The following is a 105,209-nucleotide window of genomic DNA, read 5'->3' on the forward strand; positions in this document are numbered from 1 at the left end:
ATCGGCCTGCTGCTGTTCGCCTTCACCGGCATCACGCTCAACCACGCCGCCGATGTCGAGGGCGCGCCGCGAACGGTCGAAAAAAGCGCCACCCTGCCCGCCAACCTGTTGCGGCAGGTCGCGGCCGACGATGCGCCCGACGCGAAGAAGCCGCTGCCCGCCCCGGTCGCCGCCTGGGTGGAAAACAGCATCGGCCAGAGCGGTGCCGGCATCGCCGAATGGTCCGCCGACGAAGTCTATCTCGCCCTGCCCCGCCCCGGCGGCGACGGCTGGGTCGCGATCGACCGGCATAGCGGCGCCGTGACCAGCGAAGCGACCAGCCGTGGCTGGATCAGCTACCTGAACGATCTGCACAAGGGCCGCAACGCCGGCACCGCCTGGACATGGTTCATCGACATTTTCGCGGTCGCCTGCTTCCTCTTCGCGCTGACCGGCCTGCTGCTGCTTCAGCTTCATGCAAAGAAGCGCCCGTCCACCTGGCCGCTGGTCGCGGCCGGCCTCGCCATCCCGGCGATCCTCGCCATCCTCTTCATCCACTAACGGGGGAATTTATGCAGATCCGCCACAGCCTGTTGCTGACCGGCACCGCCGCGCTCGGCGTCGCCGCCGCGCCCGCCAGCGCGCAGACGCTGAACCTCAGCGTCGCCATCCCGCGCCTGTCGGTCGCCGAATATCACCGCCCCTATGTCGCCATCTGGATCGAGAAGGAGGGCGCTGCGCCCCGTACCCTGTCGGTCTGGTATGATGTCGACAAGGCCAAGGGCGAAGGCACCAAATGGCTGCGTGACGTGCGCCAGTGGTGGCGCGCATCGGGGCGGACGATGCGCTTCCCGGCCGATGGCGTGACTGGCGCGACCCGCGCGCCCGGCGACCAGAAGATCGCCTTCACCGCCGGCAGGGGGCCGCTCGGTCCACTCGCGCCCGGCAACTACACGCTGCTGGTCGAGGCCGCACGCGAAGTGGGCGGGCGTGAAGTCCTCCGCCTGCCCTTTTCCTGGCCGCCCCGTCCGGGCGCAACGGTCAAGGCCGCAGGCAGCAGCGAACTGGGCGCGATAACCCTCACCTTCGGCAAATAAGGGGACGATGACGATGAAGGCCAAATATCTCATCACCGGCGCGCTCGCCGCGCTGATGCTCTCCGGCGCGGCGCAGGCCCATCGCCAGTGGATGCTGCCATCCTCCACCACCCTGTCGGGCAATGACAGTTGGGTGACGGTGGACGCGGCCGTGTCCAACGACCTGTTTTATTTCGAACATGTGGCGATGCCGACCGACTCGATCGTCGTCACCGAACCGGACGGTGCGACCGGCAGGATCGAAAATGCCGCCAAGGGCCGCTATCGTTCCACATTCGATGTCCACCTGACCAAGCCCGGCACCTATCGCATCGCCAGCGTGACGACCGGGGTGATGGGCAGCTACATGCTGAACGGCAAGCAGGAACGGTTGCCGCGCGGCACCACCAGGGACAAGCTGGCCAGCATCATCCCCGCCGGCGCGACCGATGTGCAGACCGCCGACATGGCCAGCCGCAACGAGATTTTCGTGACGCTGGGCGCGCCGACGACGACCCTCTTCACGCCGACCGGCACCGGCATCGAACTGGCCCCCGTCACCCACCCCAATGACCTGGTGGCGGGCGAAGCCGCAACCTTCCAGTTCCTGCTCGACGGCAAGCCGGCCGCTGGCCTGAAAGTCACGGTCATCCCCGGCGGCATTCGCTACCGCGACGCGCTGGGCCAGATCGACCTTGTGGCCGACCAGGACGGCAAGGTCGCGGTCACATGGCCCAACCCCGGCCCCTACTGGCTGAACGCCAGCCTGGGCGGCGGCCGTGAAGGCGGCGGCGAAGGGCGTCCCGCCGCCGGTCCGCTGCCCCGCCGGGCCAGCTATGTCACCACATTGGAAGTGCTGGCCCCCTGATCCAGCCCGATTCCGGCGTCCGTGTCGCGATCGCGCCCGGCCTGTCGCCCGAACAATTTGTCGGGCGACGGCGCAGCGGCGCTGTCGTCCTTCTGGGCGGCCCCACCATGGGCACCAACTGGTCGGCGCAGATCGTCGATCCGCCCGCCGGCTGCGCCGCCATGATAGAGGGCGTGCTGGCCGGCATCATCGCCCAGATGAGCCATTGGGAAGCGGACTCCGCCATCAGCCGCTTCAACCGCACACCGCCGGGCACATGGATGCCGCTGCCGGCCGCCATGCTGACGGTGCTGCGCGCCGGCATCGCGATGGCGCGGCTGTCGGGCGGGGCGTTCGATCCCGCGATCGGCCGGCTGGTCGACCATTGGGGCTTCGGCCCCGCGCACCGGCCGGCATCGCCCACCGCCCTTGCCGCCCCCTGGACCCGGATCGAGACAGAGGGCGACCGCGCCCGCCGCCTGGCCGATGTCACGCTCGATTTCTCCGGCATTGCCAAGGGGCATGCCGTCGATGCGGTCGCGGCCGCGCTGCGCGGGCTGGGCGTCGCCAGCTTCCTGGTCGAAATCGGCGGCGAACTGCGCGGTGATGGCATAAAGCCCGATATCCAGCCCTGGTGGGTCGATGTCGAAGCGCCGCCGGGCCTGGCCGTGCCCATCCTGCGCATCGCGCTTTGCGGCCTGTCGGTCGCCACGTCGGGCGACTATCGCCGCTTCCGGCTGGAGGGCGACCGCCGCCTGTCGCACAGCATCGACCCGCGCACCGGCACCCCGATCGCACCGGGCGTCGCCTCCGTCACCGTCCTGCACGACAGCGCGATGATGGCCGACGCCTGGGCCACCGCCATCACCGTGCTCGGCCCGGACAAGGGCATGACCCTCGCCACCCGCCACGACCTCGCCGCCCGCCTCGTCCTGCGCACGGACAGCGGCGCGCAGGAATATATGACGCCCAAACTGGCGGCGATGCTGGAATGATGGGAAGCATGGGGGGCAGGCACAACTGCGCGCAGGCCCGCCCCCTTTGATAAAAACGCCCTGCATCTCCCTAAAAAACCGCGCTCTTCCAATGTAGGATAATCTCTGATCTATCCTGTCGGATGACTCCACGCCGCGCGCCGCCACCGCCCCGCCGACCCGTGCCCCGCCCGGCGCGTCGCCGGCGCGTGACAGAGGCGTGGCAGGCGCGTCACTGTGACCTTGATGGCGCGCCGGTGGCGCGTCGCCATGGCCTACCCGACGCTTTGCGCGCACAATCCACGCACTTTTGCCGAAAAAAATGCGACGACGGTGTGAACTTCGGCGGGGGATCGATGCCGTGACCCTTCCGCCTATGCCTCCGCCCAGCGGCGCAACAGGTTGTGATACACGCCGGTCAGGCGGATCACCTCGTCATGGCCCTGCCCCAGCGCCGCCGCCACACCCTGTACGCTGCGGTCGAGGTCGAACAGCATCTGCCGCGCGCCATCGTCGCGGATCATCGACTGGAGCCAGAAGAAGCTCGCCACCCGCCGCCCGCGCGTCACCGGATCGACCCGGTGCAGCGAGGAGGACGGATAGAGCACCGCATGGCCTGCGGGCAGCTTCACCTGCTGCACGCCGAAATGGGTTTCGATCGTCAGCTCGCCGCCATCATAGGCATCCGGTTCCTCCAGAAAGACCGTGACCGACAGGTCGGACCGGACGCGAAAGCCGGTCGCGGCCTGGATGCGGACCGCATTGTCGACATGCACGCCGAACGCCTGTCCGCCGGCATAGCTGTTGAAGAGCGGCGGAAAAATCTTGAGCGGCAGGGCAGCGGCGATGAACAGCGGCGACCGGCCAAGTGCATCCAGGATCATCTGCCCCGCCCGCTTCGCGGCGTCGCTGTCCTCCGGCAGTTGCAGGTTGCGCTTGGCCAGCGCCGACTGGTGGCCGGATGTAACATTGCCGTCGACCCAGTCGGCAGCGTCGATCAGGGCGCGGATGGCGGCAACGCCATCGGCGTCGAGCAGGTCGGGAATGGCGATGAGCATGGCGTCGATTGCTAGGCCAAGGGGGACGGGCGGGCAACCACCCATCCCCCTGCTGCGCGGATCAGAAGCTGTAGAAGAGGCTGAGCCGCGCGGCGCGCCCTTCGCCCGGTGCCGCCCAGCCACCCGACACGACACCCGTGGTCGCGCTGATATTGTTGCGGATGCCGGTATAGTAATGCTTGTCGAACAGATTCTGGACATTGAGCTGCGCGGTCAGGCCGTTGTCGAAATTCCAAGACAGGAAGGCGCGGTGGACCCAATAGTCGTCCGACCGATACTGAGTGCGGTTGAACAGGTTGGACTGGTTGAGCGCGAAGCTGCCCTGATAGGTGACGCCATAACCAAGTTCCAGGCCGAAGGGCAGGCGGTAGCTGGTGTAGAGGCTGCCCGAATGTTTGGGCGTCTGGATGAGGGCGTCGCCCTTCGCCGGATCGGGCAGAGCCGCGCTGTTGGCACACGCGGCGCGCGGGCTGGCGATGCAGTCGTTCGACGTCCCCTGCACGATCTTGCTGTCAAGATAGGTGTAGTTGGCGAAGATCAGCCATTGCGGCGTGATGTTGCCGGTCAGGCCCAGCGCGACGCCGTCGACCCGCGAATGGCCGTCGAGCACCTGGAAGGTCGCGCCGGAGGCCGGGTCGTTGGTCGACACGCGGTAATTGGTGCGCTCGTTGCGGAACAACGCGGCGGTGGCGAGCAGCTTGCCGCCCATCAGGTTCGCCTTCGCGCCGATTTCGTAACTGCGCGCGGTTTCCGGGGCGACATCGCAATAATTGACGAAGGTGGCGCCCGATCCGGTGGTGCAGCCGGCGCGGACCGTGGCCGACGACGGCGTCTTGCTGTTGGCGTAGGCGGCATAGAGGCTGACATCGTCGGTCGGCTTGAACACCGCGCCGATACGATAGGAAAACAGGCTTTCCTTGCTGCGCTGGACGATACCGGGTGTGGTGCCGCCGCCCGCCGAAGGCAAGGCCACCGTATCGGCGCGGAAGATGTTGCGCACATCCTCATAGCGCAGGCCGCCATTCAGTTCGAACCGGCCAAATTCGATGGTATCGAACGCATAGATCGCAAGGTTGCGGTTTTCGCCATCGCTGTGGCCGGAGACGATGGCATTGACCGGCCCGGTCCAGCCGGTGTTCGGATTGGCAAGGCTGATATCCGGTTCAGCCAGCGTCGCGCCCGCCGGGGTCCGCAGCAGGTTGGCGCTGGTCAGGCGATAATCCTCCTGCGTGGCGGACGCGCCGATGACGAGCGTGTTGCGGACACCGCCAGCGTCGCCGGTGACGATGCGCAGGTCGGTCTGGCTGTAGAGAAGGTCATTGAGCTGATCGCGGACAAGGCCACGCGGGCCGGACGGGCGATAGGTGCCGGCGGCCATGCCGGTTGGACAGGCAAGCGGCGTCTTGAGGTCGATCGCGGTCACCGGCTGCACCCCACCGGGCAGGCAATAGGTGCCCTGCGGCGCGCTGGTGACGCTGTCCTGACGGATTCGCTGCCAGCGGCCGAGCGTCCGCAGCGAAACGGCGTCGCTGAACTGGTGCGCGAAGATGGCGGTGAAACGGTCGATATCGATATCCTGCCGGTCGAGATTGGCGATGCCGAAATAGTCGCTGTCGTCGACGCCGGGCAGCGGACCGTCCAGATTGGCGTTCGCGAAGAAGGGCACGCCATAGACTGGGGTGTTGCGGTCCTGCTGGTGGAAATAGGACAGGGTCAGGCTGGTCGGACCGTCCATGCCGAGCTTGACCGAAGGTGCAATGGCCCAGCGCTTGAAACGCTCGACATCGCGGCCCGGCAGATCGTTGCGGTGAAACATCGCGTTCAGGCGGACGCCGATGAATTCCGACGCCCGGATGTTACTGTCGAGCGTGGCGCGATAATAATCGTCGGTGCCCACGCCCGCCTCGACGATGGTGAGGCTGTCGGCCTGCGGCACCTTCGACACGAGGTTGATCGTGCCACCGACCGAGCCGGACCCGTTATAGACCGAGTTCGCGCCGTTATAGACTTCGACCTGCTGCATGTTGAACGGGTCGGTGCGGCTATATTGCGCGCTGTCGCGCACGCCGTCCTGGGTGATGTCGTTGTTGGCCGAATAGCCGCGCAGGTTGATGCTATCGCCATAGCCGCCGCCGCCCTCGCCCGCGCCGAAGGTGATGCCCGGCACGGTGGTCAGCACGTCGCGCAAGGTCAGCAGATTCTGCTTCTTGATCGTCTGGTCGGAAATGATGGTGATGGTCTGCGGCGTGTCGAGCACCGGCGCGGTATTCTTGGGATTGACGGTCTGGTCGGCGTAGATTTCGCCGGTGACGACGATGGAATCCTGCGCCATGACGGGCGCGGGCGCATCTGCCGCCTGGGCGGGCGCGGTCGCCAGTGCGCCGACACAGCTCAGGGCGAGGAAAGAAACGGAATTTGCGGCAACGGCCATGGATGGTTCCCCTGTTTGGATGGGGGACGGCTATTGCGAATAGTTCTTAATGTCAACGCTAATGCGAACAATTCCTATGAACGAAATTCACGCATGCGATCGAACAGCCAGCACCGGATGGCGCTGGCAAGGTTGGGTGCGGGATCTGCGGCAAGGCGCGCAACATCGATGCGCGCGATCAGGGCATTGATGGGAAGCCCCTCCTGCGCTGCCGCCCGGCGCAGCGCATCCCAGAAAATCGGTTCGAGGCTGATTGCCGTCTGATGACCGGCAATGGTCACGCTCCGCTTGATCGGCGGCGCGAAGGGCGGCCCGGAAGGTTGGTCAGGGCCGCCCGTCATCATCAATACATATGCTGGCCGCCGTTGATCGACAGCGTGCTGCCGGTCACGAAACCGCCCTCTTCACTACAGAAGAAGGCCACGCCGCGCGCGATCTCGCTGGCCTGGCCAAGGCGGCCGACCGGGATTTTCGCCACGATCTTTTCCAGCACCGGCGCTGGCACGGCGGCGACCATGTCGGTGTCGATATAGCCCGGCGCGATGGCGTTCACCGTCACCCCGACCTTTGCGCCCTCCTGTGCCAAAGCCTTGGTGAAGCCATGGATGCCCGACTTGGCGGCGGCATAGTTGACCTGGCCATATTGGCCGGCCTGGCCGTTGATCGAGCCGATATTGACGATACGGCCCCAGCCGCGTTCCCGCATCCCGCCAAATGTCGCCTTGGCCATGTTGAAGCAACCGCCCAGGTTGATGCGCATCACCTCATTCCAGTCGTCGAAGCTCATCTTCGCGAGCACGCCGTCGCGGGTGATGCCCGCATTGTTGACGACGATATCGACCGGGCCAAGCGCTTCGGTCACGGCGGCGCAGCCATCGAGACATGCCTGATGATCGCCCACATCCCATTTGAAGGAGGCAATGCCCGTGGCGTCGCTGAAAGCCTTCGCCTTCTCCTCATTACCGGCATAGTTGGCCGCAACGGTATAGCCCATATCCTTGAGCGCCAGGCTGATCGCCTCGCCGATGCCCCGCGTTCCGCCCGTCACGATCGCCACTCTCGACATATCAGCGTCCTCTTCCAAAGCGGGTCAGTCGATCCAACCCGAAAGTTCGCGGCTCATAAGCCTCTGGTAGAGAATGATAGCGTCGGCCGACGCATTTAGACAGGGCAAATAGGCGAAATTTTCACCACCTTGAGCCAAAAAAACATCTTTCGCGCGCAGGGCTATTTCCTCTAGTGTCTCAAGGCAATCCGCCGAGAATCCTGGTGTTATAACAACTATGTTGCGCACACCGTTTTTAACCAGATCGGTGAGCGTCGCTTCCGTTTCCGGTTCAAGCCACCTTGCCCGGCCGAAGCGCGACTGAAAGCTCATATGCACCGGCAAGGACAGGGCTTCGCGCAGCAGGCGGACGGTCTTGACCGACTGGCAATGATAGGGGTCGCCCAGATGCAGCGTGCGTTCGGGCATGCCGTGGAAACTGGCGAGCAGCGCGTCGGGCGTGAAGTCGAGCGCCGCGACATGGCGTTCGACCGAGGCCACCAGCGCGGCGATATAGGCCGGGTCGTCATGATAGGGCGGCAGGGTGCGGATGGCAGGCTGCCAGCGCATCGCCTTCAGCGCGGCGAAGGCGGCATCGTTCGCTGTCGCCGTCGTCGCGGCGCTATATTGCGGATAGAGCGGCGCCAGCAGGATGCGGTTGCAGCCCGCCGCCTTCATTGCCGCCAGCCGATCGGCGATGGCCGGATTGCCATAGCGCATCGCCCAGTCGACCCTCACCATGTCGCCCATCGCGACTTGCAGCGCCTGCGCGGTGGCGCGGGTGTGAACGGCGAGCGGCGACCCGTCATCGGTCCACACCTGTTGATAGGCATGGGCGGATTTCTTCGGCCGGGTCGTCAGGATCACGCCGCGCAGGATCGGCTGCCAGACCAGCGGGGGGATTTCGACCACGCGCCGGTCGGACAGGAACTCCGCCAGATAGCGCCGCACCGATTTGGCATCGGGCGCATCGGGCGTGCCGAGATTGATGAGGAGGACACCGACCTTGGGCGTCGGGATGGCGGGATGGTCCGGGGGGATGGTCATGCGGTTCCCACTAGCGGAAGGCTGCGCAGCCTTTGCCCTGTCCATGTGTACAGGGCGTTGGCGATGGCGGGGGCAACCAGCGGCGCGGCGAGATCGCCGACCCCTGCGGGATCGGCGGTGCTGCGCATCAGTTCGACCGTCACTTCGCCGATGTCACCGAGGCGCGGCAGGTTCATGCGCCCCAGCAAGGCACGGGTCGGCAGGCTGCGCTCATAGGGAACGGACGCGCCCATGGCATAGGCCAGACCATAGATCAGCCCGCCCTCAATCTGTTGCCGGGCGATATCGGGATTGACCTGATCGCCGGCATCGACCGCGGCGACGATCCGGCTGACGCTCAACCGCGCACCATCCATCGCGGCCTCGACCAGGACAGCGGCATAGGCGCCGTCCATCATATGGGTCGCAATCCCCTGCCCGCTACCCGGCACCCCGCCCTGCCAGCCCCCCATGGCGGCGGCGGTGGAGAGGCAATGGGCCAGGCGCGGATTGCCGCCCAGCATCTGGATGCGGAAGGACATGGCCTCCATATTGGCCAGATGCGCCAGTTCATCGACGAAACTTTCGGTGAAGAAGGCGCCGTGCAGATGGGCGTTGCCGCGCGTGAACCCCAATGGCAGGCCGACATCGGCCGGATAATGATCGACCGCCCAGTTGGGAATGGCATAGGGCGGGGCCATGCCGGCGACCGCCAGCCGGGTCGCCGTATCGGCTGCGCCCGCCGCCGCTTCATGGGGCAGCGCGCCGCCGGCGATCCGCGCCCAGGTCTGCGTCAGGGCGCAGGGGGTCGCGACCTTGGCCAGCCAGCCTTCGATCGCGCCGTTACGGCCAAGCTTCGCCGCCATGCGGGCATGGGCGGGCGCGCCGGGGCGATCCTGGATCACATCTTCCAGCCGCGACCATTGCAGTTGCACCGGACGGCCCATGTCGCGGGCGATGAGCGCGGCCTGCACCCCGGCCTCCCAGTCCATCTTGCGGCCGAAGGAGCCGCCGGCATGGAGCGGATAGAGCGTCACCGCGCGGGGCGAGAGGCCGAGCGCATCGGCGATGGCGTCGCGGGCAAGGCCGGGCGCCTGCGTCGCCATCCACACTTCCGCGCCGTCATCGTTGACGCGCGCGGTGGCGCAGAGCGGTTCCAGCGCCAGATGCAGGCCGGCATCGACCTGATATTCGCTGGCGAGGATGGTCGCCCCCTCAAACACCGGGAGCAGATCGCCCTGCGCATAGAGCCGGCGACCGGATGCACCGGAAAAAGCCTTCTCCAGCCTTTCGTCGATGCTGGCGCTGCTGACCGGCGCGCCGCGCAGGGTGAATACCGGATCGGCAAGGTCCAGCGCCTTGTTCGCCGCCCATGTGTTGCTGGCGACCGCCGCGACCCAGCGGTCCTGCCGCACCAGTTTCAGAAAGCCGGTAACGCCAGCGGGCGCGCGCGTGTCGAGGCCCGCCAGCAGCGCATCGCCGATCGGCCCCTGCCGGATCGAGGCATAGACCATGTCGGGCAGGCGGACGTCGGCGGCGAAATTATGGCTGCCATCGATCTTGGACGGGGTATCGAGGCGTGGCAGATCCTGCCCCGACAGGCGGCCATCCTGCCCCTGGCGCAGCGGCAATATGGCCGGCAGGTCGAAGTTCACACCGTCGCTGGCAATTTCGCCGATCTTCATCCGCCGCTCGGCCCCGTCGGAAATCAGACCGTCCTGAATGTCGCAGCTTTCCCATGCGATGCCCCAGCGCGCCGCCGCCGCCTTGCACAACAGCACCCGCGCGGCCGCGCCCGCATCGCGATAGGCGTCATGGAACATCGGCACCGAAGTACCGCCGCCGGTCAGCATCAGCGCGCTGCGGGTCGCATATTGGCCGATCGCCCAGTCGCCCGCGTCGCCCAGCAGCCGTGTCCAGTCGGTTGCCAGCCATTGGCGCGCCAGCAACGTGTTGGCGTAGAGCGGGCTGAGCGGCGCGCTTTGCACCGCGACGGTGCGCCAGTCGGCGCCCAGTTCGTCCGCCAGTATCTGCGGCAGGACGGTGGTGACGCCCTGCCCCATTTCGGTCTGCGGCACGATGACGATGATCTGGCCGGCCCGGTCGATCTTGAGGAAGGCGTTGACGACCGTTTCATCCGGTCCGGCATTCAGATTGGGCTGGTAGCTGCGCGGCCAGACGCCCCAGGCGATCAGCAACCCCGCCGCCGCGCCGCCGCCGACCAGCAATGTCCGCCGGTCGATGCCCCTGTTCCTGTCCGTTCGCTTCCGCGGTGCGCGCGCCATCCCCGCCTGATAGAGGGGCGTGGCGCGGATGCCTAGCGTTAATCGGCGGAGATCGGCGCAAGCCCCAGCCGGGGGATTTCGATCGCGGGGCAGCGATCCATCACCACCTTCAGGCCTGCCGCTTCGGCGCGGGCGGCGGCGGCATCGTTGATGACCCCGATCTGGAGCCAGACCGATTGCGCTCCGATCGCGATGGCTTCGTCCACAGCCTCCCCCGCCGCGCCGGGACGACGAAAGATGTCGACCATGTCAATCGACACACCGATGTCGGACAGGCGACCCCAGACAAATTCGCCATGGACATGTTCGCCCGCGATCTGCGGATTGACGGGCAGCACCCGATAGCCATGCCCTTGCAGGAAGCGCATCACGCCATAGCTGGGACGATCGGGCCGGTCGGAAATGCCGACGAGCGCGATGGTACGGGTTTGGGCAAGCAGGGTGGCTATGGCCTGCGGGTCGGTGAACGGCATGGGCGTCTCCTTCGCTGTCGAGATGGGGATGCCGCCGGGCGATGCAAGCCGTCACCGATTGAAGGACCATCCCTGCCCCGTTGGGCAAGCCCGTCCATTCGGTCAGGGAGAAGGGGAAAAGGTCAGGCCGTCGCCTTGAGCCAGTCCGCGACCTTCCGTGCAATCGCGTGGAAGGCGCCGGCATGGGGCCCTTCGCCGGCCGCCGGGGGATCGCCAGCGTCAGACCGGCTGCGAATGTCGATCGCCAGCGGAATACGGCCGAGGAAAGGCATGGACAGGTCGCCCGCTGTGCTTTCCGCGCCGCCCTGACCAAAGGGATCGGAGACTTCGCCGCAATGGGGGCAGGCATAGCCGGCCATATTTTCCACCAGCCCGACCATCGGCACGCCGGCCTGGTTGAACAGGCTGACCGCGCGGGTAGCGTCGATCAGCGCCAGATCCTGCGGCGTGGACACGATCACCGCGCCGGCCGGCTTGTGCTTTTGAACCATCGACAATTGGATATCGCCGGTGCCGGGCGGCATGTCGACCACCAGCAATTCGGCATCGCCCCAATGCGCGTCGATCAGTTGCGACAGCGCATTGCCCGCCATCGGCCCGCGCCATGCCAGCGCCTTGCCCGGTTCGACCAGATGCGCCATCGACAGCATCGGGATGCCCAGCGTGCCGGTGACAGGCACCAGCTTCTTGTCGCGGGCGACCGGCTTCTGGTCCTCGCTGTCCATCAGTTTCGCCTGCGACGGGCCATAAATGTCGGCATCGACCAGCCCGACCCGGATTCCCAGTCGATGCAAGGCGACGGCGAGATTGGCGGACAGGGTGGATTTGCCCACCCCGCCCTTGCCCGACGCGATGGCAAGGATGCGCAAGGCCCTGCGTTCAGCGGTCATGGCCAGTCGCACGTCCGTCACCCCCGGCACCGTCAGGGCGCCTTCGCGGATCGCGGCGGCCAGGCCGTCACGCTGTTCCATGGACAATCCGCCCACGTCGAGCGCGATCGTCATCACCCCGTCCCTGACGCGCGGGGGGCTGGCACGGCCGTCGGTCAGGGCGGTCAGGCGGGCGGCGAAATCGTCTAGATCGGTCATGGCGAGGCTCTCTAGGAAAGTTTCGCAGCCTTTGGCACTGTTTTTCGTGAAAAAGCCTTCCTATAGATGAAGCATGAAAAGACTATCCGGGTGGATGCCCGCAATCGCAGCAATGGTTCAAGGCCCCTGGGGCGGCAAGAATGACGGCCCTGACGGGGACGGGCAGAAGGGCGGCGATGGCGGCCCGCGCAATCCGTGGACCCAGCCGGGCAAATCCGGCGGTGGCCAGAAAGGCCCTTCCGCAATCGAGGAATTGCTGCGCCGGGGCCGTGAAAGCTTCGGCCAGGGCGGCGGCGGTGGCGGCGGCTTTGGCGGCCTGCCATCCCGTGGCAGCGGCAAGGCGCTGTGGCCACTGGCGATCGGGCTGGTCGTTATATTGTGGGTGGTGCTCACCAGCTTCCACCGCGTCGGCCCGCAGGAACGCGGCGTCGTGACCATGCTGGGCAAATATAGCCGCACCCTTTCACCGGGCATCAGCCTGACCCTGCCCGCCCCGTTCGAGGCGGTAACGACGGTCGATGTCGAGGAAATCCGCACCATCGATATCGGATCGGTCAGCGCGGAAAGCGAAAATCTGGTGCTGACCGGCGACCAGAACATCATCGACCTGGCCTATTCGGTGCGGTGGAACATCCGCAACCCGGAACTTTATCTGTTCCAACTGTCCGACCCGGACGCCAGCGTGCGCGAAGTCGCCGAAAGCGCCATGCGCGCGGTGTTGGCCAGCGTCAGCCTGGACGATGCGCTGGGCGCGGGCCGCACCGGCATCGAGCAACAGGTCGAACAGAAGATGCAGGAAATATTGGACGGATATCGTTCGGGCATCCGCATTCAGGGTGTCGCGATCAAGCAGGCGGACCCGCCCACCGCGGTCAACGACGCCTTCAAGGGCGTGTCCGCCGCGCAACAGACGGCGCAGACCTATCTGAACGAAGCCCGCGCCGCCGCGCAGCAGGTGACGGCCAAGGCGCAGGGCGAGGCCGCCGCCTTCGACAAGGTGTATGAACAATATAAGCTGGCGCCCGACGTAACCCGCCGGCGCATGTATTATGAAACCATGGAGGGCGTGCTGTCCAACGTCGACAAGACCATCGTCGAAGGCGGCAATGTGACGCCCTATCTGCCACTGCCCGAAATCAAGCGCCGGGCGCAGGCATCCCCTGCCCAGGGCGCCGCCGCCACGGAGGGCCAGTAAGATGCGCCATCCCGTCGCCGCCGCCCTGATTGCCCTGGTCGTGCTGATCCTTGTGGGCAGCACCATCGCGATCGTGCCGGAAACCAAGCAGGGCGTGATCGTCCGCTTCGGCAACCCGGAATATATCGTCAACCGCTATCGCCAGAATGAGAAGTTCGGCCAGACCGGCGCGGGCGTGATCGTGCGCGCGCCCTTCATCGACCAGATCGTCTGGATCGACAAGCGCGTGCTGTCGGTCGAGATGGAGCGGCAGCAGGTGCTGTCGACCGACCAGTTGCGGCTTCAGGTCGACGCCTTCGCCCGGTATCGCATCGTCGATCCGCTGCGCATGTATATCGCGGCGGGCAATGAGGAACGTGTGGGAGAGGCGCTGCGCCCCATCCTGGGCTCCGCCCTGCGCAACGAACTGGGCAAGCGGCCCTTCGCCGCGCTGCTCTCGCCCGAACGCGGCCAGGTGATGGACAATATCGAGGCAGGGCTCAATCGCGTCGCCCGCCAATATGGCGCGCAGATTGTCGATGTGCGGATCAAGCGCGCCGACCTGCCCGATGGCACGCCGCTGGACAATACGTTCACCCGGATGCGGACGGCCCGCGAGCAAGAGGCGGCGACGATCCGCGCCCAGGGCGCCAAGCAGGCGCAGATCATCCGCGCCGAGGCCGACGCCAATGCCGCGCGCATCTACGCCGAAAGCTATGGCAAGGACCCGGCCTTCTATGATTTCTACCGGGCGATGCAGAGCTATCGCTACACCTTCGCCCCCGAACGGGGTGGCCAGACCAATATCATCCTGTCGCCGGACAATGAATTCCTGCGGCAATTCCAGGGACGGCGTTAAACTTTCGTCATGATCCGCCGCGGATCATTACGGAACCAGCGCCATTCAATGAGGGTTAAGGGAAAGCGGCGCAGTCAGGGCTTCCTAAAAGTCCCGCCTTCCTTAATCCTGAAGCTTTGAAGAGGACCGTCACGAGTGCGTTACGCTTATGCCATTACCGGCGCCCTGCTGCTCGGCGGCACCGCCATCGCCGTCACGACCAGTTCCAATGTCGGCGCGCAGGTCGCACAGAATGAAGGATTGCAGGCCGCCGCGCCGGCCGGCGCCCCCGCCAGCCTGGCCGACATGGTCGAAAAACTGCAACCGGCCGTCGTCAACATCTCCACCAAGCAGCGGGTGAAGGTCCAGAACCCGTTTGCCGGCACCCCCTTTGGCGAACTGTTCGGCCAGGGCCAGGGCGGCGGCCAGCCGCAGACCCGGCAGGCCCAGTCGCTGGGTTCGGGCTTCATCATCTCGGCCGACGGCTATATCGTCACCAACAATCATGTGGTGTCGGCCGGGGCGGAAGGCGCGTCGGTGGATTCGATCACCGTGACGCTGACCAACAAGGAAGAATATTCCGCCAAGCTGGTCGGCCGCGACGCCGCGACCGACCTGGCCGTGCTGAAGATCGAATCGACCAAGCCCCTGCCCTTCGTCAAGTTCGGCGACAGCACCAAGGCGCGCGTGGGCGACTGGGTGGTCGCGATCGGCAACCCCTTCGCCCTGTCGGGCACGGTGACGGCGGGCATCATTTCCGCCCTGCATCGCGGCACCGGCGGCAGCTATGACAAGTTCATCCAGACCGATGCGTCGATCAACCAGGGCAACTCCGGCGGCCCGATGTTCGACATGCGCGGCAATGTGATCGGCATCAACAGCCAGATCCTGTCGCCATCGGGCGGCAATGTCGGCATCGGCTTTGCCATCCCGTCCGAACAGGCGGCGCCGATCGTCGACACGCTGCGCAAGGGACAGGCGATCAAGCGCGGCTATCTGGGCGTGCAGATCAGCCCGCTGGGCGAGGATCTGGCCGACTCGCTGGGGCTGGCCAAGAATCGCGGCGAATTCGTCCAGGGCGTGGAGCCGGGCAAGGGTGCGGAAAAGGCCGGGATCAAGGCGGGCGACGTGATCGTCAGCGTCGCTGGCCAGGAAGTCAGCCCCGACCAGAATCTGTCTTCCATCGTCGCCAATCAGCCGATCGGCGCGCGTGTGCCGATCGTGCTGCTGCGCAACGGCCAGCGTCAGACCGTGACCGCCGTGGTGGGCGAACGGCCGTCGGAAGAGGAACTGAACAGCTTCGCCCCCCAGCAGGACGATGATTTCAGCCAGCAGGACCAGAATCCGGGTCAGGCGACGCAACAGTCGCTGGGCATTTCCGCGATCCCGCTGACACCCGGCATCATCCGCCAGCTCGGCATCCCGGCCGACACGCGCGGCATCGTCATCACCGCAGTCGACGGATCGACCGATGCCGGCGCCAAGGGCCTGCGCCGCGGCGACGTGATCATCAGCGCCAACAACCAGCCGGTCGCCACCCAGGCGCAGCTCGACGCTCAGGTCAAGGCGGTGGCGGCCCAGAACCGCAGCGCCATCCTGCTCCAGGTGCTGCGTCGCGGCCAGCCGGTGACATTCCTGCCGGTGCGTTTGCGCGACAAATAAGCGGCACTTGCGATAATAGGTTTCCGTTCTTTAGAATGGAGACGCCATATCAGACCCGTTCGGGCTGAGCCTGTCGAAGCCATCGCCTTCTGCAACGGAAGAGCCCTTCGACAGGCTCAGGGCGAACGGGTTGTTTTTTTGGGGGTGAGGCAGCATGAGCGACGGCATTTTCATCGGCCTTGGCGCACCGGAGAAAGAAGGCCCGGACGGTGCGAAAGGCGTGCCGCAGTCGCTGAACCTGCGCCGCGCCAACCGCCACGGGCTGATCGCGGGGGCAACCGGCACCGGCAAGACGGTGACGTTGCAGGGCATCGCCGAAAGCTTCTCTGCCCTGGGCGTCCCGGTGTTCATGGCCGATGTGAAGGGCGACCTGGCCGGCATCGCCATGGCGGGATCCCCCACCGCGAAAAATGCCGACAAACTCGTCGCGCGCGCCGCCGAAGTCGGCATCCCCAACTATGTCTATGCCGACAATCCGGCGATCTTCTGGGATCTGTACGGGCAGCAGGGTCATCCGGTCCGCACCACGGTCAGCGAAATGGGGCCGCTGCTGCTGGCGCGGTTGATGGGCCTTAACGAAACGCAGGAAGGCGTGCTGACGATCGCCTTCACCTATGCCGACGAGGAAGGATTGCTGCTGCTGGACCTGGACGATCTCCAGGCGATGCTGGCCTATTGCGCGGACAATGCCGATATGCTGTCGACCCGCTACGGCAATGTGACGAAGGCCAGTGTCGGGGCGATCCAGCGGCAATTGCTGCAACTGGAATCCCAGGGCGGCGACCATTTTTTCGGCGAGCCCGCGCTCGACATTCAGGACATGTTGCAGGTGGACGATCAGGGCCGCGGCTATGTGAATGTCCTGGCGGCCGACAGGCTGATGCAGAGCCCGAAACTGTATGCGACCTTCCTGCTGTGGCTGCTGTCCGAACTGTTCGAAACGCTGCCGGAGGTGGGCGACCCCGACAAGCCCAGGCTGGTCTTTTTCTTCGATGAAGCCCATCTGCTGTTCGAGGATGCGCCCAAGGCATTGACCGACAAGATCGAACAGGTGGTTCGCCTGATCCGGTCCAAGGGCGTGGGCGTCTATTTCGTGACGCAAAACCCGATCGACATTCCCGAAGATGTCGCAGGCCAGCTCGGCAACCGGGTGCAGCATGCGCTGCGCGCCTTCACGCCGCGCGACCAGAAAGCGATCAAGGCGGCGGCGGAGACGTTCCGCATCAACCCCGATCTGGATGTCGAGACGGCGATCACCCAGTTGAAGGTCGGCGAGGCGCTGGTGTCGCTGTTGCAGGAGGACGGATCCCCCGGCATCGTGCAACGCACGCTGATCGCCCCGCCCCGCTCGCGACTGGGGCCGCTGGACGCCAGGGAGCGGGCGATCATCCAGTCGACCTCACCTGTTGCAGGCAAATATGACCAGGCGGTCGACCGGGAATCGGCGGAGGAAATATTGGCGGCACGGGGACAGGCCGCCGCTGCCGCCGCACAGGCACAAAAGGCGCAGGCCGAGGCGGACAAGGCCGCCGCCGCACAGGCAAAGGCCGAAGCGAAACAGCGCGAGGCCGAAGCGCGCGAAGCGGCCAGGCCCAGCGCCTTCGACAAGGCGATCCAGTCCGCCACCCGCGCGGCGGGATCATCGGTCGGGCGGCAGGTCGCCAACGAACTGGGCCGCGCCGTGTTCGGCGGATCGTCGCGCCGCAAGTCATCGGGTGGCGGCATCGCCGGCCAGTTGGTGCGCGGCATATTGGGCAGCCTGTTCAAATAGGCTAAGGTGGCGCGCCGGCAGACAGGCGGCGGGCCAGGGAGGCAGAAACCATGAAAGCGACAGCGAGTGGAACAGCTATATTGATGGTGCTGGCGTCGCCGGTGCAGGCCCAAAACGGCATTCATCCCCGTGATGTCGTGACAGCGGCGATCGCCAGCGACATTGCCCGCGACCGTCAGGCCGAGCGCGATGCCACGCGCACGCCCTATGCGTCGCCCGGCTATGGCCGGATCGGGTCGGCCGCGGCAGCCCGCGACGCCTGCGCGGCCAAGGCGCTCCAGCAGGCCGGACGCCAGGCGAAACTGATCGGCCGGCCAAGCGCCAGCAGCATGTCGACCGGCTGGGAGGTGGAAGGCGCGATCGCCCTGCCCGACGGCGGCGATGTCCCCTTCGTCTGTTCAGTGCGCAACGGATCGGTCAGCGGGGTGCTGTTGCGGTGGTAGCAACAGCATGGGATGAAGGACTGGCGGGCCGGCACCGTCAGGGATCATGGCGCGGCGCTAAAGCCGGCTGCGTGGCCATCCTTGCCCGGACAAGGCAGGATGATGGTGGCTGAGCGGGTTGGGAAGGCCCGGCCATAAATCCTGCCCCTCATGTCCCGTCCTTTGCGCAGCCGGTCCAGCATTTCCTGTTCTATTTTCCCGGAAGGCCAATCGCCGCCTTCACCCAGCGCCACTCCTGCCCTACATGGGTCGTCATGAATGCCCCCCTCTATAACAAGGACATATTGCGGCTGGCCGCCAGCATCCCGCATCATGCGCGTCTGGCGGACGCGCAGGCGAGCGTGGAGAAGCGGTCGCCGACCTGCGGATCGCGGGTGACGGCGGACGTGCGGATGGCCGATGGCCGGCTGGCCGCGATGGGGCTGGACGTGAAAGCCTGCGCATTGGGGCAGGCATCGGCGGCGCTGATGGCGGCGCAGGCGATCGGGCTGAGCGCCGACGAACTGGCCGACGCGCGTGATCGGCTGGCCGCTTATCTGTCCGGGGCGAGCGACGATCTCGACTTCTGGCCGGGCCTTGCCGTGCTGGCCCCGGCGCGCGGATACCCCGCCCGTCACGCCTCCATCAAGCTGGGCTTCGAGGCGATCGCCGAAGCCGCCCGCATGGCCGACGCCTGATGGCAGCGCATCCCGCCGTGAGCGCAACCGACATATTATTGTCCGAAGGCGTCATCCTGTTGGGGGCCGCCGTATTTTTCGTGCTGCTGTTCCGGCGGTTCGGGCTGGGTGCGGTGCTGGGCTATCTGGTCGCGGGCGCGCTGGTCGGGCCGCAGGGGCTGGGGCTGGTGGGTGGCGGCGAATCGAAGCTGGCCATCGCGGAAATCGGCATCGTGCTGCTGCTGTTCCTGGTCGGGCTGGAACTGCACCCGGCGCGACTGTGGCGATTGAAACGTGATATCTTCGCGCTCGGCCTGGCGCAGGTGGTGACGTGCGGCTGCGCGCTCACCGCGATCATCTTCTATTCGACCGGCTTTACCTGGGGCGCGGCGATCGCGCTTGGCCTGCCGCTCGCCCTCTCCTCCACGGCGCAGGTGCTGCCGGGGCTGAAATCGAGCGGACGCATCAACTCGCCCTTTGGCGAGAAGGTGTTTTCGATCCTGCTGTTCCAGGATCTGTCGATCGTCCCGCTGATCACCATCGTCGCCGCCCTGTCGCGCAATCCCGATGATGTCGGCGGGCCACCGGGATGGATGATGGCCGCCTATACCGTGGCCGCCATCGCCGGGCTGGTGCTGGCGGGACGTTTCATCCTGCGGCCGTTATTGGCGCTGGTCGGGCGGATGGGCGAGCGTGAACTGTTCGTGGTCGTCGGCCTGTTCACCGTGCTGGCGGCGGCTGCATTGATGCACGCGCTGCACCTGTCGACCGCGCTGGGCGCCTTCGTCGCGGGCGTCATGCTGGCCGATTCGCCCTATCGGCATGAGATCGAATCGGACGTGGAACCGTTCCGGTCGATCCTGCTCGGCCTGTTCTTCCTGGCGGTCGGCATGGTGCTGGACCTGCACGCCGTTGCCGCCAACCCGCTATTCGTGGTGACGATGGCGCTGGCGCTGGTGGCGACCAAGGCGGCAATCATCGCCGGCCTGGCCCGTTTGTTCGGCATGGAATGGCGTCCTGCGATGGGTGCGGGGCTGCTGCTGAGCCAGGGGGGCGAGTTCGGCTTCGTGCTGTTCGCGCAGGCGCAAAATGCGCTGCTGATCGCGCCCGAAGCGTCCAGCCTGTTCAGTGCGATCGTCACTTTCTCCATGGCGACGACGCCGTTCCTGATGCTGTTCGCCCGCCGGTTCGAATTCGCCAAGCCCAGGGAGGGCGACGCCCCGCCCGGCCCGGAGGATGCGCCGCGCGGCAGCGCCATCATCGTGGGCTATGGCCGGTTCGGCCAGACAGTGGCGCAGATGCTGATGGGCCATGGCTTCGCCGTCACCCTGATCGACAAGAAGCCGGCGCAGATCGAGGTGTCGAGCCGGTTCGACATGAAGGTCTATTATGGCGACGGAACCCGCATGGACCTGCTCCACCGCGCTGGCGCGGACGAGGCGCGGCTGATCGCCTTCTGCATCGACGATCCCTCGCTCGACGCGCGTGTGCTCCAGCCGATCGCTGAGGCATTTCCGCAAGCGGCGCTGATGGTTCGCGCGTTCGACCGGCGACAGGTGCTGGCCTTGCAGGAAATGGACCTGGCCGGCATCGTCCGCGAAGTCTATGAATCCGCCATCTGCATGGGCGTGCAGGCAATGGAGGCGCTGGGCGTACCGCAGGAGGAAGTGGAAGAGGTCGAGCGCCAATATCGCGCCAATGACGAACAGCGCCTGGTGCTCCAGATCGAACATGGCAATTTGCTGGCGGCCAAGGACTTAATGTATCGGCCCGGCCGGGCCATGCGCCTGCTGAGCCGGGGGGATGGAGAAGAGGCATGATCGCGATACTGGCCTGCCTGTCTGCGGCACTGGCGATCGGCGCGGGCGCGTTCGGCGCGCATGGCGTGGCCGATCCCAAGGCGGCGGAATGGCTGCGCACCGGCGGCATGTATCAACTGATCCACGCCGTCGCGGCGGTGGCGATACTGGGCGTGGCGCGTGGCGCGGCGGCCGTAATGCTGGTCGGCGCGGCAATCTTTGCCACCTGCCTTTATGTCATGGCGCTGGGCGGTCCCAAATGGCTGGGCGCGGTCACGCCGGTCGGCGGCACGCTGATGATCGGCGGATGGCTGTGGGCGGCCTGGTGCTTCCACCGGCCTTAAAACGCCCTCCCCTTGCCGGAAGGCAGAGCCACGCATAGATTGGGACCATGGCCAACCACGCTCACCACCATCATCAGGAACCGACCGGCGCGAAGCTGGCCGACGCTGCCCGCGCCACGCTGGAGGCGCAGAACGAGCAATGGACGCCGATGCGCGCCGCCATTTTCGATGCGCTGGCGGCCGAGGAAAAGCCCGCATCCGCCTATGACATCGCCGACAATGTATCGAAAGCGCGCGGCAAGCGGGTGGCACCCAACAGCGTCTATCGCATCCTGGACCTGTTCGTGGCGAACAATATCGCGATGCGGGTGGAAAGCGCCAACGCCTATATCGCCAACGCCCATCCCGGCTGTCACCACGACTGCATCTTCCTGGTCTGCGACATTTGCGGACAGGTGACGCATATCGACAATGATCCGATCACATCGTCGTTGCGGATGGCGGCGGAAGCGGCGGGATTCACCCCCCGGCGTGCGGTGATCGAAATGCGCGGCGCGTGCAACGCGCACTGAGCGCCGCTTTGCCATGAACATGGTCGAATGGGGCGCGGCCGCGCTGGGCCTCGTAAACATCGTTCTGGTCGCGCGCCGGTCCTTGTGGAACTATCCGTTCGGCATCGCGATGGTGGCGCTCTATTTCTTCGTTTTTGTCGAGGCAAAACTGTACAGCGACGCGCTGCTCCAGATCTTCTTCCTGGTCATCAACCTCTATGGCTGGTGGAACTGGATGCGGAGCGACCGGATTGCCGATGGCGGCGTTGCGGTCGGGCGGCTCGACCATCGCGCGCGGCTGCTCTGGCTGGCCGGCACGGCGGTCGCGGCGCTGGCATGGGGCGCGATGATGGCGCGCTTCACCGATGCCGCCGCGCCCTTTGCCGATGCGAGCATCGCAGGCATGAGCGTGGCCGCGCAAATCCTGCAATCCCAGCGCAAATATGAAAGCTGGGTCTTGTGGATCGCGGTCGATGCATTGGCGACGGGCCTGTTCTGGAGCCGAGGGCTGGTGGCGACGGCGATCCTCTATGCGATCTTCTTCGGGGTCGCGCTGTGCGGGCTGGTCGCGTGGCGGCGGACGATGGCGCAGGCGGCGGCATGACGATCAGCGTGGTCCTGCATGGGGTCGAGAGCACGGGCAAGTCGGTGCTGGCGGAGCGGTTGGCCGGGCATTTCGGCACGATATGGGTGCCTGAATATGGCCGCACCCATGCCGAAATCCATGGCGTGGCGATGGACGAGGCGGACCTGCTGTTGATCGGCCGGACGCAGGCGGCAATGATCGCGGCGGCGATGCCGCGGGCGAACCGCTTCCTGTTCGCCGACACCGATTCGCTGATGACCGCCGCCTGGGCGCAGATGATGATCGGGCATGTCCCTAAAGACCTGATGACGTATCAGAGGGCCGACCTGTATCTTCTGCTGGAACCCGATGTAGCCTGGGTGCCTGATGCCCTCCGCATCTATGGCGACGATCCGGTCCGGGCGCGCTTTGCCGATATCAGCCGGGCGGTGCTGGAACAGGCGGGCGTGCACTGGGCCTCGATCGGCGGCGATTGGGACGCGCGTTTCGCCCAGGCGGTGACGATCGTGGAGAATTTCGCCCCGCCAAAGTCATTGCAAGGGTTCGACTTGCGCCGAGAAAACGAGTAGGCACATCCCATGTCCAGTCCCGCCACGCCGTTGCTCGATACGGTCAACACCCCCGCCGACCTGCGCCAGTTGCAGCCCGACCAGCTCCGCCAGTTAGCCGACGAACTGCGCGCGGAAACCATTGCGGCGGTCGGTGTAACCGGCGGTCATCTGGGGTCTGGCCTGGGCGTCGTCGAACTGACGACCGCCATTCACTATGTATTCGATACGCCCAACGACAAGCTGGTCTGGGACGTCGGCCATCAATGCTATCCGCACAAGATTTTGACCGGCCGGCGCGACCGCATCCGCACCCTGCGCACAGGTGGCGGCCTGTCCGGTTTCACCAAGCGCGCCGAATCCGAATATGATCCGTTCGGCGCGGCGCACAGCTCGACCTCGATCAGCGCGGCGCTGGGCTTTGCCGTCGCCAACAGGATGCAGGACCAGCCGGGCAAGGGCATCGCCGTGATCGGCGACGGTGCCATGTCGGCGGGCATGGCCTATGAAGCCATGAACAATGCGCGGGAGGCCGGCAACCGGCTGATCGTCATCCTCAATGACAATGACATGTCGATCGCCCCGCCGGTGGGCGGCCTGTCCGCCTACCTCGCCCGGCTGGTGTCGAGCCGCGAATTTCTGGGCCTGCGCGACCTGGCCAAGCGGCTGGTGCGCCGTCTGCCCCGCCCGCTCCACAATGCCGCCCGCAAGACCGACGAGTTCGCGCGCGGCATGGCGATGGGCGGGACATTGTTCGAGGAACTGGGCTTTTACTATGTCGGCCCGGTCGACGGCCATAATCTGGACCAGTTGATCCCGGTGCTGGAAAATGTCCGCGACGCGGCGGAAGGACCGTGCCTGATCCATGTCGTGACGCAGAAGGGCAAGGGCTATGCCCCGGCCGAAGCGGCGGCCGACAAATATCATGGCGTGCAGAAATTCGATGTCATCACCGGCGCGCAGGCGAAAGCGCCGCCCGGACCGCCCAGCTATACCAATGTGTTCGCGCAGGCGCTGATCGCCGAGGCGCAGCGCGACGCCAAGGTGTGCGCCATCACCGCGGCGATGCCGTCGGGCACGGGCCTCGACAAGTTCCAGGCGGCCTTCCCCGACCGGACGTTCGATGTCGGCATTGCCGAACAACATGCCGTGACCTTTGCCGCCGGCCTTGCGGCGCAGGGGATGCGCCCCTTCTGCGCCATCTATTCGACCTTCCTGCAACGCGCCTACGACCAGGTGGTGCATGATGTGGCGATCCAGAATCTGCCGGTCCGCTTCGCCATCGACCGGGCTGGGCTGGTCGGTGCGGACGGCTCTACCCATGCCGGCAGTTTCGACGTGACCTATCTGGCCAGCCTGCCCAATTTCGTGGTGATGGCCGCCGCCGACGAAGCGGAACTGGTGAACATGGTCCATACCTGCGCCGTCCATGACAGCGGGCCGATCGCGGTGCGCTACCCGCGCGGCAACGGCACCGGCGTCGCCATGCCGGCCATTCCCGAACGGCTGGAAATCGGCAAGGGCCGGATCGTGCGCGAAGGGCGGCAAGTGGCCATTCTTTCGCTCGGCACAAGGCTGGAGGAAGCGATGAAGGCGGCCGAAGCGCTGGAGGCCAAGGGCCTGTCCACCACCATCGCCGACCTGCGCTTCGCCAAGCCGCTGGACGAAGCGATGATCCGCCGGCTGCTGACCACCCATGAGGTCGCCGTCACCATAGAGGAAGGCGCGATCGGCGGCCTTGGCGCGCATGTGCTGACGCTGGCGAGCGACCTGGGCCTGATCGACAATGGCCTGAAACTGCGCACCATGCGCCTGCCCGACATTTTCCAGGACCAGGACAAGCCGGAAAAACAATATGCCGACGCGCGGCTGGATGCGGATGCAATTGTCACTACCATCCTGACCGCATTGCGGCATAACAGCGCGAACATGGGTGCGGAGGTCCGCGCCTGAAGCTCTTGATTCAGGGGGACTGATGACGAATGCGATTGCCCGCCATGTCGAGGAACATGGCTTTATTCCGCTGAGCTGGGCGGCCGGGACCAAGGGCGCGGACTATCTGAACCTGGGCGACGCGCTCAGCCCCGCCATGCTGTCGATGCTGACGGGCCTGCCGGTCCAGCATGAACCGATGGTGGGCGACATGCTGCGCATGGCGTCGGTCGGGTCGATCGGGCAAAATTATGCGCGGGGCGAAGTCTGGTTCTGGGGCACGGGTTCGTCCCACTATACCATTGGCGCCGGTGGAGAAAAAACGCTCTACAGCCGGCCGGCAGGCACCGATGTGCATATCTGCTCCACGCGCGGTCCCTTTTCCCGCAAGGTGCTGAACGATGGCGTGCCGGTTGCGCCGGATTCGGCCTTTGGCGACCCGGTGTGGATTTTGCCGGACTTCTATCCGGGACCAGTCGAGAAGAAATGGGATCTGGGCGTCCTCATCCATCTGGTCGACCTGGCCGATCGCGATACCGAAGCGCATCCCAAGGATTATGCCCGCTATGTCGTGCCGGATGAATTTGCCGGATCGGTCAAATTGCTGAACACCGTCACGCCCCGGACGGTCGATGGACTGAAACAGCGGCTGGACGACATTCTCTCCTGCCGCCGGCTGGTGTCGACCAGCCTGCACGGCATGGTCTTTGCTGAAAGCTATGGCATCCCCTGCCTGTATTTCGGGGTGCGCGGCCCGAACAAGGGGCTGGCCATGATCGACCTGGACGTGAATGACGACAAGCAGATCGATACCCGCTTCACCGACCTTTATCTGGGCATGGGCAAGCCGCGCCTGCCCATCTATGTGCAGAATCGCAAGCTGCCGACCGATTGGGCGGATGTGATGCGCGCGGTTGACCGCGGCTGGACGCCGGTGGGCTTTGATGCCCAGCCGATGATAGACGCCTGCCCCCTGCCCGCCAATCCGATCAAGGCGCCCGACGGCGGCACGATATTCGACCATCCGCTGATTCGCGGGATGCCGCTGCTGGGCGGGGAGCGGACGACGCTCTGACTTTCAGGACGACGCTTTGGCGTTCAGAGCGTCGTCCCATGTCATGCCTTTACTGTTGCGACGTGGCGGCGCGCGCGTCCTGGCCGTCGCCTTCGGGCGCGGCGATGATGCTGCGGGTGGTGGCGCCCTTGTCCACCACTTCGGTCGCCGGATCGCCAGCGGTCGAGCGGATGCCCGCCGCCGCATTGGCGCGGCCGGCGGCGCTCAGGGTCGTCGTCTCGCTGGCGCTGCGGGCGGCGGGACCGCCGAACATGGCCTGCATCGCTTCGCTGCGCGAATCGACCACGGCGGCTGCCGGTGTGCCGGGGGCGGGCGGCACCAGCGCGAAATCGGGTGGGATCACCAGCGGCGCCTGGCGCGAAACGGCGAATTCATCGGGGCGATCACGGTTGAACAGGCCGCCACCGCCGCCACAGGCGGACAGGGTTGCAACAAGGCCGGCGGCGAGGATCAGGTTACGCTTCACTTCAAATTCTCCGTCTTTGCGCCCTTGTCGCGCAGCAGCAGCGCGCGCGCAAGCAGGATCAGCACGCCGATGGTGATGGCGGCGTCAGCCAGGTTGAAAATCAGGAAAGGCCGCCATTCGCCGAAATGCAGGTCCGCATAATCAATGACATAGCCCAGCCGCATCCGATCGACGATATTGCCGATCGCGCCGCCCAGGACCAGGCCCAGCGCCGCGACATCCTGCCGCGCGCGCTCCCGCCACATCCACACGCCGACGAAACCGGCGATCAGCATGGTCATGCCGACCAGCGCCCAGCGGGCAGTGTCGTTATCGGCGTGGAAGAAGCCCATGGAAACGCCGCGATTTTCCAGCCAGCGCAGGCGGAAGAAGGGCAGTATCTCGATCCCTGCATCGGCGCGGCTTTTGAGCGCCAGCGGATAGGTGACGCTATATTTGATGAGCTGATCGAGCGCGAGCGTGACGATCGCGACGGTCAGGCCAAGCGGGCGGTGGTTGACGGGCGCGGTCATGCGTCGGCCTTCAGCACATCGTCGCAACGGTTGCAGAGCGATCCGTCCTCCGTCACTTCGGGCAGCAGCCGCCAACAGCGGCCGCATTTGTGCCAGTCGCTCGGCTTGACGATGATGCCGTCGCCCACGCCCATCTCGATGCGGGCGACGATGGCGATCTCGGCGAAGTTCACACCGTCGCTGGGCAGCAATTCACCCATCGTCACATCGGCCTCCAGGCTGGAGCGAATGATCTTTTCGCGGCGGAAGGGTTCGATCGCTTCATTGACCTGTTCGCGCTGGTCGCGCAGCAGCGTCCACTTGTTGTCCAGATGCTGGTTGATCCAATGCTTGTCGATCTCCGGCCATTCCAGGAAATGGACGCTATCCTCGTCACTTGGGAAACGGCTTTGCCAGATTTCCTCAGCAGTGAAGGGGATGATCGGCGCGACATAGCGGACCAGCGCATGGAACAGCGTGTCGAGCAGGGTGCGATAGGCACGGCGCCTGGGGTCGGATTGCGCGTCGCAATAGAGGCAATCCTTGCGAATGTCGAAGAAGAAGGCGGACAGGTCGCTGTTGGCGAAATCGAAGATCGCACGGGTGTAGCGGCTGAATTCAAGCCAGTTTTCGCTATTCGCAACCTTGTCCACGACCGATCTGAGTTCAGCGTCCAGTGTCGCCAGCCGGTGGAGCATATAGCGTTCCAGCTCCGGCATTTCGGCATAGGAAACTGCTTCCGTTTCCTCATCATAGTCGGAAAGAGCGCCGAGCATATAACGGAAAGTATTGCGTAATTTGCGATAGGCGTCGGACGAACCGGCCAGCACTTCCTTGCCGATGCGGACATCATCGAAATAGTCGGTGCTGGCGACCCATACGCGCAGAATGTCCGCGCCGCTTTCGCTCATGATCTTGAGCGGATCGACGCCATTGCCCTTGGCCTTCGACATCTTTGTGCCATCAGCGGCGAGCGCGAAGCCGTGGGTCAGCACCGCGTCATAGGGTGCGCGGCCCCGCGTGCCGCAGTTTTCCAGCAGCGAGGACTGGAACCAGCCGCGATGCTGGTCGGACCCTTCGACATAGAGATCGGCGCGGGTGCCTGCCCCATAGCGGGCCTCCACGACGAAACTGTGGGTGGAGCCGCTGTCGAACCAGACGTCGAGAATGTCGTTCACGACCTCATAGTCATTGAGGTCGTAGTCCGGGCCGAGCAGTGCCTGATGATCCGCCCCGAACCACGCATCCGCACCGCCGGCCTTGAACGCTTCGACGATCCGGGCATTGACTGCCTGATCAACCAGATACTCGCCGCTCTTGCGATGGACATAGAGGGCGATCGGCACGCCCCAGGCGCGCTGGCGGCTGATGACCCAGTCGGGGCGACCTTCGACCATGGAGCGGATGCGGTTCGTCGAGCGCTCCGGCACCCAGCGAGTGTGTTCGATGGCGTCGAGCGCGACTTCGCGCAGCGTCGGGCCGTTGCCGCCACTCAGCACAAGAGAGCCGCTCAACGTGCCCCTGCCGAGTTCCCCCGTCCGGTCCATCGGGATGAACCATTGCGGGGTGCAGCGATAGATAAGCGGGGCTTTCGAGCGCCAGCTATGGGGATAGCTATGCCGCGTGCTTTCATCGTTGCGGACAGTCAGCAATGCGCCCGCGGCCCTGAGATCGCTGCAAATCGGGCCATCCGGTGCGAGCAGCTTCTTGTTGATGACCGACAGCGACTTGTCCTGCGGCCAGATCCAGTCGTCCCGATAGGTGCCATCGCCTTGCACCGCGAATATCGGCGCGAGGGGGAGCGATTTCGTGCCAAGCGTCGGTGCAAATCGCTTGCACAGTTCAAAGTCATCCTCGCCATGGTCGGGCGCCATATGGACAAGACCGGTGCCAGCGTCGGTGGTGACGAAATCGCCGGGCAGGAACGGGCGCGGTTCAGCGAAGAAACCGCCGAGCGCGTGCATCGGGTGACGGGCGGTGGCACCAGCGAGGTCGGAGCCTTTAATACGCAGCACGTTGAACGGGAAGATTCGTGACCCCGCTCCAAATCGAAGCTCAATGTCTCGATTCATCCGAATAAAAAGAGATTCGAGCAAAGCCTCTGCAACCAATATTCTACGACCTCTTGAAAACTCCAAAAGCTCATTCGAACTGGTCGAACGATTCTCCTCACCGACCCCAAAGTCTACGAGGACATACTCAATATCTTCCCCATAAGCGATCGCCTGGTTCACCGGGATCGTCCAGGGCGTCGTCGTCCAGATCACCGCATAAGCGCCAACCAGCTCCGGCGCATTAGGAGCGTCCACGATTTCGAATGCCACGTCGATCTGGGTCGAGGTCACATCCTCATACTCAACCTCGGCCTCGGCCAGCGCGGTCTTTTCGACCGGGGACCACATCACCGGCTTGGCACCGCGATAGAGCTGGCGGTTTTCCGCGAATTTCAGCAGTTCGCCAACGATGGTAGCTTCGCTATCGAACTTCATCGTCAGATACGGATCGGCCCAGTCGCCCATCACGCCCAGCCGCTTGAACTGCTCCTTCTGCACGCCCACCCATTTGTCGGCATAGGCGCGGCACTGGGCGCGGAATTCGGCGGCGGGCACCTCGTCCTTGTTCAGCTTCTTCTTGCGATATTCCTCCTCGATCTTCCATTCGATCGGCAGGCCGTGGCAGTCCCAGCCGGGGACATAGGGCGCATCCTTGCCCAGCAGCGACTGGCTGCGGACGATGATGTCCTTCAGCACCTTGTTCATCGCATGGCCCATATGGATGTCGCCATTGGCGTAGGGCGGGCCGTCATGCAGGATGAAGCGTTCGCGCCCAGCGCGCCGCTCACGCAGCTTGCCATAGAGGTCCATCGCCTCCCACTTGGCGGCGATGGCCGGTTCCTTCTGCGCCAGCCCCGCCTTCATCGGAAAGTCGGTGACAGGGAGGAATACGGTGGCTTTATAGTCGGGCTGGTCGGTCATATGGCTGCGCTTATATTAAACCGTCCGGTTCGAGCAGCTTCGAGCGAAGTCGAGAAGCGCCAGTCGAGAACGGGGCTTCAAGATCAGTTCTCGACAAGCTCGAACCGAGCGGATGTTGGGTCAATCAGGCCCGGTGCCTTAAGCGAGCCGGGGCGTTCCCGCAAGGATTTGCCGCGCATCGTCGCAGTCGCGCGCGATGCCGGCCATCAGCGCGTCGAGGCCATCATATTTCCGTTCGGCATGCAGATAGCGGATCAACTGCACCTCCATGACCTGATCATAGAGGCTTTCGGCGAAGTCGAAGAAATGCGGCTCCAGCAATTCCTTGGGCGGGTCGAAGCTGGGACGGATGCCCAGGTTCGCCGCGCCGTCGAGAACCCGGCCGTCTGCCAGCAGGCCGCGCACCGCATAGATGCCGTAAGCGGGGCGCAGATATGGCCCCATGTCGATATTGGCGGTGGGAAAGCCGATGGTGCGGCCCAGCTTGTCGCCATGCTGGACCATGCCCGCAATCGCGAAGGGTCGGGTCAACAGGCGGGTGGCGGTATCACAATCGCCCGCGCGCAGCGCGTTGCGGATGCGGCTGGAGGAAATGGCCCCCTGCCCGTCCACCACCGGCGCGACCGCTTCCGCCGGCAGGCCGAACTGCGCGAAGCTGCCGACCGTGCCGGCGCGCGCGTGGCCGAAGGTAAAATCCTGGCCGGTGACGACGGCGGCGACGCCCAGGCGATCGGTCAGCAGCGCGACATAGGCGGCGGGATCGAGCGCGGCCAGTACAGGGGTGAAATCGAACACCAGCATCGCGTCGGCACCGGCGCGGGCGAACAGCGCCTGCCGCTGGTCGAGCGTGGTGAGGCGAAAGGGCGGCGTGTCCGGCCGGAACAACCGCATCGGATGCGGATCGAAGGTCGCGACGATCGCCGGTCGCCCCTCGGCACGGGCGCGCGCGATGGCGCGGCCCACCACCGCCTGATGACCGGCATGAAAACCGTCGAAATTGCCCAGCGCCATGATGCTGCCGCGCAGATGCGCGGGGATCGGGGCGCTGCTAGAAAGCCGCTCCATGGCGCGGCCTATAGGGGGGTGCGGGGGGCGTGGCAATGGACCGCCTGCTTACGCCACGAATGCGGTCAGCGCCGCACCAGCGTCACGAAACTATAGGCCGGTCGGCCGTCCAGCGCGGGATGATCGGCACGCGCGATTTCGCGCCAGTGCGCCGGATCGGGACAGGGAATGACGGTGTCGCCCACCGCATCGACATGCACTTGCGTCAGCTCGATCCGGTCCGCCCGGTCCAGGAACAGGCGGTAGATTTCCGCCCCGCCGATGACCATCACGGACGGCGCGGCCGCCTGCGCCAATGCGGCGTCCACATCATGGGCGACCTCCGCCCCCTTGCCCGTCCAGCCACTGTCGCGGGTCAGCACGATATGGCGGCGGCCAGGCAGCAGGCCGGGCAGGCTGTCGAAGGTCTTGCGCCCCATGATCATCGGATGGCCGGCGGTGATCGCCTTGAAATGTTTAAGGTCGGCCGGCAGCCGCCAGGGCAGGTCGCCATCCCGGCCGATCACGCCATTGTCGGCACGGGCGAGGACAAGGACAATCTCGCTCACAGCGACAACCGCGTCACATGCCCCATCTTGCGGCCGGGGCGCGCTTCATGCTTGCCGTAGAGGTGGAGATGATTGGCGGGGTCGGACAGGATCGCCTGCCACTCATGCGCCTCATCGCCGATCAGGTTGCGCATCGCCACGCCGCGCGCGGCCAGGGCGGTGTCGCCCAGCGGCAGGCCGCAGATCGCGCGGACATGATTTTCGAACTGGCTCGTCACCGCGCCCTCGATCGTCCAATGGCCGCTATTATGGACGCGCGGGGCCATTTCGTTGAATACCGGCCCATCGGCGCTGGCGAAAAATTCGCAGGTCAGCACGCCGACATAGTCAAGCGCGTCGGCGATCCTGCGCGCCATCGCGCGGGCCTGCTCCACCTGCCCCTCGATCAGCGCGCCAGCAGGCACGGTCGATGTGGCGAGGATGCCGTCGACATGGACATTGGCGGAGGAATCCCAGAAGCGGACCGCGCCGTCATGACCGCGCACCAGGATCACCGAAAATTCCTGGTCGAAGGTCACGAACCCTTCCAGGATCGCGCTCTGCCGCCCGATCGCGTTCCAGGCGCCGACCGCATCGCCCGGTTCGGACAGGCGGGCCTGCCCCTTGCCGTCATAACCCATGCGGTTGGTTTTCAGGATGGCGCGGCTGCCGACCTGCCCGATCGCGCTTTCCAGGTCGTCCAGGCTCTCGACCGGCGCGAAAGGCGCGGTCAGGCCGCCCAGGTCGCAGACGAAGCGCTTTTCGGCCAGCCGGTCCTGCGCCACGCGCAGCGCCTGCGCGCCGGGGCGGACAAGGCCGTGGGTGGCCAGCACCTCGACCGCGGACGGATCGATATTCTCGAATTCATAGGTGACGACATCGACGCTGTCGGCAAAGTCGCCCAGCGCAGCGGCATCTTCATATTCGCCGCGCGTCCAGTTGGGCGACACATCGGCGGCCGGGCCGCTGTCTTCGGGCGCATAGATATGGGTGCGATAGCCAAGTTGCGCCGCCGCGATGGCGATCATCCGGCCGAGCTGGCCGCCGCCAAGGATGCCGATGGTCGAACCGGGCGCGATCATGGTCATCGGTTACTCTTAATCCTCGACCGTTTCGGCAACGGCGTCTGTCTGGCGCGCACGCCACGCATCCAGCCGGGCCGCCAGCGCGTCGTCGGTGGTGGCCAGGATCGCTGCGGCAAGCAGGCCGGCGTTGATCGCGCCGGGCTTGCCGATCGCCAGCGTGGCGACGGGGATGCCGCCGGGCATCTGGACGATGGAAAGAAGCGAATCCATGCCCTTGAGCGATTTGGATTCGACCGGCACGCCCAGCACCGGCAGGCGGGTCATCGCGGCGGTCATGCCGGGCAGATGCGCAGCCCCGCCAGCACCGGCGATGATGACCTTGAGGCCGCGCGCAACCGCGCCGGTGGCATAGTCATAGAGGCGCTGCGGGGTGCGGTGGGCGGACACCACCTTGCATTCATGGGGGACGCCCAGCGCGTCGAGCGTTTCGGCGGCATGGCGCATCGTGTCCCAATCGGACCGCGACCCCATGATGATGCCGACTGTGACTGCCCCGCTCATACGCCTTCCCCTGATCGTGCGGCATGGCGAGCCGCCCGGAAAGCACAGCCCCTTAGCGGCAGCGGGGGCGTTGGGCAAACGTCAAAACGCACCACCGACACCCCGAACGCTGCGGCTCCCGCGCAGGCGGGAGCATGCCCCCTTATCGTTCCGACAGATAATAGCGGTCGATTGCGCCCAGATCGTCCGCCAGATCATAGACGATCGGCTGGCCGGTCGGGATTTCCAGTTCGGTGATCTCGTCATCGGGGATGTTCGACAGATGCTTGACGAGCGCGCGCAGCGAATTGCCGTGGGCGGAGATGAGGACGCGCTTGCCGGCTTTCAGGTCGGGGGCGATCTTCGCATCCCAATAGGGCAGGACGCGGGCGATCGTGTCCTTGAGGGATTCGGTCGAGGGGATCGGGATGCCGGCATAGCGACGGTCCTTGCTCAGGTCGAACTCGCTGCCCGCTTCCAGCACCGGCGGCGGAATGTCGAAGCTGCGGCGCCAGATCTTGACCTGCGCGTCGCCATGCCTGGCCGCCGTCTCCGCCTTGTCCAGCCCGGTAAGACCGCCATAATGGCGTTCGTTGAGGTGCCAGTCCTTTTCCACCGGCAGCCACAGCCGGCCCATTTCCTCCAGCGCCAGGTTCAGCGTCTTGATCGCGCGGGTCTGGACCGAGGTATAGCACTGGTCGAAGTCCAGCCCCTTGGCCTTCATCAGCCGCCCGGCCGCGCGCGCTTCCTCCGCGCCCTTTTCGGTCACATCCACGTCCCACCAGCCGGTGAAGCGGTTTTCCAGGTTCCAGGCCGACTGGCCATGACGGATAAGGACGAGCGTGGGCATTAGTCGCGTCTCCTGCACGAGATTTGCAAATGATGGCTCGTCCATAACGGGCAAAATCAGTGGTGCAAGCTTGTCCCTGCGCGCCGTCCCACCACATTGCAGTGGACGGGCCGATGGGTTAGCCGTTGCGCTTCAACCGGAAGGACATGGCAGTTGGCATTTGTGAAGGGCGCGTGGCGCATATTGGTCGCGATCAAGGATGGCCTCGTCCTGCTGCTGCTGCTGCTCTTCTTCGGGGCGCTCTATGCCGCCCTCTCCTTCTCGCCCAAGCCGGGCAAGACCATGTCGTCGGGCGCGCTGCTGATCGACCTGGACGGCAGCATCGTCGAACAACCGGCCGAAATGGGCGCGATGCAGTTGCTGGGCGGGTCCGGCCCCGGTATGAAGGAATATCGCCTGTCCGACATCGTCGCCGCGCTGGATGCGGCCAGGCGCGACGACAATGTCAAGGCGGTGGTGCTGAACCTGGACGGTTTCCTGGGCGGCGGGCAGGTGGCGATCGCACGGGTCGGCAAGGCGCTGGACGGCGTGCGCGCGGCCAAGAAGCCGGTGCTGGCCTATGCCACCCTCTATAGCGACGACAGCTATCAGATCGCCGCCCATGCCAGCGAAGTGTGGAGCGATCCGCTGGGCGGCGTCGCGATTCTGGGCCGGGGCGGGTCGAACCTCTATTATAAGGGGCTGATCGACAAGCTGGGCGTCAACACCCATGTCTATCGCGTCGGCACCTACAAGAGCTTCGTCGAACCCTTCACCCGTACCGAACAATCGCCTGAAGCAAAACAGGCCAATCAGGCGCTGGCCGGGGCGCTGTGGCAGAATTGGCAGGAGGACGTGACAAAGGCCCGGCCCAGGGCGAAGATCGTGGCCTATGCCGCCGATCCGCTGGCCGCCGCGCGCGCTTCGGGTGGCGACATGGCCAAGGCGGCGCTGGCCAGCGGGCTGGTCGACAGGCTGGGGGACGAGGCCGCGTTCGGCGCGCGGGTCGCCACCATTGCCGGCGCGGCGAGACAGAACAAGGCGGGCAGCTTCGCGACGATCGACCTCGCCACCTATGTCAAGGCGCGCAAGCCCGCCAATGACGGGCAGATCGGCGTGCTGACGGTCGCGGGCGACATTGTCGATGGCGAAGGCGGCCCCGGCACGGCGGCAGGGGACACGATTTCCGACCTGCTGCTGACCGCGTTGCAGGAAAAGGACTTGAAGGCGCTGGTGGTGCGGGTCGATTCGCCGGGCGGATCGGTCATGGCGTCGGAGAAGATTCGCAGCGCGATCCTGCAAGCGAAGAAGGCCGGGCTGCCGATCGTCGTGTCCATGGCCAATGTCGCGGCGAGCGGCGGCTACTGGATATCGACCCCGGCCGATATCATCTTTGCCGAACCGGACACGATCACCGGGTCGATCGGGGTGTTCGGCATATTGCCGAGTTTCGAAGGCACGCTGGCGAAAATGGGCATCACCACCGATGGCGTCCGCACCACGCCCTTGTCCGGGCAGCCCGATGTAGTGGGCGGCACGACGCCTGCGTTCGACCAGATCATGCAATTGGGGGTCGAGGATATCTATCGCCGCTTCGTCGGACTGGTGGCGCAATCGCGGCGCAAAACTCCCGCGCAGATCGACGCGATCGCGCAGGGCCGCGTCTGGGACGGCGGCACCGCGCGGCAGATCGGCCTGGTCGATCGCTTCGGGGGGCTGGAGGACGCGATCGCCGAAGCGGCGCGACGGGCCAAGATCGATCCCGCCCAGGCGCGCGCCTATGCGATCGAAAAGAAGCCCGATGCCTTCACCCAGTTCATCCAGTCGATCGCCGAGCGCGAACAGGACGACGCCGACGCGCCCCGCGACATGCTCGCGCGGCAGGCGGCGGCGCAGCGCGGCTGGGCCAGCCAAGCGGTGGCGGATGTGCGGGCGCTGGTCACGGGCGCAGGCATCCGCGCCGACTGCCTGGAATGCCGGGGATACGGCGCGCCGCGCCTCCGCAACGCGGCGGAAGAACGCAGCATGATGGCGATGATCGCGGGGTTGTGGCGGTAGGACGCGCTGTTACCCTGAGGGGTATAAACATGGGCTAATCGCTTGACATATCCTCCACGCATAGATTCCCATGCGCGATGGAGGCATTATGCAGCAGCGGCAAAATCACACCACACAGCAGATCAAAGCATTTTTAAGATATGATCGCCCAGTGATGGCTTTTCTAGTTGCTTACAGACGTGTGATTGGCTCTTTTGTAGCCACAATTACTGTAATCATAGCCGTTAAGTTAGGTGTTTGAAACTCAGTCACACCTCATCCCGATACACCGGCAACCCCAGCCCACGCCGGATCGCCATCGCGCGCAGGGTAAAGCCCAGCAGCGCTGCGATGACGCCCGCGACCGGCACGTCCAGCCCGACCCAGCGCAGCGCCACGAACAGGCCGGAAGCGAAAGCGGCGACGGTTACATAGAGTTCCGGGCGCAGCAGGATCGACGGCTCGCCGGCCAGCAGGTCGCGCATGATGCCGCCGACGCAGCCGGTGACGACACCCATCATCCCCGCGACAAAGGGCGGGATGCCAAAACTCATCGCCTTGGCCGCCCCGAACACGGCGAAGGCGGCCAGGCCGATCGCGTCGAGCCAGTCGAGCGCGCGGGCGCTCCACCAGCGGCGGGGGGTGAACCACACGACCAGGGCCGCCCCCATGCAGGCGATCGCAGGCACCGGATCGACCACCCAGAAAACCGGCGCGCCGATCAGCAGGTCGCGCACCGTGCCGCCCCCCACCCCCGTCACCAGCGCGAAGAAGGCGAAGGTCACGAGCGTCTGCCGCAACCGCGCCGCCGCCAGCGCGCCGGAGGCGGCAAAGACGAAAGTGCCACCGATGCTGAGGGTTTCGAGCACCGGGCCGATCGAGGTGACGAGCGAGGGATTAGGTGAGAGCATGACGCGATCTAGCCCTTTTCCCGGCAGGATTGAAGCGCTACGCGGCCGCCCTCGACTATCCCGTTCCCAAGCGCGGGCGTTGCCCTTATTTCCGTCCCTTCTCCGCCGCGAGGCGGCTCATCAGGATCGCGGCGCGCTTGGCCTGACGCTTCATGCTGACAAGGTCCACTTTCTCTGCCGGGCTGTGATCGCCGCTGGAGGCGGGGCCAAGACCGACCAGTCCGTCCACGTCCGCCGCGACGAAGCTGATGTCGCCCGCGCCGCGTTTCAGTGGATCGAGCGCAGGCATTTCGGCCAGGCCAAGATCGCGATTGATGCCGTTCAGCCTGGCCAGCAGCGCCCTGTTGCCATCGGTCGGGGCCATCGACGGATAGCCAAGGTCAAAGGCGATGCTGGCCCCGGTGCCGGTCAGGTGCCCGGCATTCACGATCGCCTGCATCTTCGCCTGCACCCGCCTTGTCTGTTCTTCGCTCAGCGTGCGGAAGTCGCCCTTCGCCACCGCGACCGGCGGGATGATGTTGGTCTTGCCCGTCACCGCGATGCGCACGCCATCCTTGTCGATATCGGCACTCTGGCCGCCGCCGATCAGGCCAACGTTGAAGGTCAGATCGGGTTCGGGCAGTTCCTTGCGAAAGGCCGTGATGATGCGGGCCAGTTCGTAGATCGCGCCGTCCCCGGCGCTGGCGGAGAAGATGCCCGAACTATGGCCGGACGTGCCGGTCGCGGTCAGCGTCCAGCTGTTGGAGGAGCGGCGGGCGATCGAGCCCATGTCCTTGCCCCCCTCCTGGCTCAGCCCTTCAAAATCGAGCGCCACGTCGGCGCGCTTGCCGGCCGCGATCAGGTCTGCGCGGGCGACGCTGACCGGATCGCCCGAATCCTCCTCGTCCCCGGTCAGCACCACTTCGATATGCGCGTTTTTGAGCGTACCCGCCGCCTGCATCGCCCTGAGCGCCAGCAGCATCGTCGCCACCCCGCCCTTGTCATCGGCCGCGCCGGGGCCACGGGCGAAGTCGCCTTCGCGCACGAACGTCTGGAACGGCGAGTCCGGTTCGAACACGGTGTCGAGATGGCCGATCAGCAGCATCTTCGTGCCGCCCGCCCTGCCCTTGTGCACCGCGATCAGGTGGCCCGCCCGCTTTGCGGCGTCCATCGGCTTCCAGGTGACGGTGAAGCCCAGCGCCTCATATTCCGGGCGCAGCATATCGGCGACCGCCTTCACCCCCGCCAGGTTCATCGACCCGCTATTCTGGTTCACCAGCCGTTCGAGCAGCGCCACGGCCGTCTCATGGCCCGCATCGACCGTTGCGCCGATGGTCCGTTCGGCCGGGCTGAGCGCGGCATGGGCGACGGGCGCGCCGCCCAGAAGCAGCGCGCCCATAACCAGCGACCGGATCACTTGGCCAGTTCCGCCTCGATCGCGGCGATCAGCGCCGGGTCATTGGGCGCGGTGGTCGGCGCGAAACGCGCGGCGACGCTGCCGTCTTTGGCGATCAGGAATTTTTCGAAATTCCACAGCACTTCGGGCACCGGATTGGGGGTCATGCCATAGCCTTTCAGCTTCTCGCGAAACGCATCGCCCTCGCCCTGCGCCTCCGGCTGCGCACTGGTCAGCGCGGCATAGAGCGGATGCTTGTCCGGGCCGGTGACGACGATCTTTTCGAACATCGGAAAATCCACGCCGAAATTGGTGGTGCAGAAGGTCGCGATCTCGTCATTGCTGCCCGGCTCCTGCGCGCCGAAATCATTGGCCGGGAAGCCCGCGACCACCAGCCCCTTGTCCTTGTAATCGGCATAGAGCGCCTCCAGCCCTTCATATTGCGGGGTCAGGCCGCATTTGGAGGCGACATTGACCGCCAGCACCACCTTGCCCGCATACTCGGCCAGGCTCGCGTCCGCGCCCTTGATAGTCTTGAGCGGGATTTGCTGGATATCGGTCATGTCTCGTCTCCTTGGGAATCAGGTCGGGGCGGACCTTGGCATCAAATCGCCGCGCCGAACAGATGCCCCGCGCCCGCCGTCGCCGCCATCGCCAGCGCGCCCCACAACAGCGTCCGCATGATCGAGCGCAGCGGCTTTGCCCCGCCCAGTTTCGCGCCGACATGGCCAAGCAGGACGAGGCAGAGCAGGCAGGTGCCCACGATCGCCGGGATCGCGCCGCTGGCCGGTGCGATGGCCGATGCCAGCACCGCCGGGGTGGCGCCCACGGCAAAGCTGGCGGCAGACGCCAGCGCCGCCTGCACCGGGCGCGCGGTCGCAATGTCGGAAATGCCTAGTTCGTCGCGCGCATGGGCGCCCAGTGCATCCGCCTCCATCAACTGCTGCGCCACCTGCCCGGCAAGCTCCAGCGTCAGGCCACGATCGACATAGATATCGCGCAACTCCGCCCATTCAGCATGGGGCTGGGCGGCGAGCGCCGCTTTTTCCTTGGCAAGGTCGGCGCGTTCCGTATCGGACTGGGCGCTGACCGACACATATTCGCCGGCCGCCATCGACATGGCCCCCGCCACCAGCGCGGCGATGCCGGTCAGCAGGATGGTTTGCGCGTCCGCGCCGGACGCGGCGATACCCGTCATCAGGCTGGCGGTCGAAATGATCCCGTCATTGGCCCCCAGCACCGACGCCCTGAGCCAGCCGACGCGATTGACATAATGGACCTCATGATGCGGCTGTGCGGATGCGGTCTGCGTGTCCATGACGTCCCCCTCTTGTCTGCCCTATCCTGGCGTTCGCCGGCCACGAAGTCGAGCGTTCCATGGTCCATCCGCCTGCGCAAGCAGGCGCATGGAAATCAGGTCGCCAACCCTTCCGCCTTTTCCGCCAGTTCCAGCCAGCGTTCTTCGGCTGCATCCTTTTCGGCCCGCGCCTTCTCGATCGCGCCGGTCAGGGCGTCGAACCGCTTGCGATCGCGCGTGAACAGGGCCGGGTCCGCCAGCATATCCTCGTCCCGCGCAATCGCCGCTTCCAGTTCCTCGACCCGCCGGGGCAGCAATTCAAGGTCGCGCTGGTCCTTGTAACTGAGCTTGGCCGATACCGGCTTTGGCGGCGGCGGCGGCGCGACCGCCTTCTTCTCCTGCCGCACCGCCTTGCGCGGATCGCGCTTGGCGATCCAGTCGGCATAGCCGCCGACGATCACGTCGACCACGCCGGTCCCGTCCAGCCCCAATGTCACGGTGACGGTGCGGTCCAGAAAATCGCGGTCATGGCTGACGATTAGGACGGTGCCGTCATAGTCGGCAATCACTTCCTGCAACAGGTCGAGCGTTTCGAGGTCAAGGTCGTTGGTCGGCTCGTCCAGCACCAGCAGGTTGGATTCGCGGGCAAATTCGCGCGCGAACAGCAGGCGCGACCGCTCGCCGCCCGACAGGGTCGCCACCTTCGCCTCCGCCAGGCCCGGATCGAACAGGAAATCCTTGAGATAGCCATGGACATGCTTGCGCACCCCCCGCACGTCGATCCAGTCGCCCCCTTCGGCCAGCACGTCGCGCACCGTCTTGTCGCCCTGCATCAGGCTGCGCTGCTGGTCGATGAAGATCATGTCCAGTGTCTTGGCCAGCGTCACGCTGCCGCTGTCGGGCGCGAGTTCGCCGGTCAGCAGTTTCAGCAGCGTCGATTTGCCCGCGCCATTGCCGCCCACGATGCCGATCCGGTCGCCCCGCTGCACCCGCAGCGACAGGTCATCGATGATGGTCCGATCCCCGAACGCCTTGGTGACATGCTCGACCTTGATGACGCTCTTGGTCTTGCTGTCGTCGCTGGCCACGGCGATCTTGGCAGTGCCCTGCGGCCCCTGCATCGCGGCACGCTGGGCGCGCATTTCCCACAGTTTCGACAGGCGACCCTGGTTGCGCTTGCGCCGCGCGGTGACGCCCCGTTCCAGCCAGTGCGCCTCCAGCTTCAGCTTCGCGTCCAGCTTTTCGGCCGCGCGCGCCTCCTCGGCATAGACCGCCTCCATCCACTGCTCGAAGCCGCCGAAGCCGATTTCGTTGCGGCGCATGATCCCCCGGTCCAGCCACAGCGTCTGGCGCGTCAGCCGCGTCAGGAAGGCGCGGTCATGGCTGATGACGATGAACGCGCCAGTATAGCGCGCCATCCAGTTTTCGATCCAGTCGATCGCGGCGATGTCCAGATGGTTGGTCGGCTCGTCCAGCAACAAAAGGTCCGGCTCGCTTGCCAGCGCGCGGGCGATGGCGGCGCGGCGGCGCTCGCCCCCGCTCGCGGTTTTCGCCTCGCGCGACAGGTCGATGCCAAGCTGGTCGGCGATCGCCTCCACCTCATGCGCGGGTGGCGCGAATTCGCCCGCCAGCGCGAAATCATGCAGCGTGGCGAAGGGCGTCACGTCCGGGTCCTGCTCCAGCGTGATGACCCGCGCGCCCGGCTGCACGGAGCGCACCCCCTCGTCCGCCTCGATCTGACCACCCAGCAATTTCAGCAAGGTCGTCTTGCCCACGCCGTTGCGGCCGATCAGCGCGAGCCGGTCCTTCGCGCCGACGGCGATGTTGAGGCCGCGAAACAGCCAGTGAGAGCCTTGCGAGAGGCCAAGATTTTCGAACGAGAGGATCGGTGCTGCCATGCTCGTGCAGCTAAGGCCTGTGACGGCTGGGGGCAAGAGTGGAACCGGAAAGCTGTCCCACGGCTTTCAACGCATGTCAGCGTCCATTCATCGCATCCGGTTCACATGCGGGTGCAACGCTCATAGAGGAGACATATCCATGAAATCCGCTCTCGCCCTGATGGCGCTCGGCGTCGCCGCCCTTCCCGTGGCGGCCTTGGCCCAGACCAGCGTCACCATCGCCGAGACGGCGCCGGTGGTGACATTGAACGTCACCGAAAGCGTCGAGGCCGCGCCCGATGTCGCGACCATTGGCACCGGCGTCCAGACCCGCGCGCTCACCGCGCAGGCCGCCATGCAGGACAATGCCGCCAAAACCGACAAGCTCATCGCCGCGCTCGCAAAGGCTGGCATCGCCCGGAAGGATATCCAGACCAGCGGCATCACCCTGTCCGCCCAATATGATTACAGCAATCAGGATGGAAAGCCCGAAGGGCCGCGCTTCATCGGTTATGAGGCGTCGAATCAACTGACCGTGAAACTGCGCGATATCAAAAAGGTCGGCGCGTCGCTGGATGCCATGGTCGCGGCAGGCGCAACCAGCATCAGCGGCCCAACCTTCTCCATCGACGATCCTTCGCCGCTGATCGTGCAGGCGCGTGGAACGGCACTCAGGAGCGCCAAGGCGCAGGCGGATTATTATGCGCAGGCGGCGGGCTTCCGCACCGCGCGCCTCGTGTCGATCAGCGAAAGCAGCAGCGGCGGGCAGCCGCCGATGCCGATGCTGCAAAGCGCCCGTTTCAAGGCGGACGCAGCCCCCACCACCCCGGTCGAACCCGGTCAGGTCAGTGCATCGGTGACGCTGACGGTGCAATATGCGCTGGACAAATAAGGCGCTTCATTCAACCATGATCGTCATCCCCGCCTGCACGCGATGATCAAGGACAGAAAAGGCGGCGATGCTTGTGCGTCGCCGCCTTTTCTGTTCATCTGCGCGCCATTCACCACCTGTTCAATGCCTGTCGCCTATGCCATGCCCATGATGATGAAGAGGAAGAAGCTGACGGCTGCGATCGCGGCGGTGCTTGCCCTGGCGGTGGGCATCCCTGCCGCCGACGCGGGCAATCGCAGGGACGAACAGGATGCCGCACGCCGGGCGATGCTGGACGGGCAGGTCATGCCGTTCGCGATGATCAAGCGCCGCGTGGATGCGGCGGTCGGCGGCGCCACCTATGTCGGCAGCGAATTCAATCCCGGCTCCAACCATTATCGCCTGAAATATGTGAAGGACGGCAAGGTCATGTGGGTTGATGCGGACGGCCGGACCGGCGATATCATCGGCATGGCGCGCTGACCCGCGCGCCGCACAACACCTGTTCCATAACAGAAAACGGAAAAGCCCCATGCGTCTGCTGATCGTCGAGGATGAACCGAATCTGGGCCAGCAGCTCAGGAACACGCTGGAGGGCGCGGGCTATGCCGTCGACCTCGCCACCGATGGCGAGGACGGGCATTTTCTCGGCTCGACCGAAAGCTATGACGCGGTGGTGCTGGACCTGGGCCTGCCCACGATCGACGGGCTGACCGTGCTGGACCGCTGGCGCAAGGAAGGCCGCGCCTTTCCCGTGCTGGTGCTGACCGCGCGCGATAGCTGGTCGGACAAGGTTGCCGGGCTGGACGCGGGGGCGGACGACTATCTGGCCAAGCCGTTCCAGAGCGAGGAACTGATCGCCCGGCTGCGCGCGCTCATCCGCCGCGCATCGGGCAATGCGTCGAGCGAGCTGATCGCGGGCGATGTACGGCTCGACACCCGTTCGGGCAAGGTGACGCTGAAGGGCGATCCGGTGAAGCTGACGGCGCAGGAATATAAGCTGCTGTCCTACCTGCTCCATCACAAGGGCAAGGTGGTGAGCCGCACCGAGTTGATCGAACATATCTACGATCAGGATTTCGACCGCGATTCCAACACGATCGAAGTGTTCGTGACCCGCATCCGCAAGAAATTGGGGGCCGATGTCATCACCACGATCCGCGGGCTTGGCTACAGCCTGGATGAGCCGGGGCGGTAAACATCATCGCCCTGCCTCTCCGTTCGGTTCGCGCTTGTCGAGAACGGGTTCTGGCGCCCGTTTATCGGCTGGCCTCTTTCCGACTGCGCTCGAAGCGGCTTGAACCGAACGGCTTTTCGTGACTGACGCGGCAAGCCCTCCCCCCGTCCGTTCCACCGGCTCCATCAGCCGGCGGATGATCGGCATCGCCGCCCTGTGGATCAGCGTGCTGTTGCTGGGCGGCGGCGTGGCGCTGGACCGGGTGTTGAGCGATGCAATCACGCGCAATTTCGACGACGGCATGAACTATGTGCTGACCGCGATGATCGCCGCGTCGGAAATCGGCCCGGACGGCGAAGTATTGTTCAATCGCGAACTGGCCGACCAGCGCTTCCTCGAACCCAATAGCGGGCTTTATTACCAGATCAGCGCCAAGGGGCATGAGGACTGGCGCTCGCGCTCGCTGTGGGACCGGGCGCTCAAGGCACCGGCGGACCATCATGACCGGCACTTGCATGTCTATGACAGCAAGCAGTTTCCCGGCGAGGATCTGCGCATCATGGAGCGCACCGTGCTGCTGCCCGGCTCCAACACTCGCTGGCTGTTCATGGTGGCGCAGGCGCGCGAAGGGCTGGACGGGCAGATCAAGACGCTGCGCTCCACCCTGTTCAAGAGCTTCACGCTGCTGGCGATCGGGCTGTTCGTGCTGGCGAGCCTCCAGACCATCTATGGCTTGCGCCCGCTGCGCAAGGTCCGGCTGGAGATCATCAGGATGCGCGGCGGCGAAAAGAGCCGCGTGACCGAACCCATGCCGGCCGAAGTGCTGCCCATGGTCGAGGAGTTGAACGCCCTGCTGGCCCATAATGAGCGGCAAGCGGAGGAGGCGCGCACCCATGCGGGCAACCTTGCCCATGCGCTCAAGACGCCGCTGACCGTCATCATGAACGCCGCGACCGCGCAGGCGCCGGACCTGGGCGACGCGGTGATCCGCGAGGCGACGACGATGCGGCGCCAGGTCGACCATCATCTCGCCCGCGCCCGCGCCGTGGGCCGGCGCGGCGCGGCGCAGAGCCGCGCGGATGTCTGGGCCAGCCTCACCGCCGTCGAACGCGCGGTCCAGCGCCTCTATCCGCACGCGCGCGTCGACATGGATGGCGACCGGCAGGCCGCCGTCCGGGTCGAGCGCCAGGACCTGGACGAGATGCTGGGCAACCTCATCGAGAACGCCGCCAAATATGGCGGCGGCAGCGTGTTCGCGACGGTCGTGGCGCGTGCGGACGGCATGGTGGAGATTCAGGTCGAGGATGACGGCATGGGCATTCCCGAAGCCGACCGGGTGCGCATTTTCGACCGTGGCGTGCGGCTGGATTCGGGCAAGCCCGGCACCGGCCTTGGCCTTGCCATCGTGCGCGATGTGGCGGAAATCTACGGTGGGTCCGTGACGCTGGAGGAAAGCGAGGATCTGGGCGGGCTGCTGGTCCGGTTGCGGTTGCCCGCCGCTTGACGGCCGGGATACCCCAAGCGCGCCTTTATGGCCCGTGATCATGCCGCACGTTCAGGAAAATTCGCTTCAGACCGCCCCCGCGCATCCGCGCCTTGCCATCGCCCGCCGCAGATGCGAAGCAATAGCATCACAGCGGCGACGCGCGGCTGGAACAGGATAGTCATGCGGCAGCACCTATATTTCATCGCAGGATGCATCGCGATCGCTCTGGGTACGGTGGGCGCGTTCCTGCCATTGTTGCCGACCGTGCCGTTCATGATCCTGGCCGCCTTCTGCTTTGCGCGGTCCAGTCCCCGGCTGGAGGCGAAGCTGCTCGATCACAAGCATTTCGGCCCGCATATCCGCCGCTGGCGGGCGCGCGGCGCGATCAGCCGCAAGGGCAAGACAGCCGCGCTTGGCGCTTTCGCCTTCAGCGTGGTGCTGGCACTGATCTTCTCGCCATGGCCCTGGTTTCTGATCCCGGTCGCGGCCGCGATGATTGGCGGCGGCTGGATATGGACCCGCCCGGAGGCGTGAAGCGCAACGACAAACCGCGCCCTTCCTCCAGGATGCGGCGGGGATTTCAGTTCATCGCCAGAATCATGTTCCGCACCTGCGGATAGACCTGCTTTTCCCATTTGCTGCCGGAAAAGACGCCATAATGGCCGACGCCCGGCTGGAGGTGATGGCGTTTCATATGCGGGCGCAGGCCGGTGCACAGGCCATGGGCGGCAGAGGTCTGGCCCACGGCGCAGACATCATCCTTCTCCCCCTCGACCGTCAGCAGGGCGGTCTTGCGGATCGCGCCGGGATCCACCTTGCGCCCGCGCACCATCAATTCCCCCTTGGCCAGCAAGGTCCGCTGGAACACCATGTCCACGGTTTCAAGGTAGAATTCCTTGGTCATGTCGAGGACCGCGAAATATTCCTCGTAAAATGTCTTGATCCGGTCCGCCTCCACCGTCTTGCCATCGGCCAGCAACTGATAGAGTTCGCGATGCTGCCCGCCATGCCGTTCCAGATTCATGGATACGAAGGCGGAGAGTTGCACAAAGCCCGGATACACTTCCCGCCCGCGCCCGGCATAACGGAAGGGAACGACCGAAATCAGATTTTCCTCGAACCAGGCGATCGGCTTTTCATTGGCCAGATCGTTGACCACGGTTGGCGCGGCATTGGGATCGATCGGTCCGCCCATCAGCGTCATCGACCGCGGCGTCGCCTTGTCCTTGTCCTCCGACATCAGCGCCACGGCGGCGAGCGCGGGAACGCAGGGCTGGCACACCGATACCAGGTGCGCACCCTCGCCCATTTCCTGGAGGAAGCGAATCACATAATCGACATAATCATCAAAGCCGAAACGCCCGGCCGCCAACGGCACATCGCGCGCATTTTTCCAGTCGGTGATGTAAACATCATGGTCGCGCAGCAATGTTGCAACCGTGCTGCGCAGCAAGGTCGAAAAATGGCCGGACATCGGGGCCACCACCAGCACTTTGGGCTGATGCGCCTCCACTTCGTCCTTCACGAAATGGAGCAGGTCGCCGAACGGCAGGTCGAGCGCGATCTCCTCCCGCACCGAAACCTCGGCATTGCCGCTGGTCACGCTGTGAATATCATAGGCCGGCCGCTTATGCGTCAGCTTCGCGCCCTGAAAGACATCCATCAGCGCAAACATGCGTCGCGGCATGGCCCAATCGGCCATCGGCCCCATCCTGTCCCGCATGTTCAGCGCCCATTGCGCGCCGAGTCGCGCCGGGGCGAGCATGTCGTTCCAAGCCTGATAACCACTATAAAGCATACGCATAGCGAGATTTGAGCCTTAATTTGTGTCCGCGAACCGAATCAGTCTTTAGCTGAAACGCTATACAATCTTTTTGTGTTGCACTGCATCATCATAAATGGGACGTTGAGGTGAAGCGGAGGACAGGCATGGCGGTCGCGGAACTCACTCTTTCAAGCAAGAATTATTCTTCATGGTCGCTGCGGGGCTGGCTGCTCTGCCGGCTGGCGGGGCTTGAGGTGGCCGAAAAGCTGATTGCGCTGGACGACCCGGAAAACCGGGCGGAATTGCTGCTGCTCTCACCATCCGTGCTGGTGCCGCGCCTGACGCATGAAGGCGCCAGCGTGTGGGACACGCTGGCGATCGCGGAATATCTGCATGAACTTTATCCACAGGCCGGCATGTATCCCGCCGACCGCATCGCCCGCGCCCATTGCCGGTCGGTGTCGGGAGAAATTCATTCGGGCTTCGCCAACCTGCGATCAGCGCTGCCGATGAATTTGAAGGTGCGCCATGCCCGCTTCCCGATCTTTTCGGGCGCCAAGGCCGATATCGAGCGGATCGAGACGATCTGGGCCGAATGCCTGGACAGCCATGGCGGCCCCTGGCTGTTCGGAAAGGCGCCCACGGTCGCCGACGCCATGTTCGCCCCGGTGGCACAACGTTTCCTGACCTATGCCGTGCCGGTGTCGCAGACCACGGCCGCCTATTGCCAGACGATCAATGACTGGTCGCTGATGCGCGAATGGATCAAGGCAGCGCGCGCAGAGCCGGAAGAAATGGCTGAACTGGAAGTGGAATTCTGAAGGGGCTTTTCCCCGGCCATGCATCTGGATGACCGGATTGGCGGGCCTGCCCGCCGACCGGCATGGAAAGCAGGGTCGAAGTCAGGGCGATCCGCGACGAAAGTGCCGCACCAAGGCCATCGGCCTGCCATGACCCGTCACGTCCCGATCCCCGCCAGCCATTCGCCGATCATCGCCCGACCCGCCGCCACCGCGACCGGGCCGTGCCGATCATGATCCTCGCGCAGCGCGACGCCGCATTGCTGCGCCACGTCCAGATCGGCCCAGAAATGGGTCAGCCATTCCTCGAAACGGGGGTCCTGGCCCATTTCGGCATGGAATTGCAGCGCCAACAGGTTCGGGCCGCGCCGGAATGCCTGATGGGCATAGCGGCCGGTGGACGCGAGCAACTCGACATTGGCGGGCAAATCGAACGTGTCACTGTGCCAGTGCAGGATCGGCACGCCGTCGATATGGCGCAGCGGCGACGCCGCGCCCGCGCCGTTCACATGCACCGGCGCAAAGCCCAGTTCCATATGCCCGCCGGGATAGACCCGCGCACCCAGCGCCGCCGCGATCATCTGGCTGCCCAGGCACACGCCCAGCGTCGGCCGGTCGACGGCAAGCCGCGCGCGCAGTTTTTCAAGCTGCACCGCAATCCAGGGATGACGATCCTGTTCATACACCCCCATCGGCCCGCCCATCATGATCAACAGGTCGGGGGCACACAGATCGACATGGGCGAAATCCGGGCTGGCGACATCGATGCGGTCGATATGATAGCCCGCCGCCTCGATCGGCTGGAGATAGCCTGCCGCACCTTCACGCGGAACATGTCGGACGATCAACGCTCTTTTCATTGCTGATCGGGATACTAGACAATTGCAGCGGCCGTCGCCACCCCAAGCTTTCTTGACCTGTGACAATCCATGCTATTGGCAGCGCTACCGGCCGGCCCCGCCGCTATCGCCCGGCGCCAGCGTCCGTTTATAGTCGATCTTTATGCGCACCCAGCTTCCAACCATCATCTTGCCGTTGAGCCGGGGCGGCCGCACCAGAAATTGCCAGGCGGCCAGGCGCACCGCCCGCGCCAGTCCCGATCCGGGCGGCGATTCCCCCAGTGTCTGACAATTTTCGACATGGAAATGATCGACCGTCTTGCACGCGACCAGCCCATAGCCTTCGGCCGGGGCATTGGCGGGCAGATAGGGCGACAATTCGGCGTCGGTCGGTCGCCGATACCATTCCGCCTCGAACAGTTGCACGCCCCCTGGCCCTTCGCCCGGCCCCGCCACGGCGGCGCTGTCGCCCTGCCCCGCACCCGCGCCCTGCACGCCCTTGGGCATGGTGCCGATGTCCGCAGACGCCATCTGCTCCCTGTTCAGGGTCAGGAAGGGAAAGGGCGACGGCGGTTGTTCGGCGGGTTTTTCCTGCCGGATCGGCGGCCGCGCCACCCGATCCACCATTTTTCGCGGCGCCGCCTTGTTCTGTGCGCGCTTTTGCGCCTTGTCCGCCTTGGCCTGTTGCTGGTCTCTGGAACCGGCCTCGACATCGAACGTCACAGGCAGCCGCTCATCGGCCTTTGGCGGATCGATCGCCGGCGACAGGGTGAACAGTGCCAGCAACAGCAGCAGGTTCAGCACCAGCGCGAACGCCATGCCACCTGCGCGCTGCCGCACTGTTGCCCAGGATATGGTGGGGATGTTCAAACGTGCGGACCCAAAGGGCGGGGGAAGGGGCGTCATGCCCAGACGGCACGAAACAATCAACCCCGTCGCCTGCCGCCCCGCTTCACGGTCCGTTGGACAATAGGCCGCCGCACAGACCGGGCATGGTCAACAAATGCTCAGCACACATCGGCTTCCTGCACGACCGGCCGGGCTTCGCGCGTCGCGCGCATCCGGCTCGCCTTGTCATCGGGATTGCTGGTCAGGACGACATGATCTTCATGCACTTCCAGCAGAACCCCTGCGAAAGGAAAGCCCTCCAGGCTGCCCGTCACCCGATAACTCACTGTGTCGCCGACCTTGAATGTCGCCGGTTCGGTATTGAAGCTGAAGGGACAATCGCCCTCACCCATGCCTTGCATATCATCTCTCCCTCGCCTGCCTTCTATCATCTCGACCTGTCCGATCAAGACCGCCCAAAAGCGCTGGCGGCCATCCGCCATCTCGGCTAGGCCCGGCCGCGATGCTTACCAGGCTCTACCAATGGACGCTGGCGAAGGCCGCGCACCGCCACGCCGAACGCTGGCTTTTCGCCATCAGCTTCATGGAATCGAGCTTCTTCCCGATCCCGCCGCATCCGCTGCTGGGCCTCATGTGCCTCGCCCGCCCGGAAAAGGCGCTCCGCTTCGGCTTCATCTGCACCCTCGCTTCGGTGCTGGGCGGGCTGCTGGGCTATGGCATCGGCCATTTCCTCTATGAAACGGTGGGACAGCAGATCCTGTCCGCGCTCGGCCTCGCCGCCAAATTCCCGGTCGCCGCCTGCTATCTGCGCGATTACGGCGCGGAAATCATCCTGATTAAGGGCGCGACGCCGATCCCGTTCAAGCTCATCACGATCACGGCGGGCTTTGTCGGCCTGTCGCTCGTCACCTTCCTCTGGGCCAGCATCCTCAGCCGCGCCTTCCAGTTCATGTTGGTCGGTTTCCTGTTCTGGAAATTCGGACGGCCGATCAAGGCGTTCATCGAAAAATATCTCGCCCTGCTGTCGGCCGCCTTCCTCATCCTGATCGTCGGCGGCTTCATCGCCGCCTCGATGCTGACCGGCGGCGGGAAGAAGGACGACAAATGCTCCCACGCCACCATGGCGTCGATCGGCCGTTAAGGGGCCTCATGCGCATCCTCCTCGCCCGGCCCAAGCTGGTCGCCCTGCTCGCCGGCTTCCTCTCGGCAACCGGCTTTGCCCCCTATAATCTCTGGCCCGTCACCCTCGCCTGCCTGATCGCGCTGATCCTGGTGATAGAGGATGCCCCCGACCGCCGCGCCGCTTTCCTGCGCGGCTGGCTGTTCGGCGTCGGCCATTTCACGTGTGGCCTCAACTGGATCGCCCACGCCTTCACCTTCCAGGACTCGATGCCGCACTGGTTCGGCTATGGCGCGGTCATCCTGCTGTCGCTGTACCTGGCGGTTTTCCCAGGATTTGCGACGCTGGGCGCATGGTGGCTTTGCAATTCCTCCCCTTTAAGGGGAGGGGGACCGCCGCGTAGCGGTGGTGGAGGGGTGCCCACCTATCGAGAGGACGACACCCCTCCGTCATCGCTTCGCGATGCCACCTCCCCTTGCAGGGGAGGATCGGCGTTCCTCCCACTTCCCCTCTTCCTCGCCGCCACCTGGCTCGCCACCGAATATCTGCGCGCCACCCTCTTCACCGGCTTTGCCTGGAACCCGCTGGGCGCGATCCTGCTGCCCACCGGCATGGCGATCGGCGCGACGCTGATCGGCACCTATGGCCTGGGCGCGCTGACCATCCTCGCCGCCGGGGCGATCCTGCTGGCGCTCCGCCGTCAGGTCCGCCCCGCTGCCGCGATCCTCGCCCCCCTCGCCGCGCTCGTCCTGTGGGGCCTGCTCGCCCCTGCCCCCGCCACGCCCTCCGGCGCGCCGCGCGTCCGCATCGTCCAGCCCAATATCGGCCAGGACGAGAAATATTCGGTGGAGGCGGAATATCGCAATTTCCGCAAGCTCACCGCCCTTTCCGGCCAGCCCCGCCCGGCCCCGCGCCTCATCTTCTGGCCCGAAGCCGCGATCCCCGCCTATCTCGACATGGAACCCGACTGGCGCGCGCGCCTTGCCGGCCTGCTCGGTCCCGGCGACCTGCTGCTGACCGGCGGAGACAAGGTTTATTTCAAGCCGGTCGAACAGGACGGCGTCCTCGTCAACAAACTGGTCGGCGCGAACAACAGCGTCTGGATCGTCACCCCCCGCGCCACCATGCTTGGCCGCTATGACAAGGCGCATCTGGTCCCCTATGGCGAATATCTGCCGATGCGCGGCATCCTCGAACCGATCGGCCTGTCGCGACTGGTGCCGGGCGACGCGGATTTCTGGCCCGGCCCCGGCCCGCAAAGCCTGACGCTCCCGGCGACGCTCGGCCGCCCGGCACTGAAAATGGGCGTGCAAATCTGTTACGAGATCATCTTCTCAGGCCATGTGATCGACGCCGCCAACCGCCCCGATTTCCTCTTCAACCCGTCCAACGACGCCTGGTTCGGCAATTGGGGTCCGGTCCAGCATCTGGCGCAGGCCCGCCTCCGCGCGATCGAAGAGGGCATTCCCATCATCCGCGCCACCCCCACCGGCGTCTCCGCGATCATCGACGCGCGTGGCCAGGTCGTCCACGCGCTCGGCCTTCACCGCGCGGGTTTCCTCGACGCCGGCCTGCCCCCCGCGCTGCCGCCCACGCTGTTCGCGCGGCTGGGCAACTGGGCACCGTTGGCGCTGATGCTCCTGCTGCTCGGCGCGGCCCTTGCGCTCCGCAAAGGCAAAAGCTAATAGGCACATAAAGTTTTCTTTATATCCTTTAGTCCGTCCTAGTCTTACGGGAGTCTCATGCGTAGCCAATTCCTCTTCACCTCGGAATCCGTGTCCGAAGGCCATCCCGACAAGGTCGCTGACCAGATTTCCGACTCGATCGTCGATCTCTTCCTGTCGAAAGACCCCGAAGCCCGCATCGCCTGCGAAACGCTGACCACGACCCAGCTCGTCGTCCTGGCCGGAGAAATCCGCTGCAAGGGCGTCTATGAAAATGGCGCCTGGGCGCCCGGCGCCAAGGAAGAGATCGAAGCCACCGTCCGCGAAACGGTCAGGCGCATCGGCTATGAGCAGGACGGCTTCCACTGGCAGACCTTCCGCTTCGAAAACAACCTCCACGGCCAGTCCGCCCATATCGCCCAGGGCGTCGATGAAAGCGGCAACAAGGATGAAGGCGCCGGCGATCAGGGGATCATGTTCGGCTATGCGTCGGACGAAACCCCCGACCTCATGCCCGCCACTCTCTATTACAGCCACAAGATCCTGGAACGCATGGCCGCCGACCGCCATGCCAAGGTCGTCGACTTCCTGGAGCCCGACGCCAAGAGCCAGGTGACGCTCGAATATGTGAATGAAAAGCCGGTCCGCGCCACCGCCCTGGTCGTCTCGACCCAGCACGCCGCCGGCATGGACAATGACGAAAGCCGCGCCAAGCTGCGCGATTACGTCAAGGGCGTGATGGCCGACATCCTGCCCGAAGGCTGGCTGCCGGGCGATGAAGCCATCTATGTCAACCCGACCGGCCTGTTCGAAATCGGCGGCCCGGACGGCGACGCTGGCCTCACCGGCCGCAAGATCATCGTCGACACCTATGGCGGCGCATCGCCCCATGGCGGCGGCGCGTTCAGCGGCAAGGACCCGACCAAGGTTGACCGTTCGGCCGCCTATGTCACCCGCTATCTGGCGAAGAACATCGTCGCCGCGGGCCTTGCCCGTCGCTGCACGATCCAATTGAGCTACGCGATCGGCGTCGCCGAACCGCTTTCGCTCTATGTCGACCTGCACGGCACCGGCACCGTCGAAGCCTCCGCCATCGAGGCGGTCCTGCCGACCCTGGTGCGCCTGACGCCCAAGGGCATCCGCACCCATCTCGGCCTCAACAAGCCCATCTACCAGAAAACCGCCGCCTACGGCCATTTCGGACGCACGCCCGAAGGCGATTACTTCCCCTGGGAAAAGACCGACCTAGTCGACGCGCTCAAGGCCGCTCTGGCCTGATCCCCCTCCCGCATGCGGGAGGGGCAGCGAGACTTGCGCGCGCAGCGCGTCAGTTGCGGCGGGGCGGGCACAGCGCCCAACCCCACAGAAAAGGGCGACGAAGCACCCGCTTCGTCGCCCTTTTCTGCTGTCAACTTCGCTGTCCGCAACATGACGAAAAGTTCATTGGCGTCGCGCCCCGCCCCGGCGCATACAGCCCCTGTCGGGCTCGCACCCCTGTCGAGCCCGGCACCCTCTCCCCCAAAGAGGTTCCCATGATCAGGACGCTCGTTCCCGCCCTCATCGGCCTGTCATTCATGGCCGGCAGCGCCGCTCCTGCGTCTGCCGCCCCCTGCAAGGACGCGAAGGGGCGTTTCATCCCGTGCAAATGACCTGACGAACCATGGGCGGCAGGCGGGCTTTCAGCCCTCATCCTGCCGAAACCCGACGGCGTCTCTTCTCGTCGCCCTCGGCCAGCCACTTTTCATTCTGCCCCTTTCCGTTACTCTGCTGCACCGTAGGGGTTCGGAAAGGGGCAGTTTGTGCAAAAGACCATATGGCGCCTGGCCATCGCACTGGCAGCATTGGTTGCCGCTATTCCGGCATCACCCCAGAATCAGGCCCCCACGGCCATCGCCGCAAAGGCTGGCAAGCCTTGGCTCCACAAGCCATCCGGCATCGCGCTGCCCGCCACCATGGACGGCTTCGCCCGCGGCGAAATCCTCGACCTCAGCGATGGTCCGCTGCTCGATATGTCGATCGCCTATGACGATCCGATCGGCCGCACCCATGTCAACATCTACATCTATCACGCCGCCCAGCCATCGACCGCGCTCTGGTTCGATGTCGCCGCGACCATGATCGCCACCAATGAAAGGTTCGGCACGGTCACGCCGCAGGGCGCGCCCACCCCCTTCGCCATCCCCGGCGCCACCGTCGCCGCTGGCCTGCGCCAGAGTTTCTCCGTCACCCAGATCGGTCGCAGCAGCGGCGTCGCGCTCATCGGCCTGGGGGAATGGGTGGTAAAGCTGCGCATGACCTCCGCCGTCTACGATGCCGCGCAACTCGACGCCGCGATGAACCGGATGATACAGCAGGTCGGCTGGCCGAAGAAACTCCCGCCCCTCGCCGCCGCAACGCCCATCCGCTCGTGCGCCCAACCGCGCAGCTTCGGCCCGCCAGCCGAAAAGGCGAAGCAGGATGACGCTGCGCTGCTGCTCGGCGCGATGATGGGCAGTCTGGTAACAGACAATGACCAGAAGGCGCGCAAGAAGGGCAAAGCCCCCGCCGCCCCGACACTCTGCGTCCATCCCGACCGGATCGGTGGCCGCTTGCCCATCTATCAGGGCGAAGGAGACGATGCCGGCTATGTCATTCCTCTAGGCGACTCCGGCGTCCTGCTCGACGTCGGCCGGGATTCGCTGTCCGGCCTGCTGACGCCCGACAAGGACAAGGATGCCAGTCCCACCCCATGGTTGGTCATGGTCAAGCGACTGGACCGCTGGCTGCAATATCCCAGCTATGTGACCCTGCCACCACCCGCCCAGGCCATCGACATTTTCCAGAAGGAAAAGCCGCTGTCCGCGACCAGCATATACGGCAAGGGCGGCACCCGGATCAGCATCTCGCCCGACGCGATGAAGAAGGACTAGGTTGCCCCCATCGCTCCGCCCGGCTATCGGCGCACCCCATGACAGCGCATAAATCCGGCGACCCGACCACGCTCAACCGCCTCTATGGCCGCCAGTCGGGGCCAAAGCTCCGCAAAGGCCAGCAGGAACTGGTCGACACGCTGCTCCCCGCGATCGCGGTGCCGCAGGAAGGCGCGGTCACGGCTGCCAATCTCTTCGGCTATGATCGCCCGCTCCATTTCGAGATCGGCTTTGGCGGTGGCGAGCATCTCGCCTGGCGCGCCGACCTGCTGCCCGACCACGGCTTCATCGGTTGCGAACCGTTCCTCAACGGCGTCGTTCAGGCGCTCGGCCATGTCCGCGACGGCGCGCTGGGCAATGTCCGCCTGCACATGGGTGACGCACTCCAGGTTTTAAGCCGCATTCCCGACGGATCGCTGAGCTTTGTCTATCTGCTCCACCCCGATCCCTGGCCCAAGGCGCGTCACGCCAAGCGGCGGATGATGAACCCCGGCCCGGTCGCGATGATCGCCAGGAAACTCAAGCCCGGCGGCGAGTTCCGTTTCGGCACGGATCATCCGGTCTATCTGCGCTGGGCGCTCATGGTGATGAACGGCCATCCCGATTTCGACTGGCTGGCCAACGAGCCCAAGGATTTCCAGAACCGCCCCGGTGGCTGGCCCGAAACCCGCTATGAAGCCAAAGCCCGCCGTATCGGGCATGAGGTCTGGTACTTCCGTTTCCGGCGGATTTAGATCAATAGCTTATCACAGATAAACAAGATATATCAGTATCATAGTCCGAAACCCGCCGCCGCCTGCCGCCGCCGGTTTCCGCTCCGGTGATTGCTGGGTGATTACTTTTCTGGTACATGAGGTTCGTCATGGCCACGGGAAAAATCACCAAGCGAACCCTCGATGCGCTTCAGGCAGGAGCTGTTACCGGCTTCCTTTGGGATGACGAACTGAAGGGGTTCGGACTGAAGATCACCGCGGGCGGCTCTGCGTCCTATGTCGTCCAGTATCGCATGGGTGGCCGCGAGGCGAAGACGCGTCGCTACACCATCGGCGGTCACGGCTCGCCATGGACGCCCTTCACCGCTCGCGAGGAGGCGACGCGACTCCTCCGCCTCGTCGCCCAAGGGATCGACCCCGTCGAATCGGACAAGCAGCGACGGCGAGAGGCTGTCGACCTTGCCTTTTCCAACTACGCTGATCGCTTTGCGGCGGACTGCAAAGGGAAAGGCTGGTCGACGCTCGTATCGCGATCCCTTCGGCGACACGTCAAGCCCGTCTTGCGGGACAAGGCGCTTCCTACAATCACGCGCATCGACGTGGTAGCGGTGTTCGATCGCATGCCGCCAAATCAGGCCGCCAATCGTCGCAACGTGTTTGCGGTGCTAAGGCGCCTATTTCGATGGGCGGTGAGCCGTGGCGACATCGACAGAAGCCCGATGGAAGGCATGGAAACGCCGAAAGCCGTAAAACCTCGCGAACGCTGGCTGAGCGACAGCGAGTTGGCGAGGGTCTGGATTCGGGCCCCGGAATGCCATCGGTGCTTTGGGCCGATCGTGCGACTCCTGATTGCCACCGGCCAGCGTCGGGAAGAGATCGGCGGGCTTCACTGGCAGGAGTTGGATCGCGGAGAACGTGAGATGCGGCTGTCCGGCGATCGGACCAAGAACGGCGAGCCGACCACCATACCGCTCAATGACCTCGCGATGTCCGAACTCGACAAGGTGGCAGGTAGCGAAAAGTGGCCAAATCGCGGGAGGGTGTTTCCTACGGCGACCGGCGCCGCGTTCATGGCCTATCACAAGGGCAAGACGAAGCTCGACAGGCTGATTTCAAAGGATGGTGGCGCTCCGATGCCGGGTTGGCGCCTCCACGACCTCAGGCGATCACTGGCAACCGGCTTCCAAAGGCTCGGCGTCCGGTTCGAGGTGACGGAAGCGGTTCTCAACCACGTCGGCGGATCACGCTCCGGAGTGGCAGGAATCTATCAACGCCACGATTGGAAACCTGAGAAGCGTGAGGCACTGGCAACGTGGAACGATCACCTTTCCGAGGCTATCGACGAGAGTTCCAATCTCTCCCGCCCCGCCAGATAGTCAATCACGGCACTCAAACCGCACATGTGTCCCACATCGTCGCGGCACTTCGGCGAAAACTATTTGATGCCAACGAGAAAGGCGAGCACGCCGAACTCCTTGTGAACCGGATACATCCATTCAAACTTGGCGACAGTGCTTTCCGGCAGTGTCATCGCGGTGTCTCCGTTATCATGTCCCCGCCCAGCGCGCGGTAGAGGGCGGTAGCGCTGGTCAGTTCATCGCGGCGCGTTATCAGCACCGCCTGCTGCGCGGCATAGGCTGTGCGTTGCGCGTCGAGCAATTCGAGACGACCCGTCGTTCCTGCCCGATAGGACAGTCGTGCGAGGGCGAGACGCCGTTCCGCCTGCGCGACGACGGCCTGCTGCTCGCTCGACTGACTGGCGAAGGTCGCGCGCGCGGCCAGACCATCGGCAACCTCGCGGAACGCGGTCTGGATACTCTTTTCATAAGTGGCTACCGCGATCGACGTTCGCAGCCGGGCCAGGTCGAGGTTGCCGCGCAATTCGCCGCCGCGAAAGATCGGGAGCGATATCGCCGGAGTGTACGACCAGCTCTGGTTGGCGCCGTTGAACAGCCCGCCCAGGGCAAGGCTGGCGAAGCCGAACGCTCCCGTCAGCGACAGACGCGGCAGAAACGCCGCGCGCGCCGCGCCGATATCCGCATTGGCGGCGCGCAGTTCATGCTCGGCCTGTGCAATGTCGGGGCGGTGCAGCAACAGATCCGATGGCGTGCCCGCGTCGAGCGCAGTGCGGATGGACTGCTGCATCAGCGGGATCGGATGCGGGAGATCGGCGGGCAGCGGCGCACCGACCGCCAGCGTCAGCGCATTGGTGGCCTGCATCCGCTCCCGCTGGCGCTGGGCAAGGTCCGCCTGTGCCTGCCGGGCGAGGCCCTCGGCCTGGGCCAGATCGACGCCGCTTGCCTGGCCGGCATCGTGCAGCCGCCGCGCGATGGCGAGCGAGGATTGCCAGTCGGTCAGCGTCGCTTCGGTGAGGCTCAGTTGCTCCTCCGCCAGCCGCTCCGCCAGAAAGGCATCGGTCACCGCGCCGATCACTGTCAGCCGAACCGCGCGCTGTCCCGCACGCGAGGCCAGATAGCGCTCCGTCGCGGCGGTGTTCTGCGCACGCAACCGACCGAACAGGTCGACCTCGAACGACGTCAGCGCCGCCTGCGCGGTGATCTGGCCGAAGGTGACGCCGGACGACGGGGCGTTGTTCAGCCCCACGCCTGCGCCCGCGACGCTGCCGGGCTGATGCTGGCGGGAATAGCTGCCGTCCAGGCTAACGTTCGGCAAGCCCTGCGCGCGCGTCACGCGGATCTGCGTGCGCGCCGCCTCCGCATTGAGCGCGGCGATGCGCAGATCGCGATTGTCGGTGAGCGCGAGGGCGATCAGCTGTTGTAGACGCGGATCGCCGAACATGCCGCGCCATGCGGGGATCGCCTCCCCGTCCAGCGCGATGGGATAATCGGGAGCAACCGGCGCGGCGGGCAGCGCCAGCTTCGGCGTCATCGAGCAAGCGGTCGTGGCCAGCAACAGTGCGAGGGGAAATGCGCGCATCGTCATGCCGACTTGCCCCCGCGCCGTTCGGCCAGCCCGACCACGACCACGAAGAACACCGGCACGAACAGCACCGCCAGCACCGTGCCGGTCAGCATCCCGCCGAACACCCCGGTGCCGATCGCCGCCTGCGTCTCCGCGCTCGCGCCGCGTGCCAGCATCAGCGGCATGACGCCGAGCGTGAAGGCAAGGCTGGTCATCACGATCGGGCGCAGTCGCACCTTCGTCGCAGCCAGCGCGGCCTCGACCAGCTCCATCCCCTCCGCGCGAAAGCGCTTGGCAAACTCGACGATCAGGATCGCATTCTTCGCGCTGAGGCCGATGATGGTGATGAGGCCGACGCGAAAGAAGATGTCGTTCGCCATCCCGCGCAACATCACCGCCGCAACCGCGCCGATCAGCCCGAGCGGCACAACCAGCATCACCGCAGCCGGGATCGACCAGCTTTCGTACAGCGCCGCCAGCACCAGAAATACGACCAGCATCGACAGCGCCAGCAGCAGCGGAGCCTGCGCGCCCGCATCGCGTTCCTGCAACGATGCCCCGGTCCATTCGATCGCGAAACCGCGTGGCAGCTCTGCGGCAATCCGTTCCATCGCCTTCATCGCATCGCCGCTCGACACGCCGGGTGCCGGCGATCCAGTGATGCTGATGGAGGGATACCCATTATAGTTGGACAACTGCAGCGGCCCATGTTGCCACACCGGCGTCACCAGTTCGGCCAGCGCCACCGTCCCACCGCCGCTATTGCGGACGCGCAGCGCCAGCACATCGTTGAGGTTCATGCGGTGCGACGCATCCGCCTGCACGATCACCTGCTGCAACCGTCCCGCGTTGGGAAAATCGTTGACATAGCTGCTACCGAGCGATGTCCCGATCATGTCGGTGATTGCGGTGAACGATACGCCCATCGCGCGCGCCTTAGCCCGGTCGATGTCGAGCCGGACATTGGTGCCGCCGGGCAGGCCATCTGCATAGACGTTCGACAGCTTCTCGCTTTTGGCGGCAAGTTTCAGAATCAGGTCGCGCGCAACCCCCAGCGCCTCGCGCCCCTTGCCCGCGCGATCCTCCAGCCGCAACGCGAAGCCGGACGAGGTGCCGAGTTCCTCGATTGCGGGCGGCATCAGGTTCATCACCTGGCCTTCATGGATAGCCCTGCCCATCGCCGCATCGGCGGCCGCGATCTCGGCCCGCACATCGGCACCGGGCTTCAGCATGGTGTAGATCATCGCGGCATTGGCCCCCGAACCGGAAAAGCCGAAGCCGAGGATCGATTGCGTCGTCAAAACACCGGCGCGCGTCGCGGCAAAGCGCTCAAAGGTGGTGACCGCCTCCAGTGTCCGCGTGGCGGTGGCGTCGGCGGGCAACTGGAAACTGGTCATGTAATAGCCCTGATCCTCCTCGGGCAGGAAGGACGACGGCAGGTTGGCGAATCCGATGGCCAGCAACCCGACGATCAGCGCGAACACCGCCATCACCCGCCCGCTGCGCCGGAGCAACGTCGCAACCCACGACTGGTAGCGCGCCGTTGTCGCATCGAGCCAGCGGTCGAAGGCGCGGAAGAAGCGGTTCTTCGACCTCGCCGTCTCCACCGGCTTCAGCAAAGTGGCGCACAGCGCGGGCGTTAGCGTCAGCGCGAGAAAGGCAGAGAAGAGGATCGACACGGCCATCGCCATCGAGAACTGGCGATAGATCGTGCCCATTGATCCCGACGCCAGCGCCATGGGAATGAACACCGCCGACAGGACCAGCGTGATGCCGATGATCGCGGGCGTAATCTCGCCCATCGCGCGGACAGTCGCGTCGCGTGGGGACAAATGCTCCTCGTGCATCAGCCGCTCGACATTCTCGACCACCACGATGGCGTCATCGACGATGATACCGATGGCGAGGACCATGCCGAACATCGTCAGCACGTTGATCGAATAGCCAGCCAGCAGCATCACCGCGATCGTGCCGAGCAGCGCGATTGGCGCGACGATCGCAGGGATCAGTGTGTAGCGGAAATTCTGGAGGAACAGGTACACCACCAGAAAGACGAGGATCATCGCTTCGACCAGCGTATGCAGCACCTTTTCGATCGACACCTTCACGAACGGAGCGGTATCGAAGGGCGCGGACCAGCTGACGCCCGCTGGAAAGCCGCGCGCCAGTTCGGCCATGCGCGCCTTCACCGCCTTCGACACCGCAACCGCGTTCGCGCCCGGCGACAGCTGGATCGCGGCGGAGGCGGCGACCTTGCCCTCTTCTCGCGTCGCAGTGCCGAAGCTCTGCCGACCCAATTCGATCCGCGCGACTTTATCGAGCGTCACCGACGATCCGTCGGTGTTCGCTTTCAGGACGATGCCCGCGAAATGCTCGGGCGTCTTCAGCTGGCCGTCGGCGGTCAGCGGCACGGTCACGCGCTGGCCGGTCGTCGTCGGCTCGGAACCCAGCGCACCGGGCGCGATCTGGACGTTCTGCTCGCCAATCGCCGCCGTCACGTCGCTGGCGGTCAGACCGTAGCCCGCAAGCCTGGCCGGATCGATCCAGATCCGCATGGCGCGTTCGGCGGAGAAATTCTGCACCCGCCCAACACCTTGCACCCGCTTCAGCTCATCGACGATGCGGCGGGTCATATAATCGGCCAGCGCGACCTCGTCGTGCCGTCCATCGTCGGACATCAGGCTGACGATCATCAGGAAGCCCGACGAGGCGGATTCGACGGTGACGCCGGTCTGGCGGACCGCCTGCGGCAGGCGGGACTCGATCGCCTTCAGCCGGTTTTGCACATCGACCTGCGCCAGCTCGACGTTGGTGCCCGGGCGGAAGGTGGCGGTGACGGTGGCGCTGCCCGAGGTATCTGTGCTGCTGTCGAAATAGAGGAGGTTCTTGACCCCTGACATCTCGCGCTCGATCAGCGAGACAACACTGTCGTTGAGCGTCTGCGGTGTCGCGCCGGGATAGGTGGCAAACACGCTGACGCTGGGCGGTGCAACGCTGGGGAAACGCGCGACCGGCATCTGCGGGAGAGCTATCGCGCCGAGCAGCACGATGGCGATGGCGATGACCCAGGCGAAGACCGGGCGGTCGATGAAGAAGCGGGCCATCGCTTAGCGCGCCCGCCACGGCCGCGTGGCAACCGGTGTGCCGACCTGCACCCGGTCCTGCCCTTCGACGATCACCCGCTCTCCCGCGCGCAAGCCCGAAAGGATCAAATAGCGGCCATCCACGACTTCACCCACGCTGACACGGCGGACATGCACCCGATCCTGCTGATCGACGACGCTGACCTGCGCAGTCCCGCTGCCATCGCGTGTCACCGCTTGTTGCGGCACGCTGAGCGCGGCGGGCATCGTGGCGCGCGGCAGGCGCGCGCGGACGAACATGCCGGGCAGCAACCGTTCACCTGGATTATCGACCGCGACTCGCACCAGAACATCGCCGGTGCCCGGATCGACAGCGATACCGGAGAACAGGACATGTCCTTTGATGGGGAGGGCCTGCCCGTCGGCGGTGAGAATCTCGACCGGCAGATCGGTCTTTCCCGATGCCCGCAGTGCCGCGAAGCGATCGGCGGGCTGACGCAGATCGACATAGACGCGATCGATCTGCTGTACGGTCGCCAGCGGTGCGGCGTCGCCCACACTGACCAGCGCCCCTTCCGTCACGTTCGCCGCGCCGATCCGCCCCGCGATGGCAGCAGACACCCGCGAGAAGCCGAGATCGAGTTGTCGCCGCCGCAGCGTCGAGCGCGCCTCCGCCACCTCCGCCGTAGCCTGCGCGCGCGCGGCAACCGCATCGTCAAAGCTTTGCCGGCTGATCGCGTCTGCCGCGAGCAGTGGCTTCAATCGCTCCACCTGCACCTGAGTTCGGATCAGCGCCGCGCTCGCCTTTTGCAGCGTCGCGCGTGCGGCATCGGCATCGGCGCGATAGGGCGCGGGGCTGATCTGGAACAGCGGTTGGCCAGCACGAACCAACGCGCCTTGCTCGAACAATTGTCGCAGCACGATACCGCCGACCTGCGCCCGGATTTCGGCGGTCCGCCATGCGGCGACGCGACCGGGCAGTTCGTCGGCGATTGTCATCGGCGCGGGCGCGACCGTGGAGGTCAGCACCTCTACGGTGTCCGGTTTGGCGGCAGGCGCATCAGCGACGCATCCGGCCAGCAACGGGGCAAACAACAGGGGAGTAAGTGAAAGGCGAAGAGATGCATCGATCATGACGACACCCTTTCGCTCCGTTGCATGGCGTATCGGTCGAGATTGTGTGGAGGTTGCGTGGAGAGCACTGGCCATCACCCGGGCACCACTGCTATTCCATGTGCATGAACCCGCTCGCCCTGATCGCCGAGGATGACAAGGACATCGCCGATATCGTGCGCGCTTATCTTGAGCGTGAGGGTTTCCGCACCGTCCAGGCCAGCGACGGGCGCACCGCGCTCGAGCTGCATCGGGCGCTGCGCCCCGATATCCTCCTGCTCGACATCACCATGCCGCAGGTCGACGGATGGGAGGTGTTGTCCGAGGTGCGGCGTCGCGGCGACACGCCAGTGGTCGTCATCACCGCACTCGACCAGGATCTCGACAAACTTCAGGCGCTGCGCGTCGGTGCCGACGATTATGTCATCAAGCCATTCAACCCGGTCGAGGTTGTCGCGCGGACCAAAGCCGTGCTGCGCCGCGCTGGCGGGCCGGGTGCCAGCGGCGTGCTGCGCGTTGGCCCGGTCGCGATCGACACCGCCAGTCATATCGTCCGCGTCAAAGACCGCGACGTTGCGTTGACTCTCACCGAATTTCGCCTGCTTGCGCACATGGCGCGCAACCCCACGCGGGTCTTCACGCGCGGCGACCTGGTCGATGCCTGTTTGCCGGGATCGGACGCGCTCGACCGCACTGTAGACAGCCATATCAGCAAGCTGCGCCGCAAGCTGGACCAGGCTGGAGCGCCCGACATGCCGGAAGGCGTGCGCGGTGTCGGTTATCGGATGACGGCACGCGCATGAAGACCGGGAATAGCCTGGCCCGGCAATTGTGGTCGGCAATGGCGGCGCTCTCGATCGTGACGATCATCACCAGCACCGCCGCCTTCTACTTCATCTACGCGCTGCTGGAACGCTGGCGCATCGTCGCGCCTATGCCCGCAGGCATTGAGGATACGACCGGGCTGGACGTCGGCATCACACTTGGCGTCTGTGTGTTGGGACTACTGCTGGCGCTGGCAGTCGCCGTCTGGCTGGCGCGGCGAATTGTGCGGCCACTTGCCGCCGTAGGCGCGGCGGCGCGGCAGATCGCCAGCGGCGATCTCGCCACCCGCATTGACACGGTGCCGGACGTCCAGGGCGAAACCGCAATGCTGATTGCCGACTTCAACGCGATGGCAGATCGTTTGCAGCAGATGGCCGAGGATGTCAGCATCTGGAACGCGCAGATCGCACATGAACTACGCACCCCGCTCACGATCCTGCAAGGCCGTTTACAAGGCGCGAAGGATGGCCTCTTCCCGCTGGACGAAACCCTAGTCGAAGCACTGCTCACGCAGGTGGCAGGTCTGACACGGCTGGTCGAGGATCTGCGCAGCGTCAGCCTCGCCGACAGCGGGCGTTTGGAGTTGCTGCTCAGCGACGTGGATCTTGCCGGGGAAATTCAGGACATGGCACCGACCTTGCGCGCGATGCTGGAGCCGTCCGGCTTTTCGCTGGCCCTCGACCTGGCGGCAGGCACGGTGCTTGCCGATGCCAGCAGGCTCCGGCAGGCGATCCTTGCGCTTGTCGACAATGCCCACCGCCATGCCGACCCCTGCATACTTTCGATCGCGACGCGCTTCACCAGTGGCCACGTCACGATTACCGTTGCCGATACCGGCCCCGGCCTGCATCCCGATATCGAGCATTCCGCCTTTCGCCAGTTCGTGCGCGGACCACTTTCCAGTGGAGGCACGGGCCTTGGTCTCGCCGTGGTTCGCGGCATCGCGCGTGCCCACGGCGGCGATGTGCGATATCGTCGGGAGGACGGCGTTTCCGCGTTTGATATCAGCCTGGACAGCATTGCCGCCCCGATTTTTAGCTCTCGATGATCGCCCGACCGGCCCTAAAAAATATGTTACAAGCCCCTGTTAGACGACCGCTTAGCCAATCGGTGTTCAATACCGAACCACTTCAGGCCAAGGACGTACCCCGGTTGCGAGACGCTGGAGCTGGATTTCAAGACCTTTGCGATCAGACTGAATCCAATATTCGGTTATCTTGCCGCCGCTGACTCGATACACCGCCGTCATGATTTCCGTCACGGGCCACCGGTCGGGCTCTCGCCGCCCACAGATGCCAGATGATGACCATCCTGCCGCCAGCGAACGAAGACCCGATCGTCCTGGGCGATGACATCCTCGACCCGGAAGAATAGCTACCAAAGGTCTCGAGGAACTCGCGAACATAAGCGGCATAGTCGGCGGGTGTGCGGTTCGCTCCGGCACTCAGCGCAACGACTGAAGACACGGTGCCGTTTCCTCCCGGAGTGACAGAAAACATAGTTTTCACATTCTTTCCGATCTCGACGATGGTGCGAGCGGGACACAGGATACGAATATCGCTGGCGGGCGCCGACGCGGATTATTATGAGCGCGTGTCCGTTCAAGGCGCTACGACCTATACGTTCTCCTTTGGCGGGAACGCTCCGAGTTATGTAGACCTTCTCATCGTCGCACCGTGATGTTGGGCGCCGTCTTTTCAACGCGCCGCTCAGTGCGGCAAACCGATCCATTCCTTCTTCAGGATGGCGAATTGGAGGGAGTCGACATAGATGGGTATCCCCGCTTCATCGGTTTCGAAGGATATGAACTCGCGAAACACGCCTTCCTGCCTCATCCCTAGGCGTGAGCATAGTCGTTGGGACGGCAGGTTGTCGGATTCGACATAGGCATAGATGCGTCGGACGCCCCGCACCTCGAAGAGATGGTCGATAACCGCTCTCGCCGCTTCGAAGGCCAGCCCTTGCCGGCAAAACTCGGTATTAATCTGCCATGCGATCGAAAATGAGTCGGGCAGCTCGAAATGGCCGAACACCTCACCGATCAACCGACCGCTTTGTCGATGCTCGATGGCGAAGATATCCTCCGCATTAACCCGCTTGATCGCTTCCGCGCGTGCCGCCTGGAGGTCATCGAGCTTCATCGACAAAAAGCAACTCGCCCCGGGGCGATGCAGATAGGCAAAGAGATCGTCAGCATCGGTCTCGCGAAAGCCGCGTATTATGAGCCGGTTAGTGTAAAGCGGATCCACCTATTTCTCCAAATCTGCAGTGACACACCTCATGTGGGGTGCGAGGAAGACAAATATAGCGGCAGATCTTCACCTATTGCGAGTCACTCGCAATCTGCTACAGCCTTGCGTAAGTGTCGACCAACGCCATAGCCCTATCGCGTCTTCTGATCGCGGAGCGCGCATCGCTTGTGCGGTGGCTGACACGCATTGTCGGCAGCGGCCCGGCTGCCGAGGACGTGGCGCAGAGCCTCTACATCCGCATCCAAAATGTCCGCGATCACCCGCCGATCGTCAACACGCGCTCCTTCCTGTTCCGCCTGGCGTCGAACCTGGCGATTGATCATCTGCGATCAGTGCGTCGTCATGAAGCGGTCTTTCCGGCCGACGCTGATACCTCGCAGGCTTCCTGTACGGTTCCCAGTGCCGAGGCGCGTGTTCTCGACCAGGAAAAGCTCTGTCGGATCGCTGCCGCTGTGGACACGATGCCTCTCCGCTGTCGGCAGGTGTTTGTTCTCATCAAGTTCGACGAACTGAGCGTGGCCGAGGCCGCGGCGCGGCTCGGCATCAGCCAAGACATGGTGCGCAAGCATATCCGCCACGCGCTCGTCATCTGTCATCAGGCGCTGGCGAACGATGAGGTCGAGTGATCTTTTTTGCTGAGGTCACGTCTCGTTTGCCTCGACCTAAACGTCCTGACAGGGAGGGCTCTTGCTGCCTGACCTGGGTGGCAGGAGGCTGAGGAGTGCTTATGGTCGGGCCTTCCGAAGACCCCATATCGCAAAACATCGCGAACGAAGCCGCGCACTGGCTGGCTGCGGCTGAGGGAGACAATCTCACGGGTGAGGAGAAGCTGGCCTTGGCGCGATGGCTCGCCGCAGACCCGCTTCATGCACAGGCTTATGCGGAGATGCAGGATCTCTGGTCGCATATGGGGCGAGTTCCGGAGACCTCATCCCTGCGAGCCAGTCTTGCCGGGCCGCCGCAACGCCGACGCTGGCGACAAGCTTCGCGATCCATCTGGCCACGCAGGCATCCGTGGTTCGGCCCGGCCATCGCCGCAGGTCTCGCGCTGATCTTCATCGGCGTCGCCCAGGATTGGCCCACCCGCCTGCAAGCTGACGCGATGACAGCAACAGGCGAACGACGCACTATCACGCTGCCCGACGGATCGACGGTCTATCTCGATACCCAGAGCGCCATCGCGTTCAGCTTTGCTGACGACCGGCGCCTGATCCGCCTGCTTCGAGGAGAAGCTGCATTCGTCGTCGCGCCCGATCCAAAGCGTCTATTTACCGTCGAGGCTAAGGGCGGATCGGCGACCGCACTCGGCACGCGTTTTCTGGTGCGCGGGGAGGAAGGCGGGGCTCAGGTGATAGTGACCGAGCACAGCGTTCGCGTCGCCTATCCCGTCGAGGAGGGCGCGTCGAAGATCGTGCGCGAGGGGCAGAGCGTTACTTACGACGGCAATGGTCTGGAGCGCGTCATGGAGGTGAACACGTCCGACGCAATGGCGTGGACCGAAGGTGTGCTGGTGTTCCAGGACAAGCCTCTCGTCGATGTCGTCGCCGAGATCGGGCGCTATCATCGCGGCTACATGGGTGTCCTCGGCAACGCCCGGGCTTTGAGGGTAAGCGGCGTCTTTCGCATCGACGATCCCGTCGCCGCAATCGGTCAACTTCAGCGTTCGCTGGGTCTGCGCTCCACCCGAATAGGCGACCGCCTGATACTCCTTTCGAGCTGACCCAAAAAAACGCAACACCGACCTCTCGTTTCCCGCTTCAGCATCGTCATAGTTGCAACAGACTCGCATTAGCGAGAAATGTGGGCAATGAACGCGGGGCGGGACAATGAATGATCTGACTAAGAATGGGCATGGGTGGAGGGTATCCGCATGGGCGCGCGCGCTACTGCTCGCCACGACAACCTTGGCTGCGACTGTCGGCACCGCGTCGCCGTCACACGCGCAGGAAGCTCGCGTCTATGACATTCAGGCAGGCGCCTTACCGGACGTGCTCAACACCTATGCTCGGCAGGCTGGCGTTGAACTCGCCTATCCGGCCGATTTGACATCGGGTGGCTCAAGCGGCGGTCTCCAAGGCCGCTTTGGCGTGGCGGAAGGTTTGTCGCGCATCTTGTTGGGCACAGGTATCAGCTTTCGCAAGACGGGTCCCCGCGCCTTCACCCTCGAAGCGGCACCGGCGGTGAGCGCCGATGCGATCCAACTCGGCCCGGTTCGCGTCGAAGGGGCTCGTGACAGCGCATCCAGCGGAGCATATCTGGCGAGCGAAGGGACAGGCTCCTACGCCGCGCAGGCCGTGACGATCGGTCGCCAGCCGCAAAAGCTCAGGGAAATCCCCAATTCAGTCAGCGTCGTAACCCGGCAGCAGATCGAAGACCGCAACGTCAACAGCGTCGCCGACGGACTAAAGCAGGTCGCCGGGGTTCAGGTGGTGCAGTACGCACTGGGCAATTTTGGCTTCACCTCGCGGGGGCTCGATATAACTACGCTCCAGGTGGATGGCCTTCAGACGGCCGACACTCAGGGCGCCTGGACGACCGACAGTTTCGATATCACCGTCTATGACCGGATCGAACTGGTCCGAGGCCCTGCGGGTCTGTTTCAGGGCAGCAGCGCGCCAGGCGGCGCGATCAACCTCGTCCGCAAGCGCGCGCTGGCGGACACTCAGATCAAGCTGATGGCGCAGGCCGGTTCATGGGATCGCTATCGCGGCGAGCTCGACGTGACCGGCGCTCTCAATCCGACCGGCAGCTTTCGCGGTCGCCTGGTCGCCGTTTATGACCATCGCGGCAGCTACATGGACAATGTCTTTGCGCGGAAGCTCGTGCTGTACGGCACGCTGGAATATGATCCGACGCCCGATACGACGATCGCTGTCGGCGCTATTCATCAGGGCGGTCCTTCCAGACCGATATTCGGCCTGCCCAACTATGAAGACGGGGGTCTCTATCAGGGGCGGCGCAGCGTCTACATGGGATCATTGTGGGACCGCAAACGCGACGATGCGGAGCGTTACTTCGTCGATGTCGAGCATCGGCTGGCAAATGGCGGCGTGATCCGGATGCGCGGCGACAGGACCGACCGCGCCTATCATTTCAAGTCCGGCGCCTTCACCGACAGCTATATCGACCGCGCCACAGGCAATGTCGCCATCCAGCAGATCGCGGGCAGCGGCCGATCACGCGATCAGGCCGCCGATCTCAGCCTGACGCTTCCCGCGCTTTTCACGGCCGCCGACAGCCTTGTGGTGGGAATCAACCATAGTCGCAACAGCACCTACACGCTGTGGACCTATGGTCCGGTCATCACCCGCAACATCTTCGCGCCGGATCCGTCCACGCCGGAGCCGGAATTCGCCAACGAGCCGCCCACGACAGCCCGCACGATCCAGACGGGCCTTTACGCCAATGCGCGCGTAAAGCTCCTCGAACGCCTCATCCTGACGGCAGGAGGTCGCCTAGCCTGGTACAAGGGGTCCGGCAACGGACAGGCGAGCGACAACAGGGTTTCGGGACGTTTCGTGCCCTATGGCGCACTGAGCTACGACATCACGCCGCAGCTATCGGCTTATGCGAGCTTCGCCTCCACATTTGTTCCGCAGACCAGCATCGATCGCGATGGAAACCTGATCAAGCCGCGCACCGGCAATCTCTATGAGGTGGGCCTCAAGGGCGAGTGGCTTGACGGCGCGCTGACCGGTCATGCGGCGCTCTACCAGATCATCGATCGCAATCGCGCCGTTACCGATCCTGATTTTCCGCAGGCATCTGTCGCGCTGGGCAAAGTGCGCAGCCGGGGATTCGAGGCGGAGATTGTCGGTGAACCCGCATCGGGGTGGAACGTCACGTTGGGCTATGCCTATACGCGGACCCGCTATCTGACCGCCGATCAGGGACTTGCCGGGCTTGTGTTCGCGCCCGGAACGCCGCGACATGACCTCAAGCTGTGGGCGGTGCGTGATTTCAGCAAGAATAGCGGTCGAGGCCTCATCCTCGGCGGCGGCGTCACGGTCAGCAGCGGCATCTATGCCGAAGTGGGCGATCTGCGGTGGAAGCAGAGTGCCTATGCTGTACTCTCTGCCTAGATCGGTTATCAGTTCAACGAAAGGTTCAATCTGCGGCTGACCGGAGAGAATCTCACCGATCGGAAATATTATACCCGTATCGAGGGCTGGTCCCGGCAAAGCTACTTTGGCGATCCGCGCAACGTCATGTTGACAGCCCGGCTGGCTCTCTAAGCCTCGCAATATGCGCGCCATACTCGTCCAGCTTCACCGTTATGTCGGACTGTCCGTAGCTGTATTTCTCATGATAGCCGGACTGACCGGCAGCATATTGGCGTTTCAGTCTGAGATCGACGCTGTCCTCAATCCACGCCTGTTCAGGGTCGAGAATCCCGGCCGCCCTCTGCCCCTGTCGACGCTGGTGTCGCGGGTTGAAACCGCCATGCCCGGCGCAAGCGTGCGCGGCGTCACCTTACCGACCGACGCAGGCGGCAGCATCCACGTGTCCCTTGCCGCAGTGGGCCAGAAGCAGCTCGATCAGGATGAGATTTTTGTCGATGGAGCCACGGGCCAAATCCTTGGTGGACGCCTTTGGGGGGCGGCCCGGGTCGACCGTCCCCACCTGATCCCGTTTATCTATCGGCTGCATTACTCGCTTCATATGCCGGGAAGCTGGGGCGTGTGGCTCATGGGTGGCGTGGCGCTGGCCTGGATGCTCGACTGTTTCGTCGGATTTTATCTGACTTTACCGCGCGGGACGCAGTTCTGGAAGAAATGGCGGCCGATCTGGAAGATCAAGCGCGGCGCGGGTCATTATCGCCTCAACCTCGATGTACATCGTGCCTTCGGACTGTGGTTGTGGGCCGCGCTGTTCCTGCTGGCCCTGACCAGCGTCGCGTTCAATCTCAACACGCAGATCTTCCGTCCGGTGCTGACCGCATTGCTGCCGATGAGTCCAAGCATATGGGATCGCTCATCGCTTCCCTTGCCACCGCCTGTACGCGTTGGCTGGGATCAAGCGACGACTCTCGCCCGCGCGGAGGCGGTGCGGCTAGACTGGCCGCACCGCCCCGTTCAGCGCATTGCCCTCGCGCGGGAGGCCGGCTTCTATCAGGTCCGGTTCGGGAACCGACACCAGGCCGGTTTCGGCACTTGGGCGCTCTATGTCGCGACCACTTCCGGTCATATCATCGGTGCCGAACGCGGTGGCGACGGCCAGGCCGGTGATATCGTCGACGCACTCATCTATCCGATCCATTCGGGCCAAATCGCGGGTTTGCCAGGTCGCATCCTCATTTGCCTTACCGGCCTTGTCGTCGCGATGCTGTCCGTGACCGGCGTCTACATCTGGTGGAAGAAGCGCGCACCGCGTGCCGCACGCCGCCATCACGAGCGCAGCAAGGGTCCATCAACCCAAGCGGAGGCAATCCATGCTGCTGAATGATGTCCGCCCGAACGCAAACGAACGCGCGGAGCGAGCCTCGCCGCCTGTCGTACGGGCTAGCTGCGATACCATAGTCGAGCGGCATGGCTATCGGGCACCTGCGAGCTCGCGCTGGCTGGGTCTGTGCGGTACCATACTCCTTGCCATCATGGTGATTGCCGTGTTCCTGTTCGCAATCTCGACGACATTTGCGCCGCCGCCGCAGGCGACACTGACTGTCCTGAACCTCGCGCCGCGGGCGTCACCTCCCCAAACGCCGCCGAGGGAAAAGCCGGCTCACGAACCTGTCCAGAAAGAGGAGCGACCGGAAACGCCGCCAAAGCGGGTCGTCACGATCGCCCCCGTCTCGCCGGTTCCCGCTCCTGTCCCCGCGAGCTTACCTAAGGCTGCAGAACGCCCCGCCCAACCCGAAGAGGCGGCGCTTAGGACTTTTCCTGCTCCGCCTGCGCCGCAAGTTGCGAGCAATGATGCGGAGAGTTGGGAGGGCCGTGTGCTTGCACAACTGAACAAATATCGTCGTTACCCCCGTTCGGCGCTGCTGCGCCGCCGGCAGGGCGTCCCATATGTGCGCTTTGTCATGGACCGCGATGGTAACGTTCTGTCCTCGACCTTGGAGCGATCAAGCGGTGTCGTGGAACTCGATCGCGAAGCGGTGAGCTTGCCCGAGCGCGCGGAACCCTTGCCAAAGCCACCGGGCGACAAACCCGGCACTACCCTTGAACTTGTCGTACCCGTGGAGTTTTTCGTCGGGTGAAGTGATTCGACGCTCCGCCCGGCCGCGCGGATCGAAGCCTGACAATCGCTGCCGTCAGGAACCCGTGACGTGACGCTGGGTCCTGGTGGCTTCTGAGAGCATTACATACCGCCGTCGCTTCGTTTAATTTACCCGGTTTTTTACGGCGATCCATGCTTTCGCTTGCCTGTATTTCATTGTGGTAAAGTCAATGGAGAGGCAGGCATGACCGATCGAAATTATGCGCTGCCATTGGGGCACGTCGACACCGCCGATTATGATCTTGCCATTGGACGTTGGACGCGGAAGAACCGCCCGAGCAGCAGGCGGCGCAGCGCGAGCGAATCGCGCGTAGTGCCATAGTCGGACAGCACCGCGTCTTCGGCGCGACCGAGCGCCCTTAGTCCCTTCGGAAGCGCGGCATTCGGCATCCAGTCTGCCGGCAGCCAGCCGCAGCCAGGCTTGAGTACGGTCGGGTCGGCATCGAGCGACTGCCGGGACACCCATATCCAAGCGGGGTCAGCCATCATGTGAAGCAACTGGGGGACGATTCTCCACCCAGCAAATCTAAGCTGATACAAGTGGCTGCCATTCTGAAGCCTTCAACCGCAACTGATATCGTGGACGGCTCTCCACCCTGCGGGGTAAATTCTGCGGACGAGTAGGAGAGGAGAGTGACGATGGAGCAAGTATCGGTAGTTGGACTGGATCTGGCAAAGTCGGTTTTCCAGGTTCACGGTGTCAACGCGCAGGGCGAGGCAGTGCTGCGGCGCAGGCTTTCCCGTGGTCAGCTGCTGAAGCTGTTCGAGAAGCTGCCGCCGTGCCTTGTCGGCATGGAAGCCTGCGCCTCGGCCCACCACTGGGCACGTGAGCTGACCGCGCTAGGGCACGAGGTCAAGCTCATGCCGCCGCAATACGTGAAGCCCTATGTGAAGCGCGGCAAGAACGACGCGGCCGATGCCGAAGCCATCTGCGAGGCGGTGACCCGGCCGACGATGCGGTTCGTCGGCGCGAAGTCGCCCGACCAGCAGGCGACCATGATGCTGCACCGGGTGCGCAAGATCTTGACCCGCCAGCGCACCCAGATCAGCAACGCCCTGCGTGCCCACATGGCCGAGTTCGGCATCACCGCAGCCATCGGGCGCGGAGGACTGGAGCGGCTGATCGCGGTCATCGCCGATCAGGATGATGCACGCTTGCCTGACGAGGCGCGGGCCTGCCTCGCAGTGCTGAGCACCCAGCTCGAGATGGTCAAGGAGCAGATCCTCGACAACGATCGCCGCATCCTTGCCGATGCCCGCAGGACCGAAGCGGGCCGCAGGCTGATGAAGATTCCCGGCATCGGTCCCCTGCTGGCCAGCGCGATCGTGGCCTGCGTCCCCGACCCTTCTACCTTCGGCGGCGGACGAAGCTTGTCGGCATGGATCGGCCTCACACCGCGCCAGAACTCGAGCGGCGGCAAGGAGCGGCTCGGCAGTATCACGAAGGCCGGCAACACCTACCTGCGCGAGTTGCTCGTGGTCGGTGCCATGGCCGTGGTACGGCAAGCAAAACAGGGCTGCCCGAAGTGGCCGTGGGTGGCGCGGCTGCTGGAGCGCAAGAAGCCCAAGGTTGCCGCTGTCGCGCTGGCGAACAAGAACGCCCGGATCATCTGGGCGATGATGGCAACAGGCGAGGCCTACCGCGAAGCGGAGTTGGCGGCAGCCTGAGAGATCGCGCCCCAGGGCGTTACACGAGTTGGAGAGGGCAGACTGAACTGACGCAACAAGCCGGTTGAAACCGCCGGAGCAGGAAAACCCGTCCGACCCCAGCACTTCGAGTGCGTGCAATTGGGAGGGACCTGACCCGCGCGAATGGCATCAGGGCCAGCGGCCATGCAAAGCCGCGCTGAAAGGCCGGACACATGGGCGCCACGACCAGCAAGCGCAGTGCAGAAATACCCTTGCCAACGGAGAGCCGTCCACACAAGGGGTCGTACGATCCCCGCAAGTGGATTTATTACGCGGGCAAAATGGGCAGCCTCGGCATCCGCTCACATATACCGCTGCTGTGACAGTAACACCATCGTTACACGATATATCGCCTGCGTGGGACAACGTTCCGGATTTCCGTCCGCGCCGCGCTGCTGTGCGGGATTGAAAGGCTAAGGATCGCTCTCCATACAAAGCAGTACGACCAGCCGGTAGTCGGGATGTCGCATCGGCATGAACGTCATCTGCTCGGCCTGCACTTCGCCTCGCGACAGGTGGTTGAAGCGCCTGATGCCGCCCTCTCGTGAGAGAACCCGGTGGTTGGTCCAGAGACGTGCAAAATCGGTGCTTTTGGCCGTCAGTTCACTAACCAGCCGGGCAATCTCCTCGTCATCGAGCGAGTGGGCCATGTCTGCGCGGAATTCCGCAAGCAGCCGCTGGGCGCGTTCTTCCCAGTCCACTACGAAGGATCGCGCCGAGGGGTCGAGAAACATATACCGCAGTAGGCTCGCATCGCCCTCCGACAGCCAGGGCCCGAGCAGCGCGGCCGCCGCTTCGTTCCAATGGCACGCCCGGAACAGCCGGTCGCTGACATAGGCGGGATGGCTGATCCCGTCGATCATCGCCGCAACCTCGGCGGGCAAGTTCTCCTGACGCGCGCCGACCGGCTCGGCCGGGTCGCGATGCCGGCTTAGTTCGAACAGATAGGCGCGTTCCGCCGCACTGAGCGACAAGGCATTCGCCAGCTGGGCCAGCGCGGTCGCCGACATCGAAATATCCCGGCCCTGTTCCACCCAGGTGTACCACGTCGTGCTGATCCCGGCGAGTTGCGCCACTTCCTCCCGGCGCAGGCCCGGCGTACGCCGCCGACCATGCGGCGACAGGCCATGGTCCAGCGGCAACAGCGCTTCGCGGCGCGCGCGGATGAAGGCGCCCAACGCGCGACGCTGTTCGATCGTCAGCAACATGTTAGGCAAGATACCAGGATAAAGTCGATCCTTGTACCTCTTTCAGCTTGGCCTAGGCGGGTTGCAGGAGGTAATTGCCATGACCGAACTGCACCATCATGAAACCATCGGCCACTACGGCCCGCGCTCGGCGGCCTATGTGACCAGCGCCGTCCATGCCGCCGGACCCGACCTAGACCAGATCGAGGGTGCGCTGGCAGCTCGATTTTTCCCCCGGGTGCTTGATCTGGGCTGCGGCGGCGGCCACGTCAGCTACCGCGCTGCCCCGCATGTCGGTGCAGTGGTGGCCTGCGACCTCACGCCGCAAATGATCGCGGCGGTCGAACGAGCCGCCGCCGAACGGGGCCTGTCCAACATTAGTGGCGTCGTTGCGGCAGCCGAGGCCCTGCCGTTTCCGGACGGCCATTTCGATGCCATCCTGTGCCGTTTCACCGCTCACCATTGGGCTGATCTGCACACCGGCCTTGCCGAGGCGCGGCGGGTTGCGCGCACAGGTGCCCTGCTGGTCTTCATCGATACAGTCGCGCCCGACATCCGGGCTGCGGACACACATCTCCAGACGATCGAATATCTGCGCGACCCGTCGCACGTCCGCAACTACACGCAAGGGGAGCTGGAAGCAGCGCTGGTGCAAGCCGGGTTCGCGATCGACACTATGACCCGGCGGCCGCTGCGCATGGGCTTTGTCGAATGGATCGAACGTACGCACGGGCCGACGGAAAAGCAGGCGATCCTGCGCCAGTTGCAGCGGGAGGCCGGTACGGATGTTCGCGGCAGGCTGATGATTGAGCCGGATGGCAGCTTCGTGCTGGAAGCTGCCACCTTCATGGGAGCCGCACAATGATATCCGATCTGCAAGCCTTTGAGCGCCAGTTGCGCGATGCCCGGAGCAAGCGCGATATTGAAGTCGCGCTCGCGCATTTGGCGGAGGATGTGCGGTTTGCCTCACCCGTCGCCGGCCGCGTCGTGCCCGAGACCGGCGGCGTGGTGAGCAGCAAGGGGACGCTACGCAGATACTGACAGCGGGCGCTTGCCCAGGTGCCCGATCTGCATTTCACGATCATCGGCGGCTATAAAGGCAGCGACTCGATCGTCATCCACTACAGGAACCAGCTGGGGGCGAACGTTTGTGAGGTGCTGCGTCTCTGAGGGTGGTCAGGTGCGTGAAGGACATGGCACGTATCTCGCGTGAAGGCTGGGAAACGCAATGCTGTTACAAACCTCCCAGCGTTGCTTTGCTGTCATGGGTGGGTTTCGCGCGCTCCATGCCGTTCCCGATAACTTCCGGGCGTCAAGCCGATTTCCTGACGAAACGTCCGATGGAAGGTATCCGCCGTTCGAAAGCCACTGCGATCCGCGATCCGATCGAGCGGCCATGAGGTTGTTTCCAGCAGACGGCATGCATGTTCAAGGCGCAGCGCGAGCACGTGGCGGGCGGGCGTCTGGCCGACATCGCGAGCGAACCGGCGAGCAAAGCTGCGTTCGCTCATGGCAGATCGGGCGGCAAGGGTGGATACGCCGAGGTCGGCAGCAGGATTGTCCGCCATCCAGACGAGTAGTTCGGCAAAGCGATCCGAATAGCCAGTCTGGGTCGCGAGCGTCGCGCTGAACTGCCGCTGCCCGCCCGGCCGTCGAAGGAACAGCACGAGATCGCGGGCGATCTGGGTCGCTACGGCGTGGCCGAGATCATCCTCGACCAGGGCAAGCGCTAGGTCGATGCCGGCCGTCACTCCTGCTGACGTGCATAACGGTCCGTCGATCACATAGATCGCGTCCGGCTCAACGCTGGCGGCGGGGAAATAGCGTTGCAGCTCAGCCGCTGCTGCCCAATGCGTCGTTGCACGGCGACCATCGAGCAGCCCTGCCGCGCCCAGGATGAAGGCACCGGTGCAGATGCTGCCGATCCGGCGCGTCTGGTCGCGCTGGTCGACCACCCACTGCACCAATGCATGATGCGTCGCCGCCACCCTGATGGCGTCTTCCACGGCGCCGGCGAGCAGGATCGTGTCGATGGGCCCCTCTATCTCGTCGAGCGGCACGACTTCGGCAAGCGACACGCCCCATTGCGCAACGACGATCCCGCCCTCCGGCGCGGCGATGCGGATCGAGTAGCTGCCGGGTACTAGCGTCTCGGCTCTTGCAAACACCGACAGCGGGCCGATCAGGTCAAGCGGTTCCACGCCCGCAAAGCCGACAAGAACGATATGACGGCAATGGCGTTGAGGTGTTGGCGGAGAATCCGATGAATGTGTCATATCTGCCAATAGCATGAAAGCCTATCGTGTGGATGGGAAATGATGACCACGAGGCCAATGGCATGGATAGACGGAAGTTCATGGTCGGCGCGGCTGGCAGTTTTGCAGTTCTTTCTGGGGCCGCGGCCTGCGGTGCCGGGCATTTGTCCCGGAACAAGCCGCCCTTTGTACGGCTAACGGCCTTGGAGCAGCAACAAGCCATTTCCGGGCTAAAGCCGCCAAAGCGACCGCACCCTGTCGTGGCGATTCTTGCCGACAATCGCGGATCGGAAACGACGGATCTGATGATCCCTTATGCGGTGCTCAAACGCGCGGGACTGGCAGACGTCGCGGTGGTGTCGTCTGATCTCTCGCCGATCGCGCTCATGCCTGCGCTTTCGATCCGGCCGCAGTCCACACTTGAAGCGTTCGACCTCGCCTATCCTGAGGGTGCGGACTATGTCATCGTCCCGGCTTTTCACCATGACGATCGCGACGGACCTCTCGTGACCTGGTTGCGCAAGCAGGCCGCCTCACGTGCCACCATCATCGGTATTTGCGAAGGCGCCAAGGTTTTGGGGCGCGCCGGATTGCTCGATGGCCGCGCCGCCACAACCCATTGGTATGCGATTGATGCGCTGCAGCGCGCGTACCCCACCATGCGGTGGCAACCCGATCGGCGCTATGTCGTCGACCGGGGTGTCGTCACCACCACCGGAGTGACGGCCTCGCTACCGATTTCGCTGGCGCTGGTCGAAGTGATCGGCGGCGCCGATGCGGCCGCCCGATTGTCGAGCCAGCTCGGTGTCGCAAGCCATGATGCCGCGCACCGGAGCGATGATTTCCGCCTCAACGCGAACTGGGTGATGCAACTGCTGGCGAACAGGATCGCGGTCTGGAATCACGAGACGATAGGAATCCCGGTCGCGGACGGTGTCGACGACATCGCTCTTGCACTGACGTCGGACGTCTGGTCGCGCACCTACCGTTCGAAGGCCTTCGCGCTTTCCCAGTCAGATACGATCACAACCCGTGACGGGCTGATTCTTCTGCCGGACCACAAGGCGAAGGCGGCTACCGATCGGCTTATCCCTCTTGATGATCATGTCGCTCCGGCACTGGCGCTCGACCGCGCATTGTCTGATATCGCGTCCCGCTACGGACACAGAACGGCGGGTTTCGTAGCACTCCAGCTGGAATATCCCTGGCAAGCATACAGATCGGAGATGAGGATATGAGATTTCCATGAACACGGTGCTTCTACTCGCTGCCGTCCTCACGTTCCTTCTGGCGGCAGTGCATTCCATCTTGGGTGAGCGCCTCATCTTTCGCCATCTTGTCAGCGAAAATCGCTGGACGGAGGGGGCGATCGGGCTGCTGTCAGCACGACGCTGGGCTGCGCTCAGGAGCAGTTGGCATCTGGTTTCGATCCTTGGCGGCGGATTGGGCCTGGTTCTGCTCGTTCTCGCTACTGTGCTGCCCATCAATGAAAGCAAGGTCGTCGGCGCGACGTTCCTGATCAGCGCGCTCTACTGGATCGTCGGCACGCGCGGAAAACATCCGGGCTGGATCGTGATGCTCATTATCGCCGTGTTGGCATTTCTGGCGTAGCGTCGCGCCAATCACGCGCGCTTGACGCCTGTGCTCGACCTGTTATGGTATGATCATTCAATAAAGGATCATGGATGGCGCGGCCGAGGGAATTCGATGAGGAACACGTGCTGGAAGCGGTGATGGAACGCTTCTGGACGGCAGGTTTCGAGCGGACTTCGGCGCAGGATCTCGTGGATGCGACGGGTCTTGGGCGGGGAAGCCTCTATGCCGCCTATGCCAGCAAGGAAGGTCTCTTCGAACAAGCGCTGCTCCGCTATCGTAAGCGGGCCCGGGCGCATGTCGACAAACTCGACGCCGAGCCGTCCGCGATCAAGGCGTTGCGCATTTTGATGACGGATGTCGTCGATGCCGACCTTCCCCGCCCGCATCCCAGGGGTTGTTTGGCCACGAACAGCGCCATCGAAATGGCCGCACATAATCCGCGGATCGCCGAACTGGTGCGGGAGAATTTTGGAATCTTGCGGCGGGGCATCGAAGGGACGATGCGCCGGGGGCAGGCGACCGGAGAACTGTCGTCGAACAGGGACGCCGCTGCGCTGGCGATGTTCGTTTTTACCGCCATCCAGGGCCTGCGGGTCATGGCGCGCGCGCTCAAAGCTGACGATCGCCAGTCTCTTTTCAGCGTCATAGAGCAGACATTGCTGGCGCTGCGTTGATCTATTTATCCGATTATGGAACGATCATTCCAGAGGAGTAAATTTATGACGGATCACGGCAAGAAGCGTTCGGTCACCGTCCTTGGCACGGGGATGATCGGTGCGGCTGTCGCCCGGAACCTCGCGCGCAAGGGGTTCGATGTCTCTGCCTGGAACCGTTCGTCCGAAAAAGCGCATGCGCTTGCCAACGAAGGCGTCGCGGCGTTCGATGATCCAGGCGACGCAATGCGCGGGGCAGCCATCATCGTTACGGTTCTCAAAGATGGACCGGCTACTGCCGAAACGATCCGCGCGGCGCGTTCAGCAGTGGCAAAAGGCACCGTCTGGCTCCAGCTTGGCACGGTGGGCATCCCGGCGATCGAAGATCTGTCAGCACTGGCCGAAGACTATGGCCTCGTCTTGTATGATGCGCCGGTTCAGGGCACCCGGCAGCCCGCCGAGCAAGGCAAGCTGGTGATCCTCGCTTCCGGGCCTGCCGACCGGCGCGCCGACGCCCAGTCGGTGTTCGACGCGATCGGACAGCGCACCATCTGGGTTGCAGATGCGCCCGGCGCCAGCAGCCGGTTGAAACTCGCGCTCAACAGCTTCGTCTTCACGCTCACCCACGCCACCGCCGAGACGCTGGCGATCGCCCGCGCGTTGGGCATCGATCCGCAATTGGTGGTCGAAGCGATCACGGGCGGCCCGCTCGACAGCGGCTATTTCCAGGGCAAGGGCGCGGCGATGCTGACAAACGACTTCGCCCCAAGTTTCACGGTCGCCAATGGGCTCAAGGACGCCCGGCTGGTGGCCGATGCTCTGACGGGAACAGACCTCCAAGCCGATCTTGCAGCCGCCAGCCTCCTGCGGTTCGAGCGCCTGAACGAGGCTGGCCATGGCGGTAAGGATATCGCCGCATCGATCCTCGCCTGATCGTTCGTCTTGTGACGCTATCTGTACATCGCGCGGATGCAGCGCGCGCGCCTGACTGGCTGCCGATTGGCCAGTTGCTCACATTCACCGTCGCCGGCTTCCTTGCAATCATGACAGAGAACATGCCGGCGGGATTGTTGCCCCAAATCGGCAAGGGTCTCGGCGTATCGGAGGCGATGGCGGGGCAGATGGTCACGCTATACGCGCTGGGTTCTGTGGTCGCGGCGATCCCGGTGATCGCTGTCACGCGACGCTGGCGTCGTCGTCCATTGTTCCTGTCCGCGATCGCCGGCCTGCTGATCTTCAATTCGATCACGGCCCTGTCGGCGCATTTCGGACTGACCATGGCGGCACGGTTCTTCGCTGGCATGGCTGCTGGCGTAGTTTGGGGACTGGTCGCCGGTTATGCGCGCCGGCTCGCACCGCCCCATCTACAAGGCCGTGCGATGGCGATCGTCGGAATCGGGCAACCGATCGCGCTGTCGCTGGGCGTTCCGCTCGGTGCGTGGTTAGGTGCGCTTCAGGACTGGCGGCTGGTATTCTGGATGATGTCTGGACTGGCGTTGCTGCTCGTCGCCTGGGTTCGCCTCGGTGTGCCGGATCACCCCGGCCAGCCATCGCAATCGCAGCCTTCGGTTTCGCAAGTCATCGCAATGCCAGGGGTTCGATCCGTGCTTCTGGTGCTCCTCGCCTGGATCCTCGCGCATAACATCCTCTACACTTATGTGGCGCCGTTCCTGCGCGACACGAATGCCGGGATCGGGGTTGACGTGGCGCTGCTCATTTTCGGCCTTTCCTCGATTGCGGGCATCGTTGCCACCGGAGCGCTGGTGGATCGCCACCTGCGGCTGCTGACGCTCACGAATCTCGCTATGTTCATTGTTGCGGTGCTGATCTTTGCCCTGTCATCGGCAGCCTTATGGCCTCTCATCATTGGTCTTGCCCTGTGGGGCTTTACGTTCGGAGGCGCGCCGACCCTGCTGCAAACCGAGCTGGCGGATGTCGCCGGGGAGCAGGCCGACATCGCCCAGTCCGTCCTGGTCACAGTTTTCAATCTTGCCGTGGCGGGCGGCGGAATGCTGGGAGGAATATGGGTTGATGCGCAGGGGGCCATCTTGCTGCCCTGGCTGGTGTTACCGCTGGCTATTCTTGGATGGACCGTAACGTGGCAGACTAAAGCCTTTGGGCGTCATAGCTAAAGGCTGTGACGATGACTAAAAACTTAAACGAATACCCACAACATCAAAGGGCGAATTTTGCGTCTAGCTATGATCGGGCCACGGATGCCATTTAACATCCGACAGCTCCGCTACGCGATCGCCGCAGCAGATCATGGCAGTTTCTACCGAGCTGCGCGGTCGCTCGATCTCGAGCAATCGACACTTAGCCGCGGAATTCTAAAGCTGGAGCGCTCGATCGGGACGCCGATTTTCGAACGCTCACGCGCAGGCGTTACGACAACGTTGGCCGGAGACGCGTTTATCCGTGGCGCGAAGCCGATGGTCGTTATGGCGGACAAGCTGGTGGCGAAGATGCGCGCGGCCGGCCAAGGCCGTGCCGGCGGCCTCATACTCGGGCACAACAGCTCGGTCTCCGCAGGCAATCTGCGGGCAACGCTGATGGGCTGGCATGAGGCACATCCCGACGTCGATGTCGAATGCGTTGAGGCTGATCGTAGCGTTCTGCTTGCCGGCCTTGATACGGGGGAAATCGATATCGCGATCCTCATAGGCGCTGCGAGCTATGAGGGGTTTCGCTGCGAGCCGCTGTGGAGCGAGCGGATGCTGGTGGCACTTACCGCGTCGCATCCGCTCGCTGAACGCGACGTGGTTCACTGGACCGATCTTCGCAGCGAGCGGTTCCTGTTGCCCGTCGCCGATCCCGGCCCCGCGATACGGGATATGCTGCTCGGCCGTCTGGCAGTATCGGGCACAGAACCTGACATCCGAATGTTCCAGGCGAGCCGCGAGACAGTGCTGAGCGTTCTCGGCGGCAGGTCGGGCGTAAGCATCGTTTGCGAGGGTTCGACCGGCGCGCGCTACCCCAATGTGGTCTATCGAGCGATACACGGCGAACAGGGGCCGGCCCTAACGGGCCATTCCGGTTGCTGGCGCGATGACAACGGCAACCCCGCGCTGCGGCGTTTCCTTAAGTTCATCAAAGCGCGCTATGCCCTCTCTTTTGATTTATAGAATAGATTCCAGTATATTAGGCGACAAGTTCTTGGAGCTACCGCCATGTCGCAAGGAAAGACAATCATCATTGTGCTCGTCACTTTGCTTGTGGGTTTCGCGGGTGGATTTATCCTGCGGCCGATCATCGCTCCGATGCAGCAGACAGCGGCCGTCACCAGCCCGTCGCCTATCACTGAGGCGCCAAGCGAGGCGCGGGCCACGCAGTATTTCGTCGCGCATATCGACGAAGCCCGTCAGGTCGTGGCCGGGTGTCGCGATGGCTCGGTACGTGGCGGCGAGTGCGCCACTGCCGAGGAAGGGATTATCAAGGTCGATGCTGAAGAACGCCGCAGGCGGTTCCTCGGCAACTGAGCTGAAGCGCTGTCTCACTCCTTCGCACCACGTCGCCCGCGCGAGAACCCCCGGTCGCTCGCCATGAATCGAACGAGCATCGGTGCGACCAACTTCTCGGGCGTCACGGCCTCTCCGCCAGTCTCGGCCGCGAGCGCAGCGGCATAGGCGGCAAGGTCGCGATGAACGGCGGCAGGCAGCTCCACGGTCAGCTTTACGGGCCTGTCGTCGGCGAGCGGCCCGAGCTTCAACTTGGTCATCGCGGTCCTCCGATGGGTTCGAGCACCAGGTCGCGGGTCAGCACCACGCGCAGCGGGTGGCCCGGCCGGAGTGTGAGCGTCGGCTGCACGTTGAGCTGCCTACGCACGATCTGCTGGCCCGTCTGATTGATGGTGTCCTGTGAGCCGCGCCGCAGCGCGCGGGTCAGGTCGTCCTCGCTATCCGCGCCCAGCTCCGTACCGACGCCGAGCAGTGTTGAGACGGCCGCCGCCCGGAGCAGGTTGCCCCAATGCTGGTTCACGCGATCCTGTAGCCCCGCGAACCCGGCTCCGTCCGCGCCGGGCTGGCGCTCGAGAACGATCGAGCGGCCATCCGGCATGATGAGCCGATTCCAAGAGAGCAATACGCGGGTCTGCCCAGCGGCGATCTCGCTGTCATACTCGCCGATCAGCCGCGCACCCTGCGGAATGAGGAGGATGCGCCCCGTGGGGCTGTCATAGACGTTGGCCGTCACCTGGGCCGTGATCTGGCCGGGCAGGTCCGAACGGACGCCCGTGATGAGCGCAGCCGGGATGATGCTGCCGGCCTGCACGATGTTGGGCGATGCCGGAGCCGTCAGCCGCTCGACGCTGACCGTGCGCTGGTTGGCCGCCTGCGCCATGAAGGCGCGCTTGCTGGCCTGGTCGCCTTGCGCCGCCTGCTGCGCCGGTTCCTGCGCGGAAGGCGCCGGCAAACCTGGCGTCGAGACCGGCTCCGCACCGGCACGCGTGCCGCCGCTGCCGAGGAAGACCGAGCTGGTGCGGGCCGCATCGCGTTCCTGCGCCGCGCGCTGCCGGGCGGCTTCCGCCGCCTGCGCGCGCGGATCGGGCGGGCCGGGCTGCGCGCCGATCGGCGGCACGGAAACGTTTTCGCCGCGCTGTTGTGCCGACACGATCGGGCGGCCGAGGTCACCAGGAAGCGGCGGGCCGAGCCGGGGCGCCTGTGCGTAGTCGCGCGGGCCGGACGTGATGGTCTCGGCCGTGGCGCGGCTGTCGGTGTTGTAAAGTTCCTGCGCGGCCCGATAGCCCGGCGGTCGCAGCGCATAGATCAGCGAACCACCTATGCCGAGCCCGGCGGCGACGCCGACGACGGCGAGCGCCTTACGGGAGAGCCGCATGACGCGGGGTGGGTCGCCGCGAAGTTGGAAGGCGGCCGGATCAGGGCGAGCCGACTGCGGGGCGAGCCGATCCTCAACGGACGGATCATGGCTGTCGGTCACGGCCGCCCCCTCCGTCCATCGTCGCGCACGATACGGACACGCTGCTCGGTGCGCCGATCGCCCAGGCGCATCTCGGCGGCGGCGAACAGGCGATCGACCACCATGTAGCGGCCTTGCACGCGGTAATTGACCAGTTCGGCGTCGCCACGCGCGCCGGTCAAGAACAGGGGCGGCATCTCGCCCTGCGAGATCCCGGCGGGAAACTCGATGAACACCTGCCGCCCGTCGTCGAAGGCGCGGGCCGGTGTCCACGAAACGCGGTCGCCTTCGATCCGGTAACGGAAATTGAGCGCCGTCGCGTCCACGCCGGTCGCAGCCGGCGCAGCGGCAGCAGCAGCCGCGTTGCGCCCTTGCAAGGCGATGAGCTGGTCCTGCGGATAGGTCCAGGACACAGACGCCATGTAGGTGGCGGGCGTGGCGCGCAGCTCCAGATGGTAGGTGCGCCAGTCGGTGTTGATGACGAGGTTGGTGGCAAGGTCGGGCCGGGTCGGCTTGACGAGGATATGGACGCGCGCGGTCGCGCCGCTGCCGCTCATCGTGTCGCCGATGAGCCAGCGCACGGTATCACCGGCCGCGACCGGCCCCGGTCCGACGAGCTGCTCGCCCTCCTGCAAGGAGATGTCCGTCACCTGGCCGGGCGCGGTATAGACTTGATAGAGCGCGCCTTCGGTCCACGGATATTGCTGGATGGCGTTGAGGAAGCCGTCGCGCACCGGCTGGATGCGCGCGGCGTCGTTGGCGTCGCCGACCCGGCGGCGCGGATCGGCGGGCTCCGCTGGTCGCGGACCTTCCGTCACTGGCTTCAACTGGCCGGGCAGCGGCAACGGCTCGGGAATTGTGACGATCTCGACCGCGCGGGGCGGCTCGGCCGCGGGCGTCGCCACGATCGCCGGGGGCGGATCGTCCAAAGCGATCATGGGCGGCCTGGCCGACGTGGTGGCGCAGCTTGCGAGCGCGGATGCGGAGACGAACAGCGCGGCAGTGGCCGCGCGGCGGATGGGTATGCCGGTCATTGCGACAGCTCCTTCGACCAGTTGAGGGCATTGACGAAGACGCCGAGCGGATTCTTGCGCAGGGCGTCGGGGGTGCGCGGCGGCTGGACGACGATCGTGAGGATCGCGGACCAGCGTTCGGTGGCGGCAAGGCTGCCGTCTTGATAGCGGCGCTCGATCCAGGCGACGCGGAAGCTGTCGGGCGAGGCTCGGATGACACTCGACACCTCCACCGCGACCTGCACCCTCCCGACATTGGCGAACGGGTCGTTGGCCCGCGCATATTCGTTGAGCGCGAGCGCACCGCGATCCGTCGTGAAGTCGTATGCCCTGAGCCAGTTCTGACGGACGATGACCGGATCGGCCGGGATCGCGCGGACCTGCTCGATGAAGCGGGCGAGGTGGAACGCGATCTGCGGATCGGTCGGGCGGTAGCCGGCTTCGGCCGGCGCAACCACTTGGGCTTCGCCCAACCGATCGACTTGCACGACCCAAGGGACGATATGGCCACGCGTCGATTGCCAGACGAGGCCGCCGGCCAAGGTGCCCGAAAGCGCGAGCGTCCCGAAGAAGGCGAGCCGCCAGTTCTTCGCCTGCACGCGCGCCGAACCGATGCGGTCGTCCCATGCCTGCGCGGCGCGCTGATAGGGTGTGGCCGGCTCGGGCGTCTGGCCGTAGCGGAGGGTTGGTCGCTTGAACATGGATCAATCCTTCTGGCTGGTATCTACCGACGCGCCGCTGCCGCCGCCGTCGCCGGAGCGCAGCGTGTGGGCGGCGATGGTCGCGCCGTGGGTCATGGTCTGACGGTTCTTCATCGCGGACGCCCAGGCGGGCGCACCGGCGGAAGTGTCCGGCGACGGCGTCGAGCTGCCGCCTGAAACGGTCCCGCCCGTTGCGGTGACGGCGGCGCGGCCGCCGGAACGGTAGCTGTCCTTGAGCGAGGCTGCCGCCTTGCGGAGCGGCGACATGGCTGCGCCGACGGCGGCTTGGCCGACGCCGCCTACGCCGCCAGCGACCGCAGCCGCGCCGGACTTGCCGGCCGAACCGAGCGCATAGGCGCTGTTGGCGGCGCCCGAAGTGAAGGCGGCGCCTCGCGCGGCGCCGCCGACCGCGCCCGCCGCCGCGCCGACACCAAGCCGGGCGGCGGCAGCGCCGCCGGCCAGCGCACCGCCGGCTGCGAGCACGGTTCCCGCTGCGGCGCCTGCACCAAGCGCCGGGCCGCCCGAGACGATGCCATTGGCGATCGACGGGCCGAAGATGCCAAGGCCGAGAAGGCACAGCGAAGCGAGCGCGACGGCCAGCGCGTCCTCGATGCTCGGCTGCGCGCCGCCGAACCCGGCGCGGAACTCGTCGAACAAGGTCGAGCCGATGCCGACGATGACGGCGAGCACCAGCACCTTGATGCCCGACGAGATCACCAACCCCAGCACGCGCTCGGCCATGAAGGCGGTTTTGCCGAACAAGCCGAACGGGATAAGGACGAAGCCGCAGAGCGTCGCCAGCTTGAACTCGATCAGCGTCACGAAGAGCTGGATCGCCAGAATGAAGAAGGCGAGGATAACCAGCAGCCAGGCGATCAGCAGCACCGCGATCTGGATGAAGTTCTCAAAGAACGCGACCCAGCCCATCAGGTCTGAAATGGATTCCAGGATCGGCTGGCCCGCGTCCAGGCCCACCTGCGCGACCCGGCCTGGCTGGAGCAGCTCGGCGGCGGAGAAGCCGGTGCCTGACGCTTTCAGCCCGAGACCGGCGAAGCTCTCGAAGACGATGCGTGCCAGACTGTTCCAGTTGCCGATGATGTAGGCGAAGACGCCGACGAACAGCGTCTTTTTGACGAGGCGGGCGATGATGTCGTCGCCTTCACCCCACGTCCAGAACAGTGCGGCCAAAGTCACGTCGATGACGATCAGGGTGGTGGCGATGAACGCCACCTCGCCGCCGAGCAGGCCGAACCCGCTGTCGATGTAGCGGGTGAAGACATCCAGAAAGCGATCGACGACGCCGGTGCCGCCCATATCAATTCTCCTGTGCCGACGCGTCGTCGGCGATACGGGCGGCAGGGCGCGCGCCGGGCGCGAGGAATCGACGACGGTTCTCGGCCCAGGCGCGCAGGCAGTCGGGATCGCTTGCCCCGGCCGCGCCGATTGACTGGCAGCGGCGCAGCTCGATCAGCAGCGGGTCCGTCGCCGAGGTGTCGGCGACGGCCGCCGGCGCCGCGCGCGGGGGTTCGGGTGCGCGGCTCATCTCGATCGCCGTCATCGTGATGGCGATGGCGATGAAAATGACGGCGCCGATGCGCGCGAGGAGCTTGCTGCCCATGATGATCAGTCGTGGAACATGCGGGCATTGCCCGGCTGATAGCCGGTGGACCGCGTGAGGAAGCGGCGGAGCCGTTCGCGGCTCTCGGCTTCGACGGCAGCGTTGCGCGCCGAGTCCAGCGCCTGCGCCCGACCCTGCGCGGCGAGCAGCGCGGTCAGGTCCGCGAGCTGCTGCGATTGCAGCGCAAGAAGCTGGTTGCCCGCCTGTGCCGCTTGGAGCGCACCGGTCGCCGACTGGCTGGACGTGACCAGGCCGTCCATCGTCGTGCGCGCGCCGTCGATATTGCCGACAACGCCGGCTTGCACGCGAAGCGCGTCCTCGAACGCGCCGACGCTATCCTCCCAACGCGCATTGGCGTTGGCGACCATCTGCGCGTGGGTGCCGGTGAGCGCCGCGCCTTTGTAGCGTCCGTTGAACACCTGCTGGACGTTCTGCACATCGTAGGCGATGCGTTGCGCCTCGCCGAGAAGCTGCTGGGTGCGCTGCACCTGTTGCTGCAACTGCTGGAGCGAGTTGAACGGCAGCGACGCCAGATTGCGCGCCTCGTTGATGAGGCTGGTCGCCTGCTGCTGGATTTGCTGGATCTGGTTGTTGACCTGCTGGAGCGACCGAGCGGCCGTCAGCACATTCTGCGCATAGTTCGTCGGGTCATAGACAATGCCGCCGAACTGGGCGTGCGCCGGCGTGGCGGCGGTGATGCCGATCATGCTCGACGTGGCGATGGCGCCAGCCAGCATGGCCCGGCGCAGGATATTGGGTTTCATGGGGTCATGTCCTTCAAGGCAAGGGGGAGCTGGCCGGTATCTTCCCGGCGACCGGCCAGCGGATCGGGTTGGGGTTCGGGAAGAAGATCGACCGCCCAGGCCAGGCCGCGATGGCGCAGCCACTCGGCGGCGAAGCGCTCGCGTCCGTGGGTCTCGACCAGCTCGGCGATGCGGAGCTGATCAGTCTTGGAAGATGCGGCGGCGAAGGCCAGCGCGACCTCGCCCAGCCCCAGCTCGAACAGTCGGTTCCCGCGGCGCGACTGGCAGTAATAGTCGCGCTTGGGCGTGGCCCGGCTAAGGATGTCGATCTGGCGGGCGTTGAGCCCGAACCGCTCGTAGATGGCGGCGATCTGCGGCTCGGCCGCGCGTTCGTTCGGCAGGAAGATGCGCGTCGGACAGCTCTCGATGATGGCCGGCGCGATGTTCGAGGTTTCGATGTCGGCGAGGCTCTGCGTGGCGAACACGACGCCGGCGTTCTTCTTGCGCAGCGTTTTCAGCCATTCGCGGAGTTGCGCGGCAAATTCGGGGCTGTCGAGGACAAGCCAGCCCTCGTCGATGATGATGAGCGTGGGCGAGCCGTCCAGCCGGCCTTCGATCCGGTGGAACAGGTAGGACAGGACGGCGGCGGCCGATCCGGCGCCGACCAAGCCCTCCGTCTCGAACGCCTGGACCGACGCCTCGCCGAGACGCTCGGCCTCGGCGTCGAGCAGCCGGCCCCACGGCCCGCCAAGGCAATAGGAGGCGAGCGCCTGCTTGAGCTGCTGGCTCTGGAGCAGCACGGCGAGCCCGGTCAGCGTGCGTTCCATGACGGGCGCACTGGCAAGCGAGCCGAGCGCCGACCACAGATGCTCCTTGGCCTGTGGATCGACCGCGACGCCCTCGGACGCGAGGATCGCCGCCAGCCATTCGGCCGCCCAGGCGCGTTCGGCCGGATCGTCGATCCGCGCGAGCGGCTGGAGCTGCACGCCGTCGCCGGCCTCGTCGGCGAGAATCCCGCCGAGATCCTGCCAGTCGCCGCCCATGCCGATCGCAGCGGCGCGGATGCTGCCGCCAAAGTCGAAGGCGAAGACTTGGGCCCGTTCGTAGCGGCGGAACTGCATCGCCATGAGGGCGAGCAGCACCGATTTGCCCGCGCCGGTCGGGCCGACGATCAGCGTGTGGCCGACATCGCCGACGTGAAGGGAAAACCGGAACGGGGTCGATCCTTCGGTCTTGCCATAGAGCAAGGGGGGCGCACCGAAATGCTCGTCCCGTTCCGGCCCCGCCCATACCGCTGACAGGGGGATCAGGTGGGCGAGATTGATGGTGGAAATCGGGGGTTGGCGGACATTGGCGTAGGTGTGGCCGGGAAGGCTTCCCAGCCATGCCTCGATCGCGTTCATGCCCTCGGGGATGACGGTGAAGTCGCGGCCCTGGATGACCTTCTCTACCAGCCGCAGCTTCTCGGCGGCGATGGCGGGGTCCCGGTCCCATACCGTCACCGTCGCGGTCACGTAGGCCATGCCGGCATAGTCGGCGCCCAACTCCTGCAGGGCGGTGTCGGCGTCGGCGGCCTTGTTCGAGGCGTCGCTGTCCACGAGGACCGACGCCTCGTTTGTCATCACCTCTTTCAAGATCGCCATGACGCTCTTGCGCTTGGCGAACCACTGGCGTCGGATACGGCTCAGCAGCTTGGTCGCGTCGGTCTTGTCGAGCATGATCGCGCGGGTCGCCCAGCGATACTCGAAGGCGAGCCGGTTCAGCTCGTCGAGCAACCCGGGGAAGGTCACGCTCGGAAAGCCGACGATGGTGAGCGTCCGCAGATGATGCTCGCCCAGGCACGGCTCCAGTCCGCCGGTCAGCGGCTCGTCGGTGAGCAGCGCGTCGAGGTGCATCGGCGTTTCGGGGACGCGGACGCGCTGGCGGCGCGTCGAAACCGTGCTGTGCAGGAAGGTCAGCGTCTCGGCGTCATCGAGCCAGCGAACCTCGGGCACGAAGCCTTCGACCAGGTTGAGCACCCGGTCGCTGCGATCGGTGAAGCCTTTCAGCAGCTCCCAATGATCGACGCCGCTGGTGGATCGGCCCTCGTAGAGCCAGCCTTCGGCGCGCGCGGCTTCCTCGGCGGGCGGCATCCACAAGAGCGTCAGGAAATAGCGGCTCTCGAAGTGCGCGCCTTCCTCGCGGAACTGTTCGCGGCGCTCGAACTCGACCAGCGACGACACGGGATCGGGAAAGTGGCCTTCCGGATAGTCGAGCGCTGGCGTGCGCTGCGCCTCGACGAAAATCGCCCAGCCGGAGCCGAGCCGGCGCAGCGAGTTGTTTAACCGCGCGGTCGTGGCGACCAGCTCGGCCGGCGTCGCGCTGTCCAGATCGGGGCCGCGGAACTTCGCGGTGCGCTGGAACGAGCCGTCCTTGTTCAGCACCACGCCTTCGCCGACCAGCGCGGCCCAGGGCAGGAAGTCGGGAAGGTTCGCAGCTTTGCTGCGATATTCGCGCAAGCTCATCATGGCCGCATCCATGTCGGGTAGCGGAGGTGGCGACGTGCCACGTCCACGAATTGGGGGTCGCGGCGGGCGGCCCACACGGAAAGCCCGTGGCCAACGGCCCAGATGATCAGGCCGGCGATCCACAGGCGCAAGCCGAGGCCGATCGAGCCCGCCAGCGTCCCGTTGACGATGGCAAGCGAACGCGGAGCGCCGCCGAGCAATATCTGCTCGGTCAGCGCCCTGTGGACCGGCGCGAAATAGCCGGGGATCGGCTCAGACCCGTCCGACATCAGACCAGCGCTCCGCCGCCAAAGCTGAAGAAGCTGAGGAAGAAGGAGCTGGCGGCGAACGCGATCGACAGGCCGAACACAATCTGGATCAACCGGCGCGAGCCGCCCGACGTGTCGCCAAACGCGAGCGTCAGACCGGTCACGATAATGATGATGACGGCGATAATCTTCGCCACTGGCCCCTCAATGCTTTCGAGGATCGACTGGAGCGGCGCTTCCCACGGCATCGACGAGCCGCCGGCGTGGGCCGGAACGGCAAAGGTCAGCGCGATCACGCTGGCGGCGGCGGTGAGCATGGCGCGGCGTGCGCCATGCCGAAGGGCATGGATCATGGCAGGTCTCCGGGCTTGGGGGTGGTGAAAGGTGCGAGGCGGTAGTCGCCGCTCGCGAGGTCGAGCCCTTCGACGCGGGCCAGCTCGGTCAGCCGGCGCCCGTGCGCGTCGCGGACCAGCACGGCGATCAGGTCGATTGTCTCGGCGATCAGCGCGCGCGGGACCGTGACCACGGCCTCCTGGATGAGCTGCTCCATGCGGCGGAGCGCGCCGAGCGCGGTGCCGGCGTGGATGGTGCCGACGCCCCCGGGATGGCCGGTGCCCCAGGCTTTGATGAGGTCGAGCGCCTCTGCGCCGCGAACCTCGCCGATCGGGATGCGGTCGGGGCGCAGGCGGAGCGACGAGCGGACCAGCTCGGACAGCGACACCACACCGTCCTTGGTCCGCATGGCGACGAGGTTAGGCGCGGCGCATTGCAGCTCGCGCGTATCTTCGATCAGAACGATGCGATCTGTGGTCTTGGCGACTTCCGCCAAGAGAGCGTTGATCAGCGTGGTCTTGCCCGCGCCAGTGCCGCCCGCGACAAGGATGTTGGCGCGGCTCGCGACACCGTGGCGCAATGCTTCAGCTTCGGCCGCTGACATGATCCCCGCAGCCGCGTAGTCGTCGAGCGTGAACACGGCGACGGCGGGCTTGCGGATCGCGAAGGCTGGCGCGGCGACGACAGGCGGTAGCAAGCCCTCGAACCGCTCCCCACCTTCCGGCAGCTCGGCCGAAACACGCGGGGATCGGGCGTGAACCTCAACGCCGACATGGTGTGCGACCAGGCGGACGATGCGCTCGCCATCAGCAGCGCTCAGCGTTTCGCCGGTGTCGGTGACGCCCTCGCCGAGCCGATCGAGCCAAAGCCGCCCGTCCGGGTTCAGCATCACTTCGATAACGGCAGTGTCGTCGAGCCAGCCCGCGATCGACGGCCCGAGCGCGGTGCGCAGCATTCGCGCGCCGCGTGATTTAGTCTCGGATCGGATTGGGTGGATGGTCAACGACTGGCCCCTACAAAGGACCGGGCGAACCGCCGCCCGGCTGTCGGGGCACATCAAGAGACGCAGATATGCTCGGCTCGCAACAGCTAGTTGCCGGCGTAGTAGAGGGGGCGGTAGATACGTTACCGAGGGCGGAAGCGCCTTCCCGCTACATCTGGGTAACGCGCGGCAATTCAGTCCGACTCGGGTGATGTCGAGCGCGGCCAGACATCTTCGGGAATCTCGTCCATCAACGTCTTACCGCTGGCGAAGCGCCGGCCGAGCGTCTCGATGAAGCCCTCGTAGCGCTTGCGGCCCTTGACTTGCGCGGCAGCCTGATCCTCGTCGGGCAGCGGCGGGGTCACGGACAGCCAGAACCGGACGAACAGGCTCAGCGCCTCGGTGGTCAGGCCGGTGTTGCGCTCAAGCCGCAGGACTTGTCGCGTTAGTCGATCGAGCCGGCGGGCGAACGCCGCTTCCATACGGTCGGCGCCGTCCGGTGACAGGTAAGACGCTACCGCCGCCTCCACGATCGCCGAGCGCGAGATACGGCGGCGGATCGCCAGCTCGTCAATCTGCTTGGCGAGTGCGGGCGGGAAATAGACGTTGAGCCGGGTTCGCATGGCGGCCTCCTACAGCTCGATTCCGTCGCCGGGATCGAGCGATGCCTGACGCGCAATGCCCTGCATCCTGCGGCGCACGGCCGCGTGCCGGGACGCGTCGTCCTGCTCGTCGTCGACGATCGAAAACTCCTGCGCAGCAGGCGCTGGGGTTTCCGGCACGATGGCGACATGCTCCGGCAGCTCGGGCTCGCGGCGCAGCCCGCCATTGGCAGCGTCCTGGGCATCGCGGACGATGCGCGCGACCTGCTTCGGATCGGCGGATGCCTGCCGCCCGCTCCAGTCATCGGGCCTCACCCTGGCAGCCTCCGGCGCGGGCGCCGACGCAATCCGCTCGGACAGGCGGCGATCCTGATAGTAACGGGCCTTCTTCGCCCGGATCGGATGGACACCCGCCACCATGACGATCTCGTCGTCGGGCGGGAGTTGCATCACCTCGCCGGGGGTGAGGAGCTGGCGGGCCGTCTCGGACCGCGACACCATCAAGTGCCCGAGCCACGGCGACAGGCGATGGCCGGCATAGTTCTTCATTGCCCGCATCTCGGTGGCGGTGCCGAGCGCATCCGACACGCGCTTGGCGGTGCGCTCGTCGTTGGTGGCGAAGCTCACGCGGACATGGCAGTTGTCGAGGATCGCGTTGTTCGGGCCGTAAGCCTTTTCGATCTGATTGAGCGACTGCGCGATCAGGAATGCCTTGAGGCCGTAGCCCGCCATGAACGCCAGGGCGGACTCGAAGAAGTCGAGCCGGCCGAGCGCCGGAAACTCGTCGAGCATCAACAACACGCGATGGCGGTTGCCCTTCGGGGTCAGCTCCTCGGTCAGGCGGCGCCCGATCTGGTTGAGGATGAGGCGGATGAGCGGCTTGGTGCGGGAGATGTCGCTGGGCGGCACGACCAGATACAATGTCGCCGGCCGATCGCCCTCGACCAGATCCGCTATGCGCCATTGGCAGGCTCGCGTAACCTCGGCCACGACGGGATCGCGGTAGAGGCCGAGAAACGACATGGCGGTGCTGAGCACGCCCGATCGCTCGTTGTCAGACTTGTTCAACAACTCGCGCGCGGCCGAAGCAACGACGGGATGCGCGCCTGCTTCGCCGAGGTGCGGCGTCGCCATCATCGCGGCCAGCGTTTGCTCGATCGTGCGCGCCGGGTCCGAGAGGAATCCGGCGACGCCGGCCAGGGTCTTGTCCCCCTCGGCATAGAGGACGTGGAGGATCGCGCCGACCAGCAAGCTATGACTCGTTTTTTCCCAGTGGTTTCGGCGCTCCAGCGAGCCTTCGGGATCGACCAGAACGTCGGCGACATTCTGCACGTCGCGCACTTCCCATTGGCCGCGCCGCACCTCCAGCAACGGGTTGTAGGCGGCCGACTCGGCGTTGGTCGGATCGAACAGCAGCACGCGGCCGTGCCGCGCCCGGAAGCCGGCGGTGAGCGTCCAGTTCTCGCCCTTGATGTCGTGGACGATTGCGGAGGCCGGCCAGGTCAACAGCGACGGCACGACCAAGCCGACGCCCTTACCCGAACGGGTCGGGGCGAAGCACAGCACATGCTCGGGACCGTCATGGCGGAGATAGTCGCGGGCGAGCCGGCCAAGCACTACGCCGTTCGGCCCGAGCAGCCCCGCCGCGCGCACCTCCCGCTCGCTCGCCCAGCGAGCCGAGCCATAGGTCTCGGCGTTCTTCAGCTCGCGCGCGCGCCACACCGACATGCCGATGGCGACCGCGATCGACGCGAACCCGCCGGACACAGCGATATAGGCGCCCGTCAGGAATATGCGGGGCGCATAGGCGTCGAAGCTGAACCACCACCAGAAGAAAGCCGGCGGCGGATAAACCCGCCAGCCGAACACCTCGAACCAAGGCGGCCCCAGCTCGGGCTGATAGGCGAGCGCGGCGGCTGTCCACTGCGTCGCGCCCCACACCCCGGCGAGCACGGTCAGGAACACGATGATGATCTGGCCCCAGAGTATCTTGGTCGCGGACATGGAGGTCTCCTGATTTAGATGCCGAGGCCGCGCTCGCGGCCCAGCGTCCAGTCGATGCCGCCGCCGGCGCGGACGACGCCCGACACCTGACGGCCGAGTTGCTGTTCGAGGGTGCTGGCCCACGGCACGAGCCGGAAGCCGAGCCCATCGTCGATCATGACGAAGCGGCCAGACGCGAGCGCGAGGCGCTGGCGCACGACGCCGGCGATCTTCTCGCCGGAGCCGGCGGGCCGATAAGCAAGCCCGGTCTCGCCCGCGACCTTCGCGCCAACCGCGTCCAGCTCGCGCTTGCGGAGCGTGTCGAGCATCCCGCGCTCGAACACCGTCCGCTCGCCGAACCTGCGCGCCAGCCCTTCCTTGACGAGATGGTCGGTGCGCGCGTCCATCGCGCGCCGCACCTCGGCGCCGAACCCGCCGTCCGCAACGCTGGCGCCGCGCTCGATCAGGCGGTGGTCAAGCCAGGTCGCGCCGGGCGCCCTAATCTGCGCGGCGAGGTCGAGGTCGGACCGCGTGACGAGAACCAACGTCGGCTTCGCCTCGCCGGCCCGTCCGATAGCGCGCAGCTCGACGATGCCGCCGAGCTTGGGGCTGTGCTCCAGCGCCTCGATGCCGGGCAGCCGGACATGGTGGGTGCGGCCATCGGTACCGTCGATCACGGCATAGGCCGTGCCGGTCAGTTCGTCGTGCAGGCCCTTGTCGATCAACCTGCCGGCGACTGGCTTCTCCGGCGCGCTGGTGACGACGGCGTAGCTGTCGAGCGGCCGGTCCTGCCCCCGATCCTTGAGCGCCGCGCCGATCGTGCGGATGATGTCGCCGCGCGCGCCCAGCTCGCGCAGCTTCGCCGCCGCACCTTCCGCGACCGCCCACTGGCCGGTATCCCCTTCGGCTGCGAGCCCCATCGTCTCCAAGTGCTGCAAGCGCCCGACCATCAAACGGCGGAGCCGCTGATCGTCCGGGCCGGGGCGCTCGGGGCGTAGGTCAATCACGCCCAGCTCGTCGGCGGAACGCTGGATCTCGGTATCGAGCCGGGTCCAGCGTTCCGCCGTCAGCTCACGGTCGAGCGCGCGCTGCACCTCATGTTCGGGCTTCGGCCCAAGCTCGGCGAAGGCCAAGTCTTGCGCGCGCGCGCGGAGATTGTGGCTGATGTATTCGCGGGAGATGACGAGATCGGCGCCCTGATCGGTAACGCCGCGCACAAGCAGATGGACGTGCGGATTGTCGGTGTTCCAGTGGTCGACCGCGACCCAATCGAGCCGCGTGCCCAGGTCGGCCTCCATCTGCCGCATCAGGTCGCGGATGTATTCGCGCAGGTCGGTCAGCTCGGCGGCGTCCTCGGGCGACACGATGACCCGGAAATGGTGCCGGTCATCCTTGCATCGCTCGGTGAAACCGCGATCGTCGGCGTTGTCGCCGGCCGCGTCGAACATGCGCGTCGGCGAGCCGTCACGGGTGACGCCTTCGCGCTTCAAATAAGAGACGTGCGCGGACAGCGGCGCCGAGCGCCGGCCACCCCGGCTGCGGGTGGTCACGGGCAGCATCTTGACCATTACGCGGCGGCCCGAGCCGAACAGGCGGCTGCGGGCGAACGCCGTGCGTCCCCGCCCGAAGGTGGATTGCGCGCCACGGCGCGCTCCGCTGGCGCCGCCGCGCCGGCCGCCGCTATGGATCGCGGCGACCCGCAACACCTCGGCGACCAGGCCGCGGGCATTGCGGCCCTGCGCCTTACTGCGCTTGGCCTTACCCGGCCGGACGCGGGACTCGCTGTCCTCGCTCACGGCCGGGCCGCTTTCGGGCGAAAATGGCCTGTGGTGCCATTCGACGCGTTGTTTTTGCTGACTTTTCCCTTCCGCACGGCACGCGCGCCGACCGACGCCCCCGCGTGAAGCCACGGAAAAGCCATGGCTTTTCGGCTGAACGGGGCACTGCTTATATCTTGCCCTCGTCTGCCCCTGCCGTTCTTCTCCTCCCCAGCGATCTTACTGCTTCGGAAAGATGAAGGGGGCGACTGGCCGATCATTGCGGTCGGCCCGCGCGGGCGCGGGACACGAACAGCGTGTCGCGCGGTTCATTGGCGGACGGATCGGTAGCGCGAACGCCGACAGATGTCGGCCGGTCTATTGGCAGCTCGGACGCGGCTTCTTCGCCGCCCGACTTCCCGGCGACAGCTTCCGAAGCGGCGCTGGCGGCGCGGACGAATAGCGCCGCACGACGCCATGCGAACGGATCACGCGCGGCAGTGGCCGCCACTTCCACCGCGCCCGATTGGCCGGTGATCGGTGCGAGCTGGGCGAGATAGCCGACGGTCTCAGCGGGCAGCGGACGGCCGCGCGACAGGTAATCGTCGTAGCGGCCCGGTCCCGCATTATAGGCCGCCAGCATCGCGCTGGCATTGCCGTAGCGGTCATGCATCTCGCGCAGATAGGCCGCGCCCGCCATGATGTTGTCGCGCACGTTGAACGGATCGGGGCCTAGGCCGTAGTGGGCGCGAAGACCGGCCCAGGTCGCGGGCATGATCTGCATCACGCCCATCGCCCCGGCCGGCGAGACCGCGCGTGAAACGCCGCGGCTCTCGACACGCATTACCGCCCAAATCCAAGCCTCGGGGATGCCGAACCGCCGCGCGGCATCGGCAACATGACCGGCATATGGGTGGACCGCCGATGATCGTGCGGCTGGCATATCCTGTGCCATCGCCGGGGCAGACATAGCGCCGCCGGACAGCAGGACGACGGCAACGGCGACCGCGGATCCGACTCCGCTCCGCCGCCAGCCTGCCAGCGTGCTCGCTGCGGTAAAGGGTGCGCGCGAAGCGCCGGCCGTTGGCCGCCCTTGACCTTCGCTGCGCGCCCCGGCCGGCCTGCGACCGAGCGGGGCGGAGGGATGAGACGGTCTTCCCGCGAACAAAGGGATGAAGATGAAGCGCACGGGCTCAGTCCTGCTCGCGCGACTTCGGCTGGCGGTTCCAGCGCAGCGACCAGGCCGACCTGTCGTTGCCGTTCTGGAACAGCGCGGCGCGTATCGGCTGCGCGAAGGCGGGGTCGTCGATGCGCAGCGAGACGTAATCCCCGGCGCGCTCGCCGTTCTCGTTCCAGCCGGCGCCGATTTCCGGCCCTTCGCTGTCGCCGCGGTGAACGCGCCAGTCCGGCGCCTTGTCGGCGTCGCTCTGCTCGGCAGGAACGATCGAGATACGGATGTCGAGTGTCGCCGTCTCGATGATACCTTCGTAGCCATTGGCGGTGCGGAAGAAGCTGCCGATCTGCATGATGATCTCCTTTGAGTTGGCGGTCGGGAAAGCGGGTCAGCGCCAGTTGAGCGGCGCGTCGGGGGTGTCGCGAGTGAGGATCGGGATGGCGCGGCCGAGCACGGCCGAGGCCGGCAGCGAACCGAAATAGCGACCGTCCATGCTGTCGGCGTGGTCGGGGTTGAGCATCAGCAACTCGCCGGCGCGCAGCGTTCGGCAGCCTTGCCAGACCGGCAGAGGGCGGCCCCGGCCGTCACGCTGCCGGGCGACGACAACGGGCCGCCCATCGACGCTCACTACCGCGTTGATGCTGCACACGATCTGGCCCGGCCGCGCCGCGACATGCTTCAGCAGCGGCACGCGCTCGCCGAGATAGCCGCGCTCCGCGAGCCATTGCGCCAGCTTCGGTGGCGGTGTCACGGCGACCAAAACCCCGTTCGGCGGATCGGGAAGCGGCTCGATCCGATAAAGCCCGATCGGCGCGCTCGCGCTGGCGTTCCAGACGACGCGCGGCAGCGGGTCGAGCGCCGCAATCGTGGCGAACGACGCGCCGAACAGCGACGCGACGCAGACCGTCGCAAGGGCCCCTCCACGGCGCGTCATCCTTCGATTTCCCGGCGCTTGAGCCAGGCGCGATGACGCTCCAGCGTATAGGGGCGCGGCTGATGTCCGGCGGCGATACGGTTGGCGACGTGTCGCCAGTGGTCGGGCGCGGCGTCGCAGGGATCGACGCCGGCTGCTTCGGTCGCGTCGATCGCTGCAAGAACTTGCTGGACCTTGGGCCAGCCTTCAATCTTGAGCAGGATGTCACCGCCCGGCTGCACGCACGGCAGCGTCGTGAACGGCTCGCCGGCGCCCACCGCGCGCACGATGTCGATGCGCGAGCTGACCGTGCCGTAGTCGTTCGCCGCCCATCGGACGAACGCGAATATCGCTCCGGGACGGAAGCGGACGATGCGGCGGCGGCGATCGGCGATCTCGTCCGCCGCGACGCGGCCGAACCTGATCCAATGCTCGATCCGCTTCTCGATCCACGTCAGCTCGACGCGGGTCATGCCGTCGTCAGACGGCTGGCGGTGGCGCATGGGCGACGGCGGGACGGTCATCGCCGGCTCCGGGCGATGGCGGAATCCGCGCGCGGCATGAGGTCGTCCTGCCCCGGATCGGAAGTCGAATGTTTGATGCCGATGTCGGCCCAGGCGCGCAGGTCATCGACCGAATAGACCACCCGGCCGCCGATCCGGCGGTATGCCGGGCCTGTCCCGAAATAGCGGTGTTTTTCGAGGGTGCGGCCGGACAGGCCGAGAAAGCGCGCGGCTTCCGGCGTTCGCAGGAAGCGGGGCGGCAGATTGGCGGGCGTATCGGACAAGTGAAGGCTCCTGCGGGCAGTGGCGGCAGGAGGCGTAATTGTCAGAAGGAAGGCGGCCGGGTGGGGTATGAAGATGTGCGGCTGCACGGATGCGACCACCCCCGTGGGGGCACTGCCCGAAGGGAACGGTCAGCGGATACGGAGGAGTTTGCGGTACTCCCCGTTCATCATAGTGATGCCGTCTCGGACCAGCCGGACCACGAACGAACGCGCGGAAGACATCTTCCAGTCGCTCGCGGACAATCGCACGGCCTCGTCGCGCCCCAGCGCGGTGGCGATCTCGCGATAGGTCGCACCGCCGTCGCGCAGGTCGAGCGCGCGGAGCATAAGGTCGAGCCGGGCAAGCCGGTAGGCGGTGAGCGGCCAGCCGCGCGGCAGCGGACCCGCCGCGCGACCGAGCAGACGGCGATGGAATCGCAGCAAGCTGGCGATGCGGGTGAGGAAATCCTTGTCGAGCGGGATGACTGCTGCGAGCGGCCGGCCAGCCGTCGGGTCGCGCAGCCACAGCCGATGCTCTCCGGCTGCATCGGCGACAATGACATGGCGTCCGTCGATCCCGGCCAGATCGGCGAACAGCGCGCCGAGCGCGCGCGGATCGACCGGGGCGGCGGTCGCAAATCCCTCCGGTGCGGCGTCCAGGATGACCGTGACGGCGGTCAGTTCGGGGCGCCAGACAACCGGCTCTGACAGGTCATCCGGTGCCGTGGCGAAAGGACAACCCCCAGCGCCGCGCGAACGCCGACTCGGCGGCATTCTTCGTGACGGCGCCGCTCGCGATGCGCTCGCGCATCTGCGCATGTTCGGCGCGAAAGGTCTGGTTTCGCCGAAGGAACTCGGCAGCTATGCCGGCGCGCCCGATCGCGTCGGACAGACTGCCGTCGCGTCGCTGGCGCCGGCGCTGTGGCGTCGGCATTCCATCCTCCTAACCGCGTCTCGCGCGGATTTCAGGAAGCTCAGCGTCACCTGTTGAGTATTGGGCGAATAGCGCGAAGGCTGCGCTCTGCCATGCCGCGAAAGCTGTGCCGGAGATGAGCGAACGCAACCGAATTAGATTTAATCTTAACGCTTTAACGGTCGCTCGCATCCGAGCAGATGGGCATAGCCAACCTCGGTCATCCATCGCGCTCGCGCAAGATGACTGTCGTGCATTGTTTTTGCGCGGTGCGGTTCGGCGGCCGCATCGATGCCGAGAATACAGGCGGCGGCTTCGCGCCAGTCTGCGCCTTCGTCGGCAGCGTCGAGCAAGCGCAGATAATCGACCATATGGCTTTCGTCGTAGGCGGTGAGCTGCGATACGTCGGGCGCGCGATCTGCGAACTGGCTGGTGCTCATGGCGCTTCCGTCATGTCTATCGTTAACCAAGCTAGATCAAATATGGACGTCAAATAGGCGCAAATCTCGCATCGCTCGTTGCACCTTTGGCAGCGATGTCGGCGCGAGGCTGGCGATACACCTTATATGGGATAAACCACATAATGTGTATCGTCCAGCTTGCGGCGCATGGACATGCGCCGCCTCGTGGGACTCAACTTCGCCAAGCTGAGAAAGGATAAGGGCTTTACCCAGGAGCGCTTTGCCGAGACGTCCGGCTTTACCCAACAATATGTAAGCGATTTGGAGCGCGGTCGCCGCAATCCAACCGTAGTCACCTTGTTTCACTTGGCCTCGGCGCTTGGCGTCACGCCCGCCGATCTTCTCGCCGAACTCGATCCGTCCGAGCCTGATTAGCTTCGCAGAATCTGAGCGCGAGCCGGGCGTCAGCCCGGCGAGCGCGATTGCGGCCGCGCGGACCTTGGGACGCGCGGCCGCCGCCGATCCAACGCAGCGGATCGGCGCGAAAATGGCAAAGCCGCAGGGCCGAACGTTCGGCCCTGCGGTGAAATGGTTAGGCTGCTTTGAGGCGCTGCATCCCTTCCGCCAGCGTCCAAAGCGCGCGGTTCAGCGTCACGTTCTGGTCGATGCCGTTGATCGCGCGGGTCTGCGCACGGCGAATACGGCCCTCGGCGTTGCGCTTGCGGCCCTGCAACCCGCCCCGAACGACATTCTCCTGAATGACGTTGAACGTGGTCCACAAGCTGCGGTCTACATCCTCGCGGCGGCGCGGCTCGATGATCTGCTCGGGCCGAACCGGGCTTTCGTCGTCGCCATAGCGCGCAACAAGGCTGACCTCGCCAAGCAAGCGCTGTTCACCCGGTGAAAGCTGGATCGCCTTCATCGACTCGCTGGCGTCGATCAAGCGCGGGAAGTCCTCCGCGACGGTGAACACGCCCTCGATAATGTCATGCTCGATATTGCCTTTGTGCGGCACGCGGACCTCTTCGAACCGCTCGCCCGCGATCATGCTGTTGGTGCAGACGAAGCGCAGCATCCCGGCAAACATCTGGTAGGCGCTGGTTCCGTCATGGCTGTTGACGATGATGACTTCGGCGGCCTCCGGTTTGCCGATGCCGTCATCGCGGCGCAGGCGCAGCATGTGCTTGGCGTGGCCGTGGCGGCTGCCGTCACGCGGCACCGACTGGACCGCGAAGAACGGCGACCAACCTTCCCGGCGCAGCCCCTCCACGATGTCGATCGTCGGGACATAGACGTAGCGATCCGAACGGCTGTCGTGCGCCTCGCGGGCGAAGATGGACGGGACGTGCCGATACAGCGCCTCGTTGTCGAGCGGCTCCCGGCCGCTGATCTGATGGGCACCACGGCCGAACCGGGTAGCAAGCTGATAGTGCATTTTGGCCTCCTTGGGCTTGGGTTTCCGCGCAGCGGAGCGCCGCGCTGAAACCCTGCCCGTCGGCGAGACCGGGGGTGCAAACGGAAAGCGGCTTCGCGGGGAACCGGCTGCACGGAACGCGCTCGCGCGTGGAGGAAGCTGGGCGGAAGCCGCTTGAAGTGCGCCGGGGGCAGCGCCCCAAGCAACTCCGACAAGGTGCCGGGCCGACCGGCCCGTCCGTTCTGACAACCAGCAAAAACAAACGCACTTAGGCGCCCCGCTCCAATGGAGCGGGGCGCCGCGTCGGGGTCAGCGGGACCAGATCAGCGTGTATTCGCCGGCGGTCTCGGTCTCGGACAGGGTGGCGTAGATCGGCGCCGGAAAGGTGGGATCGTCCAACTTGACCGAGGTGTAGTCGCGACCTTCGCGGCTGGTCTTCTTCCAGGCAGCGCCGATGTCCATATCGGCAGTGCTGACACTGAAGTCGGGAGACTTGTCGCCATCCTTTGTGATGGGGCGGAAGACGGCTTTGGTGTTGAGGATGAGCGTCTTGATGACGCCGGTGAACTCGCCCTTGCTGTTGGCGGTGAAGGTGCCGATCATAGCCATGTCGAAATCTCCTTGTTGCTCGGGCCACGCCCTTCGCGGCCTCGACAGTGATCGACAGACCGGGGGCGAGTGCCCGCGCACCGCAGGGCGGCCGCAGCGGAGCGGAGGATGGCGCCGGCCGGCTATTTTGCTTCGCGATGCAAAGCGCGGCACGCGCGGCGGAAAATAGCCGGCCGTAGCCATTGCGGAGGCAATCGAGGCGAAGCCGCCGCCCGGTCAGATCACGCCATCGCCGAGGCCTGCGGGCGTGGCCCTCTTGCAAACGTGGACGGCGTGGCGACAACGGCCCAGGCAACAGGCACTTACGATCAATGTCACGACGAACGGTCCCGCGCCAACACCTTAGGCTGGCTCGGCAGGGAGCATTTATTGGCCCCCGCTCGACCTCGCCCAGCCATTGTCGAACTGCTCGGCCACGACGTTGATCGACCGCACGCGAAACGGAGCGCAGCTGGCAATTTCGACTGCGTCGGGGTCGAATATCGCAATGTTGAAGCCTCCGCGATCTTCGGTATCGCCAAAGTGGCTTTTATAGCCGATTGCGTCGTATCCAGCGCTGCGAAAGAGCTCGGCAAGGATTTGGGTCGGCGCATAGTCGGCGCGGTCATCCGCATGCGTGACCGGCTGCGAGAAGGCATTGTCGATGTCAGTCCAGACCGCTTGTTCGACCTCCTCGGGGGTCGGGTCCGTGCCGCCCATGACGTGCCTGAAGATCGGGCCAGCAAAAGATGACTTTCCGTGGCCGCGCGACAGATCAAGGGTGCGGAGAGGGCGCAGGAGGCGACACCAGGCAACAGACAGCTCGGCACCGACCCAGGGCCTTACCTCGGAAACCGCCGTCTCGATCGTGCTGCCGACGTATAGAACTGGAATGCCAGTCGGGTTGGCGCGTCCCTCGCGCGCACGGTCGGCCAAAGGCTTCATGCGCTGTGCGCCGTATCCCCACGTATCCTCCCCGATCCAATTGCCATCATCGTCAGTCCGATCCACCATATCGACGCCGCGCTGGGCGCGGTAGAGAATCATGCCCTTTTTCAGCGAAACATCGCGATCGCGGTTTGTGGCCAGGACCGTCTGGAGGAATGTCCGATCCTCTTCGCCGAGTATGTAACGGCTGGAGAATCTGACCCGCCGCGCGAACTTCGAATAGCTGTCCCAACTCGCAAATGCCGGCGTCACTGGGTCGTCCAGTTTCATTATAAAGCGCCCTCTTGCTCGATTGGTTTGCTACGAACAGCCACGTTCAGGCAAGCGGCCGATCGCCTCTACATGTAATCACCCATCATGGAATTGGCAGCAGGCATTGCCACGTGCGGGACGCAATTCGATAGATGCATCATGGCCTAGTGCCAGCTGTTCAGCTACATCGTTTTGCGCACGGGCGCGCACCGATCTCTGCGACGCCGCACCGGTAGACAGGGGTGGATGAATGACGCCGATTAAGTCGGTCACGGATTTCGTGAAGGTGATCCTGGAGTGGCCTGTCTCGAAGACCTCCGTGGTGTCATATCGCGGTCACGGCAGCGTTGACTTTAGATTGACTCCGTCCATCTTCCGCAAGGCATCAACTCGGGAGAACGAGCATATCTTGCTGCGCGAATTGATCGCCGCCCATCCCGAGGACTTTGACCGAGATACGAGCGCCCTGGAGATGCTGGTTCGGATGCAGCATTTTTCGCTGCCCACGCGGTTGCTCGACGTGACCATGAACCCCTTGGTCGCGCTCTACTTCGCTTGCGAAACCGTCAAGAAAAGGGTGACCCTTCCGTCGGGAAAAACGCAGACGCAAGACATGGACGGCCATGTCGTCATGCTTCGGGTTCATAAGGGACGGGTACGCTATTTCGACAGCGATACGGTGAGTTGCCTTACCAATCTTGCCCGCCTGTCGTGGTCCTACAAGCGGAAGATCGACACCATGCTGGAGCAGGAAAGGTTCAACGACAGTACTCCGATCAAGCGCCTTCTGCATTTTATCAGGCAGGAGAAGAACGGATTCCTGAATGAAATTGATCCAGACGACCTGGACTCGATCATCCTCGTCAAGCCCAAGCAGAATAACAAGCGTATCCTCGCACAGGCGGGAGCCTTCTTCGCGTTCGGCTTGGTTGAGGAGATCGACGCCAGCAATACTGACGGCATAAAAGTGGAGCACATCGTCATTCCTGCCGCTGCGAAGTCGGATATTCTCGAGGAACTCGACAAGCTTGGAATTAATGAAAAGACGATGTTCCCGGATATTGAGCGCGCCGCGCGGTATATCACGGGCACCCTCTCATCGGGCGATGCCGCAACCAAGGTGGTGTTGCGACGTTCGCCGAAATAACCGCTGTCGATGGACCGAGCATGATTGATTGAGGTCCAGCAGCTCGGAAAAACGGTACACTCTGACCAAGAGCGGCCGCGCCCCAACGGGCGCGGCCGCCGTTTTGCCGGTCGAAATGGATGGCCGGGACCGCTCACGCGGCCCCGGCCCGATGCCGCTATTCGGCGTAAGCGCCAAAACCTCCCCACATTTTCGTAGCTGCTGATCTGTCTATGTTTTGCCCCTCATCCGAGGGGTATCGTAGTGGCTGATGATGTAAGAACATTCGAAACAGGTTTCGAAAGGCAGG

The 105,209-nt window shown here is 65.1% G+C and carries 108 protein-coding genes (1 of these 108 running past the window's edge); 51 read left to right on the plus strand and 57 right to left on the minus strand.

Going from position 1 to position 105,209, the window contains the following annotated elements; genetic code table 11:
- The 4 genes from Q4610_RS14230 to Q4610_RS14245 form a co-directional block, all read left to right on the plus strand.
- Positions 1 to 540 carry the 3' portion of a PepSY-associated TM helix domain-containing protein gene (locus Q4610_RS14230; RefSeq protein ID WP_304536622.1) on the plus strand. The gene continues 108 nt to the left of window position 1, outside the view, so only the last 540 of its 648 coding nucleotides appear in the window; its start codon lies off the left edge, out of view; its stop codon occupies positions 538 to 540.
- An 11-nt stretch (positions 541 to 551) separates the two neighbouring features.
- Positions 552 to 1,076 (plus strand): DUF2271 domain-containing protein, encoded by a 525-nt coding sequence (locus Q4610_RS14235; RefSeq protein ID WP_304536623.1) that lies wholly within the window; start codon positions 552 to 554, stop codon positions 1,074 to 1,076.
- A 13-nt stretch (positions 1,077 to 1,089) separates the two neighbouring features.
- Positions 1,090 to 1,923, plus strand: a complete 834-nt coding sequence (locus tag Q4610_RS14240; protein ID WP_304536728.1) for a DUF4198 domain-containing protein — start codon at positions 1,090 to 1,092, stop codon at positions 1,921 to 1,923.
- A 107-nt stretch (positions 1,924 to 2,030) separates the two neighbouring features.
- Complete coding sequence (locus Q4610_RS14245; protein WP_304536624.1) at positions 2,031 to 2,897, plus strand: FAD:protein FMN transferase; 867 nt, start codon at positions 2,031 to 2,033, stop codon at positions 2,895 to 2,897.
- Positions 2,898 to 3,250: 353 nt separating this feature from the next.
- Here Q4610_RS14245 and Q4610_RS14250 read toward each other — a convergent pair whose 3' ends face one another.
- The 8 genes from Q4610_RS14250 to Q4610_RS14285 form a co-directional block, all read right to left on the minus strand.
- Positions 3,251 to 3,934: a Fe2+-dependent dioxygenase gene (locus Q4610_RS14250; RefSeq protein WP_304536625.1), complete on the minus strand. Its 684-nt coding sequence runs from the start codon at positions 3,932 to 3,934 to the stop codon at positions 3,251 to 3,253.
- 61 nt (positions 3,935 to 3,995) lie between these two features.
- On the minus strand, positions 3,996 to 6,365 hold the full coding sequence (locus tag Q4610_RS14255) for a TonB-dependent receptor (RefSeq protein ID WP_304536626.1): 2,370 nt from the start codon (positions 6,363 to 6,365) through the stop codon (positions 3,996 to 3,998).
- A 74-nt stretch (positions 6,366 to 6,439) separates the two neighbouring features.
- Complete coding sequence (locus Q4610_RS14260; protein ID WP_304536627.1) at positions 6,440 to 6,709, minus strand: ribbon-helix-helix domain-containing protein; 270 nt, start codon at positions 6,707 to 6,709, stop codon at positions 6,440 to 6,442.
- Positions 6,709 to 7,431: an acetoacetyl-CoA reductase gene (phbB, locus tag Q4610_RS14265; RefSeq protein ID WP_304536628.1), complete on the minus strand. Its 723-nt coding sequence runs from the start codon at positions 7,429 to 7,431 to the stop codon at positions 6,709 to 6,711. The genes Q4610_RS14260 and phbB overlap by 1 nt, the downstream gene beginning before the upstream one ends.
- A gap of 24 nt (positions 7,432 to 7,455) precedes the next feature.
- Positions 7,456 to 8,457 (minus strand): ferrochelatase, encoded by a 1,002-nt coding sequence (hemH, locus tag Q4610_RS14270; RefSeq protein ID WP_304536629.1) that lies wholly within the window; start codon positions 8,455 to 8,457, stop codon positions 7,456 to 7,458.
- The gene (locus Q4610_RS14275) at positions 8,454 to 10,721 is read right to left on the minus strand and encodes a xanthine dehydrogenase family protein molybdopterin-binding subunit (protein ID WP_304536630.1); all 2,268 of its coding nucleotides are present in this window, start codon (positions 10,719 to 10,721) and stop codon (positions 8,454 to 8,456) included. Before Q4610_RS14275 ends, hemH begins: the two co-directional genes overlap by 4 nt.
- 38 nt (positions 10,722 to 10,759) lie before the next feature.
- Complete coding sequence (locus Q4610_RS14280) at positions 10,760 to 11,194, minus strand: CoA-binding protein (protein ID WP_304536631.1); 435 nt, start codon at positions 11,192 to 11,194, stop codon at positions 10,760 to 10,762.
- 122 nt (positions 11,195 to 11,316) lie between these two features.
- Entirely contained in the window at positions 11,317 to 12,084 is a 768-nt protein-coding gene (locus tag Q4610_RS14285) for an Mrp/NBP35 family ATP-binding protein (protein ID WP_425262569.1), read from the minus strand.
- Positions 12,085 to 12,355: 271 nt separating this feature from the next.
- On the opposite strand from Q4610_RS14285, the gene hflK reads away from it, so the two are divergent.
- The 13 genes from hflK to Q4610_RS14350 all read left to right on the plus strand — a co-directional run bounded on the left by hflK (position 12,356) and on the right by Q4610_RS14350 (position 25,601).
- Positions 12,356 to 13,477: an FtsH protease activity modulator HflK gene (hflK, locus tag Q4610_RS14290; protein ID WP_304536633.1), complete on the plus strand. Its 1,122-nt coding sequence runs from the start codon at positions 12,356 to 12,358 to the stop codon at positions 13,475 to 13,477.
- 1 nt (position 13,478) lies between these two features.
- A complete protein-coding gene (hflC, locus tag Q4610_RS14295) occupies positions 13,479 to 14,315 on the plus strand; it encodes a protease modulator HflC (RefSeq protein ID WP_304536634.1) in 837 nt (278 codons plus the stop codon).
- Between the two features lie 135 nt (positions 14,316 to 14,450).
- Positions 14,451 to 15,956, plus strand: coding sequence for a Do family serine endopeptidase (locus Q4610_RS14300; RefSeq protein WP_304536635.1), 1,506 nt, complete (start codon positions 14,451 to 14,453; stop codon positions 15,954 to 15,956).
- A 154-nt stretch (positions 15,957 to 16,110) separates the two neighbouring features.
- The gene (locus tag Q4610_RS14305; RefSeq protein ID WP_304536636.1) at positions 16,111 to 17,727 is read left to right on the plus strand and encodes a helicase HerA-like domain-containing protein; all 1,617 of its coding nucleotides are present in this window, start codon (positions 16,111 to 16,113) and stop codon (positions 17,725 to 17,727) included.
- Between the two features lie 50 nt (positions 17,728 to 17,777).
- Positions 17,778 to 18,170 (plus strand): hypothetical protein, encoded by a 393-nt coding sequence (locus Q4610_RS14310; protein ID WP_304536637.1) that lies wholly within the window; start codon positions 17,778 to 17,780, stop codon positions 18,168 to 18,170.
- A 254-nt stretch (positions 18,171 to 18,424) separates the two neighbouring features.
- Positions 18,425 to 18,847: an iron-sulfur cluster assembly scaffold protein gene (locus Q4610_RS14315; protein ID WP_304536638.1), complete on the plus strand. Its 423-nt coding sequence runs from the start codon at positions 18,425 to 18,427 to the stop codon at positions 18,845 to 18,847.
- Positions 18,847 to 20,646, plus strand: coding sequence for a cation:proton antiporter domain-containing protein (locus Q4610_RS14320; protein ID WP_304536639.1), 1,800 nt, complete (start codon positions 18,847 to 18,849; stop codon positions 20,644 to 20,646). The genes Q4610_RS14315 and Q4610_RS14320 overlap by 1 nt, the downstream gene beginning before the upstream one ends.
- Complete coding sequence (locus Q4610_RS14325; RefSeq protein ID WP_304536640.1) at positions 20,643 to 20,969, plus strand: DUF423 domain-containing protein; 327 nt, start codon at positions 20,643 to 20,645, stop codon at positions 20,967 to 20,969. Before Q4610_RS14320 ends, Q4610_RS14325 begins: the two co-directional genes overlap by 4 nt.
- Before the next feature lie 47 nt (positions 20,970 to 21,016).
- Positions 21,017 to 21,481 (plus strand): Fur family transcriptional regulator, encoded by a 465-nt coding sequence (locus Q4610_RS14330; protein ID WP_304536641.1) that lies wholly within the window; start codon positions 21,017 to 21,019, stop codon positions 21,479 to 21,481.
- Between the two features lie 13 nt (positions 21,482 to 21,494).
- Positions 21,495 to 22,064, plus strand: coding sequence for a nicotinamide riboside transporter PnuC (gene pnuC, locus Q4610_RS14335; RefSeq protein WP_304536642.1), 570 nt, complete (start codon positions 21,495 to 21,497; stop codon positions 22,062 to 22,064).
- Positions 22,061 to 22,615, plus strand: a complete 555-nt coding sequence (locus Q4610_RS14340; protein ID WP_304536643.1) for an ATP-binding protein — start codon at positions 22,061 to 22,063, stop codon at positions 22,613 to 22,615. Before pnuC ends, Q4610_RS14340 begins: the two co-directional genes overlap by 4 nt.
- A 9-nt stretch (positions 22,616 to 22,624) precedes the next feature.
- Entirely contained in the window at positions 22,625 to 24,547 is a 1,923-nt protein-coding gene (gene dxs / locus Q4610_RS14345; RefSeq protein WP_304536644.1) for a 1-deoxy-D-xylulose-5-phosphate synthase, read from the plus strand.
- 22 nt (positions 24,548 to 24,569) lie between these two features.
- Entirely contained in the window at positions 24,570 to 25,601 is a 1,032-nt protein-coding gene (locus tag Q4610_RS14350; RefSeq protein ID WP_304536645.1) for a polysaccharide pyruvyl transferase family protein, read from the plus strand.
- 49 nt (positions 25,602 to 25,650) lie between these two features.
- Here Q4610_RS14350 and Q4610_RS14355 read toward each other — a convergent pair whose 3' ends face one another.
- The 8 genes from Q4610_RS14355 to gpmA form a co-directional block, all read right to left on the minus strand.
- Positions 25,651 to 26,067, minus strand: coding sequence for a DUF3035 domain-containing protein (locus Q4610_RS14355; RefSeq protein WP_304536646.1), 417 nt, complete (start codon positions 26,065 to 26,067; stop codon positions 25,651 to 25,653).
- Positions 26,064 to 26,579, minus strand: coding sequence for a signal peptidase II (gene lspA, locus Q4610_RS14360; protein WP_304536647.1), 516 nt, complete (start codon positions 26,577 to 26,579; stop codon positions 26,064 to 26,066). The genes Q4610_RS14355 and lspA overlap by 4 nt, the downstream gene beginning before the upstream one ends.
- Positions 26,576 to 29,533 carry an isoleucine--tRNA ligase gene (gene ileS, locus Q4610_RS14365; RefSeq protein ID WP_304536648.1) on the minus strand — a complete coding sequence of 986 codons (2,958 nt, stop codon included), beginning with the start codon at positions 29,531 to 29,533 and terminating at the stop codon, positions 26,576 to 26,578. Before ileS ends, lspA begins: the two co-directional genes overlap by 4 nt.
- A gap of 138 nt (positions 29,534 to 29,671) precedes the next feature.
- The gene (gene ribF, locus Q4610_RS14370) at positions 29,672 to 30,598 is read right to left on the minus strand and encodes a riboflavin biosynthesis protein RibF (protein WP_304536649.1); all 927 of its coding nucleotides are present in this window, start codon (positions 30,596 to 30,598) and stop codon (positions 29,672 to 29,674) included.
- A 65-nt stretch (positions 30,599 to 30,663) separates the two neighbouring features.
- The gene (locus tag Q4610_RS14375; protein WP_304536650.1) at positions 30,664 to 31,146 is read right to left on the minus strand and encodes a dihydrofolate reductase; all 483 of its coding nucleotides are present in this window, start codon (positions 31,144 to 31,146) and stop codon (positions 30,664 to 30,666) included.
- Positions 31,143 to 32,213 carry a 5-(carboxyamino)imidazole ribonucleotide synthase gene (locus tag Q4610_RS14380; RefSeq protein ID WP_304536651.1) on the minus strand — a complete coding sequence of 357 codons (1,071 nt, stop codon included), beginning with the start codon at positions 32,211 to 32,213 and terminating at the stop codon, positions 31,143 to 31,145. Before Q4610_RS14380 ends, Q4610_RS14375 begins: the two co-directional genes overlap by 4 nt.
- 9 nt (positions 32,214 to 32,222) lie before the next feature.
- A complete protein-coding gene (gene purE, locus Q4610_RS14385; RefSeq protein WP_304536652.1) occupies positions 32,223 to 32,711 on the minus strand; it encodes a 5-(carboxyamino)imidazole ribonucleotide mutase in 489 nt (162 codons plus the stop codon).
- A 142-nt stretch (positions 32,712 to 32,853) separates the two neighbouring features.
- A complete protein-coding gene (gene gpmA, locus Q4610_RS14390) occupies positions 32,854 to 33,540 on the minus strand; it encodes a 2,3-diphosphoglycerate-dependent phosphoglycerate mutase (protein ID WP_304536653.1) in 687 nt (228 codons plus the stop codon).
- A 153-nt stretch (positions 33,541 to 33,693) separates the two neighbouring features.
- Between gpmA and sppA the strand changes: the two genes are divergently transcribed.
- Positions 33,694 to 35,577, plus strand: a complete 1,884-nt coding sequence (sppA, locus tag Q4610_RS14395; protein WP_304536654.1) for a signal peptide peptidase SppA — start codon at positions 33,694 to 33,696, stop codon at positions 35,575 to 35,577.
- Positions 35,578 to 35,665: 88 nt separating this feature from the next.
- A complete protein-coding gene (locus Q4610_RS14400) occupies positions 35,666 to 35,818 on the plus strand; it encodes a hypothetical protein (protein ID WP_304536655.1) in 153 nt (50 codons plus the stop codon).
- Positions 35,819 to 35,825: 7 nt separating this feature from the next.
- Here Q4610_RS14400 and Q4610_RS14405 read toward each other — a convergent pair whose 3' ends face one another.
- The 5 genes from Q4610_RS14405 to Q4610_RS14425 all read right to left on the minus strand — a co-directional run bounded on the left by Q4610_RS14405 (position 35,826) and on the right by Q4610_RS14425 (position 41,037).
- Positions 35,826 to 36,467: a trimeric intracellular cation channel family protein gene (locus Q4610_RS14405; protein ID WP_304536656.1), complete on the minus strand. Its 642-nt coding sequence runs from the start codon at positions 36,465 to 36,467 to the stop codon at positions 35,826 to 35,828.
- A gap of 85 nt (positions 36,468 to 36,552) precedes the next feature.
- A complete protein-coding gene (locus Q4610_RS14410; protein ID WP_304536729.1) occupies positions 36,553 to 37,845 on the minus strand; it encodes a M20/M25/M40 family metallo-hydrolase in 1,293 nt (430 codons plus the stop codon).
- 14 nt (positions 37,846 to 37,859) lie between these two features.
- Complete coding sequence (locus Q4610_RS14415) at positions 37,860 to 38,405, minus strand: glutathione peroxidase (protein ID WP_304536657.1); 546 nt, start codon at positions 38,403 to 38,405, stop codon at positions 37,860 to 37,862.
- A gap of 41 nt (positions 38,406 to 38,446) precedes the next feature.
- Positions 38,447 to 39,160, minus strand: coding sequence for a VIT1/CCC1 transporter family protein (locus tag Q4610_RS14420; RefSeq protein WP_304536658.1), 714 nt, complete (start codon positions 39,158 to 39,160; stop codon positions 38,447 to 38,449).
- 95 nt (positions 39,161 to 39,255) lie between these two features.
- Positions 39,256 to 41,037, minus strand: a complete 1,782-nt coding sequence (locus tag Q4610_RS14425; protein ID WP_304536659.1) for an ABC-F family ATP-binding cassette domain-containing protein — start codon at positions 41,035 to 41,037, stop codon at positions 39,256 to 39,258.
- 139 nt (positions 41,038 to 41,176) lie between these two features.
- Between Q4610_RS14425 and Q4610_RS14430 the strand changes: the two genes are divergently transcribed.
- The 5 genes from Q4610_RS14430 to Q4610_RS14450 all read left to right on the plus strand — a co-directional run bounded on the left by Q4610_RS14430 (position 41,177) and on the right by Q4610_RS14450 (position 45,084).
- Positions 41,177 to 41,908 (plus strand): SIMPL domain-containing protein, encoded by a 732-nt coding sequence (locus tag Q4610_RS14430; RefSeq protein WP_304536660.1) that lies wholly within the window; start codon positions 41,177 to 41,179, stop codon positions 41,906 to 41,908.
- Between the two features lie 123 nt (positions 41,909 to 42,031).
- On the plus strand, positions 42,032 to 42,370 hold the full coding sequence (locus tag Q4610_RS14435) for a hypothetical protein (RefSeq protein ID WP_304536661.1): 339 nt from the start codon (positions 42,032 to 42,034) through the stop codon (positions 42,368 to 42,370).
- A 49-nt stretch (positions 42,371 to 42,419) separates the two neighbouring features.
- Positions 42,420 to 43,085 (plus strand): response regulator transcription factor, encoded by a 666-nt coding sequence (locus tag Q4610_RS14440; protein ID WP_093020877.1) that lies wholly within the window; start codon positions 42,420 to 42,422, stop codon positions 43,083 to 43,085.
- A 175-nt stretch (positions 43,086 to 43,260) separates the two neighbouring features.
- Positions 43,261 to 44,568 (plus strand): sensor histidine kinase, encoded by a 1,308-nt coding sequence (locus tag Q4610_RS14445; RefSeq protein ID WP_304536730.1) that lies wholly within the window; start codon positions 43,261 to 43,263, stop codon positions 44,566 to 44,568.
- Between the two features lie 162 nt (positions 44,569 to 44,730).
- Positions 44,731 to 45,084: a YbaN family protein gene (locus Q4610_RS14450; RefSeq protein ID WP_304536662.1), complete on the plus strand. Its 354-nt coding sequence runs from the start codon at positions 44,731 to 44,733 to the stop codon at positions 45,082 to 45,084.
- Positions 45,085 to 45,130: 46 nt separating this feature from the next.
- On the opposite strand, the gene Q4610_RS14455 is transcribed toward Q4610_RS14450, so the two are convergent.
- The gene (locus tag Q4610_RS14455) at positions 45,131 to 46,354 is read right to left on the minus strand and encodes a polyhydroxyalkanoate depolymerase (protein WP_304536663.1); all 1,224 of its coding nucleotides are present in this window, start codon (positions 46,352 to 46,354) and stop codon (positions 45,131 to 45,133) included.
- Positions 46,355 to 46,479: 125 nt separating this feature from the next.
- Between Q4610_RS14455 and Q4610_RS14460 the strand changes: the two genes are divergently transcribed.
- On the plus strand, positions 46,480 to 47,136 hold the full coding sequence (locus Q4610_RS14460) for a glutathione S-transferase (protein ID WP_304536664.1): 657 nt from the start codon (positions 46,480 to 46,482) through the stop codon (positions 47,134 to 47,136).
- Positions 47,137 to 47,273: 137 nt separating this feature from the next.
- Here the strand turns inward: Q4610_RS14460 and Q4610_RS14465 are convergent, their stop codons facing one another.
- From Q4610_RS14465 to Q4610_RS14475, 3 genes are all read right to left on the minus strand, one after another.
- Positions 47,274 to 47,975 (minus strand): glutamine amidotransferase, encoded by a 702-nt coding sequence (locus Q4610_RS14465; protein WP_304536665.1) that lies wholly within the window; start codon positions 47,973 to 47,975, stop codon positions 47,274 to 47,276.
- A gap of 84 nt (positions 47,976 to 48,059) precedes the next feature.
- The gene (locus Q4610_RS14470) at positions 48,060 to 48,773 is read right to left on the minus strand and encodes a hypothetical protein (protein ID WP_304536666.1); all 714 of its coding nucleotides are present in this window, start codon (positions 48,771 to 48,773) and stop codon (positions 48,060 to 48,062) included.
- Positions 48,774 to 48,961: 188 nt separating this feature from the next.
- Entirely contained in the window at positions 48,962 to 49,204 is a 243-nt protein-coding gene (locus tag Q4610_RS14475; protein ID WP_304536667.1) for a hypothetical protein, read from the minus strand.
- A 101-nt stretch (positions 49,205 to 49,305) separates the two neighbouring features.
- Here Q4610_RS14475 and Q4610_RS14480 point away from each other — a divergent pair, with 101 nt between their 5' ends.
- From Q4610_RS14480 to Q4610_RS14505, 6 genes are all read left to right on the plus strand, one after another.
- A complete protein-coding gene (locus tag Q4610_RS14480) occupies positions 49,306 to 49,944 on the plus strand; it encodes a YqaA family protein (RefSeq protein WP_304536668.1) in 639 nt (212 codons plus the stop codon).
- Positions 49,945 to 49,952: 8 nt separating this feature from the next.
- The gene (gene lnt, locus Q4610_RS14485) at positions 49,953 to 51,608 is read left to right on the plus strand and encodes an apolipoprotein N-acyltransferase (protein WP_304536669.1); all 1,656 of its coding nucleotides are present in this window, start codon (positions 49,953 to 49,955) and stop codon (positions 51,606 to 51,608) included.
- Positions 51,609 to 51,665: 57 nt separating this feature from the next.
- Complete coding sequence (gene metK / locus Q4610_RS14490; RefSeq protein WP_304536670.1) at positions 51,666 to 52,865, plus strand: methionine adenosyltransferase; 1,200 nt, start codon at positions 51,666 to 51,668, stop codon at positions 52,863 to 52,865.
- Positions 52,866 to 53,386: 521 nt separating this feature from the next.
- Positions 53,387 to 54,496 (plus strand): hypothetical protein, encoded by a 1,110-nt coding sequence (locus tag Q4610_RS14495; protein ID WP_304536671.1) that lies wholly within the window; start codon positions 53,387 to 53,389, stop codon positions 54,494 to 54,496.
- A 38-nt stretch (positions 54,497 to 54,534) separates the two neighbouring features.
- Positions 54,535 to 55,230 carry a tRNA (guanine(46)-N(7))-methyltransferase TrmB gene (gene trmB, locus Q4610_RS14500; protein WP_304536672.1) on the plus strand — a complete coding sequence of 232 codons (696 nt, stop codon included), beginning with the start codon at positions 54,535 to 54,537 and terminating at the stop codon, positions 55,228 to 55,230.
- Positions 55,231 to 55,358: 128 nt separating this feature from the next.
- Positions 55,359 to 56,585 carry a tyrosine-type recombinase/integrase gene (locus Q4610_RS14505; protein WP_304536673.1) on the plus strand — a complete coding sequence of 409 codons (1,227 nt, stop codon included), beginning with the start codon at positions 55,359 to 55,361 and terminating at the stop codon, positions 56,583 to 56,585.
- 151 nt (positions 56,586 to 56,736) lie between these two features.
- Here Q4610_RS14505 and Q4610_RS14510 read toward each other — a convergent pair whose 3' ends face one another.
- Genes Q4610_RS14510 through Q4610_RS14520 form a run of 3 tightly spaced genes read right to left on the minus strand, consistent with a single transcriptional unit; the run spans position 56,737 to position 62,348 of the window.
- Positions 56,737 to 58,152 carry an efflux transporter outer membrane subunit gene (locus tag Q4610_RS14510; RefSeq protein ID WP_304536674.1) on the minus strand — a complete coding sequence of 472 codons (1,416 nt, stop codon included), beginning with the start codon at positions 58,150 to 58,152 and terminating at the stop codon, positions 56,737 to 56,739.
- The gene (locus tag Q4610_RS14515) at positions 58,149 to 61,235 is read right to left on the minus strand and encodes a multidrug efflux RND transporter permease subunit (RefSeq protein ID WP_304536675.1); all 3,087 of its coding nucleotides are present in this window, start codon (positions 61,233 to 61,235) and stop codon (positions 58,149 to 58,151) included. The genes Q4610_RS14510 and Q4610_RS14515 overlap by 4 nt, the downstream gene beginning before the upstream one ends.
- 3 nt (positions 61,236 to 61,238) lie before the next feature.
- A complete protein-coding gene (locus tag Q4610_RS14520; RefSeq protein WP_304536676.1) occupies positions 61,239 to 62,348 on the minus strand; it encodes an efflux RND transporter periplasmic adaptor subunit in 1,110 nt (369 codons plus the stop codon).
- Positions 62,349 to 62,452: 104 nt separating this feature from the next.
- Between Q4610_RS14520 and Q4610_RS14525 the strand changes: the two genes are divergently transcribed.
- The 3 genes from Q4610_RS14525 (at position 62,453) to Q4610_RS21825 (ending at position 64,832) form a co-directional block, all read left to right on the plus strand.
- The gene (locus tag Q4610_RS14525) at positions 62,453 to 63,130 is read left to right on the plus strand and encodes a response regulator (RefSeq protein ID WP_304536677.1); all 678 of its coding nucleotides are present in this window, start codon (positions 62,453 to 62,455) and stop codon (positions 63,128 to 63,130) included.
- A 38-nt stretch (positions 63,131 to 63,168) separates the two neighbouring features.
- Positions 63,169 to 64,200 carry an ATP-binding protein gene (locus Q4610_RS14530; protein ID WP_304536678.1) on the plus strand — a complete coding sequence of 344 codons (1,032 nt, stop codon included), beginning with the start codon at positions 63,169 to 63,171 and terminating at the stop codon, positions 64,198 to 64,200.
- A 419-nt stretch (positions 64,201 to 64,619) separates the two neighbouring features.
- Entirely contained in the window at positions 64,620 to 64,832 is a 213-nt protein-coding gene (locus Q4610_RS21825; protein WP_425262568.1) for a CocE/NonD family hydrolase C-terminal non-catalytic domain-containing protein, read from the plus strand.
- 29 nt (positions 64,833 to 64,861) lie between these two features.
- Here the strand turns inward: Q4610_RS21825 and Q4610_RS14535 are convergent, their stop codons facing one another.
- Entirely contained in the window at positions 64,862 to 65,401 is a 540-nt protein-coding gene (locus tag Q4610_RS14535; RefSeq protein ID WP_304536679.1) for a GNAT family N-acetyltransferase, read from the minus strand.
- Between the two features lie 113 nt (positions 65,402 to 65,514).
- On the opposite strand from Q4610_RS14535, the gene Q4610_RS14540 reads away from it, so the two are divergent.
- The 5 genes from Q4610_RS14540 to Q4610_RS14560 all read left to right on the plus strand — a co-directional run bounded on the left by Q4610_RS14540 (position 65,515) and on the right by Q4610_RS14560 (position 71,603).
- Positions 65,515 to 66,030 (plus strand): RNA polymerase sigma factor, encoded by a 516-nt coding sequence (locus tag Q4610_RS14540; RefSeq protein ID WP_304536680.1) that lies wholly within the window; start codon positions 65,515 to 65,517, stop codon positions 66,028 to 66,030.
- 101 nt (positions 66,031 to 66,131) lie between these two features.
- Positions 66,132 to 67,124, plus strand: coding sequence for a FecR family protein (locus tag Q4610_RS14545; protein ID WP_304536681.1), 993 nt, complete (start codon positions 66,132 to 66,134; stop codon positions 67,122 to 67,124).
- A gap of 184 nt (positions 67,125 to 67,308) precedes the next feature.
- Entirely contained in the window at positions 67,309 to 69,486 is a 2,178-nt protein-coding gene (locus tag Q4610_RS14550) for a TonB-dependent siderophore receptor (RefSeq protein ID WP_336622871.1), read from the plus strand.
- 163 nt (positions 69,487 to 69,649) lie between these two features.
- Complete coding sequence (locus tag Q4610_RS14555) at positions 69,650 to 70,849, plus strand: PepSY-associated TM helix domain-containing protein (protein ID WP_304536682.1); 1,200 nt, start codon at positions 69,650 to 69,652, stop codon at positions 70,847 to 70,849.
- Positions 70,836 to 71,603 (plus strand): energy transducer TonB family protein, encoded by a 768-nt coding sequence (locus Q4610_RS14560; RefSeq protein ID WP_304536683.1) that lies wholly within the window; start codon positions 70,836 to 70,838, stop codon positions 71,601 to 71,603. Before Q4610_RS14555 ends, Q4610_RS14560 begins: the two co-directional genes overlap by 14 nt.
- A gap of 254 nt (positions 71,604 to 71,857) precedes the next feature.
- Here the strand turns inward: Q4610_RS14560 and Q4610_RS14565 are convergent, their stop codons facing one another.
- A complete protein-coding gene (locus Q4610_RS14565) occupies positions 71,858 to 72,085 on the minus strand; it encodes a hypothetical protein (protein WP_304536684.1) in 228 nt (75 codons plus the stop codon).
- A 177-nt stretch (positions 72,086 to 72,262) separates the two neighbouring features.
- Between Q4610_RS14565 and Q4610_RS14570 the strand changes: the two genes are divergently transcribed.
- On the plus strand, positions 72,263 to 73,291 hold the full coding sequence (locus Q4610_RS14570) for an IS110 family RNA-guided transposase (protein WP_304536685.1): 1,029 nt from the start codon (positions 72,263 to 72,265) through the stop codon (positions 73,289 to 73,291).
- A gap of 434 nt (positions 73,292 to 73,725) precedes the next feature.
- Here Q4610_RS14570 and Q4610_RS14575 read toward each other — a convergent pair whose 3' ends face one another.
- Positions 73,726 to 74,520: a helix-turn-helix transcriptional regulator gene (locus tag Q4610_RS14575; protein ID WP_304536686.1), complete on the minus strand. Its 795-nt coding sequence runs from the start codon at positions 74,518 to 74,520 to the stop codon at positions 73,726 to 73,728.
- A 79-nt stretch (positions 74,521 to 74,599) separates the two neighbouring features.
- On the opposite strand from Q4610_RS14575, the gene Q4610_RS14580 reads away from it, so the two are divergent.
- Both Q4610_RS14580 and Q4610_RS14585 read left to right on the plus strand, forming a co-directional pair.
- Positions 74,600 to 75,364: a class I SAM-dependent methyltransferase gene (locus Q4610_RS14580; protein WP_304536687.1), complete on the plus strand. Its 765-nt coding sequence runs from the start codon at positions 74,600 to 74,602 to the stop codon at positions 75,362 to 75,364.
- Entirely contained in the window at positions 75,361 to 75,540 is a 180-nt protein-coding gene (locus Q4610_RS14585; protein WP_304536688.1) for a hypothetical protein, read from the plus strand. Before Q4610_RS14580 ends, Q4610_RS14585 begins: the two co-directional genes overlap by 4 nt.
- Before the next feature lie 221 nt (positions 75,541 to 75,761).
- Here Q4610_RS14585 and Q4610_RS14590 read toward each other — a convergent pair whose 3' ends face one another.
- Positions 75,762 to 76,790: a GlxA family transcriptional regulator gene (locus Q4610_RS14590; RefSeq protein ID WP_336622872.1), complete on the minus strand. Its 1,029-nt coding sequence runs from the start codon at positions 76,788 to 76,790 to the stop codon at positions 75,762 to 75,764.
- 17 nt (positions 76,791 to 76,807) lie between these two features.
- Here Q4610_RS14590 and Q4610_RS14595 point away from each other — a divergent pair, with 17 nt between their 5' ends.
- The 7 genes from Q4610_RS14595 (at position 76,808) to Q4610_RS14625 (ending at position 82,482) form a co-directional block, all read left to right on the plus strand.
- Positions 76,808 to 77,992: a DJ-1/PfpI family protein gene (locus tag Q4610_RS14595; protein ID WP_304536689.1), complete on the plus strand. Its 1,185-nt coding sequence runs from the start codon at positions 76,808 to 76,810 to the stop codon at positions 77,990 to 77,992.
- A 7-nt stretch (positions 77,993 to 77,999) separates the two neighbouring features.
- On the plus strand, positions 78,000 to 78,365 hold the full coding sequence (locus tag Q4610_RS14600; RefSeq protein ID WP_304536690.1) for a hypothetical protein: 366 nt from the start codon (positions 78,000 to 78,002) through the stop codon (positions 78,363 to 78,365).
- Between the two features lie 74 nt (positions 78,366 to 78,439).
- The gene (locus tag Q4610_RS14605; protein ID WP_304536691.1) at positions 78,440 to 79,024 is read left to right on the plus strand and encodes a TetR/AcrR family transcriptional regulator; all 585 of its coding nucleotides are present in this window, start codon (positions 78,440 to 78,442) and stop codon (positions 79,022 to 79,024) included.
- 15 nt (positions 79,025 to 79,039) lie between these two features.
- Positions 79,040 to 79,936: an NAD(P)-dependent oxidoreductase gene (locus Q4610_RS14610; RefSeq protein WP_304536692.1), complete on the plus strand. Its 897-nt coding sequence runs from the start codon at positions 79,040 to 79,042 to the stop codon at positions 79,934 to 79,936.
- Positions 79,937 to 79,947: 11 nt separating this feature from the next.
- Positions 79,948 to 81,135, plus strand: a complete 1,188-nt coding sequence (locus tag Q4610_RS14615) for an MFS transporter (protein WP_304536693.1) — start codon at positions 79,948 to 79,950, stop codon at positions 81,133 to 81,135.
- Positions 81,136 to 81,219: 84 nt separating this feature from the next.
- Complete coding sequence (locus tag Q4610_RS14620) at positions 81,220 to 82,128, plus strand: LysR family transcriptional regulator (RefSeq protein ID WP_304536694.1); 909 nt, start codon at positions 81,220 to 81,222, stop codon at positions 82,126 to 82,128.
- Between the two features lie 45 nt (positions 82,129 to 82,173).
- Positions 82,174 to 82,482 carry a hypothetical protein gene (locus Q4610_RS14625; RefSeq protein ID WP_304536695.1) on the plus strand — a complete coding sequence of 103 codons (309 nt, stop codon included), beginning with the start codon at positions 82,174 to 82,176 and terminating at the stop codon, positions 82,480 to 82,482.
- A gap of 14 nt (positions 82,483 to 82,496) precedes the next feature.
- On the opposite strand, the gene Q4610_RS14630 is transcribed toward Q4610_RS14625, so the two are convergent.
- The 22 genes from Q4610_RS14630 to Q4610_RS14735 all read right to left on the minus strand — a co-directional run bounded on the left by Q4610_RS14630 (position 82,497) and on the right by Q4610_RS14735 (position 100,610).
- Positions 82,497 to 82,721 carry a DUF2274 domain-containing protein gene (locus tag Q4610_RS14630; RefSeq protein WP_304536696.1) on the minus strand — a complete coding sequence of 75 codons (225 nt, stop codon included), beginning with the start codon at positions 82,719 to 82,721 and terminating at the stop codon, positions 82,497 to 82,499.
- The gene (locus Q4610_RS14635; protein WP_304536697.1) at positions 82,718 to 83,938 is read right to left on the minus strand and encodes a TraB/TrbI/VirB10 family type IV secretion system protein; all 1,221 of its coding nucleotides are present in this window, start codon (positions 83,936 to 83,938) and stop codon (positions 82,718 to 82,720) included. Before Q4610_RS14635 ends, Q4610_RS14630 begins: the two co-directional genes overlap by 4 nt.
- Positions 83,935 to 84,951 carry a P-type conjugative transfer protein TrbG gene (trbG, locus tag Q4610_RS14640; RefSeq protein ID WP_304536698.1) on the minus strand — a complete coding sequence of 339 codons (1,017 nt, stop codon included), beginning with the start codon at positions 84,949 to 84,951 and terminating at the stop codon, positions 83,935 to 83,937. The genes Q4610_RS14635 and trbG overlap by 4 nt, the downstream gene beginning before the upstream one ends.
- The gene (gene trbF / locus Q4610_RS14645; protein ID WP_304536699.1) at positions 84,948 to 85,631 is read right to left on the minus strand and encodes a conjugal transfer protein TrbF; all 684 of its coding nucleotides are present in this window, start codon (positions 85,629 to 85,631) and stop codon (positions 84,948 to 84,950) included. The genes trbG and trbF overlap by 4 nt, the downstream gene beginning before the upstream one ends.
- Before the next feature lie 3 nt (positions 85,632 to 85,634).
- On the minus strand, positions 85,635 to 86,945 hold the full coding sequence (gene trbL / locus Q4610_RS14650) for a P-type conjugative transfer protein TrbL (RefSeq protein ID WP_304536700.1): 1,311 nt from the start codon (positions 86,943 to 86,945) through the stop codon (positions 85,635 to 85,637).
- Position 86,946: 1 nt separating this feature from the next.
- Complete coding sequence (gene trbK-alt / locus Q4610_RS14655; RefSeq protein ID WP_304536701.1) at positions 86,947 to 87,249, minus strand: putative entry exclusion protein TrbK-alt; 303 nt, start codon at positions 87,247 to 87,249, stop codon at positions 86,947 to 86,949.
- Positions 87,250 to 87,254: 5 nt separating this feature from the next.
- A complete protein-coding gene (gene trbJ, locus Q4610_RS14660) occupies positions 87,255 to 88,013 on the minus strand; it encodes a P-type conjugative transfer protein TrbJ (RefSeq protein WP_304536702.1) in 759 nt (252 codons plus the stop codon).
- Positions 88,010 to 90,499: a conjugal transfer protein TrbE gene (gene trbE, locus Q4610_RS14665; protein WP_304536703.1), complete on the minus strand. Its 2,490-nt coding sequence runs from the start codon at positions 90,497 to 90,499 to the stop codon at positions 88,010 to 88,012. Before trbE ends, trbJ begins: the two co-directional genes overlap by 4 nt.
- On the minus strand, positions 90,496 to 90,768 hold the full coding sequence (locus tag Q4610_RS14670; RefSeq protein WP_304536704.1) for a VirB3 family type IV secretion system protein: 273 nt from the start codon (positions 90,766 to 90,768) through the stop codon (positions 90,496 to 90,498). Before Q4610_RS14670 ends, trbE begins: the two co-directional genes overlap by 4 nt.
- A complete protein-coding gene (locus tag Q4610_RS14675) occupies positions 90,768 to 91,100 on the minus strand; it encodes a TrbC/VirB2 family type IV secretion system protein (protein WP_304536705.1) in 333 nt (110 codons plus the stop codon). The genes Q4610_RS14670 and Q4610_RS14675 overlap by 1 nt, the downstream gene beginning before the upstream one ends.
- A complete protein-coding gene (gene trbB, locus Q4610_RS14680) occupies positions 91,097 to 92,083 on the minus strand; it encodes a P-type conjugative transfer ATPase TrbB (RefSeq protein WP_304536706.1) in 987 nt (328 codons plus the stop codon). The genes Q4610_RS14675 and trbB overlap by 4 nt, the downstream gene beginning before the upstream one ends.
- A 173-nt stretch (positions 92,084 to 92,256) precedes the next feature.
- Positions 92,257 to 92,685, minus strand: a complete 429-nt coding sequence (locus Q4610_RS14685) for a ribbon-helix-helix domain-containing protein (protein WP_304536707.1) — start codon at positions 92,683 to 92,685, stop codon at positions 92,257 to 92,259.
- 9 nt (positions 92,686 to 92,694) lie between these two features.
- Positions 92,695 to 94,668: a conjugal transfer protein TraG gene (locus Q4610_RS14690; protein ID WP_304536708.1), complete on the minus strand. Its 1,974-nt coding sequence runs from the start codon at positions 94,666 to 94,668 to the stop codon at positions 92,695 to 92,697.
- A gap of 14 nt (positions 94,669 to 94,682) precedes the next feature.
- Positions 94,683 to 96,443: a relaxase/mobilization nuclease domain-containing protein gene (locus Q4610_RS14695; protein WP_304536709.1), complete on the minus strand. Its 1,761-nt coding sequence runs from the start codon at positions 96,441 to 96,443 to the stop codon at positions 94,683 to 94,685.
- Positions 96,444 to 96,681: 238 nt separating this feature from the next.
- Positions 96,682 to 97,374 (minus strand): lytic transglycosylase domain-containing protein, encoded by a 693-nt coding sequence (locus Q4610_RS14700; protein ID WP_304536710.1) that lies wholly within the window; start codon positions 97,372 to 97,374, stop codon positions 96,682 to 96,684.
- A 223-nt stretch (positions 97,375 to 97,597) separates the two neighbouring features.
- Positions 97,598 to 97,930 carry a DUF736 domain-containing protein gene (locus Q4610_RS14705; protein ID WP_304536711.1) on the minus strand — a complete coding sequence of 111 codons (333 nt, stop codon included), beginning with the start codon at positions 97,928 to 97,930 and terminating at the stop codon, positions 97,598 to 97,600.
- Between the two features lie 36 nt (positions 97,931 to 97,966).
- Entirely contained in the window at positions 97,967 to 98,512 is a 546-nt protein-coding gene (locus Q4610_RS14710; RefSeq protein WP_304536712.1) for a S26 family signal peptidase, read from the minus strand.
- Positions 98,509 to 99,015, minus strand: coding sequence for a DUF2840 domain-containing protein (locus Q4610_RS14715; RefSeq protein WP_304536713.1), 507 nt, complete (start codon positions 99,013 to 99,015; stop codon positions 98,509 to 98,511). Before Q4610_RS14715 ends, Q4610_RS14710 begins: the two co-directional genes overlap by 4 nt.
- Entirely contained in the window at positions 99,012 to 99,278 is a 267-nt protein-coding gene (locus Q4610_RS14720; RefSeq protein ID WP_167954218.1) for a helix-turn-helix transcriptional regulator, read from the minus strand. The genes Q4610_RS14715 and Q4610_RS14720 overlap by 4 nt, the downstream gene beginning before the upstream one ends.
- Positions 99,279 to 99,407: 129 nt before the next feature.
- Positions 99,408 to 100,031 carry a DUF2285 domain-containing protein gene (locus Q4610_RS14725; protein ID WP_304536714.1) on the minus strand — a complete coding sequence of 208 codons (624 nt, stop codon included), beginning with the start codon at positions 100,029 to 100,031 and terminating at the stop codon, positions 99,408 to 99,410.
- Positions 99,970 to 100,191 carry a transcriptional regulator domain-containing protein gene (locus tag Q4610_RS14730; protein WP_304536715.1) on the minus strand — a complete coding sequence of 74 codons (222 nt, stop codon included), beginning with the start codon at positions 100,189 to 100,191 and terminating at the stop codon, positions 99,970 to 99,972. Before Q4610_RS14730 ends, Q4610_RS14725 begins: the two co-directional genes overlap by 62 nt.
- A gap of 146 nt (positions 100,192 to 100,337) precedes the next feature.
- A complete protein-coding gene (locus Q4610_RS14735; protein ID WP_304536716.1) occupies positions 100,338 to 100,610 on the minus strand; it encodes a DNA -binding domain-containing protein in 273 nt (90 codons plus the stop codon).
- 168 nt (positions 100,611 to 100,778) lie between these two features.
- Here Q4610_RS14735 and Q4610_RS14740 point away from each other — a divergent pair, with 168 nt between their 5' ends.
- Positions 100,779 to 101,006 carry a helix-turn-helix domain-containing protein gene (locus Q4610_RS14740; protein WP_304536717.1) on the plus strand — a complete coding sequence of 76 codons (228 nt, stop codon included), beginning with the start codon at positions 100,779 to 100,781 and terminating at the stop codon, positions 101,004 to 101,006.
- 157 nt (positions 101,007 to 101,163) lie between these two features.
- On the opposite strand, the gene Q4610_RS14745 is transcribed toward Q4610_RS14740, so the two are convergent.
- From Q4610_RS14745 to Q4610_RS14755, 3 genes are all read right to left on the minus strand, one after another.
- Positions 101,164 to 102,006 carry a DUF932 domain-containing protein gene (locus Q4610_RS14745; protein WP_304536718.1) on the minus strand — a complete coding sequence of 281 codons (843 nt, stop codon included), beginning with the start codon at positions 102,004 to 102,006 and terminating at the stop codon, positions 101,164 to 101,166.
- Positions 102,007 to 102,294: 288 nt separating this feature from the next.
- The gene (locus Q4610_RS14750) at positions 102,295 to 102,594 is read right to left on the minus strand and encodes a DUF736 domain-containing protein (RefSeq protein WP_304536719.1); all 300 of its coding nucleotides are present in this window, start codon (positions 102,592 to 102,594) and stop codon (positions 102,295 to 102,297) included.
- 366 nt (positions 102,595 to 102,960) lie between these two features.
- On the minus strand, positions 102,961 to 103,791 hold the full coding sequence (locus Q4610_RS14755) for an RES family NAD+ phosphorylase (RefSeq protein WP_304536720.1): 831 nt from the start codon (positions 103,789 to 103,791) through the stop codon (positions 102,961 to 102,963).
- 232 nt (positions 103,792 to 104,023) lie between these two features.
- On the opposite strand from Q4610_RS14755, the gene Q4610_RS14760 reads away from it, so the two are divergent.
- Entirely contained in the window at positions 104,024 to 104,920 is an 897-nt protein-coding gene (locus Q4610_RS14760; RefSeq protein ID WP_304536721.1) for an FRG domain-containing protein, read from the plus strand.
- The last annotated feature ends 289 nt before the right edge of the window (positions 104,921 to 105,209 follow it).

Origin of the sequence: Sphingobium cyanobacteriorum (assembly GCF_030580935.1) — a bacterium.
Classification (GTDB): Bacteria; Pseudomonadota; Alphaproteobacteria; order Sphingomonadales; family Sphingomonadaceae; genus Sphingobium; species Sphingobium cyanobacteriorum.

Coding starts and splice junctions, on each gene's coding strand:
- Q4610_RS14235 (WP_304536623.1), top strand. CDS start 552: ATGCAGATCCGCCACAGCCTGTTGCTGACCGGCACCGCCGCGCTCGGC.
- Q4610_RS14240 (WP_304536728.1), top strand. CDS start 1,090: ATGAAGGCCAAATATCTCATCACCGGCGCGCTCGCCGCGCTGATGCTC.
- Q4610_RS14245 (WP_304536624.1), top strand. CDS start 2,031: ATGGGCACCAACTGGTCGGCGCAGATCGTCGATCCGCCCGCCGGCTGC.
- Q4610_RS14250 (WP_304536625.1), bottom strand. CDS start 3,934: ATGCTCATCGCCATTCCCGACCTGCTCGACGCCGATGGCGTTGCCGCC.
- Q4610_RS14255 (WP_304536626.1), bottom strand. CDS start 6,365: ATGGCCGTTGCCGCAAATTCCGTTTCTTTCCTCGCCCTGAGCTGTGTC.
- Q4610_RS14260 (WP_304536627.1), bottom strand. CDS start 6,709: ATGATGACGGGCGGCCCTGACCAACCTTCCGGGCCGCCCTTCGCGCCG.
- phbB (WP_304536628.1), bottom strand. CDS start 7,431: ATGTCGAGAGTGGCGATCGTGACGGGCGGAACGCGGGGCATCGGCGAG.
- hemH (WP_304536629.1), bottom strand. CDS start 8,457: ATGACCATCCCCCCGGACCATCCCGCCATCCCGACGCCCAAGGTCGGT.
- Q4610_RS14275 (WP_304536630.1), bottom strand. CDS start 10,721: ATGGCGCGCGCACCGCGGAAGCGAACGGACAGGAACAGGGGCATCGAC.
- Q4610_RS14280 (WP_304536631.1), bottom strand. CDS start 11,194: ATGCCGTTCACCGACCCGCAGGCCATAGCCACCCTGCTTGCCCAAACC.
- Q4610_RS14285 (WP_425262569.1), bottom strand. CDS start 12,084: ATGACCGCTGAACGCAGGGCCTTGCGCATCCTTGCCATCGCGTCGGGC.
- hflK (WP_304536633.1), top strand. CDS start 12,356: ATGAAAAGACTATCCGGGTGGATGCCCGCAATCGCAGCAATGGTTCAA.
- hflC (WP_304536634.1), top strand. CDS start 13,479: ATGCGCCATCCCGTCGCCGCCGCCCTGATTGCCCTGGTCGTGCTGATC.
- Q4610_RS14305 (WP_304536636.1), top strand. CDS start 16,111: ATGAGCGACGGCATTTTCATCGGCCTTGGCGCACCGGAGAAAGAAGGC.
- Q4610_RS14310 (WP_304536637.1), top strand. CDS start 17,778: ATGAAAGCGACAGCGAGTGGAACAGCTATATTGATGGTGCTGGCGTCG.
- Q4610_RS14315 (WP_304536638.1), top strand. CDS start 18,425: ATGAATGCCCCCCTCTATAACAAGGACATATTGCGGCTGGCCGCCAGC.
- Q4610_RS14320 (WP_304536639.1), top strand. CDS start 18,847: ATGGCAGCGCATCCCGCCGTGAGCGCAACCGACATATTATTGTCCGAA.
- Q4610_RS14325 (WP_304536640.1), top strand. CDS start 20,643: ATGATCGCGATACTGGCCTGCCTGTCTGCGGCACTGGCGATCGGCGCG.
- Q4610_RS14330 (WP_304536641.1), top strand. CDS start 21,017: ATGGCCAACCACGCTCACCACCATCATCAGGAACCGACCGGCGCGAAG.
- pnuC (WP_304536642.1), top strand. CDS start 21,495: ATGAACATGGTCGAATGGGGCGCGGCCGCGCTGGGCCTCGTAAACATC.
- Q4610_RS14340 (WP_304536643.1), top strand. CDS start 22,061: ATGACGATCAGCGTGGTCCTGCATGGGGTCGAGAGCACGGGCAAGTCG.
- dxs (WP_304536644.1), top strand. CDS start 22,625: ATGTCCAGTCCCGCCACGCCGTTGCTCGATACGGTCAACACCCCCGCC.
- Q4610_RS14350 (WP_304536645.1), top strand. CDS start 24,570: ATGACGAATGCGATTGCCCGCCATGTCGAGGAACATGGCTTTATTCCG.
- lspA (WP_304536647.1), bottom strand. CDS start 26,579: ATGACCGCGCCCGTCAACCACCGCCCGCTTGGCCTGACCGTCGCGATC.
- ileS (WP_304536648.1), bottom strand. CDS start 29,533: ATGACCGACCAGCCCGACTATAAAGCCACCGTATTCCTCCCTGTCACC.
- ribF (WP_304536649.1), bottom strand. CDS start 30,598: ATGGAGCGGCTTTCTAGCAGCGCCCCGATCCCCGCGCATCTGCGCGGC.
- Q4610_RS14380 (WP_304536651.1), bottom strand. CDS start 32,213: ATGACCATGATCGCGCCCGGTTCGACCATCGGCATCCTTGGCGGCGGC.
- purE (WP_304536652.1), bottom strand. CDS start 32,711: ATGAGCGGGGCAGTCACAGTCGGCATCATCATGGGGTCGCGGTCCGAT.
- gpmA (WP_304536653.1), bottom strand. CDS start 33,540: ATGCCCACGCTCGTCCTTATCCGTCATGGCCAGTCGGCCTGGAACCTG.
- Q4610_RS14400 (WP_304536655.1), top strand. CDS start 35,666: ATGCAGCAGCGGCAAAATCACACCACACAGCAGATCAAAGCATTTTTA.
- Q4610_RS14405 (WP_304536656.1), bottom strand. CDS start 36,467: ATGCTCTCACCTAATCCCTCGCTCGTCACCTCGATCGGCCCGGTGCTC.
- Q4610_RS14410 (WP_304536729.1), bottom strand. CDS start 37,845: ATGGGCGCGCTGCTTCTGGGCGGCGCGCCCGTCGCCCATGCCGCGCTC.
- Q4610_RS14415 (WP_304536657.1), bottom strand. CDS start 38,405: ATGACCGATATCCAGCAAATCCCGCTCAAGACTATCAAGGGCGCGGAC.
- Q4610_RS14420 (WP_304536658.1), bottom strand. CDS start 39,160: ATGGACACGCAGACCGCATCCGCACAGCCGCATCATGAGGTCCATTAT.
- Q4610_RS14425 (WP_304536659.1), bottom strand. CDS start 41,037: ATGGCAGCACCGATCCTCTCGTTCGAAAATCTTGGCCTCTCGCAAGGC.
- Q4610_RS14430 (WP_304536660.1), top strand. CDS start 41,177: ATGAAATCCGCTCTCGCCCTGATGGCGCTCGGCGTCGCCGCCCTTCCC.
- Q4610_RS14435 (WP_304536661.1), top strand. CDS start 42,032: ATGCCTGTCGCCTATGCCATGCCCATGATGATGAAGAGGAAGAAGCTG.
- Q4610_RS14440 (WP_093020877.1), top strand. CDS start 42,420: ATGCGTCTGCTGATCGTCGAGGATGAACCGAATCTGGGCCAGCAGCTC.
- Q4610_RS14445 (WP_304536730.1), top strand. CDS start 43,261: ATGATCGGCATCGCCGCCCTGTGGATCAGCGTGCTGTTGCTGGGCGGC.
- Q4610_RS14450 (WP_304536662.1), top strand. CDS start 44,731: ATGCGGCAGCACCTATATTTCATCGCAGGATGCATCGCGATCGCTCTG.
- Q4610_RS14455 (WP_304536663.1), bottom strand. CDS start 46,354: ATGCGTATGCTTTATAGTGGTTATCAGGCTTGGAACGACATGCTCGCC.
- Q4610_RS14460 (WP_304536664.1), top strand. CDS start 46,480: ATGGCGGTCGCGGAACTCACTCTTTCAAGCAAGAATTATTCTTCATGG.
- Q4610_RS14465 (WP_304536665.1), bottom strand. CDS start 47,975: ATGAAAAGAGCGTTGATCGTCCGACATGTTCCGCGTGAAGGTGCGGCA.
- Q4610_RS14470 (WP_304536666.1), bottom strand. CDS start 48,773: ATGGCGTTCGCGCTGGTGCTGAACCTGCTGCTGTTGCTGGCACTGTTC.
- Q4610_RS14475 (WP_304536667.1), bottom strand. CDS start 49,204: ATGCAAGGCATGGGTGAGGGCGATTGTCCCTTCAGCTTCAATACCGAA.
- Q4610_RS14480 (WP_304536668.1), top strand. CDS start 49,306: ATGCTTACCAGGCTCTACCAATGGACGCTGGCGAAGGCCGCGCACCGC.
- lnt (WP_304536669.1), top strand. CDS start 49,953: ATGCGCATCCTCCTCGCCCGGCCCAAGCTGGTCGCCCTGCTCGCCGGC.
- metK (WP_304536670.1), top strand. CDS start 51,666: ATGCGTAGCCAATTCCTCTTCACCTCGGAATCCGTGTCCGAAGGCCAT.
- trmB (WP_304536672.1), top strand. CDS start 54,535: ATGACAGCGCATAAATCCGGCGACCCGACCACGCTCAACCGCCTCTAT.
- Q4610_RS14505 (WP_304536673.1), top strand. CDS start 55,359: ATGGCCACGGGAAAAATCACCAAGCGAACCCTCGATGCGCTTCAGGCA.
- Q4610_RS14510 (WP_304536674.1), bottom strand. CDS start 58,152: ATGACGATGCGCGCATTTCCCCTCGCACTGTTGCTGGCCACGACCGCT.
- Q4610_RS14515 (WP_304536675.1), bottom strand. CDS start 61,235: ATGGCCCGCTTCTTCATCGACCGCCCGGTCTTCGCCTGGGTCATCGCC.
- Q4610_RS14520 (WP_304536676.1), bottom strand. CDS start 62,348: ATGATCGATGCATCTCTTCGCCTTTCACTTACTCCCCTGTTGTTTGCC.
- Q4610_RS14525 (WP_304536677.1), top strand. CDS start 62,453: ATGAACCCGCTCGCCCTGATCGCCGAGGATGACAAGGACATCGCCGAT.
- Q4610_RS14530 (WP_304536678.1), top strand. CDS start 63,169: ATGGCGGCGCTCTCGATCGTGACGATCATCACCAGCACCGCCGCCTTC.
- Q4610_RS14545 (WP_304536681.1), top strand. CDS start 66,132: ATGGTCGGGCCTTCCGAAGACCCCATATCGCAAAACATCGCGAACGAA.
- Q4610_RS14555 (WP_304536682.1), top strand. CDS start 69,650: ATGCGCGCCATACTCGTCCAGCTTCACCGTTATGTCGGACTGTCCGTA.
- Q4610_RS14560 (WP_304536683.1), top strand. CDS start 70,836: ATGCTGCTGAATGATGTCCGCCCGAACGCAAACGAACGCGCGGAGCGA.
- Q4610_RS14570 (WP_304536685.1), top strand. CDS start 72,263: ATGGAGCAAGTATCGGTAGTTGGACTGGATCTGGCAAAGTCGGTTTTC.
- Q4610_RS14575 (WP_304536686.1), bottom strand. CDS start 74,520: ATGTTGCTGACGATCGAACAGCGTCGCGCGTTGGGCGCCTTCATCCGC.
- Q4610_RS14580 (WP_304536687.1), top strand. CDS start 74,600: ATGACCGAACTGCACCATCATGAAACCATCGGCCACTACGGCCCGCGC.
- Q4610_RS14585 (WP_304536688.1), top strand. CDS start 75,361: ATGATATCCGATCTGCAAGCCTTTGAGCGCCAGTTGCGCGATGCCCGG.
- Q4610_RS14590 (WP_336622872.1), bottom strand. CDS start 76,790: ATGCTATTGGCAGATATGACACATTCATCGGATTCTCCGCCAACACCT.
- Q4610_RS14595 (WP_304536689.1), top strand. CDS start 76,808: ATGGGAAATGATGACCACGAGGCCAATGGCATGGATAGACGGAAGTTC.
- Q4610_RS14600 (WP_304536690.1), top strand. CDS start 78,000: ATGAACACGGTGCTTCTACTCGCTGCCGTCCTCACGTTCCTTCTGGCG.
- Q4610_RS14605 (WP_304536691.1), top strand. CDS start 78,440: ATGGCGCGGCCGAGGGAATTCGATGAGGAACACGTGCTGGAAGCGGTG.
- Q4610_RS14610 (WP_304536692.1), top strand. CDS start 79,040: ATGGAACGATCATTCCAGAGGAGTAAATTTATGACGGATCACGGCAAG.
- Q4610_RS14620 (WP_304536694.1), top strand. CDS start 81,220: ATGCCATTTAACATCCGACAGCTCCGCTACGCGATCGCCGCAGCAGAT.
- Q4610_RS14625 (WP_304536695.1), top strand. CDS start 82,174: ATGTCGCAAGGAAAGACAATCATCATTGTGCTCGTCACTTTGCTTGTG.
- Q4610_RS14630 (WP_304536696.1), bottom strand. CDS start 82,721: ATGACCAAGTTGAAGCTCGGGCCGCTCGCCGACGACAGGCCCGTAAAG.
- trbG (WP_304536698.1), bottom strand. CDS start 84,951: ATGACCGGCATACCCATCCGCCGCGCGGCCACTGCCGCGCTGTTCGTC.
- trbF (WP_304536699.1), bottom strand. CDS start 85,631: ATGTTCAAGCGACCAACCCTCCGCTACGGCCAGACGCCCGAGCCGGCC.
- trbL (WP_304536700.1), bottom strand. CDS start 86,945: ATGGGCGGCACCGGCGTCGTCGATCGCTTTCTGGATGTCTTCACCCGC.
- trbK-alt (WP_304536701.1), bottom strand. CDS start 87,249: ATGGGCAGCAAGCTCCTCGCGCGCATCGGCGCCGTCATTTTCATCGCC.
- trbJ (WP_304536702.1), bottom strand. CDS start 88,013: ATGAAACCCAATATCCTGCGCCGGGCCATGCTGGCTGGCGCCATCGCC.
- trbE (WP_304536703.1), bottom strand. CDS start 90,499: ATGATGAGCTTGCGCGAATATCGCAGCAAAGCTGCGAACCTTCCCGAC.
- Q4610_RS14670 (WP_304536704.1), bottom strand. CDS start 90,768: ATGTCGGACGGGTCTGAGCCGATCCCCGGCTATTTCGCGCCGGTCCAC.
- Q4610_RS14675 (WP_304536705.1), bottom strand. CDS start 91,100: ATGATCCATGCCCTTCGGCATGGCGCACGCCGCGCCATGCTCACCGCC.
- Q4610_RS14685 (WP_304536707.1), bottom strand. CDS start 92,685: ATGCGAACCCGGCTCAACGTCTATTTCCCGCCCGCACTCGCCAAGCAG.
- Q4610_RS14690 (WP_304536708.1), bottom strand. CDS start 94,668: ATGTCCGCGACCAAGATACTCTGGGGCCAGATCATCATCGTGTTCCTG.
- Q4610_RS14700 (WP_304536710.1), bottom strand. CDS start 97,374: ATGTCTGCCCCGGCGATGGCACAGGATATGCCAGCCGCACGATCATCG.
- Q4610_RS14705 (WP_304536711.1), bottom strand. CDS start 97,930: ATGCAGATCGGCAGCTTCTTCCGCACCGCCAATGGCTACGAAGGTATC.
- Q4610_RS14710 (WP_304536712.1), bottom strand. CDS start 98,512: ATGACGCGCCGTGGAGGGGCCCTTGCGACGGTCTGCGTCGCGTCGCTG.
- Q4610_RS14715 (WP_304536713.1), bottom strand. CDS start 99,015: ATGACCGTCCCGCCGTCGCCCATGCGCCACCGCCAGCCGTCTGACGAC.
- Q4610_RS14725 (WP_304536714.1), bottom strand. CDS start 100,031: ATGCCGCCGAGTCGGCGTTCGCGCGGCGCTGGGGGTTGTCCTTTCGCC.
- Q4610_RS14730 (WP_304536715.1), bottom strand. CDS start 100,191: ATGCCGACGCCACAGCGCCGGCGCCAGCGACGCGACGGCAGTCTGTCC.
- Q4610_RS14735 (WP_304536716.1), bottom strand. CDS start 100,610: ATGAGCACCAGCCAGTTCGCAGATCGCGCGCCCGACGTATCGCAGCTC.
- Q4610_RS14740 (WP_304536717.1), top strand. CDS start 100,779: ATGGACATGCGCCGCCTCGTGGGACTCAACTTCGCCAAGCTGAGAAAG.
- Q4610_RS14745 (WP_304536718.1), bottom strand. CDS start 102,006: ATGCACTATCAGCTTGCTACCCGGTTCGGCCGTGGTGCCCATCAGATC.
- Q4610_RS14750 (WP_304536719.1), bottom strand. CDS start 102,594: ATGGCTATGATCGGCACCTTCACCGCCAACAGCAAGGGCGAGTTCACC.
- Q4610_RS14755 (WP_304536720.1), bottom strand. CDS start 103,791: ATGAAACTGGACGACCCAGTGACGCCGGCATTTGCGAGTTGGGACAGC.
- Q4610_RS14760 (WP_304536721.1), top strand. CDS start 104,024: ATGACGCCGATTAAGTCGGTCACGGATTTCGTGAAGGTGATCCTGGAG.